Annotated in this window: 104 protein-coding genes (2 of these 104 cut by a window edge); 41 read left to right on the forward strand and 63 right to left on the reverse strand. The window is 64.3% G+C overall.

Features of this window, described 5'->3' with window-relative positions; translation table 11 throughout:
• Together trpA and accD are read left to right on the forward strand one after the other, a co-directional pair.
• Positions 1–664: the 3' portion of a tryptophan synthase subunit alpha gene (gene trpA, locus A1D30_RS13135; protein ID WP_063461171.1), read on the forward strand. Its footprint begins 146 nt before the window's first position; only the last 664 of its 810 coding nucleotides appear in the window; the start codon falls outside the window, past its left edge; it ends in the stop codon at positions 662–664.
• 173 nt (positions 665–837) lie between these two features.
• A complete protein-coding gene (gene accD / locus A1D30_RS13140) occupies positions 838–1,710 on the forward strand; it encodes an acetyl-CoA carboxylase, carboxyltransferase subunit beta (RefSeq protein WP_063461172.1) in 873 nt (290 codons plus the stop codon).
• 120 nt (positions 1,711–1,830) lie between these two features.
• On the opposite strand, the gene A1D30_RS13145 is transcribed toward accD, so the two are convergent.
• Positions 1,831–2,379 (reverse strand): YggT family protein, encoded by a 549-nt coding sequence (locus A1D30_RS13145; protein WP_063461173.1) that lies wholly within the window; start codon positions 2,377–2,379, stop codon positions 1,831–1,833.
• Positions 2,380–2,476: 97 nt separating this feature from the next.
• Here A1D30_RS13145 and A1D30_RS13150 point away from each other — a divergent pair, with 97 nt between their 5' ends.
• The gene (locus tag A1D30_RS13150) at positions 2,477–3,112 is read left to right on the forward strand and encodes an LON peptidase substrate-binding domain-containing protein (RefSeq protein WP_063461174.1); all 636 of its coding nucleotides are present in this window, start codon (positions 2,477–2,479) and stop codon (positions 3,110–3,112) included.
• Between the two features lie 21 nt (positions 3,113–3,133).
• Here A1D30_RS13150 and A1D30_RS13155 read toward each other — a convergent pair whose 3' ends face one another.
• Positions 3,134–4,903, reverse strand: a complete 1,770-nt coding sequence (locus A1D30_RS13155) for a nucleoside-diphosphate sugar epimerase/dehydratase (protein ID WP_242421880.1) — start codon at positions 4,901–4,903, stop codon at positions 3,134–3,136.
• Positions 4,904–5,052: 149 nt separating this feature from the next.
• Here A1D30_RS13155 and pseB point away from each other — a divergent pair, with 149 nt between their 5' ends.
• From pseB to A1D30_RS13220, 12 genes are all read left to right on the forward strand, one after another.
• The gene (gene pseB / locus A1D30_RS13160) at positions 5,053–6,063 is read left to right on the forward strand and encodes a UDP-N-acetylglucosamine 4,6-dehydratase (inverting) (RefSeq protein WP_063461175.1); all 1,011 of its coding nucleotides are present in this window, start codon (positions 5,053–5,055) and stop codon (positions 6,061–6,063) included.
• A 10-nt stretch (positions 6,064–6,073) separates the two neighbouring features.
• A complete protein-coding gene (pseC, locus tag A1D30_RS13165; RefSeq protein WP_063461176.1) occupies positions 6,074–7,240 on the forward strand; it encodes a UDP-4-amino-4,6-dideoxy-N-acetyl-beta-L-altrosamine transaminase in 1,167 nt (388 codons plus the stop codon).
• Positions 7,237–7,929: a pseudaminic acid cytidylyltransferase gene (pseF, locus tag A1D30_RS13170; protein ID WP_063461177.1), complete on the forward strand. Its 693-nt coding sequence runs from the start codon at positions 7,237–7,239 to the stop codon at positions 7,927–7,929. The genes pseC and pseF overlap by 4 nt, the downstream gene beginning before the upstream one ends.
• On the forward strand, positions 7,926–9,425 hold the full coding sequence (gene pseG / locus A1D30_RS13175; protein ID WP_063461178.1) for a UDP-2,4-diacetamido-2,4,6-trideoxy-beta-L-altropyranose hydrolase: 1,500 nt from the start codon (positions 7,926–7,928) through the stop codon (positions 9,423–9,425). The genes pseF and pseG overlap by 4 nt, the downstream gene beginning before the upstream one ends.
• The gene (pseI, locus tag A1D30_RS13180) at positions 9,422–10,483 is read left to right on the forward strand and encodes a pseudaminic acid synthase (RefSeq protein ID WP_063461179.1); all 1,062 of its coding nucleotides are present in this window, start codon (positions 9,422–9,424) and stop codon (positions 10,481–10,483) included. Before pseG ends, pseI begins: the two co-directional genes overlap by 4 nt.
• Before the next feature lie 5 nt (positions 10,484–10,488).
• On the forward strand, positions 10,489–11,484 hold the full coding sequence (locus A1D30_RS13185) for a Gfo/Idh/MocA family oxidoreductase (protein WP_199865984.1): 996 nt from the start codon (positions 10,489–10,491) through the stop codon (positions 11,482–11,484).
• Positions 11,481–12,776: a DegT/DnrJ/EryC1/StrS family aminotransferase gene (locus tag A1D30_RS13190; protein ID WP_063461181.1), complete on the forward strand. Its 1,296-nt coding sequence runs from the start codon at positions 11,481–11,483 to the stop codon at positions 12,774–12,776. Before A1D30_RS13185 ends, A1D30_RS13190 begins: the two co-directional genes overlap by 4 nt.
• Positions 12,777–12,782: 6 nt before the next feature.
• The gene (locus A1D30_RS13195) at positions 12,783–13,328 is read left to right on the forward strand and encodes a GNAT family protein (protein WP_063461182.1); all 546 of its coding nucleotides are present in this window, start codon (positions 12,783–12,785) and stop codon (positions 13,326–13,328) included.
• A gap of 801 nt (positions 13,329–14,129) precedes the next feature.
• On the forward strand, positions 14,130–15,335 hold the full coding sequence (locus A1D30_RS13205; protein WP_199865986.1) for an N-acetyl sugar amidotransferase: 1,206 nt from the start codon (positions 14,130–14,132) through the stop codon (positions 15,333–15,335).
• A gap of 20 nt (positions 15,336–15,355) precedes the next feature.
• Positions 15,356–15,943, forward strand: a complete 588-nt coding sequence (gene hisH, locus A1D30_RS13210; RefSeq protein ID WP_157891331.1) for an imidazole glycerol phosphate synthase subunit HisH — start codon at positions 15,356–15,358, stop codon at positions 15,941–15,943.
• On the forward strand, positions 15,915–16,706 hold the full coding sequence (locus A1D30_RS24795; protein WP_082836443.1) for a HisA/HisF-related TIM barrel protein: 792 nt from the start codon (positions 15,915–15,917) through the stop codon (positions 16,704–16,706). The genes hisH and A1D30_RS24795 overlap by 29 nt, the downstream gene beginning before the upstream one ends.
• Positions 16,703–17,950, forward strand: a complete 1,248-nt coding sequence (locus tag A1D30_RS13220) for an N-acetyl sugar amidotransferase (RefSeq protein WP_082836444.1) — start codon at positions 16,703–16,705, stop codon at positions 17,948–17,950. The genes A1D30_RS24795 and A1D30_RS13220 overlap by 4 nt, the downstream gene beginning before the upstream one ends.
• Here A1D30_RS13220 and A1D30_RS13225 read toward each other — a convergent pair.
• From A1D30_RS13225 to A1D30_RS13260, 8 genes are all read right to left on the reverse strand, one after another.
• On the reverse strand, positions 17,941–19,083 hold the full coding sequence (locus A1D30_RS13225) for a hypothetical protein (protein ID WP_131798459.1): 1,143 nt from the start codon (positions 19,081–19,083) through the stop codon (positions 17,941–17,943). The genes A1D30_RS13220 and A1D30_RS13225 overlap by 10 nt on opposite strands.
• 107 nt (positions 19,084–19,190) lie before the next feature.
• Positions 19,191–20,498 carry a type III glutamate--ammonia ligase gene (glnT, locus tag A1D30_RS13230; protein WP_063461188.1) on the reverse strand — a complete coding sequence of 436 codons (1,308 nt, stop codon included), beginning with the start codon at positions 20,496–20,498 and terminating at the stop codon, positions 19,191–19,193.
• Positions 20,499–20,522: 24 nt separating this feature from the next.
• A complete protein-coding gene (gene asnB, locus A1D30_RS13235) occupies positions 20,523–22,277 on the reverse strand; it encodes an asparagine synthase (glutamine-hydrolyzing) (RefSeq protein WP_063461189.1) in 1,755 nt (584 codons plus the stop codon).
• A gap of 9 nt (positions 22,278–22,286) precedes the next feature.
• Positions 22,287–23,708 (reverse strand): aminomethyl-transferring glycine dehydrogenase subunit GcvPB, encoded by a 1,422-nt coding sequence (gene gcvPB, locus A1D30_RS13240; RefSeq protein ID WP_063461190.1) that lies wholly within the window; start codon positions 23,706–23,708, stop codon positions 22,287–22,289.
• Position 23,709: 1 nt separating this feature from the next.
• A complete protein-coding gene (gene gcvPA, locus A1D30_RS13245) occupies positions 23,710–25,074 on the reverse strand; it encodes an aminomethyl-transferring glycine dehydrogenase subunit GcvPA (RefSeq protein ID WP_063461384.1) in 1,365 nt (454 codons plus the stop codon).
• A 198-nt stretch (positions 25,075–25,272) separates the two neighbouring features.
• Positions 25,273–25,830, reverse strand: a complete 558-nt coding sequence (locus A1D30_RS13250) for a sugar transferase (RefSeq protein ID WP_063461191.1) — start codon at positions 25,828–25,830, stop codon at positions 25,273–25,275.
• Entirely contained in the window at positions 25,827–26,633 is an 807-nt protein-coding gene (locus tag A1D30_RS13255; RefSeq protein WP_063461192.1) for an aldolase/citrate lyase family protein, read from the reverse strand. The genes A1D30_RS13250 and A1D30_RS13255 overlap by 4 nt, the downstream gene beginning before the upstream one ends.
• A gap of 13 nt (positions 26,634–26,646) precedes the next feature.
• Positions 26,647–28,179, reverse strand: a complete 1,533-nt coding sequence (locus tag A1D30_RS13260; RefSeq protein ID WP_063461193.1) for a lipid II flippase MurJ — start codon at positions 28,177–28,179, stop codon at positions 26,647–26,649.
• A 120-nt stretch (positions 28,180–28,299) separates the two neighbouring features.
• On the opposite strand from A1D30_RS13260, the gene lysS reads away from it, so the two are divergent.
• From lysS to A1D30_RS13275, 3 genes are all read left to right on the forward strand, one after another.
• A complete protein-coding gene (lysS, locus tag A1D30_RS13265; protein ID WP_063461194.1) occupies positions 28,300–29,844 on the forward strand; it encodes a lysine--tRNA ligase in 1,545 nt (514 codons plus the stop codon).
• 79 nt (positions 29,845–29,923) lie between these two features.
• Entirely contained in the window at positions 29,924–30,958 is a 1,035-nt protein-coding gene (locus A1D30_RS13270; protein WP_063461385.1) for a diguanylate cyclase, read from the forward strand.
• Positions 30,959–31,020: 62 nt separating this feature from the next.
• Positions 31,021–31,722, forward strand: a complete 702-nt coding sequence (locus A1D30_RS13275; protein WP_063461386.1) for a mechanosensitive ion channel family protein — start codon at positions 31,021–31,023, stop codon at positions 31,720–31,722.
• A 41-nt stretch (positions 31,723–31,763) separates the two neighbouring features.
• Here A1D30_RS13275 and nagZ read toward each other — a convergent pair whose 3' ends face one another.
• The 22 genes from nagZ to A1D30_RS13380 all read right to left on the reverse strand — a co-directional run bounded on the left by nagZ (position 31,764) and on the right by A1D30_RS13380 (position 51,494).
• Positions 31,764–32,855, reverse strand: coding sequence for a beta-N-acetylhexosaminidase (nagZ, locus tag A1D30_RS13280; protein ID WP_063461195.1), 1,092 nt, complete (start codon positions 32,853–32,855; stop codon positions 31,764–31,766).
• A 75-nt stretch (positions 32,856–32,930) separates the two neighbouring features.
• Positions 32,931–33,323 carry a holo-ACP synthase gene (gene acpS / locus A1D30_RS13285; protein WP_063461196.1) on the reverse strand — a complete coding sequence of 131 codons (393 nt, stop codon included), beginning with the start codon at positions 33,321–33,323 and terminating at the stop codon, positions 32,931–32,933.
• Between the two features lie 61 nt (positions 33,324–33,384).
• Positions 33,385–34,176, reverse strand: coding sequence for a pyridoxine 5'-phosphate synthase (locus tag A1D30_RS13290; protein WP_063461197.1), 792 nt, complete (start codon positions 34,174–34,176; stop codon positions 33,385–33,387).
• A complete protein-coding gene (gene recO, locus A1D30_RS13295) occupies positions 34,173–34,940 on the reverse strand; it encodes a DNA repair protein RecO (protein WP_063461198.1) in 768 nt (255 codons plus the stop codon). The genes A1D30_RS13290 and recO overlap by 4 nt, the downstream gene beginning before the upstream one ends.
• 83 nt (positions 34,941–35,023) lie before the next feature.
• Positions 35,024–36,028, reverse strand: coding sequence for a GTPase Era (era, locus tag A1D30_RS13300; RefSeq protein WP_063461199.1), 1,005 nt, complete (start codon positions 36,026–36,028; stop codon positions 35,024–35,026).
• Positions 36,025–36,708 carry a ribonuclease III gene (rnc, locus tag A1D30_RS13305; RefSeq protein ID WP_063461200.1) on the reverse strand — a complete coding sequence of 228 codons (684 nt, stop codon included), beginning with the start codon at positions 36,706–36,708 and terminating at the stop codon, positions 36,025–36,027. Before rnc ends, era begins: the two co-directional genes overlap by 4 nt.
• On the reverse strand, positions 36,709–37,071 hold the full coding sequence (locus A1D30_RS13310; protein ID WP_063461201.1) for a DUF4845 domain-containing protein: 363 nt from the start codon (positions 37,069–37,071) through the stop codon (positions 36,709–36,711).
• 41 nt (positions 37,072–37,112) lie between these two features.
• Complete coding sequence (gene lepB, locus A1D30_RS13315; RefSeq protein WP_063461202.1) at positions 37,113–38,087, reverse strand: signal peptidase I; 975 nt, start codon at positions 38,085–38,087, stop codon at positions 37,113–37,115.
• The gene (lepA, locus tag A1D30_RS13320; protein ID WP_063461203.1) at positions 38,087–39,895 is read right to left on the reverse strand and encodes a translation elongation factor 4; all 1,809 of its coding nucleotides are present in this window, start codon (positions 39,893–39,895) and stop codon (positions 38,087–38,089) included. Before lepA ends, lepB begins: the two co-directional genes overlap by 1 nt.
• A gap of 513 nt (positions 39,896–40,408) precedes the next feature.
• Entirely contained in the window at positions 40,409–41,878 is a 1,470-nt protein-coding gene (locus A1D30_RS13325) for a Do family serine endopeptidase (RefSeq protein ID WP_063461204.1), read from the reverse strand.
• 161 nt (positions 41,879–42,039) lie between these two features.
• On the reverse strand, positions 42,040–43,119 hold the full coding sequence (locus A1D30_RS13330; protein ID WP_063461205.1) for a MucB/RseB C-terminal domain-containing protein: 1,080 nt from the start codon (positions 43,117–43,119) through the stop codon (positions 42,040–42,042).
• Between the two features lie 42 nt (positions 43,120–43,161).
• The gene (locus tag A1D30_RS13335; protein ID WP_082836446.1) at positions 43,162–43,830 is read right to left on the reverse strand and encodes a sigma-E factor negative regulatory protein; all 669 of its coding nucleotides are present in this window, start codon (positions 43,828–43,830) and stop codon (positions 43,162–43,164) included.
• A gap of 9 nt (positions 43,831–43,839) precedes the next feature.
• Positions 43,840–44,466, reverse strand: coding sequence for an RNA polymerase sigma factor RpoE (gene rpoE / locus A1D30_RS13340; RefSeq protein ID WP_063461206.1), 627 nt, complete (start codon positions 44,464–44,466; stop codon positions 43,840–43,842).
• 6 nt (positions 44,467–44,472) lie between these two features.
• Entirely contained in the window at positions 44,473–44,979 is a 507-nt protein-coding gene (locus A1D30_RS24800; RefSeq protein ID WP_082836460.1) for a hypothetical protein, read from the reverse strand.
• Between the two features lie 138 nt (positions 44,980–45,117).
• Positions 45,118–46,362, reverse strand: a complete 1,245-nt coding sequence (gene fabF / locus A1D30_RS13345) for a beta-ketoacyl-ACP synthase II (protein ID WP_063461207.1) — start codon at positions 46,360–46,362, stop codon at positions 45,118–45,120.
• A gap of 47 nt (positions 46,363–46,409) precedes the next feature.
• Positions 46,410–46,649 carry an acyl carrier protein gene (gene acpP, locus A1D30_RS13350; RefSeq protein ID WP_003058049.1) on the reverse strand — a complete coding sequence of 80 codons (240 nt, stop codon included), beginning with the start codon at positions 46,647–46,649 and terminating at the stop codon, positions 46,410–46,412.
• Between the two features lie 103 nt (positions 46,650–46,752).
• On the reverse strand, positions 46,753–47,511 hold the full coding sequence (gene fabG, locus A1D30_RS13355) for a 3-oxoacyl-ACP reductase FabG (RefSeq protein WP_063461208.1): 759 nt from the start codon (positions 47,509–47,511) through the stop codon (positions 46,753–46,755).
• Positions 47,508–48,458 (reverse strand): ACP S-malonyltransferase, encoded by a 951-nt coding sequence (gene fabD, locus A1D30_RS13360; RefSeq protein WP_063461209.1) that lies wholly within the window; start codon positions 48,456–48,458, stop codon positions 47,508–47,510. Before fabD ends, fabG begins: the two co-directional genes overlap by 4 nt.
• 61 nt (positions 48,459–48,519) lie before the next feature.
• Complete coding sequence (locus A1D30_RS13365) at positions 48,520–49,497, reverse strand: beta-ketoacyl-ACP synthase III (protein WP_063461210.1); 978 nt, start codon at positions 49,495–49,497, stop codon at positions 48,520–48,522.
• A complete protein-coding gene (gene plsX, locus A1D30_RS13370; RefSeq protein ID WP_063461211.1) occupies positions 49,497–50,549 on the reverse strand; it encodes a phosphate acyltransferase PlsX in 1,053 nt (350 codons plus the stop codon). The genes A1D30_RS13365 and plsX overlap by 1 nt, the downstream gene beginning before the upstream one ends.
• Before the next feature lie 103 nt (positions 50,550–50,652).
• Entirely contained in the window at positions 50,653–50,835 is a 183-nt protein-coding gene (gene rpmF / locus A1D30_RS13375; RefSeq protein WP_005794249.1) for a 50S ribosomal protein L32, read from the reverse strand.
• Between the two features lie 110 nt (positions 50,836–50,945).
• The gene (locus A1D30_RS13380) at positions 50,946–51,494 is read right to left on the reverse strand and encodes a YceD family protein (RefSeq protein WP_063461212.1); all 549 of its coding nucleotides are present in this window, start codon (positions 51,492–51,494) and stop codon (positions 50,946–50,948) included.
• A 25-nt stretch (positions 51,495–51,519) separates the two neighbouring features.
• Between A1D30_RS13380 and A1D30_RS13385 the strand changes: the two genes are divergently transcribed.
• The 3 genes from A1D30_RS13385 (at position 51,520) to A1D30_RS13395 (ending at position 54,239) form a co-directional block, all read left to right on the forward strand.
• Positions 51,520–52,119 carry a Maf family nucleotide pyrophosphatase gene (locus A1D30_RS13385; RefSeq protein ID WP_063461213.1) on the forward strand — a complete coding sequence of 200 codons (600 nt, stop codon included), beginning with the start codon at positions 51,520–51,522 and terminating at the stop codon, positions 52,117–52,119.
• Positions 52,120–52,273: 154 nt separating this feature from the next.
• Complete coding sequence (locus A1D30_RS13390) at positions 52,274–53,050, forward strand: SAM-dependent methyltransferase (protein WP_063461214.1); 777 nt, start codon at positions 52,274–52,276, stop codon at positions 53,048–53,050.
• 1 nt (position 53,051) lies between these two features.
• The gene (locus A1D30_RS13395; protein ID WP_242421881.1) at positions 53,052–54,239 is read left to right on the forward strand and encodes a hypothetical protein; all 1,188 of its coding nucleotides are present in this window, start codon (positions 53,052–53,054) and stop codon (positions 54,237–54,239) included.
• Between the two features lie 111 nt (positions 54,240–54,350).
• Here the strand turns inward: A1D30_RS13395 and A1D30_RS13400 are convergent, their stop codons facing one another.
• The 4 genes from A1D30_RS13400 to A1D30_RS13415 form a co-directional block, all read right to left on the reverse strand.
• Positions 54,351–55,397, reverse strand: a complete 1,047-nt coding sequence (locus tag A1D30_RS13400; protein WP_063461216.1) for a S49 family peptidase — start codon at positions 55,395–55,397, stop codon at positions 54,351–54,353.
• An 88-nt stretch (positions 55,398–55,485) separates the two neighbouring features.
• Positions 55,486–55,863, reverse strand: coding sequence for a Rieske 2Fe-2S domain-containing protein (locus A1D30_RS13405; protein ID WP_063461388.1), 378 nt, complete (start codon positions 55,861–55,863; stop codon positions 55,486–55,488).
• Between the two features lie 21 nt (positions 55,864–55,884).
• Positions 55,885–56,559, reverse strand: a complete 675-nt coding sequence (locus tag A1D30_RS13410; RefSeq protein WP_063461217.1) for an HAD-IA family hydrolase — start codon at positions 56,557–56,559, stop codon at positions 55,885–55,887.
• Positions 56,560–56,586: 27 nt separating this feature from the next.
• Complete coding sequence (locus A1D30_RS13415; RefSeq protein WP_063461218.1) at positions 56,587–57,588, reverse strand: RluA family pseudouridine synthase; 1,002 nt, start codon at positions 57,586–57,588, stop codon at positions 56,587–56,589.
• A gap of 599 nt (positions 57,589–58,187) precedes the next feature.
• Between A1D30_RS13415 and A1D30_RS13425 the strand changes: the two genes are divergently transcribed.
• The 4 genes from A1D30_RS13425 (at position 58,188) to queF (ending at position 64,246) form a co-directional block, all read left to right on the forward strand.
• On the forward strand, positions 58,188–61,349 hold the full coding sequence (locus A1D30_RS13425; protein WP_063461220.1) for an Rne/Rng family ribonuclease: 3,162 nt from the start codon (positions 58,188–58,190) through the stop codon (positions 61,347–61,349).
• A gap of 237 nt (positions 61,350–61,586) precedes the next feature.
• On the forward strand, positions 61,587–62,372 hold the full coding sequence (gene yaaA, locus A1D30_RS13430; RefSeq protein ID WP_063461221.1) for a peroxide stress protein YaaA: 786 nt from the start codon (positions 61,587–61,589) through the stop codon (positions 62,370–62,372).
• Between the two features lie 42 nt (positions 62,373–62,414).
• Positions 62,415–63,323: a 2OG-Fe(II) oxygenase gene (locus A1D30_RS13435; protein WP_199865987.1), complete on the forward strand. Its 909-nt coding sequence runs from the start codon at positions 62,415–62,417 to the stop codon at positions 63,321–63,323.
• A gap of 77 nt (positions 63,324–63,400) precedes the next feature.
• Positions 63,401–64,246: an NADPH-dependent 7-cyano-7-deazaguanine reductase QueF gene (gene queF / locus A1D30_RS13440; RefSeq protein ID WP_063461222.1), complete on the forward strand. Its 846-nt coding sequence runs from the start codon at positions 63,401–63,403 to the stop codon at positions 64,244–64,246.
• Positions 64,247–64,254: 8 nt separating this feature from the next.
• Here the strand turns inward: queF and A1D30_RS13445 are convergent, their stop codons facing one another.
• From A1D30_RS13445 to A1D30_RS13490, 10 genes are all read right to left on the reverse strand, one after another.
• Positions 64,255–64,521: a hypothetical protein gene (locus A1D30_RS13445; protein ID WP_063461223.1), complete on the reverse strand. Its 267-nt coding sequence runs from the start codon at positions 64,519–64,521 to the stop codon at positions 64,255–64,257.
• Positions 64,522–64,690: 169 nt separating this feature from the next.
• Positions 64,691–65,179 (reverse strand): tetratricopeptide repeat protein, encoded by a 489-nt coding sequence (locus A1D30_RS13450; RefSeq protein ID WP_063461224.1) that lies wholly within the window; start codon positions 65,177–65,179, stop codon positions 64,691–64,693.
• 165 nt (positions 65,180–65,344) lie between these two features.
• A complete protein-coding gene (locus tag A1D30_RS13455; RefSeq protein WP_063461225.1) occupies positions 65,345–66,142 on the reverse strand; it encodes an anti-sigma factor in 798 nt (265 codons plus the stop codon).
• Entirely contained in the window at positions 66,139–66,774 is a 636-nt protein-coding gene (locus A1D30_RS13460; RefSeq protein ID WP_063461226.1) for a sigma-70 family RNA polymerase sigma factor, read from the reverse strand. Before A1D30_RS13460 ends, A1D30_RS13455 begins: the two co-directional genes overlap by 4 nt.
• A 117-nt stretch (positions 66,775–66,891) precedes the next feature.
• The gene (locus A1D30_RS13465; protein ID WP_063461390.1) at positions 66,892–68,121 is read right to left on the reverse strand and encodes a DNA polymerase IV; all 1,230 of its coding nucleotides are present in this window, start codon (positions 68,119–68,121) and stop codon (positions 66,892–66,894) included.
• A gap of 160 nt (positions 68,122–68,281) precedes the next feature.
• A complete protein-coding gene (locus A1D30_RS13470; RefSeq protein ID WP_063461227.1) occupies positions 68,282–69,967 on the reverse strand; it encodes a thiamine pyrophosphate-binding protein in 1,686 nt (561 codons plus the stop codon).
• A 23-nt stretch (positions 69,968–69,990) separates the two neighbouring features.
• Entirely contained in the window at positions 69,991–71,217 is a 1,227-nt protein-coding gene (locus A1D30_RS13475; RefSeq protein WP_063461228.1) for a pyridoxal phosphate-dependent aminotransferase, read from the reverse strand.
• Positions 71,214–72,131, reverse strand: a complete 918-nt coding sequence (locus A1D30_RS13480) for an amino acid ABC transporter substrate-binding protein (protein WP_063461229.1) — start codon at positions 72,129–72,131, stop codon at positions 71,214–71,216. Before A1D30_RS13480 ends, A1D30_RS13475 begins: the two co-directional genes overlap by 4 nt.
• 74 nt (positions 72,132–72,205) lie before the next feature.
• Positions 72,206–73,402 (reverse strand): FAD-binding oxidoreductase, encoded by a 1,197-nt coding sequence (locus A1D30_RS13485; RefSeq protein WP_063461230.1) that lies wholly within the window; start codon positions 73,400–73,402, stop codon positions 72,206–72,208.
• Between the two features lie 23 nt (positions 73,403–73,425).
• Entirely contained in the window at positions 73,426–74,961 is a 1,536-nt protein-coding gene (locus tag A1D30_RS13490; protein ID WP_063461231.1) for an aldehyde dehydrogenase family protein, read from the reverse strand.
• 243 nt (positions 74,962–75,204) lie between these two features.
• On the opposite strand from A1D30_RS13490, the gene A1D30_RS13495 reads away from it, so the two are divergent.
• Positions 75,205–76,116, forward strand: a complete 912-nt coding sequence (locus tag A1D30_RS13495) for a LysR family transcriptional regulator (protein ID WP_199865988.1) — start codon at positions 75,205–75,207, stop codon at positions 76,114–76,116.
• A gap of 203 nt (positions 76,117–76,319) precedes the next feature.
• Positions 76,320–77,402, forward strand: coding sequence for a PDDEXK nuclease domain-containing protein (locus tag A1D30_RS13500; RefSeq protein ID WP_082836447.1), 1,083 nt, complete (start codon positions 76,320–76,322; stop codon positions 77,400–77,402).
• Positions 77,403–77,477: 75 nt separating this feature from the next.
• Here A1D30_RS13500 and A1D30_RS24805 read toward each other — a convergent pair whose 3' ends face one another.
• The gene (locus tag A1D30_RS24805) at positions 77,478–78,551 is read right to left on the reverse strand and encodes a serine hydrolase (protein WP_157891332.1); all 1,074 of its coding nucleotides are present in this window, start codon (positions 78,549–78,551) and stop codon (positions 77,478–77,480) included.
• Positions 78,552–78,715: 164 nt separating this feature from the next.
• Between A1D30_RS24805 and A1D30_RS13510 the strand changes: the two genes are divergently transcribed.
• A complete protein-coding gene (locus A1D30_RS13510) occupies positions 78,716–79,402 on the forward strand; it encodes a DUF4336 domain-containing protein (RefSeq protein WP_063461233.1) in 687 nt (228 codons plus the stop codon).
• A gap of 48 nt (positions 79,403–79,450) precedes the next feature.
• Here the strand turns inward: A1D30_RS13510 and A1D30_RS13515 are convergent, their stop codons facing one another.
• On the reverse strand, positions 79,451–80,311 hold the full coding sequence (locus A1D30_RS13515) for an IclR family transcriptional regulator (protein ID WP_063461234.1): 861 nt from the start codon (positions 80,309–80,311) through the stop codon (positions 79,451–79,453).
• Positions 80,312–80,632: 321 nt separating this feature from the next.
• On the opposite strand from A1D30_RS13515, the gene A1D30_RS13520 reads away from it, so the two are divergent.
• From A1D30_RS13520 to A1D30_RS13555, 8 genes are all read left to right on the forward strand, one after another.
• Positions 80,633–81,721, forward strand: coding sequence for an ABC transporter ATP-binding protein (locus A1D30_RS13520; RefSeq protein WP_063461235.1), 1,089 nt, complete (start codon positions 80,633–80,635; stop codon positions 81,719–81,721).
• Positions 81,718–82,617, forward strand: a complete 900-nt coding sequence (locus tag A1D30_RS13525) for an ABC transporter permease (RefSeq protein ID WP_063461236.1) — start codon at positions 81,718–81,720, stop codon at positions 82,615–82,617. Before A1D30_RS13520 ends, A1D30_RS13525 begins: the two co-directional genes overlap by 4 nt.
• Positions 82,618–82,622: 5 nt before the next feature.
• Positions 82,623–83,417: an ABC transporter permease gene (locus A1D30_RS13530; protein ID WP_063461237.1), complete on the forward strand. Its 795-nt coding sequence runs from the start codon at positions 82,623–82,625 to the stop codon at positions 83,415–83,417.
• Between the two features lie 14 nt (positions 83,418–83,431).
• Positions 83,432–83,758 carry a (2Fe-2S)-binding protein gene (locus A1D30_RS13535; RefSeq protein ID WP_242421882.1) on the forward strand — a complete coding sequence of 109 codons (327 nt, stop codon included), beginning with the start codon at positions 83,432–83,434 and terminating at the stop codon, positions 83,756–83,758.
• Entirely contained in the window at positions 83,755–85,161 is a 1,407-nt protein-coding gene (locus tag A1D30_RS13540) for an NAD(P)/FAD-dependent oxidoreductase (RefSeq protein ID WP_063461239.1), read from the forward strand. Before A1D30_RS13535 ends, A1D30_RS13540 begins: the two co-directional genes overlap by 4 nt.
• Positions 85,158–86,330 carry an FAD-dependent oxidoreductase gene (locus A1D30_RS13545; protein ID WP_063461240.1) on the forward strand — a complete coding sequence of 391 codons (1,173 nt, stop codon included), beginning with the start codon at positions 85,158–85,160 and terminating at the stop codon, positions 86,328–86,330. Before A1D30_RS13540 ends, A1D30_RS13545 begins: the two co-directional genes overlap by 4 nt.
• A gap of 47 nt (positions 86,331–86,377) precedes the next feature.
• On the forward strand, positions 86,378–87,454 hold the full coding sequence (locus A1D30_RS13550) for an ABC transporter substrate-binding protein (RefSeq protein ID WP_063461241.1): 1,077 nt from the start codon (positions 86,378–86,380) through the stop codon (positions 87,452–87,454).
• Between the two features lie 172 nt (positions 87,455–87,626).
• Positions 87,627–88,625, forward strand: a complete 999-nt coding sequence (locus A1D30_RS13555) for a cytochrome c (RefSeq protein WP_063461242.1) — start codon at positions 87,627–87,629, stop codon at positions 88,623–88,625.
• A gap of 63 nt (positions 88,626–88,688) precedes the next feature.
• Here the strand turns inward: A1D30_RS13555 and A1D30_RS13560 are convergent, their stop codons facing one another.
• The 11 genes from A1D30_RS13560 to A1D30_RS13610 all read right to left on the reverse strand — a co-directional run bounded on the left by A1D30_RS13560 (position 88,689) and on the right by A1D30_RS13610 (position 105,418).
• Positions 88,689–89,447, reverse strand: a complete 759-nt coding sequence (locus A1D30_RS13560; RefSeq protein WP_242421883.1) for a plastocyanin — start codon at positions 89,445–89,447, stop codon at positions 88,689–88,691.
• Positions 89,448–89,453: 6 nt separating this feature from the next.
• Complete coding sequence (locus tag A1D30_RS13565) at positions 89,454–89,924, reverse strand: group 1 truncated hemoglobin (RefSeq protein WP_063461244.1); 471 nt, start codon at positions 89,922–89,924, stop codon at positions 89,454–89,456.
• A 14-nt stretch (positions 89,925–89,938) separates the two neighbouring features.
• Positions 89,939–90,877, reverse strand: a complete 939-nt coding sequence (locus A1D30_RS13570) for a DUF3034 family protein (RefSeq protein WP_063461393.1) — start codon at positions 90,875–90,877, stop codon at positions 89,939–89,941.
• Positions 90,878–91,006: 129 nt separating this feature from the next.
• The gene (locus tag A1D30_RS13575; RefSeq protein WP_063461245.1) at positions 91,007–91,810 is read right to left on the reverse strand and encodes an anti-sigma factor; all 804 of its coding nucleotides are present in this window, start codon (positions 91,808–91,810) and stop codon (positions 91,007–91,009) included.
• 10 nt (positions 91,811–91,820) lie between these two features.
• Complete coding sequence (locus tag A1D30_RS13580; protein WP_063461246.1) at positions 91,821–92,396, reverse strand: sigma-70 family RNA polymerase sigma factor; 576 nt, start codon at positions 92,394–92,396, stop codon at positions 91,821–91,823.
• 149 nt (positions 92,397–92,545) lie between these two features.
• Positions 92,546–93,718, reverse strand: a complete 1,173-nt coding sequence (locus A1D30_RS13585) for an alpha-hydroxy acid oxidase (RefSeq protein WP_063461247.1) — start codon at positions 93,716–93,718, stop codon at positions 92,546–92,548.
• A 219-nt stretch (positions 93,719–93,937) separates the two neighbouring features.
• Positions 93,938–96,220: a diguanylate cyclase gene (locus A1D30_RS13590; RefSeq protein ID WP_063461248.1), complete on the reverse strand. Its 2,283-nt coding sequence runs from the start codon at positions 96,218–96,220 to the stop codon at positions 93,938–93,940.
• An 84-nt stretch (positions 96,221–96,304) separates the two neighbouring features.
• On the reverse strand, positions 96,305–98,641 hold the full coding sequence (gene pbpC / locus A1D30_RS13595; protein WP_063461394.1) for a penicillin-binding protein 1C: 2,337 nt from the start codon (positions 98,639–98,641) through the stop codon (positions 96,305–96,307).
• Between the two features lie 22 nt (positions 98,642–98,663).
• Positions 98,664–99,020, reverse strand: coding sequence for a hypothetical protein (locus tag A1D30_RS13600; RefSeq protein WP_131798461.1), 357 nt, complete (start codon positions 99,018–99,020; stop codon positions 98,664–98,666).
• The gene (locus A1D30_RS13605) at positions 99,013–99,381 is read right to left on the reverse strand and encodes a hypothetical protein (protein ID WP_063461250.1); all 369 of its coding nucleotides are present in this window, start codon (positions 99,379–99,381) and stop codon (positions 99,013–99,015) included. The genes A1D30_RS13600 and A1D30_RS13605 overlap by 8 nt, the downstream gene beginning before the upstream one ends.
• Before the next feature lie 52 nt (positions 99,382–99,433).
• The gene (locus A1D30_RS13610; RefSeq protein ID WP_063461251.1) at positions 99,434–105,418 is read right to left on the reverse strand and encodes an MG2 domain-containing protein; all 5,985 of its coding nucleotides are present in this window, start codon (positions 105,416–105,418) and stop codon (positions 99,434–99,436) included.
• 262 nt (positions 105,419–105,680) lie between these two features.
• Here A1D30_RS13610 and A1D30_RS13615 point away from each other — a divergent pair, with 262 nt between their 5' ends.
• On the forward strand, positions 105,681–106,289 hold the full coding sequence (locus A1D30_RS13615; RefSeq protein WP_063461252.1) for a hypothetical protein: 609 nt from the start codon (positions 105,681–105,683) through the stop codon (positions 106,287–106,289).
• 67 nt (positions 106,290–106,356) lie between these two features.
• Here the strand turns inward: A1D30_RS13615 and A1D30_RS13620 are convergent, their stop codons facing one another.
• The 3 genes from A1D30_RS13620 to argH form a co-directional block, all read right to left on the reverse strand.
• Entirely contained in the window at positions 106,357–107,796 is a 1,440-nt protein-coding gene (locus A1D30_RS13620) for a diguanylate cyclase (protein WP_063461253.1), read from the reverse strand.
• Between the two features lie 129 nt (positions 107,797–107,925).
• Positions 107,926–108,915: a Bug family tripartite tricarboxylate transporter substrate binding protein gene (locus tag A1D30_RS13625; RefSeq protein WP_063461254.1), complete on the reverse strand. Its 990-nt coding sequence runs from the start codon at positions 108,913–108,915 to the stop codon at positions 107,926–107,928.
• 141 nt (positions 108,916–109,056) lie between these two features.
• Positions 109,057–110,526, reverse strand: a complete 1,470-nt coding sequence (gene argH, locus A1D30_RS13630; RefSeq protein ID WP_063461255.1) for an argininosuccinate lyase — start codon at positions 110,524–110,526, stop codon at positions 109,057–109,059.
• A 52-nt stretch (positions 110,527–110,578) separates the two neighbouring features.
• Here argH and A1D30_RS13635 point away from each other — a divergent pair, with 52 nt between their 5' ends.
• From A1D30_RS13635 to A1D30_RS13650, 4 genes are all read left to right on the forward strand, one after another.
• Complete coding sequence (locus A1D30_RS13635; protein ID WP_063461256.1) at positions 110,579–111,832, forward strand: histidine kinase; 1,254 nt, start codon at positions 110,579–110,581, stop codon at positions 111,830–111,832.
• Entirely contained in the window at positions 111,829–112,578 is a 750-nt protein-coding gene (locus tag A1D30_RS13640; protein ID WP_063461257.1) for a LytTR family DNA-binding domain-containing protein, read from the forward strand. Before A1D30_RS13635 ends, A1D30_RS13640 begins: the two co-directional genes overlap by 4 nt.
• Positions 112,579–112,838: 260 nt before the next feature.
• Positions 112,839–113,894 (forward strand): tripartite tricarboxylate transporter substrate-binding protein, encoded by a 1,056-nt coding sequence (locus A1D30_RS13645; protein WP_082836449.1) that lies wholly within the window; start codon positions 112,839–112,841, stop codon positions 113,892–113,894.
• Positions 113,895–113,956: 62 nt separating this feature from the next.
• The gene (locus A1D30_RS13650; RefSeq protein ID WP_063461258.1) at positions 113,957–114,475 is read left to right on the forward strand and encodes a hypothetical protein; all 519 of its coding nucleotides are present in this window, start codon (positions 113,957–113,959) and stop codon (positions 114,473–114,475) included.
• Positions 114,476–114,509: 34 nt separating this feature from the next.
• Here A1D30_RS13650 and A1D30_RS13655 read toward each other — a convergent pair whose 3' ends face one another.
• Positions 114,510–115,343, reverse strand: partial view of a ZIP family metal transporter gene (locus A1D30_RS13655; RefSeq protein ID WP_063461259.1) — the 3' portion only. It continues 15 nt past the right edge of the window; only the last 834 of its 849 coding nucleotides appear in the window; its start codon lies beyond the right edge, outside the window; it ends in the stop codon at positions 114,510–114,512.

Consider the following 115,343-nt stretch of genomic DNA (forward strand, 5'->3'; position numbering starts at 1 on the left):
GCTGGGTGTGCCGTTTTCCGACCCCATGGCCGACGGCCCCGTGATCCAAAAGGCGGGCGAAAAGGCCCTGGGCCTGGGCGTCGGCATGGTGCAGGTGCTGGACCACGTGCGTGAGTTCCGCAAGCGCAACACCACCACGCCCGTGGTGCTGATGGGCTACGCGAACCCGGTGGAGCGCTATGACCAAGTCCATGGTGAGGGCGCCTTTGTGCGCGACAGCGCCGAGGCCGGGGTCGATGGTGTGCTCATCGTGGACTACCCGCCCGAGGAATGCGAAGCCTTCGCCGCCAGCCTCCAGGCAAATGGCATGGACCTGATCTTCCTGCTGGCCCCCACCAGCACGGACGAGCGCATGGCCCAGGTGGCGCGCGTGGCCAGCGGCTATGTGTACTACGTGTCGCTCAAGGGCGTGACCGGCTCCGGCGCACTCGACACGGCGGCAGTCGAGCAGATGCTGCCCCGCATCCGCCAGCATGTGCACATCCCTGTCGGCGTGGGCTTCGGCATCCGCGATGCGGCCACGGCGCAGGCGATCGGCAAGGTGGCAGACGCCGTGGTCATCGGCAGCCGCATCATCCAGTTGATCGAAGACCAGGAGCATGCCAAGGTGGTGCCCCTGACCATCGACTTCCTGCGCGGCATCCGCAAGGCTTTGGACGCGTAAAATAAAGAGCATCCCCCTGAGCGGCTTTGCCGCTTCCCCCTTCTCTCGCGCTCCGCGCGGGAAGGGGGACGCTCCCAGCGCGGCGGGGCGGCCCTTGCGCGGGAGCCCTGGCCTTTAGGCCGCGCCAGTTTCAAGGCCGTGCCGCAAATGGCCCATTCATACAGAGGAAAACCATGTCCTGGCTCGAAAAACTTCTGCCCTCCAAGATCCAGCAAACCGACCCCACCGAGCGCCGCCAGGTGCCCGAAGGCCTCTGGATCAAGTGCCCAAGCTGTGAGACGGTGCTCTACAAGGCTGACCTGGAACACAACCAGAACGTCTGCCCCCACTGCAGCCACCACCACCGCATCGGTGCCCGTGCGCGCCTGGACTCCTTCCTCGACGCCGAAGGCCGCTATGAAATCGGCCAGGAAGTGCTGCCCGTGGACGCCTTGAAGTTCAAGGACAGCCGCAAGTACCCCGAGCGCTTGAAGGAAGCGCTGGAGAACACCGGCGAGACCGATGCGCTCATCGTCATGGGTGGCGCGGTCAAGAGCATCAACGTGGTGGCGGCCTGCTTCGAGTTCGATTTCATGGGCGGCTCCATGGGCTCCGTGGTCGGCGAACGCTTCGTGCGCGGCGTAGAAACCGCCATCGAGCAGAAGGTGCCCTTCATCTGTTTCACCGCCACCGGCGGCGCGCGCATGCAGGAAGGCCTGCTGTCGCTAATGCAGATGGCCAAGACCAACGCCGCCCTCACCCGTTTGGCCAAGAAGGGCCTGCCCTACATCAGCGTGCTGACCGACCCGACCATGGGCGGCGTCTCTGCTGGTTTTGCCTTCGTCGGCGACATCGTGATCGCCGAGCCCAAGGCCCTGATCGGCTTCGCCGGCCCGCGCGTGATCGAATCGACCGTGCGCGTGACGCTGCCCGAGGGCTTCCAGCGCGCCGAGTTCCTGCAGACCAAGGGCGCAGTGGACTTCATTTGCGACCGCCGCGAACTGCGCAACACCGTGGCCAGCAGCCTGGCCATGCTGCAGCGCCTGCCGGCGGATGCAGTGATGTAACCAAAGGCCCGCAGATGCAAAGTGAGCGGCCGCGCCTATCTGGCGCGGCCGCTCTTTTTTTGATAGCTACTCAGGCTTACCTATTGCGCGTAGGGGCCGTTTTTAAGTAGATTTTTCGGCTCAACGCATGACGCTGGCCTGCAAATGGCCCAGCACAATCATGACCACCTGCAGCAGCACCAGCGCGGCCAGGGGTGACAGGTCGATGCCCCCCACCAGCGGGATGATCCGGCGAAACGGCCGCAGGACCGGTTCGCACAGCCGCGCAATCACATCGGACAGCGGTGAACGCGCCTGCACCCAGGACATCACGGCGTAGACGATCAAAAGGCCGATCAGCCCCGACACCGCCACCCGCGCCAGGCCAAACAGGGCCAGCCATGGTAGCCAGGCCCACGCAGAAGCGGCCCCGAGCAACAAAGTCAGCAGGGAGTACTGCACCAGCTGTAGCAATGCAGCAGCCACCAGGCTCGACACATCCCAGCGCCCCACCGGAGGAATCACCCGGCGCAGCGGCATGATCAGCCAGTCTGTCAGGGCAAACACCAGCCCCCCCACCGGGTTGGCGAATGGAACACGTTGCCACTGCATGTACAGCCGCAGCAGACAGGCCCCCGTGAGCAAGCCACCAACAACGTCGAGCAGGAAAGAAGTGATCTGAAAGAGCATGGGTGGAAAAAGGGGCGGAGGGAACAAAAAACAAGGGCGGGACCGAAAGCGGGTTGCGCCGTGGGATGATAGCGGGCCAAGGCGCCTCACCCCGCTCATGTCCCAAGCCCTCACACTGTCATCCCTGCCCCTTTTCCCGCTGAACTCCGTGCTGTTCCCGGGCGGCGTGCTGGCTCTGCGCGTGTTCGAGGTGCGCTACCTGGACATGGTGCGCAAGTGCCACCAGGCAGGTGCGCCGTTTGGCGTGGTGTCGCTCACCCATGGCCACGAAGTGCGCCAGGCGGGCGCCCCCGAAGAGCGCTTCAACGACGTCGGCACCCTGGCGATCATCGAACAGCTGGATCATCCCCAGCCAGGCCTGATCACGTTGCTGTGCCGCGCCAGCCAACGTTTTCGCATCACCCAGCGCCATCACCTGCCCCACGGCCTGTGGACCGCCGATGTGGATCACGTAGACCCCGACCTCCCGGTCCCCGTCCCAGGCGACCTCAAGAAGGCAGCAACCGCATTGGCACAGGTGCTGCACACACTCCGGGAACGCGACCCCGAAACCCCCAACGCCATCATGCCCACCGAAGCGCAACTGGACGATTGCGGCTGGGTATCCAACCGCTGGTGCGAGCTGTTGCCCGTACCGCTGGAACTCAAGCAGCGCTTGATGGAGCTCGAGAATCCGCTAGTACGGCTGGAGTTGGTGGGGGATGTGCTGGAGAGGACGGGGATTGCGCAGTAGACGCGAAAGCCTGCGCTTGCACTATCGAGCGGTGTACTCCGGCACTTGCGTCTGCAACCATGAACGGAGCGCAGACGCAGATGGCTCAACCCCCAGGTCCGCGATACTCTGACTCACCGCCTCAGGGTTCACGCCGCCAGAAGCATCGGTCTTGGCGACATGCAGCTTGGGGTGAGGCGTAGGCTCGGTTGTCTCTCCATTGGCCAGCAGTTCCTCATAGAGCTTCTCACCAGGCCTCAGGCCCGTGAAAACGATAGGAATTTCCTGCTCGGTCTTTCCTGACAAACGAACAAGAATTCTGGCCAACTCCACGATCTTGACCGGCTCACCCATATCCAGCACAAAGATTTGCCCCGATTGCCCCATTAGGCCAGCCTGCAAGACCAACTGGGCAGCCTCGGGAATGGTCATGAAGTACCGGACGATATCGGGATGGGTCACGGTCACCGGCCCCCCGCGCGCAATCTGCTCCGCGAACAAGGGGACGACCGACCCACTCGAACCCAACACGTTTCCAAATCGCACTGCAACAAAACGTGTCCCCGGGTGCTCAGACGCCACCGCTTGCATTACCCGCTCCGCAAGCCTCTTGCTGGCCCCCATGACGTTGGTCGGGTTCACGGCCTTGTCCGTAGAGATCAGTACAAAACGCGCCGCTCCTATCGCAGCCGCCACACGAGCGACATTCATGGTGCCCAAGACATTGGTGCGCAACGCCTCGATTTCGTTGAGCGACTCCATCAGCGGGACGTGTTTGTAGGCTGCCGCATGAAACACCACTGTCGGCTGATGAAGACGCGCGATGGCGTGCAGGCGCTCGACCTCGCGCACGTTGGCGGTGTAGTACATGCCCTGCATCTGCGGGTGTGCTTCACGCAGTTCTTGCTCCAACTGGTAGATAGCGAACTCAGACACATCTACACAAACCAGACGCGCCACACCAAAACGTGCAATCTGGCGGCACAACTCGGAGCCGATGGAGCCGCCGGCACCGGTGACAAGTACACATGTACCCGCAAACAGATCTGACAAGCCCTTGGCGTCCAATTGCACCTGAACGCGACCCAACAGGTCTTCCAACTCGATGCGACGCGGCCCGACACTCTCGGTTCGAAGCCATTCATCGGGCCGAGGCATGGCCAGCAGTGCGAGACCCGCATCGCTGGAATACTTCAGGACTTCACTACGCCCTTCAGATCCGGCGGGACTGGCAAGCAAGGCTGTGCGCACATCAACGGAGCGTGCAATAGAGTCGATATTGGTCGTGGTGCCAAGTACCGGCACCCCCTGCAACGAGCGCCCTTGCTCAGACTCTAAGTGCGACACAATACCCACCGGGTGCCAATGGCCCGAGCCTTTGAGCGCTCGCAGGGCATCGGCGGCATCCTGAAGCGCCCCCACGATCAATATGGGCCGAGTTCCCGTCGGCAAAACGGCCCGCTCGAAGAGCGTGCGCCAAGCAGCGCGTGCAGCCACCAAAAGCATCAAAACTATCAGGGGATGGAGCAGCAAGACTGAACGAGGAAAGCTCGGCACGCGCAGCATCAGCACCGCAGCTGCGGTCAAAAGAGACGCGAGAAATACAGCGATCGCCAACTGACGCAACTCAGACAACCCGATGTAGCGCCAGACTTGTCGATGTACTCCCATACCAACGAAGGCGACCCAGTATGACCCCACAGCCAGCAAAGCCGACTCAACAGCCATAGAGCTGAACTCATCAGGCACATCCAGATTGAAACGTAGCCAGAACGACAACACCCAAGCTAGAAGAATGAGTGCGGTGTCCAAGGCAAGCAGGACTAGCGAAGACAAGCGGACAGCGGTACGGTTTGGCAGCACAGTGAGGGAGGGGGGCGCGCTGGAAGTTTGGCGGCACGCCCGAGAGTCACGCGTGCCAACGTCGTTGATAATAACAAGAGAGCATTCGTGGGACCTTCATGCTGACCGACAAATCTATTCTCGTTACCGGCGGAACCGGGTCCTTTGGCAAAGCATTCGTGCGTACCGTACTAGAACGCTATCCCGAGGTGCGAAGACTCGTTATCTTCTCTCGTGACGAGCTCAAGCAGTATGAAATGCAGCAGGTATTCCCGGCCAGCCAGTTCCCTTGTCTGCGTTACTTCATTGGCGATGTGCGCGACGAAGCTCGCTTGCGGCGTGCACTGGAAGGAATCGACATCGTTGTGCATGCTGCAGCCCTCAAGCAGGTGCCTGCAGCAGAGTACAACCCGTTCGAATGCATCAAGACCAATGTGCTCGGCGCCCAGAACCTCATCGAGGCCTGTCTATCCAACGGCGTACAGCGCGTGGTTGCGCTCTCAACAGACAAGGCCGCTGCGCCAGTAAACCTCTACGGCGCCACAAAACTCTGCTCCGACAAACTCTTCATTGCGGCCAACAACATCAAAGGCAATCGGGACATCCGTTTCAGCGTTGTACGCTACGGAAACGTGATGGGAAGCCGTGGCTCCGTCATCCCATTCTTTCTGGAGAAGCGCAAGAGCGGTGCGCTACCGATCACTGATCCTCGCATGACTCGATTTAACATCTCACTGCAAGAAGGCGTGGACATGGTCCTCTGGTCTATCGAGCACGCTTGGGGTGGAGAAGTGCTGGTTCCCAAAATTCCGTCGTACCGCATCACCGATGTGGCGACAGCCGTGGCACCAAATTGCCGGCAGGAAATCATCGGCATCCGCCCAGGCGAGAAAATCCACGAGGAAATGATCACATCAAGTGATGCAGCAAGCACTGTGGACCTCGGCAGTTACTACGCAATCCTACCGCTGGCAGGTCAATTCACGCTAAAAGAGTACTGCGCCAAAACCGGCGCTAAACCAGTGGAGCCGGGCTTCGCCTACGACAGTGGCAAAAACCCAGATTTTTTGTCAGTAGACCAACTCTGCGCACTCATTGAAAAGTACGTTGCCAGCCCCACGACAATGTGAGCGTGCCTATATGTACATCCCCTATAGCTGCCAGCAGATCACAGAAGAGGACATCGCGGCCGTCGTCGCAATTTTGAAGTCAGAGTATCTCACCCAAGGCCCATCGGTCACAGCCTTTGAGACTGCGTTCGCGGTGCGCCATGAGGTGGCGCACGCGGTCGCCGTGTCCAACGCCACGGCAGCGTTGCACATCGGCTGCCTCGCACTCGGCGTCGGACCAGGATCTTTGGTATGGACAACACCGAACACTTTCCTGGCCTCTGCGAACTGCGCGCTCTACTGCGGTGCTGATATCGACTTCGTCGACATGGACGGCGCCACGCGCAACATCAGCGTGGCGGCGCTCACTGCCAAGCTGAAGAAGGCTGAGGCGAACGGCCGCCTCCCGTCCTTACTGATCCCCGTCGACTTCTCTGGCTTGCCCTGCGACATGCGCGAGATCCGGGCCCTCGCAGACTGCTACGGCTTTCGTATTCTAGAGGACGCGTCCCACGCTGCCGGTGCCTCGTATCTGGGGCGCCCAGTGGGCAGCGCCTGGGCCGACCTCACCGTATTCAGTTTTCATGCCGTCAAGATCGTTACCACCGCCGAAGGCGGCATAGTCACAACTCAGGACGATGCCATCGCCGCCAAGCTGCGCTTGCTACGCTCACATGGCATGACACGCGACCCTGCGCAGATGGACCATGCGCCTGAAGGCGCCTGGTACTATGAACAACAACAACTTGGCTTCAACTATCGCCTTACCGATCTGCAGGCAGCGCTGGGAGCGTCTCAACTGAAACGCATTGACACGCTGCAGGTAGAACGCGTGAAACTCGCAAGTCGCTACGACAAACTTCTCGCGGAGTTGCCTCTGCACCTCCCCCCTCGACTGGTAGATCGTGAGTCCGCTTGGCACCTTTACACGGTGGAAATCGACCCACTGCGCACACGCGCACACCGCGCAACTGTGTTCGCTCGCCTGCGCGAGGATGGAGTCGGCGTCAACGTGCACTACATCCCCGTGCACCTGCAACCCTACTACGCGCGGCTCGGCTTTCGTCTCGGAGAGTTCCCCGCCGCAGAGAAATACTACGCCAACACACTCTCGTTACCACTCTTTCCCGCCATGACGCAAGCACAGCAGGACCATGTGGTGGGCAGTCTCACCATGGCCCTCCGGGAGGCGGAATGAAGCTCGCTATCATTCCCGCGCGCGGAGGCAGCAAGCGGATCCCACGTAAGAACATCAAAACCTTCGGTGGAAAACCAATGATCGGCCATGCTATCCATACGGCCGAAGCCAGTGGCCTATTCGACGCGGTGATCGTTTCCACCGACGACACAGAGATCGCTCAAACCGCACGAGACCTGGGTGCCGTCACCCCTTTCATGCGCCCAGCCAATCTGGCGGACGACTACACACCCACGGTACCGGTTATCGCGCACGCCATCCGTGCCTGCGAAGAACTCGGGTGGCATGTAGAGCAAGTGTGTTGCATCTACCCGGGCGTCCCCTTCATGCGTACAGACGACCTTCGCACTGCGCTGGCAGTGCTGGAGGATGGCGCCACCTACGCCTTCCCCGTCACCCCATTCCCATCCCCCATCCAGCGCGCACTGAGATGCGATGCAGGCGGCGCGACAACACCGTTCTTCCCGGAGTACGCGGCCACCCGCACACAAGACCTTCTACCGGCCTACCACGATGCCGGACAGTTCTATTGGGGGCGTGCCAACGCCTGGCTTAGCGGTTTGAATATCCATATCCATGGTCGCACGATCGTCTTGCCACACTGGCGCGTAATAGATATAGACACATCCGAGGACTGGGAACGCGCGGAGCTGATTTATCGCGCACTGGAGCAGAGAGCACCCCAATGAAAGTGGCCATCAGGGCTGACGCGTGGCCCACCATGGGTAGCGGGCACATCATGCGCTGCCTCTGCTTGGCAGACGCTTTGAGGGTACGCGGCGCTCGGGTCACCTTCCTCTGCCGCTCGCTTCCACCCCATCTGGCAAATGCCATCACCGCTGGCGGGCACTCCCTGCGCACTCTGCCATTGCTTACCACCGACGACGCGCCGCAAAACAACTGGCCCGAGGACAGGCAAACCAAGGATGCCCATGCCACGTGCGAGGCCCTGGAGGGGTTTGTGCCCGACTGGCTTGTTGTTGACCACTACGGACTTGGCAGAGAATGGGAAAACGTACTGCGACCTGTTGTCCGGCGTCTCATGGTCATCGACGACTTGGCACGGCCCCACAATTGCGACCTCCTACTCGACATCAACCTCCAGGCTCAACCGCAGACGCGGTACGAAGGTCGCGTCCCAACTACAACGCAACTCCTTCTGGGACCCCATTTCGCCCTCCTGCGCCCCGAGTTTCGTGCCGCGCGCAAGAAAATGCACCCGCGCACAGGCGCAGTGCAGCGTCTACTCGTCTTCATGGGCGGCATGGACGCGGGCAATGCGACCGGCACGGTACTTCAGGCCATCGCTCTGACTGCTCAGCGTGGACTCGCACTGGACATCGTGATCGGCACCTCACATCCCGCGCGCGAGGCCGTCACAGCCTTTTGCGCCGCATGGCCCCTCGCCAAATGCCATGTTCAAACGGATCAAATGGCGGCCCTCCTCGCGAGGTGCGATCTCGCGATCGGTGCTGGCGGTGGCGCAACATGGGAGCGTTGTTGCTTGGGGGTGCCCACCTTAGCTCTGGCGCTGGCGGACAACCAGCGCACGCAATTGGGTGCGCTTGCAGCTGCAGGCTTGGCCTACGTACCTAACGACCCACTGCCCGAAGCAGCACGACTATCCTCACACCTACTAGCGCTCCTGGACAACAACTCGTTGCGTGAAGCGATGTCCAAAGCGGGCATGGCACTGGTCGATGGACAGGGCGCACAACGAGTCTCGAGCGCGATGCTCGCCGGATTAGTGCGACTGAGACCCGCCGCACCAAGCGATAGTGCTCGCGTCTTCGAATGGCGCAATGCGCCACGCGTACGCGAAATGTCTCTGGACAACACTGAGATTGCGAAGCCCCTGCACAAGCGCTGGTTTGAGCAAGTGCTGGCGGCATCCGATCAAGTGCTGCTCATCGGCGAAGATGACGAAGGCCCCGCCGGGGTCGTGCGGTTTGACCTGAGTGAGGACAGCGCCACCATTTCCATTTACCTCGCTCAGGAACGCTTCGGTCAAGGACTTGGCTCCAGTCTACTGCGTGCAGCGGAGCACTGGCTCGCAACGAGCCACCCAGAAATCCTCTGGGTCCATGCACAGGTGCGAGCAGTCAACACAGCCTCACTGCGCCTGTTCGAACAAGGCGGCTACCGCCTGGATTTTTATCACTTCTCCAGGAAAATTCAAGCATGAATGCTCAGGACGACGTAGTCATTGCAGGAAAGCACATAGGGCCCGGCCATCCCCCCTTCATCATCGCGGAGATGTCGGGCAACCACAACCAGTCATTGGACCGAGCAATGGCATTGGTAGAGGCTGCGGCGCGCGCCGGTGCACACGCATTGAAGCTACAGACATACACGGCAGATACCATGACGCTGGATGTCCAGAACGAGGGGTTTCAAATTCGTGACCCTGACAGCCTCTGGAAGGAGTCCTCGCTCTATAAACTTTACCAGCAGGCCTACACCCCCTGGGAATGGCATACGCCAATCTTCGCCCGTGCAAAGCAGCTTGGGATGATCGCGTTCAGCACCCCATTCGACGAGACAGCTGTCGATTTTCTAGAAAGCATTGAAGCCCCCTGCTACAAAATCGCGTCATTCGAGAACACTGACCTTCCACTGATCCGCCGAGTCGCGCGCACAGGAAAGCCCGTCATCATCTCGACTGGCATGGCCTCTGTGGCCGAGTTGGACGAGAGCGTGCGTGCAGCGAGAAAAGCCGGCTGCCATAGCCTAGTTCTCCTCAAGTGCACCAGCACCTATCCAGCCACGCCGGAGAACACAAACGTATCCACCATTCCTCACATGCGTGCGCTCTTCGGCTGCCAAGTCGGGCTTTCGGATCACACCATGGGCGTAGGCGCCTCCGTGGCGGGTGTGGCACTAGGTGCCACTGTGATCGAAAAACACTTCACACTCCGTCGCGCGGACGGTGGAGTCGACAGCGCCTTCTCTCTCGAACCTGAAGAACTCGCTCAACTCGTCGTTGAAACAGGCCGAGCCTGGCAGAGCTTGGGCACCGTGCATTACGGCCCCACAGAGGCTGAGCGCAACTCCTTGCAGTTCCGTCGCTCCCTCTATGTCGTAGAAGACCTCGCACCCGGCGATGAACTCACGACCACAAACGTCCGCGCAATTCGCCCAGGTTTTGGCCTTCCACCCCGGCACCTCGAAGAGGTGCTCGGCTCCCGCGTCACCCATGCAGTAAAGCGGGGCACACCGCTTTCCTGGTCGCTGCTAAGGTAAGTGACTTGAAACTCCTAGACGTCCTCATCGTCGGCTGCGGGAATATCGCTGGAGGTTTCGACGCAAACCGCCCCTTAAGCGATTTACCGCTGACCCACGCGGGCGCATTTAGCAGGAATCCCGGCTTTGCTCTAGCGGCTTGCGTGGAGCCCAATGACGCAAAACGCGAAGCCTTCATGGCACGCTGGAACATCCCCACAGGGTTCGCCAACCTCACCCAGGCGATTGCAGCGAACCTGCGCCCCAAAGTCGTCAGCATTTGCAGTCCGACAGCGGCGCACGCGAATGACATCCAGACAGCGCTCGCCCTGAAGCCTCGTATCATCTTTTGCGAAAAGCCCATCACGATGTCAGCGGCCGAAACGGAGCATTGGGTGAACACTTGTCAGCAGAGCGGTGTACTGCTCGCAGTGAACCACACGCGGCGCTGGGCACCGGACGTAGTCCGGCTGAAGACCATGCTGGACTCCGGCGAATGGGGTCGTTTGCGCTCTCTGAATGCTGTCTACAACAAAGGTATTCTGAACAACGGTGGGCACATGATTGACCTAGTGCAGTACCTTGCAGGCCCGCTGACCGTCCTCTGCGCAGGAATGCCTGTCCATGACCATTGGTCAGACGACCCCACAGTCCCCGCCTTGATGAGCACAGCCGAGGGCGTGCCATTTAGTCTGAACATAGCCCATGCTAGCGACTACGCGATGTTTGAGCTAGAGTTGGTTATGGCAAATGGCGTGCTGACAATGGAGAATGGTGGAATGAACTGGCGCATCCGCCGGACGATACAAAGCCCATACTTTCAAGGTTATCACTCTCTCGGCCCAGCCGCAGAGACCGCCGGCGAGTACCCCCTGGCGATGAGCGCGGCAGTTGCAAACCTGTATGGAGCCGCGACGTGTGGTGAACCGCTCGCTAGCAATGGGGTCAGTGCGCTCTCGGCTCAGCGCATATGCCAAAAAATACGCGAAGCAGCCGTCGCCCCCCAAGAAAAGCCGATATGACAATACCCCTTTTAGAATCCCGGCTTGCCATCAACGGCGGCCCTCCTACCATTGCCCAGCCGCTGGAACTGTTTCGCAGCGTTGGAGAAGAAGAAGCGCAAGCTGCTGTCGAAGTGATACGCAGCGGTGTTCTATCCGCCTATGTCGGCGCACCTGGTGATTTTTTTATGGGCGGTCCACGCGTCCGTCGACTTGAAGCGCAAGCTGCCGAATACTTCGGCGTGAAGCATGCCGTAGCTGTGAACTCATGGACCTCAGGCCTCATTGCTAGCATCGGCGCTATCGGAGTAGAGCCGGGAGATGAAATCATCACCACGCCTTGGACAATGGCTGCGACTGCGACCGCCATCCTTCACTGGAATGCAATCCCCGTCTTCGCAGACATAGATCCGGTGAGCTACAACATCGACCCCGCAAGCGTCGAACGTCTCATCTCACCGCGTACACGCGGCATCATGGCCGTGGACATCTTCGGTCAATCATGCAACATTGATGCACTGCGCGCCATCGCGACCAAACATCAAATCAAGTTGCTGGTCGACACGGCTCAATCTCCAGGCGCTCTGTACAAGGGACGCCATGCGGGCACTCAAGCAGATATCGGTGGCTACAGTCTCAACTACCATAAGCACATCCACAGCGGCGAGGGCGGCATCATTGTCACCAACGACGACCACTTAGCCGAACGCACACGCCTCATCCGTAACCACGCTGAGTGCGTGGTGCAGGCCGCATCACCAGCGGATCTATCCAACATGCTGGGGTACAACTTCCGTATGGGCGAAATCGAGGCAGCTATCGCCTTGGTGCAATTGGGCAAGCTCAAAGAACGTGTGGCTAGCCGCCAACGCGCTGCGGCCGAGCTAAACGCAGCGCTCGCGGGCCTTGAAGGGTTGCGCACACCTGTCGTTTCCAAAAACTGCACTCACGTTTACTACGTGTATGGCCTGCACATCGACATCGACACACTCGGCGTAAGCCGCCAGCGTATCGCAGAGGCGCTGCGTGCAGAAGGCGTGCCGGGTGTTATGACGGGTTACCAAAATGTGCATATGTATCCGCTGTTCCAGCAGAAGATCGCATACGGCACTAGCGGCTTCCCCTGGAATTCACCCTACTGCGCACGCGAAGTTAACTATGATTTTGGCATTTGCCCTGTTGCAGAGGATCTCCACACGCGCACGTTCATTGGCCTAAATCTATGCATGTGCGAGTTCCAAAGCTCTGATATCCAGCGAGTCGCCATGGCTATCCGCAAAATCTGGGGCCAGTTGAACGCGCTCAAGGACTAACTACCGATGCCAACATCGGACGCATTCATCGAACTGGCAGGCCAGCGAGTAGTACTGCGCACGTTCGTCCCTGCCGATCTGACTGATCAGTACATTAGTTGGCTTAACGATCCACAAACTATGCGCTGGAGCAACCAACGCTTCCTACACCACGACCGCGCCTCATGCGAGCTCTTCCTCGCCCATTTCGCGCAGGGGCCCAATCATTTCCTCAGTATCCGGGAGTCGATGACAGGCTTTGCAGTTGGCACTGCAACGGCGTACGTCTCGCTACCCCACGGTACGGCCGACGTAGGCATTTTGCTAGGGGAGCGCAGTTTCTGGGGCCTAGGCTATGGTCAGGATGCCTGGAACACGCTGTTGGACTGGCTGTCGGCGCAACCGAAGATACGCAAAATCACCGCAGGTACGTTAGCCTGCAACAAGCCTATGGTGCGACTGATAGAGAAATCGGGCATGCAACTTGAGGGCACACGGCGGAGCCAGGAAATCGTTGAAGGCAACGAGGAAGACATCCTGCTGTATGCAAGGTTCCGGCGTGATACAGCTTGAGGGGCCGCTTGTACTGGTCTGCCACGATGCGGGAGCTGCGAATCTAGCGCTTTCGTGGATTGAAGCCCTGCAATTGGCGCACCCGCTTGAATGTCGAGCTGTGCTCCAGGGTCCTGCTGCCGCGCTTGCTGCAAATTTTCAGCTGGACATACAGACTTTCGCCGAAACTGCGAGCGCGCTCAGGGGTGCAAGCTTGTTGATTAGCGGCACGGGCTGGGCCAGCGTTCTGGAGCACCAAGCCCGCGCCCTAGCTTACGCTGGTGGTGTACATAGCATTGCGGTGCTGGACCACTGGGTAAACTACCGGGACCGCTTTGCGCGCAATGGGCAAGTGGTTCTTCCTGACGAAATCTGGGTTGCAGATCACGATGCCCACACATTGGCCACACGTCAGTTCCCAGATGTGAAGATCGTCCTGCAGTCCAATCTGTACCTGCAAAGACAATTGCGTGAGATCGGTCCACCGCCAACCATCGGCGAAGTGCTGTATTTGCTGGAACCTGCACGCAGCGACTGGGGCCGGCAGATTCCTGGCGAATTTCAGGCACTTGACTATTTCATGCAGCACAGCAGCCGCGCAGGCATTCCAGTCGGCACGCCAGTGCGGCTACGCCCTCATCCTTCAGATGCTCCAGGCAAGTATGATCGCTGGCTTCGCAAACACACCGGCGCAGCGACCCTGGCCCCCCCAACTCCACTTGCAGCAGATCTAAACCGAGCCACATGGGTCGCTGGCTGCGAAACGGCCGCTCTAGCTATCGCGATTGCGGCTGGGCGCCGCACAGTTTGTACACTCCCCCCATGGGCACCGCCGTGCCGCCTGCCACAGCAGGAGCTCGTTCACCTCCAGAAGTTGGTGCCCGCGACACGATGAAATACTGCACGCAGTGCCTCCAGCCCGACACCCGTCCCAACACCGCTTTCACGGATGCGGGACTGTGCCCAGCCTGCGACTACTTTGCCCACCTGCATCATGTAGATTGGCAGGAACGCTATGAAATCCTGGAAGATCTACTCGCACAATACCCTCGCAAGCGGGGCCAGTTCGACTGCATCATCGGCGTCAGCGGCGGAAAGGACAGCACGCGCCAAGCCCTGTGGGTACGTGACAAGCTGGGCCTCAAACCGCTTCTAGCCTGCCTGAGCTATCCACCACAGCAGGTAACCCAGCGCGGTGTAGACAACATATCCAACCTCATCGAACAAGGCTTCGACGTGGTGATAGCAGCTCCTGCACCCGAGACCTGGCGTTTACTGATGAGGGAGTCGTTCGCACGCTTTACCAACTGGGCGCGCTCGACTGAACTCGCGCTTTTCAGTTCCGTTCCCCAGCTGGCCATCCGTTACAACGTGCCACTGATTCTGTGGGGGGAAAACCCCGGACTGCAGTTAGGTGACCTCAAGACGCTTGGCCGTACAGGCTACGACGGCAACAATCTGCGCAATATGAATACCCTGTCTGGCGGCGCAATGGCATGGATGGCAGAAACACCTGGCGTGGATCTGCGCAATTTGCAGGCCTACCGCTATCCTGCACCACAGGAATTCGACCAACACCGCTTACAGATCATCTACTTAGGTTGGTTTCTTGGCGACTGGTCGCTGGTAAACAACGGCATGTACTCGTGCACCAACGGGTTGGACATTCGCACCGATACCGTGGAAAACACGGGTGACCTACTCGGCATTACCTCCCTAGACGAAGATTGGGTGACGCTCAACCAGATGATCAAATACTATAAATTTGGATTTGGACGCGTCACCGACTACGTAAACGAGGAAATCCGGCTAGGCAGACTCACACGCGAACAGGGTATCGGGCTGGTCGAACAATACGATGACGCCTGCGCGCCCTCGTACATAAAGAGCTTCTGCGACTACATTGGTATCCACGTAGACGCCTTCTGGACCCAGGTTCATAGCAGCGTCAACCGTACACTTTTCGATGTCGACGCAGTCACAGGTCGCATCAACCGGCGCTATAAGGTGGGAGCAGGACTACCGTGAGGCAACCTACGATCGGCATCGTGGACTACGGCGTGGGCAATCTTGCTTCAGTGTGGCATGCCCTGCATGCTCTGCAGTTTCGCTGCCGCATTAGCAGCGAGCCAGCCACACTCAGCGCCTCTGACCTACTGTTGTTGCCTGGCGTGGGCGCGTTCCCAGCCGCCATGGCGGCTCTGCATCGGACAGGGCTGGTCGACTACCTTCGGAGTGAGGCCCATAAGGGCCGACCTATGATCGGAATCTGCCTAGGCATGCAACTTTTGGCGGAATCGTCCACAGAACAGCGTACAACACCCGGGCTGGGCCTGCTACCAGCGACCGTGCGCGCCCTGCAAGCTGGCGCGTGGCACATCGGTTGGAATGAGATTGAACTTGAGCGCGAAGATCCTTTGTTTGGCAACGAGTGGGCTCATTCCGTCTATTTCAATCATTCATACGTAATGGACGCGCAGCCTCAGCACCGCGTCTTCATTGCGCGGGCGGGCGAGCAGATCACTGCAGTCGTCCGAAATGACAACGTAGTAGGCATTCAGTTCCACCCCGAAAAGAGCCAGTCAACCGGACGCAAGTTGCTGCACCATGTCGTTGGGGGACTTCTGCGTGATTAAAAAACGACTCATCGGCGTGGTGACCGTCAAGAATGGCTGGGCAGTGCAGTCCTTCGGCTACGGTCGCTATCTACCGCTTGGGCGCCCCGAAGTACTGATCGCCAATCTGGATCGATGGGGTGCCGACGAAATACTGCTGCAATGTATTGATCGCAGCTGCACAACCCAAGGCCCCGATCTGCGTCTTCTTGACCGGGTAAGTCGCCGGGGACTGGCCACGCCCCTCATCTACTCCGGTGGCCTACGCCATGCAGCCGACGGAGTCGCAGCCATCAAGGCAGGTGCTGACCGTGTGTGTGTGGATGCACTGTTACACGACGATCTGGACGCCGTACTGTCAATATGCGAACCCCTAGGCGCCCAAGCTGTCGTTGCCAGCCTACCGTTAAGTCAGACAGCCGATGGCATCCGTTGGCTTGACTACCGGAGTCACCAGTCATTCCCGCTGGCACCCGAGCTTGTACGTCTATTGCGCGAAGGCGCTATTTCAGAGGCGATGATCGTCGACTGGCGCAATGAAGGCAGCCCCGGCGCATTCGATATCCGTCTACTGACCCTACCAGCTTTGCGCGGGATTCCCCTCATCGCTTTTGGCGGCCTCAGCGGCGAATCTCTGCTGCGAGAGGCACTCCAGATGCCAGAAGTAGTGGGCGTCGCACAAGGCAACTTCCTCAGTTACCGCGAGCATGCGGTGCAAGCCGTCAAGCAGTTGCTTCACGGCTTGCCCATGCGAGCCCCCCATTTTGAATCCTCCCCACCGTGACTCTAGGCCATTCCCTAAGTTGCCGCCGCTGCCTGTATACCACTAGCCACCCGCTGGGGCTGATACTCGACGAAGAAGGCATTTGCTCGGGTTGTCGCATTCATGAAGAAAAAGACCAACTAGACTGGCCCGCGCGCTGGGAAAGCTTGACCCGACTGGTCCAGCCGTACCGCATCACGTCGGGCGACACTTACGACTGCATAGTTCCAGTCACAGGAGCGAATGACTCGTACTTCATAGTGCACTTGATCAAGGAACGCCTGGGCCTCAACCCACTGCTCGTAACCTACAACAAATATTTCAACAGTGCGCTTGGCATCCGAAACTTGGCAAACCTGAGAATCCGATTCGACTGCGACATATTGGTACAAAACGTCAACCCTGTGTCGGTGCGCAAAATTACGCGCGCTACGCTGCGCCAGTTTGGCAGCATCTATTGGCACTGCCTGGCAGGCCAAACAGTGTTTCCTGTGCAAACAGCAGTGCGCTACGGCGTGCCACTGATTATCTGGGGCGCACACCAGGGACTCGAGCAGGTAGGCATGTTCTCCCACGAGCACGAAGTCGAGATGACACGCCGCTACCGCACCGACCACGACCTCATGGGTCAAGATCCCGATATGCTGCTGTCAATCTTCGACACCCTAACTGAAGACGACATCTGGCAATACCGCTATCCAGCCGACACTGACCTGCATACAGTCGGTGTGCGCGGTATTTACCTGGGTAACTACGTACGCTGGGACCCAAAGGCGCAGCACGAACAGATGGCAGCCAAGCATGATTATCGCGGTGCCGCATTCGCTCGCACCTTCGACACCTATGACCATGTCGACTGCTACAACTACATGGATGTGCACGATCAGATCAAGCTGTACAAGCAAGGCTACTCCAAGGTCACTGACCACGCTTGCCGGGAGATCCGCCACGGACGCCTCACGCGCTCACAGGGATTGGCTCTGGTTCAGCAGCACGAACTCGCGCCGCTCAAGCATCTGGACAAGTTCTGCGAGTGGCTCGGCGTAACCGAGCGCTCCCTGCAGTTCATCCTCGACCAGCACCGTGACCCGAGATACTGGACGCAGACACAGCCCGGACGCTGGGATTTCCATGGCGAAAGCACGCGTCTTGATGCGGCGTCCGGATACAACAACGCTCCTATAGATATTGGGTTCAGAGGCACCGACAGACTCGCTTTCGACGGCGACGGCAGCTACATCACGGTGGGCAAGGGCTACCCCTGAATGCTGCGATGCACAAGGCCCAGGATCGCGTCGGCAACACGTGGTGCGGCCAGCCCCGGCGGCGGCATCACGCGCAGAGAGCGTTGGATCGGGTGCGGGTTGTCAATGGCAAGCGTTAGATCGTCCATTGACTCCACCGGCTCAGCCAACCCCATGCGGCTATAGTCGAACTCCAGATTGGTCACGGAAGGTGCGAAACGCAGGCAAAGCACACGCTTGCCCGACAGCGCAGCCTCCAACCCAACGGTCGTCGTCTGCACAACGACGATATCGCTCGCATGTAATAGAAAAGCTACCGGTTCACGTGTAGGGATACTTACATATACCCCATCCTGCTCACCCAAGTCAGGAAATTCGTGGTACTGGCTCGGGTGGTAGCGCACAACCAACGCACGGGCCGGAGCCTCCGCCACCCATGCACGCAAACGCTGCTCTACGGCCAAGCCAAATCGATTGCCGAGGTATTCCAGCGGCGTACAGGGGCTCGGATCCTCCAGGTAGCCAGGATACATGACCACAGTCCGACCCTCCCAGCCCATCCGGCGCCGAAACTCGGCCCCTTGGCGAATATTGTCCGGATCCTGCAACGGATCGTAGGCGGGGCAACCCGTCACTAAAATGCGAGCCGGATCGATACCCGCTGTCGTCAGGTTGTCCCTCACAAATTCCGACAACACAGTAATCCGATCAGAATGCACAGGCTGTCGCGGGTAGATGTCGTAAGGCAAACCGAACAGGTCCATGATGTTCAAGCTCGGGACACCCCGTATCACAGCCGCTTCGGTAGCCGCGCGCTCCGAACGCGGTGAACTCGTGGTAACGACGACAGCCGGTCGTATCTCTTCAAGCACCCTGCCCATGAAGCGCAACGGAAAGAATATCCGCCTCCCCCCCTCCAGATACAACCGCTGGGCTCCTACCTCGCCATAGGTATCAACCCATTCGCTGTAGTTAATACCAAGGTAAGCGAGGCTTTCAACCTCATCAATGTCGGGATGGGCGTTGCCCTCCAAGAGCGCTCGGCCACACGCAAGTGCCCGTTTCGGGTCATCCACCAGGTGCAGGAAATTCTTGTACCCCACGGGCGAAAGCCCTGAGCGCTCGGCAATGCGAAAACCTGTGGTGAGGGCCATGACATGTACGTCCATGCCTCGCGCGATGAGTTCCTGTGCAACGGGTACGACCTTGCCGATGTGCCCTCCTCCATAACAAACGAAGAGAATCGGACCACCATCCAACATCAGAAAAAGTCCACGTAACGAGTGAATTCGGCCTTGGATATTTCCAGCACTAGCTCATCGCATTCAGCGCGTTTGACCGCTAGGTACTCAGCAATAAATGCCTCACCCAAGCCGCGGCGCATGACTTCGCTAGCATCCAGTTCGTCCAATGCATCTGGTAACGAGGTGGGAAGACACTTGATACCAAGAGCGGCGAGATCAGCTACAGACAGGACATAGAGGTTATCGTTCACTGGCTGGCCAGGTTCTAGCTCGCGTTCAATCCCGTCGAGTCCTGCATAGATAACTGCTGCTGTCAGTAGATAGGGGTTAGCCGCTGCGTCGGGTAGGCGCAGCTCCAGTCGGCCTCCAGGAACACGCACAAGTGCAGTGCGATTATTATTGCCATACGCAATGTTGATAGGCGCCCATGTTGCGCCTGAGCGAGAGCCGCTCTTGACTAGACGCTTGTAGCTATTGACACACGGCGCAGCAATGGCAGTGAGGGCGGCCGCATTCGCCATTAGTCCACCCAGGAATTGGTAGGCCATGGGCGATAGATCCATTTCCCGAGGATCAGTCTTGTCCTCGAAGGCGTTATCACAAAACTCGCCACCTGCGGACATATGCATATGCAACCCACTGCCCGACCGCTCTGCAAAGGGCTTCGGCATGAAGGAACACAGCATGCCATGTTTCTTCGCAATGGCCTGGGCTGCCATTTTGAAATAGGTTAGGTTGTCTGCAGTCTTGAGGGCATCGGCGTAAGTGAAGTTCATCTCAAACTGACCATTGGCATCTTCATGGTCAATCTGGTAAACGTCGATACCAGCCTCTTCCAGCGCCGCACGCAGTTCCATAAGGAAATCAGACACCGAGGACAGATGACGAAAGTCATAGCAAGGTTTATCCAAAGACTCAGACTCCGTAGCAACGACCCAACTCCCTGCAGCAGCACCCGCCTTAAGAAGGAAAAACTCTGGCTCCAAGCCCGTGAAAAACTCCAATCCGGTGGTCTCACGAAATTTGGCCAAGGCCTTCTTAAGTATCACCCTAGGGTCCAACGCATGCGGCTTGCCATCAACATAGCCCTCACAGGTAACACTTGCCGTCGACCCCATCCAGGGCACCGGACGAATCGAGTCGCGATCGCCAACGGCCATAAACTCGCGTCCATTGGGGCCCATGCCCATACCGGCGATGGCGAACCCGGCAAAACCTGCGCCGGCACCAAAAATCATGTCCTTGTGCTTGGCAGGCACCAGCTTCGCTTTGGGCCTACCGTGGATATCCACAAACTGCGCCAGATAGTAGTCAAATTCGGCCATAGTCCTGAAATCTCCGCTCGATGCTTACACAGTTTCTGGGAAAAACTCTTGCAGCCAAAGCTTGGTCATAAGCACCGTGCGTAACTGTTTGGTGTGGTTGTGCAGGCCGCTGCGATGCTCCTCCAGCATGACCAGCAATTCGTTGCGATCAAAGCGTCCGCCGTCGGACAAGGCCAATGTATCCCGCGCCCACTGATACAACGGCCCCTTGATCCATTCGCCGATCGGCAGCGTAGGCATGGTCTTGGGGCGAAACACGAAGTCACGGTCGTAGTAGTTCTCTGCAGCCTTTTTGAGGAAGTGCTTTCCAACGCCCTGATGAAACTTGGAGGTGATGGGCAAACGAGCAAGCAGCTCGCTGACACGGTGATCCAGGAAAGGCGCCCGCGCCTCAATAGACCAGCAAGCTCCCATGCGGTCACCCTTGACCGAATTATTGCCGGGCATGAGAGCCGTCAGCTCGTAGGCAGCCACTTGCTCCATGGGCTCCAGGTCACGGAACGGCTCGATGATGCTCATGAACTTGTCAAGTGCACCCTCGGTATGCGGCAAAAACGACACACTCATCATGCGCTTGCGATCCTTTTCCGAGCTGTAGCTAATGAGGTCGAAATAGCTACGCATAGAGAAATTGGCGCGCGTCATCTCGGAAAAAAACTGCTCGTTGTGCCGGAAGCCCAACATGACCTCATCGGGGCCGTCCCCCGTAAACATGACGATTTTCCCCATCTCATGCGCCTTGCGAGACAGCAGGTAAAAAAGGAAAAAAGAGAAATCACCGTGCGGCTGCTCCGCATGCCTGACAACGGAGCGTGCGATTTCCGGAATATCCGAAGGCTGGATATCCAGCGCGCTCAAGTTAATATTCAGGTCCGTAGCCACCCGCTCTGCATAAGCGTATTCAGAAAAACCCTCATGCTCGATCCGCAGACCAATAGCATCCAAGCGGGGGCGGTTCCACTGGGGCACCAGTCGATTAGCAATGACCGAGGAGTCCACGCCACCCGAGAGGAACAGGCCACCATCCACATCAAACCGCATCTGCAGTTTGACTGCTTCGTCCAGAGCACGCTCCAAATCAGCCTGCTCCGCATCAAGGCGCTCGCCATCCAGTGGCCACTCCCAATAGCGCACAGGCTCAGAGAAACTGCCTCCACCATAGCGGATGAAAGTGCCAGGCATCAGGTGTCGGATTCCCTCAAAGCAGGTCTCCGGCGGCGGGCAATAGTTGAAAGTGAACACGTTGCCCAATGCTGATTCGTTCACCTTGCGCTCAAATTTTGGCAACGCGAGGATGGCTTTCATCTCGCTGGCAAATGCCACCCCTCCTTGATAGGGGGCGTAAAAGCAGGGTTTGATACCCTGGCGATCACGGGCTAGCATGCCCGTCTGTGTCCGCTGGTCCCATATAAAAAAAGCAAACATGCCGACCAGATCGTCGAGCATCTTCTCGCCTTTTTCGCACCAAAGGTGAACCAGCACTTCCGTGTCACAACGCGACTTGAATTTGTAGCCCTTGGCCTTGAGCTGTTCGCGCAACTCTATGAAGTTGAAGATCTCCCCGTTGAAAACCACCCAGACCTTGCCATCGGTGCTGGACATCGGTTGCATGCCGTTTTCGGGGTCAACCACGGCCAGTCGGGCGTGCCCCAGAACAGCACCACCCAAATCCTCAACACCCTGCTCATCCACACCACGGTATTTGATGCAGTCGATCATCTTCCAGACGTCGTCTTTCGTCACGCCCGCAGCGTTGACCACACCTGCTATTCCACACATGGAAATTCCTTAATTCTTTAAATCGATTCGTGCAATCTTGCGGCTCAAGGGAGCTCGGCCCACCAGGGCTTCATCCGTGGCATCTTCGTTGAAAACCCGTTCGAAGATTTCCACCTGATAGTCCAGGCTGGCTTTCGTTTCAGTCTCGGTGGGTTCGATCAGCATCGCGGACTTCAGGTCGCCCGGGAAGTACACGCATCCAGCCCCCACCAAAGTGGGAGGATGAATGCCGTAGTCAATCAATCGTTTGGCGAACTGCCTAGCAGAGGTATTGAGCTTCTCGCCGGAGAGCAGCGTCTCATGCTTGCAGAACTGGCGATACACCGGGGGCAGCATAGGCGCTAATCGGTGCTGAAGATAGTTGGCATTCAGTACAGCGTTCTCCGACGCCTCACGGAGCCCGCGCGCGCCCATCGTGCGCAGATATCCGTAGGCCCGAAGCAAAACCCCCACATGGCCGTGGAAGCTTTTCATCCGACCAATGGACAGAGGCAGGTCCCCATCGGGCTGAGCAACGCCGTCTTTGCGGACCACCACAGGGCTGGGCAAATACGCGGCCAGCCCTGCCTTCACGGCTACAGGCCCTGCCCCTGGACCGCCTCCGCCATGAGGCGTCGAAAATGTCTTGTGGACATTGACGTGCACCACGTCAAAACCCATGTCACCAGGACGCACAATGCCCATCAAAGCGTTGAGATTGGCACCGTCGTAGTACAGCAATGATCCGTTGGCGTGCACTGCATCGGCAATTTCTACGATCTGATCTTCAAACAAACCCAGTGTCGATGGATTCGTCAGCATGAATGCGGCTACATCAGGCGTCAGCATCTCGCGCAGGGAAACCATGTCCACGCGGCCCTTCAGGTCCGAGGGCACAATTCGGCAATCAAACCCTGCCATGGCAGCGGACGCCGGGTTGGTGCCATGGGCTGAATCAGGCACTAGCACCACCGGACGAATCACGCCGAGTTGGGCAAAGTACTTGCGGATGACTAGCAACCCAGCCAGTTCACCGTGCGCGCCAGCGGCTGGCGCCAGGCAACAGGCATCCATTCCGGTGACCTCATTCACCATCGACTGGAGTCGCTCGTACAGCTCCCAAACACCCCGCAGGGTGTCAACGTCCTGCATCGGGTGGGCGCTCACAAAACCCGGCAATCGGGCCAGCTCGTCGTTGCGTTTGGGGTTGTACTTCATCGTGCACGACCCAAGTGGGTAGGGCCCGTTGTCCACGCCATGGGACTCCTGGCTCAACCGGGTGAAATGGCGCACGACGTCTACCTCGCTCACTTCCGGCAGACCAATCACAGTGCGCTGGCGGGCAAAAGAAGGCAGAGGAGGCGACACCAGCACCCTGCCCGCGAAAACGTCGCTGGCGGCACCGGGCCGATGAAGGTCGATGATGGATTGAGAAGGTGAAGTAGCGGACATTTCAGGACTCCCGCAAACACGCGCGAGCATGCGCCACATAGGCCTCTAGGTCAGCCAGACTCTTGGTCTCTGTCACGGCAACCAACAAACCTCGTCCATGGCCCACCAGCCCCTCCTCGAGAGGAACACCTGCAAAGATGCCGAGGTTGCGCATGCGAGTGCAGAAGGTCGCCACATCCACGGGCAGCGCAACCGCAAACTCGTTGAAATGCACCCCGCTACGCAACGCGCTGACACCGTCGATCGAGGTCAAAAGCTCGCGCAGCCTTGCCGCATTGGCGGCATTCATCTGGGCAATGCGCATGAAATTGCGCTCTCCCAAGCAGGCCAAATGGATGGCTACTCGAATGGCATTAAGGGCCTGGTTGGAGCAGATGTGGCTGGTCGCCTTGTCACGCGCCACATGTTGCTCACGGTCTTCCTTGACCAGCGCATACCCGAGCTGTCCATTCAGGTCGTGAACACGGCCTACAAGGCGGCCGGGCAAGTAACGCTCCAGTGGCTTGGCGCAGGCAATGATGCCAACATAAGGTCCCCCGGCGCTCAGCGGCAAACCCAGAGGCTGGCCTTCACATACAACGATATCGGCTCCCAACGCACCGGGTGCCTCCAGCCATCCGCACAGCAAAGGATTGACACACACTGTCAGCAGCGCACCGTGCTGCGAACACATCAGCGCAACCGCCTGCACATCCTCGACCAGCCCGAGGGCGTTGGGACTTTGCAGCGCCACGCCAGCCACATCCCCACTCGCGATCAGATTGGCCATGGCGGCGGCATCCACCATCCCAGTCACGGGATCTTGCGCCACGTAAACCACCTGTACGCCTCGGGGCAGGAGGTAGGTGTCAAGCACCTCGCGATACTGCGCCCAGACCGCTTGCGCCACAACCACACGGCGCTTGCCACTGGCAGAGCACATCATCCAGCAGGATTCAGCCAGTGCGGTAGCCCCATCATAGACAGAACAGTTGACGCACTCCCGCCCCAGAAGGCGCCCCAGCAACACCTGAAACTCAAACAGGGCTTGCAAAAGCCCTTGACTCATCTCCGGCTGATACGGTGTGTAGGCAGTCAGGAACTCACCGCGCGAAACAATGGCATCCACAACGGCGGGAATGTAGTGCTCGTAAGCTCCACACCCCAAAAAACTGGTGTGCGACAACACAGTGGAGTTCATGTCGGCCATGCTCCGCACATCACGCATCAGCTCCCATTCACTGAGTGCGGGGGGCAAATCCAGCTCACGACGCAAACGGACCTGTGCAGGCACATCGGCAAACAACTGCTCCACCGAATCCAGCCCCATAACTTCCAGCATCGACTGGACGTCTGAGCCAGTGTGCACGTTAAAACCGGTGGGCATTCGCTCCATCGCAGAGCTATTCTTACTTGGGTTCACAAGGATGAAGCGCCTGTTCGGGACGCCATGTTGGACTACAAATTGGAGCGAGGATCTTTAAGCAAGCCCCTCTTTGGAGGAGCACAGAGGGCCGCAGAGCCGACCATTCGATGCCAAGCGTAGCATGCTCCGTACACGCACTGCAGGATATCCAAAGCATCATCAGTTGGCGATCAATCGACCAAGCCGCTTGACGGTCCCCACCAGAATCTGGAGATCCAGCCAGACACTGACTTCACGGGCATAGCGCAGATCTGCGGTCAGCCTTTGTTCATGGGTCGCCTCAGAACGGAATAGCACCTGCGCCAGACCAGTGATGCCCGGTCGTACGCTGCAGCGCTCGGCCCATTGCGCTTCGGAATACAGGCTGCGTTGAACCGGCAGATCTGGGCGCGGACCGACCAGGCTCATATCACCCTTGATCACATTCAGGAGCTGAGGCAACTCATCAATGCTGGTACGGCGTAAGAAACGCCCTACCGGCGTGATGCGTGGATCCGCGCCACCTTCGGTGAAATGCGGCCCCAGAGTACCAGCATTGCGCACCATGCTGCGAAATTTGTACATGTGAAACTCACGCCCATTGAGCCCCACACGAACCTGCCGAAAAAACACCGGGAAACCATCACCCCAAACACAGGCCACGGCCGCCACCAACAGGACAGGACTCAACACCGCCAAGGCCAGCAGCGACAGAACCAGATCCATCAGGCGCTTCATGCGGCTTGTCCTAAATCTGCAGCGATGGCTTCGATCGCCTTGCGAACATGCAACTGGTCGGACTCCACCTGACCCGACGTACGCGCCGCGAGCGCACTTTCTGCCCCCCGGATTGAGCGCACCTGGTCTTCAAATGAGCCCACAGCCTCACTAGCATGAAAAGTGCGCGACAAAATCACCGCCTGCGAACCCAGGCGGAGGTGTTCTGCCAGCACATCTCGCCCTGGCAATAGCCCCTCATCCAGCCGAGCAATCCCCCCGAACCCAAAACGCAACCCCTGGGCATGCACCCTGGCAGCGATCCGGTCCAGCACCCCTTGCCCCAAAGGCTCAAACATGAACCTGCAGCCTAGCGAGAGATGCAAATCATTGAGCCCCACGAACACCTCGCACAACCCCGGGGTATCCACCCAATCGTCCAAGGACTGCAGCGCACCCGCGGTCTCCAGCAGCGCCACGATGGGCGCCCGCCCGGCCACGATGCGGCTGAAGGCCTGCAGTTCATCGGGGGTTTGAAACATGGGCAGCATGACCCAGTCGGCGCCCTGGGCCAGTACTGCGTCCAGCTCATCCGGGGTGCCTGCATGCAAGGGGTTCACGCGAACCATCAGCAATGACCGCTGCAGTTGGGACTTGATGCGGCCGACATCCTCCATCCGGTGGGTGCTGATAAAGGTGTTGCGTCCGGCCTGGCGCTCCGCCTTGCCGTTAACTTCCAGATCGACAAACAGGCGCATCCTCGGCAACGCGTCGCAGCGGCGTGCCAGCGCAGGGTCATTGGTGATCTGGATAAGGTCAATCATGGTGTGGCGCAGATTATGACCGCAGGGCTTGGCGCAGACCGGGGCCGGAGAACCAGCCAGCCGCTACTACAAAGATAGCAGAAAAGGCAATACCAACAAGCGAAAACACCTGTTTTAACCCTAAATCACGAACCAGGACAGCCGCAGCACTGGCGCCCCCCCACCAGTGCGCCAGCCAAGCAACGACTGCCAGCGCCAGCGATGGCGCCAGGAGCGCGCGCACCGGCAGCCAATGCCGCAGGGCGGGGGCACCCAGCGCCCCCCCTGCAACCAGGGCGGCGACCACAAACCCGGCATTCAAACCCCACATGAGTGACTCACCGGCCGTCCAGCCCGCTGCCCCCACTGCCAGCAGCAGGGCCAGTGCCAGCACATAGGCCAGGACGGCAAAACGCATGCGCCCCACCGAGGCCAGGACCGTCAAGGCCACCGCCAGCAGCGCCTGCGGCAGCAAACCCCACGCCCCCACACGGCCCCAGGCAGCGATCTGCTCCAGAGCGGACACCTCCATGCGCCCCCAGCCGAACAACAGAGACGCGATCACAGGAGCCCCCACCAGCAGTGCCGCAGCGGCTGCGCAGGCCAGCGTCCAGGCCAGTACCAGCGCATTGCGCACCGCCGTCGCCATGGCGTCAGCACGGGTGTGCCCAGTGCCAGACGCCGACGCCGCGTGCGCGCGCGCAATCGCGGGGAAGGCCAGCGAGGCCACGAGCTGGATGGCCAGGATCAGCGGCAGCTCCACCAGCTTCCAGGCGTAGTTGAAGGTGGCCAAAGCCCCCTCACCCGCCCCAGACGCAAAGGTGCGGGCCACAAACGGCAGCGTCAGGGGCAGTCCCGCCCCCAAGGCAGCCCACATCCAGATACGCCAACCGGGCAGCGGCGGCGGTGGCGCGACGCCCGGTGGTGCCACGGGCAACGCGTTCTGGCGCAAGTGCCGCATGCGCCACCCCTGCCAGAGCAAGCGCAAAACAACAGCCATCAACAAGAAAACGCCCAGCGTCTGCCCTGCACCCGGCTCAGCGCCACGAAAACCCAGAAGCAACAGAGCGGCGATCAGCACGCCATTCACCACCAGATTGGCGCTGTACAAGCCGACAAAATCACGCTCGTGCTGCAACCGCGTGGCCCACAGGCCGGCCAGCATGGCAGCGGGCAGGGCCAGGGCGCTCCAGACCACAGCGTGGCGGGCAGCACCTTGCAGCGCGGCGGAGGCTCCGGGCACCAGCAACGCCGCCACGGGGCCTTGGGCCACACACATCAGGCCCGCCAGCACAAGGCTCCCCCACAACAAACGCCGGGCGACGTGGTTCTGGGTGGCATTCTGCTGCGCGGCAGACTCCTTGGCCCACTGCGGCAACAGCACATAGGCCAGAGCCCCACTGACGAGCACGCCAGCGAGCCAGTCGGGCAGGGTCAGCATGACGATGGCCACGTCGGCCATGCCAGAGCTGCCAAATGCCGCAGCCAATGCCGTTTCGCGCAGTACCCCCAACACACGGCTGGCGAGCAGCAGCAACAGCGAAAGCAGGCCAGCTTTAAGAAACATGCGGCAAATTATCCGGGCTCAGACGGGCGCAAACCCCACACGGCACGGCCAAAAAACTAAAATCACGGGTTTTGGTCCGAAACAACGCCTCTGAACGCCTCCATCTGCGGGCGGCCCTCCATGTCTGACAACAACACAACCCTCCCTCCCCAGGACGACAACCAGCTCATCGCCGAGCGCCGCGAAAAGCTCCGCGCCTTGCGCGAAGTGCAAGCCAACGGCGGCGGCGTGGCCTTCCCCAACAACTTCAAGCCCGCCCACAAGGCAGCCCAGCTGCACCAGGACCACGGTGAGACGGCCAACGAGGCCCTGGAGGCCACACCCGTCACCGTCAGCGTGGCCGGCCGCATGATGCTCAAGCGCGTGATGGGCAAGGCCAGTTTTGCCACGGTGCAGGACGGCTCGCTGGGCGAGGTGGGTGGCCGCATCCAGCTCTACGTCACGCGCGATGCGGTGGGCGAAGAACTGTACGCCGCTTTCAAGCACTGGGACCTGGGCGACATCGTGGGTGCTGAGGGCACGCTGATGAAGACCAAGACGGGCGAGCTGTCGATCAAGGTGAGCAGCCTGCGCCTCTTGACCAAGAGCCTGCGCCCCCTGCCCGACAAGTTCCACGGCATGGCCGACCAGGAACAGAAATACCGCCAGCGTTATGTGGACCTGATCACCGACGAGCACGCCCGCAAGCGCTTCATGGCCCGCAGCAAGGCCGTGAGCGGCCTGCGCGAGTTCATGGTGAGCCACGGCTTCCTGGAGGTCGAGACGCCCATGCTGCACCCCATCCCGGGCGGTGCCAACGCCAAGCCGTTCGTGACGCACCACAACGCGCTGGAGCAGGAGATGTACCTGCGCATCGCGCCGGAGCTGTACCTGAAGCGCCTGATCGTGGGCGGCTTCGAGCGCGTGTTCGAAATCAACCGCAGCTACCGCAACGAAGGCATCTCGGTGCGCCACAACCCCGAGTTCACCATGATGGAGTTCTACGCGGCGTACTGGAACTACCTGGACCTGATGGACTTCACCGAGACGCTGATCCGCGAAGTGGCCCTGAAGGCCACGGGCTCGCTGCAGCTGAGCTACGGTGGGCGCGACGTGGACCTGAGCCAGCCGTTTGCGCGCCTGACCATCCGCGAAGCGATCTTCCAGTACACCGAAGCAGGCGCCCATGTGGACGATGCTGCCTGGCTGATCAGCGCCTTGAAGAAGCTGGGCCTGAACGAAGAGAAGAACAAGCTGTCCACCCGCACTCTGGCCAGCCTGCAGGTGCTGTACTTCGAGGAGACGGTGGAAGACAAGCTCTGGATGCCCACCTTCATCATGGAGCACCCCACCGAGATCTCGCCCCTGGCACGCGCCAACGACACCCGCCCCGAGGTGACCGAGCGCTTCGAGCTGTACATCACCGGCCGCGAGTTCGGCAACGGCTTCAGCGAATTGAACGATGCCGAAGACCAGGCCGCACGCTTCCACGCCCAGGTGGCCGCCAAGGACAGCGGCGACGACGAAGCCATGTTCTACGACCACGACTTTGTGCGTGCGCTCGAATACGGCATGCCCCCAACGGGGGGTTGCGGCATTGGCATTGACCGCCTCATGATGCTGCTGACCGACAGCCCCAGCATCCGCGACGTGATCCTGTTCCCGGCGCTGCGCCGCGAGTCCTGAGCCTGTGCGAGGCCCCGGGGCGATGCACCCCGGGAGCCCGAGACCGCGCCGTTTGACGACGGCGCCCAAGGAAACCCCTGTGCCTTTCAGCTCCAGCAATGCCCCCTACCCCGCCGCCGAGCCCTTGCCCTCCGGCAATGCGTTCTCGGTGCTGGTGGTCGAAGACCAGGGCTCCGTGCGCGCCGCGCTGGTGGCCGAACTGCGGCGCGCAGGCGTGTCCAACATTTTTGAGGCGCCCGAGGGCCAGGCGGCGCTGCACCTCTTCAAGACCCACCGCCCGGACCTGGTGCTGCTCGACATCAAGCTGCCCGGCCAGGACGGCTACTGGGTGGCCCAGCAGATGCGCGAAAGCGAGGCGGGCGACTGGACTCCCATCATCTTCCTGTCGGGCCTGGACAACGAGCTGGACGTGTGGCGCGGCATTGAGGTGGGCGGCGACGACTACCTCGTCAAGCCCGTCAAGCCCATCGTGCTCATGGCCAAGCTGCGTGCCATGCGGCGCCTGCTGGACATGCGCCGCCGTCTGGTGCTGATGTCGGCCGAGCTGCATGCCGCCAACCAGCGCCTCAACGAGATGGTGGAGATCGACGCGCTCACCGGCCTGGTCAACCGCCGGGGCTTTGACCGCATCCTGCACAACGAGATTCTGGCGGCGCGCCGGGATGGCACGCCGCTCACGCTGATGCTGTGCGACCTGGACCACTTCAAGCTCTTCAACGACGCCAGCGGCCATGTGCAGGGCGACTCCTGCCTGAAAGAGGTGGGCCGCCTGCTGCGCGAAGTGTGTGTGCGCCCCCGGGACGTGGCCTCGCGGTATGGCGGCGAAGAGTTCGCCCTCATCCTGCCCAACACACCCCGCTCGGGTGCGATGACCTTCGCACGCGCCCTGGGGCAGCTGCTCAAGGTGCGGGCCATCGCACATGCCAATTCGCCCCTGGGCGACATCCTTACTCTGTCCGGCGGCATCACCACCTGCGTGCCCGACGACAGCACCAATGCCGAAAGCATGATCATGCGCGCCGACCAGGCCCTGTACGCCTCCAAGGCCCAGGGCCGCAACCGTTTCTTCAGTTTTGAAATGCAGATGGATACCGTGGAGCAATTGCGCAATTGAGTTTCTTTTCCGCCTTCTCGTTTGACGCCACCGAGCGCAGTGCGCGCACCGTGGCCTCCCGCATGCAACTGCTGAAAACCCGTCTGCCCGACTGGGTGCAGGACTGGCTGGAGGTCATCATCCCCGGCACGCAGATCCTGCTCATCCTTTTTGTGGCCTGGCTGCTGCAGCGCGTGCTGCGCCGCATCGTGCGCCGCGCCAGCAGCCACTACCAGGTGCCCGACGAGCTGGTCGTGCCCCTGAACGGACTGATCCGCTGGATCATCGTGGCCAGCGCACTGCTGCTGGTGCTGGAGCGCATGGGCGTCTCTGCCACCGTGCTCTGGACAGCGTTCACCGGCTTTGCCACGGTGGGTGCGGTGGCGTTTTTTGCCGCCTGGAGCGTGTTGTCCAACCTGTTCTGCGCGCTGCTGATCTTCACCGTGCGGCCGTTCCGCATCGGCGACTACATCGAGGTGCTGGACACCGCCGAGAAACCCGGCGCCAAGGGCCGCGTGGTGGACATCAACCTGCTCTACACCACGCTGGAAGACCATGGCGCCACGGCCGAGCATGTGGCCTGGCTGCAGATCCCGAATTCGCTGGTGTTCCAGCGGGTGGTACGGCGCTTTCAGGGTGTGCCCGCACCAGCAACGCCACTGGCGCCTGCGCCGGCAGCGTCGCCAGAACCTGCTGCACACCCGACCGCAATGCCCGCTGCAGCACAATCAGCGCCGCCCCCAGCCCCCACGACAGCGCCGCAGGGCGGCTCAGGCCAACCCTGAGCGCCTGGCTTCGACCTCGCGGGGGGACTTGAAACTGCCCCTCAGGGCAGCAAATCCAGCGCCTGCAGGTACGCAGGCTGGTACATCAGCTCGTCCCACGGCTGGGGCAGGGTTTCGGGCAGCAGCGCCAGGCGGCGCGATTCGCTGTCCACGCTGGGCTGCCAGCGGCCTTGCTTGCGGGCTTTTTCCAGGCCGTCGATCAGCTCATCCACGGCCTGGCCGTCGCCCAGGCTCTGGTTGCACAGCAGCACCAGGTCGCAGCCCGCCTGCAGCGCCGCAATCCCGGCGTCGGTGTAGCTCACCACCTGGCCGTCCAGGCGGCGCGCGCCTTCCATGCTGAGGTCGTCGCTGAAGATGGCGCCGTCAAAACGCATCTGGCGGCGCAGGATGTCTTGCAGCCAGCGCGGCGAGAAGCCTGCGGGGCGGCTATCGACCTTGGGGTAGATCACGTGGGCGGGCATCACGCTGGTGAGCGTGCTGCTGAGCCAGGGGTATGGCGCGGCGTCGTCGGCCAGGATGGCCTTGAGGCTGCGCTTGTCCACGGGCACTTCGGTGTGCGAGTCGGCCTTCACGAAACCATGACCCGGGAAATGCTTGCCGCAGTTGGCCATGCCCGCCTGCAGCAGGCCGTGCATGAGGCTTTTGGCCAGCAGCGCCACCACACGCGGGTCGCGGTGAAAGGAACGGTCGCCGATCACGCCGCTTTCGCCCCAGTCCAGGTCGAGCACGGGCGTGAAGCTGAAATCAACCCCACAGGCGCGCAGCTCGGCCCCCAGCACGTAGCCCGCTGCCGTGGCGGCATTGGTGGCGCGCAGCGCGCCGCTGCCGGGCACCGCCTTGGCGCCCTTGCCATCGTCCATCCACATCTCGCCCAAAGCGCGCATAGGCGGCAGGTGGGTGAAACCATCGGTGCGAAAGCGCTGCACGCGGCCGCCTTCGTGGTCCACGCAGATGAGCAGGTCGTCGCGCACGGCCTTGATGCTGCTGGTGAGCTGCAGCAGCTGCGCGCGGTTGTCCCAGTTGCGGGCAAACAGGATCACGCCGCCGGTCAGCGGGTGGGCCAGGCGGCGGCGGTCCACGTCGGTGAGTGTGGTGCCCGCCACGTCGAGGATCAGGGGTGCGTGTTCAGTCATCAGGGTCCGTCAGAATTTACTATCAAAACAATAGCTACAAAGGCATACCAGTCGCGCGGTAAAGGCTTATTTTCTTCAAATTTTCTCGACCACACAGAAGCTGGCGGCGTAGTCGGTCTCGTCGGTCACGCTCAGGTGCGCCTTCAGCCCCCGGGCCTCGAACCATTCCTTGAGCGCGCCGTGCAGCACGATCACCGGCTGGCCCGTGGGGAGCTTGGCCACCTCGCAGTGGCGCCAGGTCATGGGCATGCGCATGCCCAGGCCAATGGCTTTGCTGAACGCTTCCTTCGCCGAAAAGCGCGTGGCCAGGTAGCGCAGGCCCCGGTCGGGCCAGCGGCTGCTGCGCTCGCGCCAGGTGGCCAGCTCGCCGTCGGCCAGCACCTTCTGGGCAAAACGTTCGCCGTGGCGCTCCAGGCTGGCGGCGATGCGGCGCACGTCGCAGATGTCGGTGCCAATGCCGTAGATCATGAGAATTTTTGAATAAAAATGGCTGCTACCGCGCGTCCATCATGCCTTAGCAGCTATCAAATCAGGAGTTATTGATCGTACCTGTAAACCCCGCCTGGATACACGCCAGATAGGCCTGGACCGTGGCGGTGTAGCCCAGCTCCAGCGCATCGGCAATAAGGGCGTGGCCAATCGAGACTTCGAGCACGCCGGGCACCTCGCGCACAAAGGCGGCCAGGTTGTCGCGGTTGAGGTCGTGGCCTGCGTTCACGCCCAGGCCCGCGTCCAGCGCGGCCTGGGCAGCGGCGGCGTAGCGCTTGAGTTCCACAGCGTGCTGCGGCGTGCCCCAGGCGGCGGCGTAGGGTTCGGTGTACAGCTCCACCCGGTCAGCGCCCATGGCCCGGGCGGCGGCCATCTGCCCGGGCACCGGGTCCATGAACAGGCTCACGCGCACGCCCAAGGCCTTGCATTCTGCGATCAGGGGCGCCAGGCGCTCGGCGTCTTGCGGAAAGCTCCAGCCGTGGTCGCTGGTGAACTGGTCTTCGCTGTCGGGCACAAAGGTCGCCTGGTGGGGCCGCACCTGGCGAATGAAGTCCATCAGGTTCTGCGACGGGTTGCCTTCGATGTTGTATTCGCGGTCCGGCCAGGCCTTCATCAGCGCGGCCAGCTCGAACACGTCGTGGCTGCGGATGTGGCGCGCGTCGGGTCGGGGGTGCACGGTGATGCCCTGGGCACCCGCCTGCAGGCACAGCTCGGCCGCGCGCGTGACGCTGGGGATGCCCAGGTGGCGCGTGTTGCGCAGCAGCGCGACTTTGTTGACGTTGACCGAGAGGGCGGTGGTCGGGTGCGAAGCGGGGAGGGAGGGCTGGTTCATAGGGCCTGCAGGTCAATCATGAGCTGGCGGGTGCGCAGCATCGGGCTGCCGCAATGGTATTGCAGCACGGTGCGCAGCTGGGGCTTGAGTTCCGCAGCGACGGGGGCACAGACGCGCAGCGTGGCGGTGTAGCTGGCGGAGTCATCGTCCAGCGCGCGCTGCAGGGCGATCCACTGGCGGCCCGCCAGCGCCGCGCGGTCGGTGCTGGAGGCCATCCGCAAACCGCCTTCGGCCACCAGCGTGTAGCGGGCGTCGGCCTTCAGCGGCTCCAGCGTCATGGTCTGCACATCCAGGCTGGGCAGAAGGCCAATCTCGCGCAGCAGCAGCAATTCAAAGCTGCGCAGCACGGGCTCCAGCGCGTCGCCATGTTCGCTGGCCAGCACGCGTACCACACCCGCGTAGGCGTCGAACAGCGCGGCGTGCGCATCGGCCCGCGCCAGCAGGCGCAGCAGCAGTTCGTTGAGGTACAGGCCCGAGAGCAGCGCATCGCCCGTGGGCATCACATGGCCGCCCACCCACTCGGCGCCCTTGAGGGTGTGGATGTCGGCCGTGCCGTCGCCCGCCAGGGTGTAGGTGAGCAGCAGCGGCTGCAGCGGCAGCAGCACGGGGCGGAAGTTGGAAGTGGGCTTCTTCGCGCCCTTGGCCACCAGGGCCACGCGCCCCTGGCGGCGGCAGAAGACTTCCAGGATCAGGCTGGACTCGCTCCAGTCGTAGCTGTGCAGCACGAAGGCGGGCTCATCGGCGATGCGCTTGGCGGCAGCCACGGTGCTGGTTGGAAAGTGGTGCGAAAGGGGTCAGGAAAAGCCCGCCACCGCGTCGGGTGGTCGGCAGATCATTCGGGCAGCGCTCATTCGTAGCCGAAGGAGCGCACACGCGCTTCGTCGTCGGCCCAGCCAGAGCGCACCTTGACCCAGAGTTCGAGGAACACCTTGGCGTCCATGAGCTTTTCCAGCTCCTGGCGGGCCTCGGTGCCGATGCGCTTGAGGCGCTCGCCCTTGTCGCCAATGACCATCATCTTGTGGTTGTCGCGCTCGACCACGATGGTGGCGGCGATCTTCACGAGGCGCTTGTGCTGCTTGCTCTTTTCCTCGTCGAACTTGTCGATGACCACGGTCGAGGTGTAGGGCAGTTCATCGCCGGTGAAGCGGAAGAGCTTTTCGCGCACAGTCTCGGAGGCCAGGAACTTCTCGCTGCGGTCGGTCAGCTCGTCCTCGGCGTACCACCAGGCTTGCTCAGGCAGGTACTTGGCGCAGATGCCAAACATGCGCTCGATATCGCCCTTGTTCTTGGCCGACATGGGCACGAACTCGGCGAACGGGTGGCGCTCCTGCATGCTCTTGAGCCAGGGTGCCAGCTCGGCACGGCGGTGCACCATGTCAAGCTTGTTGGCCACCAGCAGCGTGGGGATGCCGGGCTTGAAGAGCGAGAGCACCTTGGCATCGGCCAGCGTGAAGTTGCCCGCCTCGACCACAAAGAGGATCAGGTCCACATCGCCGATCGCGCCCATCACGGTTTTGTTGAGCGACTTGTTGAGCGCCGTGGCGTGGCGCGTCTGGAAACCCGGCGTGTCCACAAAGATGAACTGCGTCTGCTCCCGCGTACGGATGCCCGTGATGCGGTGGCGCGTGGTCTGCGCCTTGCGCGAGGTGATGCTGATCTTCTGCCCCACCAGGGCATTGAGCAGCGTGGACTTGCCCACGTTGGGCTTGCCCACAATGGCAATCACGCCGCAGCGCTGGCCCGGCACAGCCGCAGGCACTGCAGCGGCGGCCAGCATGGCCTCCAGATCGTTTTGCACGGGGGCGCTTTCTGCACCCTCGTCACCAGCTACATTTTTAGTAGCGTCATTCATAAATTCTTTGCTTTCAATGTGGCCAGCATGGCGGCAGCTGCCGCCTGCTCGCCGGCCCGGCGCGAGCCACCGATGCCGCGTTCGGTCAGGCCCAGTTCGGGAATATCGCACTCGACGTCAAAGGTTTGGCGGTGGGCCGCGCCCACGGTTGCCACCACCTGGTACTGCGGCAGCTTCATTTTGCGGCCCTGGAGCCACTCCTGCAACGCGGTTTTGGCGTCCTTGGACGCCGCCTGCATCTGGGGGTTGATCTCCACCTCTTCAAACAGGCGGTGCACCAGCGCCTCGGCATGGACGTACCCCGCATCAAGGTATACCGCACCAATCAGGGCTTCGAGGGCATCGGCCAGGATGGAGGGGCGTTGCTGCCCGCCCGACTTGGCCTCCCCCTCGCCCAGGCGCAGCACCTCGGAGACCTTCAGCCGCAGGGCCAGCTGGTACAAGGTGTCCTGTTTGACGAGGTTGGCGCGCACCCGGGATAGATCGCCCTCGGGCAGCGCAGACAGCCGCTGGTACAACAGGCTGGCAACCGCCAGGTTCAGGACGGAGTCACCCAGAAATTCGAGCCGCTCGTTGTGGTCCGCAGAAAAGCTGCGGTGCGTGGTGGCACGCTGGAGCAGCGAAGGATCAGAAAAAACATGCTGCAGGCGAGCCTGCAGCGCGACGAGACCGGGCTGCACCTAGTTGGTCTGCGCTTGAAAGCGGTAGACCAGATAGGCCGGCCCCGCCAGAGGGATCTCGCGGGAGTATTTGAACGACACCACGACCTTGTCGCCGCGTTTGGTGACTTCCAGGTCCTTGCCCTGGATTGACTTGATGTCGTCGATCGCCGCAGCTCGATCAAAAGCAGCGCGCACACCGGGAACTGTTCCCTCCACCTTGGCTTTTTCAATCGCCTTCTTCGCCGTAACGTACTCTAGATAAATCGGAACGGACTGACCACCGATGGCAAACACAGCCACAGCGATCACGCCAACAAAAACCAATCCAAAAAAAGACAACCCGCGCTGGCGGGAGCGGCTTGTGGTGCGATTCATTGTCATAAATTACCCCCTCACTATGTGGTGTGCATCGGCTGCGCGTATCAGTGGAACGCACCGATGCGCTTGAGATTACCGAAATTCATCCAGACAAAAAAGGCCTTGCCCACGATATTGCCCTCTGGAACAAACCCCCAGTAGCGAGAGTCCAGCGAGTTGTCGCGGTTGTCGCCCATCATGAAATAGTGGCCTTCGGGGACCTTGCAAGCGACGCCTTCCACACTGTAGCGGCAGTTTTCGCGATAGGCAAAATTGCTGGCGCCTTGCACAAAAGCGGGCACGTCGGGGTTGTTCAGCAAGCGGTGGGGCTTGTCACCCAGCGTTTCCTCGAACTGTTTGAAGTAGCGCATCGCGTCTTCTTCAAAAAAGTCGGGAATCGCTTTTGTATCAATGGCCTTGCCATTGATCGTGAGGCGCTTGTTGATGTAGGCGACCTCGTCACCAGGCACCCCGACCACACGCTTGATGTAGTCCATGCTGGGCTGCGGCGGATACCGAAATACCAGCACGTCGCCACGCACGGGCTTGTTGCCCTCGGTGATCTTCGTGTTGATGACCGGAAGGCGCAGGCCGTAGGTGAATTTGTTCACCAGGATCAGGTCGCCCACCAGCAGGGTCGGGATCATGGATCCGGACGGAATCTTGAACGGCTCAAACAGAAAGGAGCGCAGGAAAAACACCGCAACAATCACCGGAAAAAGCCCTGCGGTCCAGTCCAGCCACCAGGGCTGCATGAGGATCTGACCTTTGGCCTCCTGCACATCCACGTCGATCTTCTGGATGCCCATGCGGTCCAGCTCGGCGCGGCGCGCCACGGCAGCATCCTCGATCGCTTGCGCCGCGCGGCGCCGTGCCGGCAAGAAGTAGAACCGCTCCGCCAGCCAGTACGCACCGGTGATCACCGTGGCCAGAAACAACAGCAGCGCAAAGTTGCCCTCGATAGCGCCAAAGTACCAGGCGCCGACATAACCGGCAAAACCGGCCAGCACCAAAGACGTGAGAATTTGCATGAACTGCATCAATCTTCCACCTGCAAAATAGCCAGAAACGCCTCTTGGGGCACCTCGACCGAACCGATCTGCTTCATCCGCTTCTTGCCCGCCTTCTGCTTTTCGAGCAGCTTGCGCTTGCGGRAAATATCCCCGCCGTAGCACTTGGCCAGCACGTTCTTGCGCAAGGCCTTGATGGTCTCGCGCGCAATGATGTTGGCGCCAATCGCTGCCTGGATGGCCACGTCATACATCTGGCGGCTGATGATCTCGCGCATCTTGGCAACTACGGCGCGACCCCGGTACTGGGATTGCGAGCGGTGCACGATGATGGACAGTGCATCGACCTTTTCGCCATTCAGAAGGATGTCCACCTTCACCACGTCGGACGCACGGTATTCCTTGAACTCGTAGTCCATGGAGGCATAGCCGCGCGACACCGACTTGAGCTTGTCGAAGAAATCAAGCACGATTTCGCCGAGTGGCATTTCGTAGGTGAGCATCACTTGGCGACCGTGGTACGCCATGTTCATCTGCACACCACGCTTCTGGTTGGCCAGTGTCATCACCGGGCCCACGTAGTCCTGGGGCATGTACAGGTGCACCGTGACGATGGGCTCGCGGATCTCCTCCAGCCGCCCCTGGTCGGGCATCTTGGAAGGGTTCTCGACCATGATCACTTCGCCATCGGCCTTGACCACCTGGTAGACCACGCTGGGCGCCGTCGTGATGAGGTCCTGGTCAAACTCGCGCTCCAGACGCTCCTGCACGATTTCCATGTGCAACAAACCCAGGAAGCCGCAGCGGAAACCGAAACCCAGCGCCTGGCTGACTTCCGGTTCGTAATGCAAAGAGGCGTCATTGAGCTTGAGCTTTTCAAGCGCATCGCGCAGCGAGTCGTATTCGCTCGCCTCGGTCGGGTACAGACCGGCAAACACCTGGGGCTGGATTTCCTTGAAGCCGGGAAGCGCCTCGGTGGCAGGGCCTGCGTTGTTGGGCAACTTCTTTTCGAGCGTGATCGTGTCGCCCACCTTGGCGGCCTGCAGCTCCTTGATGCCAGCGATGATGTAGCCCACCTGCCCTGCGTCGAGCGAATTGCGCGGCTCGTTGGCAGGCGTGAACACACCAAGGTTGTCCGCGTTGTACACCGCACCACTGGCCATCATCTTGATGCGTTCGCCTTTCAGCAAACGGCCATCGACCACGCGCACCAGCATCACCACGCCCACGTAGCTGTCGAACCAGCTGTCGATGATCATCGCGCGCAGCGGGCCGTCGGCATTGCCACGCGGCGCAGGCACCTTGGCCACGATGGCTTCGAGGATCTCGTCGATGCCCATGCCGGTCTTCGCTGAGCAAGGGATGGCGTCGGTCGCATCGATGCCGATGACATCCTCGACCTCGGCCTTCGCGTTGTCGGGATCGGCGTTGGGCAAATCCATCTTGTTGAGCACAGGCACCACTTCCACACCCAGGTCCAGCGCGGTGTAGCAGTTGGCCACGGTCTGTGCTTCTACGCCCTGCGATGCATCGACGACGAGCAGTGCGCCTTCACATGCAGACAGTGAACGAGAGACCTCGTAGGAGAAGTCCACATGGCCCGGTGTATCGATCAGATTGAGGTTGTAGATCTGACCATCGCGCGCCTTGTACTGCAGCGCAGCGGTCTGCGCCTTGATGGTTATCCCACGCTCTTTTTCGATGTCCATCGAGTCCAGGACCTGGGCCTCCATCTCACGCTCCGCCAGCCCGCCACACCGCTGGATCAAGCGGTCGGCCAGCGTCGACTTGCCATGGTCGATGTGCGCAATGATGGAAAAATTTCTGATGTGATTCATCAACGGAAAGCGTCAAGTGATTGAATTAAAACGGCGCCCACAAGAAAAAAGGGCGCGTCGAGTGGCGACGCGCCCTGAACCAACAATCATTGGCAACTGCGATAGTTGGAGCTTCATTGTAGGCAAAAAGGCCGCTTGGAAAAGCCCGCCCGACTGCACTGAGGGGGAGTTGCCGGTCTGCAACAGGGATTTTATACACAGTTTATTCACAGTTGGCACAACAACAACGCTGGACAACTTGTGGGTGAGCTGTGGATCAGCTGTGCATTGCACCAAACCATCCCGCATCGTGAACCCGACGCCAGTCAATATGCAGATAAGCGTTTAACGGAAGCCTCTATTCTATCGAATCTGGTTGATAGGCTCCCCAAAAGTTAGCAAAAGCTAACATCTAGTCATCTTCCGATGGCGACGCAAAAAAGCCAAAAAAGAAATCGATCACCCAAAGGCCCGCTCAAAGAAGAGGGGAATCAGCCCTGTGTGGGGCCGCCCCTCCCCTCCAACAGCGCCGCGTCAGCGCCCAGACCGGATCAGGGCGTACTGGGCCCATTCACCGCGCCGGTACAGCACGTTGATGGACTTGCTCTTGTCGGCCTTGGCGAGTACCGACTCAAACTCCTTGACGCCCGAAATTTCGGTATTGGCCACCGACAAGATGATGTCCCCTTCGCGCAGTCCCGCACGGGCTGCAGCGTCAGTGGCAGCGGCCACCACCACGCCGCCCTTGAGCTTGAACTCCTTCTTCTGCGCGTCCGTCAGTTCCGTCACCGACAGCCCCAACTGCTGCGCAGCTGCGGAGGCCTTGGGTTTTTCCTCACGCTCGGCCACCTTGGTAGCAGGCTTGTCTGGTTCGATTTCTGCGATGGTGATGCCGAGATCACGCGACGCCCCCCGGCGGAACACCGTCACCGTGCTTTTGCTTCCGGGCTTGGTATTGCCCACCAGGCGCGGCAGGTCTGCCACCTTCTCGATGGGTTTGCCGTCAAAACGCGTGATGATGTCCCCGGCTTCCACGCCGGCCTTGTCGGCGGGCGACCCGCCCTCGACACCCGTGACCAGCGCACCTTGCGCCTTGCCCAGCCCAATGGACTCGGCCACATCTTTGGTGACCGCGCCAATCTGCACGCCAATGCGTCCGCGCGTCACGCGCCCCGATGCACGCAATTGTTCGCTCACCCGGATGGCTTCATCCATGGGGATAGCAAACGAGATGCCCATGAAGCCACCTGAGCGTGAATAGATCTGGCTGTTGATGCCCACCACCTCGCCGCGCATGTTGATAAGCGGGCCGCCCGAATTGCCGGGGTTGATCGCCACATCGGTCTGGATGAAGGGCAGGTAGTCCCCCGTGTCGCGCTGCTTGGCACTCACGATGCCCGCCGTGACGGTGTTCTCCAGCCCAAAGGGGGAGCCAATTGCCATCACCCATTCACCCACCCGCAGGCGGCTCACATCCCCCACCTTCACCGCCGGCAGGCCCGTGGCTTCGATCTTGACCACCGCCACGTCCGTGCGCTTGTCTGCACCCACAATCTTGGCCTTGAACTCGCGCTTGTCCGGGAGCGTCACGATGACTTCATCGGCACCGTCCACCACATGGGCGTTGGTCATGACAAAACCGTCTGCCGTCAGGATGAACCCGGAACCCACACCCCGTGGCTGCTGCTCCTCTTCCTGCTGCGGCCTCTGGGGGCGCTGCTGGCGGGGCTGGTTAGGAATGGGCACACCAAAACGCCGGAAGAACTCCAGCATCTCCTCGTCCATGCCATTGGCACCGGCACGGGAGGACGCTTTTTCGACCGTGCGGATATTGACCACCGAGGGCCCCACCTGGTCCACCAGATCCGTGAAGTCCGGCAACCCCCGGACCACGGCCGCTGGCTGGGCCCACGCCACCTGGGGCAGCGCCACGGCGCCGGCCACCCCGGCAAACATGCACGCGAGCGCCACAGAGCGCAGCTTATTTCCATCGAACTTCGGCATCTTCGACCTTTCGTGAATTGTGCAAATGCTGGCTATCAACTTGGTGTGACTGTGAAGAGTGTGCCGCGAAATGGTTCCCGGCAAAGACCCAGGTTCTTCGCCACACTATCAGTCAACCAGGCCAGGAAGGGGCGTTTGCCACCCCGCGAGGATGGACGCGCTCAGCGGACGCGTTCCAGTTGTCCGGCAAAAAGGCGCAGCGTCTGCAAGGGGACCTCGCCGACAGCCGTCAACCAGGTGTCCGGCGACACCCGCTGCGCCAAGAGCTGCGTTGCACCCATGCCCGACACCTGGGATTGCGCCGGGTGACGCTGGGGGTCAAAAGACTCCAGGAACAAGGACACGGAAGCCAGTCCATCGGAGTACAAGCATTGCAGCACGCTTTGCGCATCGTCTGCACCAGAAACTGCCCGGCGATGGCAACTGACAGGCACGAACCCCGCCACCGGCTGCCGCAGCGCCCAGCCCTCGGCCTGGGCCGTCGTCTTCACGACGGCTGGGGCGACCACCTTGTAGCCCATGGTTGAATCCATCAAGCGGGAGAGCTGCTCCACCCGCACCGATGCATTCAAATCAAGCTCCGAAAAAGCGGCCTGCTCCAGCACCCGCCCGTCCAAGGCCAGGGTTTGCAGCTTCACCACCAGCCCGGAGTCCCGCTCCACCCACAGGCGATAGCCAAAGCGCAGGGCATCCAGGGGTTTGAACCACACCACATCGGACACCAAGCCCGCCACCCGCTCCTGGCCTATCAGCTGCGAGGTATAAAACTGGGCCGTGGATGTGCCGCTGACCACCGGCACGCGCGGGAAAAGCCCGGCCGCATCGCGCCGATCCGTGCGCACCACACGCGCCTGCGGCAAAAAGGTACGCACCTCATCGTTGCGCCGAAAAACAGTGCGCGGCGTGCCGCTCAGCGACTCCACCCGCTCCATCTGCTGAAGCCCATCGCAGGCATGCCAGATGCGGGAACTGGACATGGCTCCGTTGGCAGACATCACCACAAACACCCCGGCGTAGGATTTGCGGCAGGGCGCACTGTGCATGCGCTCAATCCACTGCGCCACATCGCGCTCGGCAGGGACCGATATCGCCTCCGAGGAAGCAGCAGCAGGATTGCCCCCGCCAGGGCCTGCGGCCAGGGCTGCTGATGCCACCAGGCCCGACGCAACCACCGCCCCACACCACATCAGCCACCGATTGCGAAAGATTCCAGCAGCGCCCAGCACTCCCAATGTGTTCATCACGCGATCTCACCGCCTGGAGCAGGCATCCTTATTCCCAAATCAACGGCCAGGGGTTTCAAAGGTGGCATTGCGCAGAAAACCCGCTGGCATCTGCAGTGCCGATGTGCTGCCAAACTGCTTGTGGGCGGCCAGCAATTCATCCAGGCGGGGATCCCGCAGCATCACCTGCTGCCCGTCAGCGTCGGCCACAGCCACCACGGGAGCCCCTGGGGCCGGGCTGCTGCGCTCGGGCACGGCCGCCATCTGTGCCCCTGCCCCTGCTGCAGGGCCCGCACCTTGCAAACTGGCCAGGGATGTCCAACCGATCGCCGCCACCGCAGCCAGGGAAGCAAAGCCCGCCACCATCTTCCAGCGGAACACGGACGCATTGGCAGCCTCGGGCAGTCCGGCAGCAACCACGGCCACGGGGACCGGAACTTGGGGGCGCTCAGGCAGCGCCTCCTGGGCCAGTTGTTCACGCAAACGGGCCATGAATGCCGGGTTGGCAGGCTGCGCAAGGTCTGCCGAGCGCAGCACATCGCCCACCAGGTGGTACAGCTGCCAGGTCTTGGCCCCGTCCTCGTCCTCCGCCGCATAGGCGAATGCGGCACTCAGTTCGTCGCCCTGAAGCTGGCCATCAGCCAGCGCAGACAGCCGCTCCCGACGGTCCGCCCCTTGGTCCACGGGGCCACCCGCCAGTCCATTGATACCTGTTTCAGCCTTGTTCATTCCATCACCTCACCACCGTTTGCCCGACTGGTTCTCAAGCAGAGGGCGCACTTTGGCCGAGATGGCCTCACGCGCCCGAAAAATCCGGGACCGCACCGTGCCGATGGGGCATCCCATGGCCGCCGCGATCTCTTCGTAACTCAAACCCTCAATCTCGCGCAGCGTCACCGCCTGGCGCAAGTCATCGGGCAACGCCTCCATGGCCGCATTCACCACCTGCGCAATCTCTTGGGCAGCCAGTACGGTCTCGGGGGTTTCGTCGCTGGTTAGTTCATGTCCGAGGCGGGAAGTTTCATCCTCGTCCTCACCGCCCCGGAATGCGTTTTCTGAGATGACCGGGTTGCGCTTCATGTCCATCAGCGCCTTCTTGGCAGTATTGACGGCAATGCGGTACAGCCAGGTGTAGAACTGCGCATCCCCACGGAACTGGTGCAGCGCCCGGTAGGCTCGGATAAAGGTCTCCTGGGCAATGTCCTGGACAAGGTCGGTGTCGCGCACCATGCGCCCTATCAGGCGCTCAATGCGGCGCTGGTACTTGATGACCAGTAACTCATAAGCGCGCTGATCGCCCGCTACCGTGCGCTCCACCAGGTGGAGATCGCTGTCTTCGGGGGGAGAAGGCGAAATTACAGTCATGGATACTCAGGATTCACGCCCCACGGCCGTGGCCGGGGCGGTTGCGTCAGGGTTGTCAGCGCCCGGTACGGCGCGCGAATATACCGCACGGCGCATGTCCAGCCAGCGCTCGGGCTGGCTCGCACGCTCCAGCCAAAGCCAGGTGCGGTGATGCCCCCACGGAGAGACACACACCCAAAGATGGGCCTGCAGGTCAAGAAGGACTTCAGGCGGCGCAGAAAGTGCCCGGAATATTTTTTCAGGCCCATCGCCTTCCAGGACCCATCCCTGCCCGTCCCAGCGCAGGGTACCCACAAATTGCTGGCGCCAGAAATGCACCGCGCCCGCTGCAGCCACCAGCCAAACGCCAGCAGCAGTGCTTGCAGACACCCAGGACAGCATCGCACCTTCCGCAAGCCAGGCCCACAGCACCGCAGCCCCTGCCAACAACAACACGACCAATGCAGCGCCCAAGGCCATGCTGCGCCGCACGGGGTAGAGCACAGCAGGCGCACGCCGTGTGGGTCGGTTCATGGCATCGGGGTCAAACTGAAACCGCGCCACAGCGCACGAAAACCCCCTGCCCTGCTGGACAGGGGGAGGGCATTCGGTGCGCTGGGCCGAGGGCGTCCACGGGCATCGATGCCACGAAGAAAAAAGCTGTCCGCTGGATCAGATGCGCTTGAAAACCAGCGTGCCGTTGGTGCCGCCAAAACCGAAGTTATTCTTTACGGCCACGTCAATCTTCATATCCCGCGCCGTGTTGGCGCAGTAGTCCAGATCGCACTCGGGGTCCTGATTGAACAGGTTGATGGTGGGAGGCACCTTTTGCTCGTGCAGGGCCAGCACGGTGAAAACACTTTCAATCCCCCCCGCACCACCGAGCAGGTGGCCCGTCATGGATTTGGTGGAGCTGACAACGGTCTTGTAGGCATGTGCACCCAAGGCCGCCTTGATCGCGTTGGTTTCGTTGATGTCGCCCAGTGGAGTGGACGTGCCGTGCGCATTCAGGTAATCCACCTGGTCGGCATTGATGCCTGCATTGCGCAAGGCGCTGAGCATGGCACGGCGGGGGCCATCCATGTTGGGGGCCGTCATGTGGCCCGCATCCGCACTCATGCCAAAGCCACTGAGTTCGGCGTAAATCTTGGCGCCACGGGCCTTGGCGTGTTCGTACTCTTCCAGCACCATCACGCCAGCACCTTCGCCCAGCACAAAACCATCGCGGTCCTTGTCCCAGGGGCGGGAGGCTGTCTGGGGGTCATCGTTGCGGGTGGACAGGGCACGCATGGCAGCAAAGCCACCAATGCCCAGTGGCGACACCGTGGACTCTGTGCCACCAGCCACCACCACATCCGCATCCCCGTATTCGATCATGCGACCCGCTTCTCCGATGCAGTGCAAGCCCGTTGTACAGGCAGTCACCACAGCCAGATTCGGCCCTTTGAAGCCGAAGCGCATGGACACATGGCCGGCCACCATATTGATGATGGACGCGGGCACAAAAAACGGCGTGATACGCCGAGGCCCACGGCTGGCCAGTTCCGCATGGGTATTTTCGATCAGCGGAAGGCCGCCAATGCCAGAGCCGATCACACACGCAATGCGTGTGGCGAACTCGTCACTGAGCGCCTCGCCCGTAGGCAAACCGGCGTCTTGCACGGCCTGCGCAGCTGCGGCAATGCCGAAATGGATGAAAGCGTCCATCGCGCGCGCATCCTTGGCGCTGATGTACGACTCCAGGTCAAGACCTTTGACCTCCCCCGCGATCTTGCAGGCGAAGTTCGACGCATCGAACTTGGTGATGAGATCAATGCCGGACTTTCCGGCAAGGAGGTTGGCCCAGGAATCGGCCACCGTGTTACCCACGGGGCTGACGCAACCTAGGCCGGTCACGACAACGCGACGACGGCTCATGCGTAAAAACCTTCTGCTGATCGCTTGAGTCAGGCGCAGGGCGCCGCTCAGGCCTTCTGGTGGGTATTGGCGTAGTCGATGGCGTTTTGCACCGTGGTGATCTTCTCGGCGTCTTCGTCCGGGATCTCGATGCCGAATTCGTCTTCCAGAGCCATCACCAGTTCCACCGTGTCGAGCGAGTCGGCACCGAGGTCTGCCACGAAGGCCTTTTCATTGGTGACTTGGGACTCTTCCACACCGAGTTGTTCGGCAATGATTTTTTTGACGCGTGCTTCGATATCGCTCATGGTTTCCCTCTGGGGGTTGTGAATGAATCCGCGATTCTAGCCGCTTAAGGAGAAGCCCCTAAACGACCCGCCGTCCGGATGAACCGGCGTTAACTTATCTTAATTACATGTACATGCCGCCATTGACATGCAACTCCTGCCCCGTCACATAGCCCGCCTCGCGCGAAGCCAGGTAAGCGACCGCATGCGCGACGTCCGCTGGCTTGCCCATGTGGCCCAGCGGGATCTGCGCATTGAGCGCTTTTTGCTGATCTTCAGGCAACACCGAGGTCATGTCCGTCTCGATAAAACCAGGCGCCACGCAGTTCACGGTGATGCTGCGGCTGCCCAGCTCTCGGGCCAGTGCGCGCGTCATGCCCGCCACACCCGCCTTGGCGGCGGCGTAGTTGGCCTGGCCCGGATTGCCCGATGCACCCACCACGCTGGTGATGCTGATGATGCGCCCAAAACGCTGCTTCATCATCGGGCGGATCGCGGCGCGGCTCACACGGAACACGGCCTTGAGATTGGTGTCCATCACCGCATCCCAGTCGTCGTCCTTCATGCGCATGGCCAGGGTGTCGCGCGTGATGCCGGCGTTGTTCACCAGCACATGCAGGCCGCCTTGTTGTTTGACGATGGAGTCCATCAGGGCCTCAACCGCCGCCACATCGTTCACATTCAGATTGGCACCCCGGCAGCCCGGATAGGCCGCCAGCGCCTGGCTGATGCGCGCAGCACCTTCATCCGTAGTGGCCGTACCCACCACCTGGTAGCCGCGCACCGCCAGCTCTAGAGCAATCGCTGCGCCAATGCCGCGCGATGCGCCGGTCACCAGCGCTACTTGCGCCGCCTGAGCTACCGTCTGGGTCGATTCCGTCATGCCAACAACTCCCGGGTTTCGGCCAACGTGGCCGAGTCAAACAATGCTGCGCCGACCAGTTCGGGGTCGATGCGCTTGGTCAGGCCCGCCAGCACCTTGCCGGGGCCACATTCAACAATGTGCGTCACGCCACGGCCCTTCAGCGCCTGCACGCATTCAACCCAGCGCACCGGGCCAAAGGCCTGGCGGTAGAGTGCGTCGCGAATGGCGTCCGCGTCCTGCTGCACTGCCACGTCCACGTTGTTGAGCACTGGAATCTGGGGCGCGGCCAGCGCCACACCGGCCAACGCCACGCGCAGCTTTTCAGCGGCGGGCTTCATCAGGCTGGAGTGGAAAGGCGCAGACACCGGCAGCAGCAGCGCGCGCTTGGCACCGGCCGACTTGAGCACTTCACAGGCCTTGTCCACACCTGCCTTGGTTCCGGCAATCACGGTCTGGATAGGGTCGTTGAAATTGACGGCCTCGACCACCTCGGTGGTGCCGGACCCGAACGATGCCAGCGCCTCGGCACACCCGGCGATGACCTTGGAGGCTTCCATGCCCAAAATGGCGGCCATGGCGCCGGTGCCCACCGGCACAGCCTCTTGCATGGCCGCAGCGCGCAGTCGCACCAGCGGAGCCGCCTGTGCCAGCGTCAGCACGTCGGCCGCCACCAGGGCCGAATATTCGCCCAGCGAATGCCCGGCCACTGCCACCGGGGCAGCCCCGCCCTCAGCACGCCAAACACGCCAGGCCGCCACACCCACCACCAGCATCACCGGCTGGGTGTTGGTGGTCAGCGCCAGCGCCTCCTTGGGGCCCTCTTTGATCAGGGCGCCCACATCTTCACGCAGGGCATCCGATGCTTCTTGCAGGGTCTGCGCCACCACAGGGTGATCACCCCACCCATCGAGCATGCCCACGGACTGGGAGCCTTGTCCGGGAAAGACAAATGCAAAAGACGTCATGACAAAATCCAGAAATTTGAGAGAAATTGGGCGCTACCGCCTGTCCACATTGGCTTGATAGCTACAACTTCAGGAGCACAGCGCCCCAGGCAAAGCCACCACCCACCCCCTCCAGCAACAGGGTCTGACCCTTGTGGACCTGGCCGGAGCGCACGGCGTGGTCGAGCGCCAGCGGAATGGAAGCCGCAGACGTGTTGCCATGCTGATCCACGGTGACCACCACTTTGTCCATGGACAGCTTCAGCTTGCGGGCCGTGCCCTGCATGATGCGGATGTTGGCCTGGTGCGGAATCAGCCAGTCGATGTCCGCTTCGGTCAAGCCGGCCTTGGCCAATGCGGCATGGGCGGCTTTTTCCAGCACCCCTACCGCCAGCTTGAAAACAGCCTGCCCATCCATCTTGAGGAGCGGATCCCCCAGCACCTGGCCACCCGACACATTGCCCGGCACACACAGAATGCCGACATGTTTGCCATCAGCGTGCAGGTCGCTCGACAGGATGCCGGGCGTCTCGGACGCCTCCAGCACCACTGCCCCGGCGCCATCACCAAACAACACGCAGGTGGTGCGGTCATTGAAGTCCAGGATGCGGCTGAAAACCTCGGCGCCGATCACCAGGGCGCGGTTGGCCGCCCCCGTCTGGATCATGGCATCTGCCACCGACAGCGCGTACACAAAACCGCTACAGACCGCCTGCACATCAAACGCCGGGCAACCATTGGCCCCCAGCTTGTTCTGCAAGATACAAGCGGTGGAGGGGAACACCATGTCAGGCGTGGACGTGGCCACGATGATCAGGTCGATGTCCGTCGGCTGCAGCCCGGCCGCCTGCAAGGCGTTGCGCGCGGCCTCCAGACCCAGATCGCTGCTGGCCACATCGGGGGCCGCAAAGTGGCGCGCCCGGATGCCGGTGCGCTCCACAATCCATTCGTCAGAGGTTTCGATGCCGCGCTGGCCCAGTTCGGCCACGAGATCGGCGTTGGTCAACCGGCGGGGCGGCAGGTAGCTGCCGGTGCCGGTAATGCGGGAGTAGCGTCTCATCAATGTGTCGTCGCCGCTGCGCCAGGCTGGGGCTGGGCGTCTGCAGGCACCAGAAGCGGTGCCGCATGCGCAATCCGGGTCCGGACACGGTCGAGCAGGTTGTTGCGGGCTGCATCATACGCCCGGTTCAAAGCCTGCTCGAAGGCCATGGCGTCGGCCGATCCGTGACTCTTGAACACCAGTCCGCGCAGGCCGAGCAGCGCCGCGCCGTTGTACCGGCGGTAGTCCATACGCTTCATGAGCGCTTTTAGGATCGGATAAGCGATGATCGCCGCCATTTTCGTGAAGATATGACGGGAGAACTCGGTCTTAAGCGCCCCAATGACCATCGAGGCAACACCCTCGCTGGCCTTGAGCGCCACATTGCCCACAAAACCGTCACACACCACGATGTCCACGGTGCCTTTGAAAATGTCATTGCCTTCAACATTACCAAAGAAGTTCAAATCACCGGAACTGGCAGCAGATCGCAGCAGTTCACCCGCTTTTTTGATGACTTCGCTGCCTTTAATGACCTCTTCGCCAATATTCAGCAAACCCACGGTGGGCTCACCGCCCTCCTGAAGGGCCGACACCAGGGCGGACCCCATCACGGCAAACTGCAGCAGATGCTCAGCCGAGCAATCCACATTGGCCCCCAGGTCCAGCACCGTGGTGGCGCCGCCCGTGGCATTGGGCAGCTGGGTGGCAATCGCTGGGCGGTCAATCCCATCCAGCGTCTTGAGGAGATAACGGGCGATGGCCATCAGCGCGCCGGTGTTGCCCGCCGAGACGGCCGCCGATGCCGCGCCGTCCTTGACCTGCTGGATGGCCACGCGCATCGAAGAATCCTTCTTCTTGCGCAAGGCCACCTCCACCGGGTCGTCCATGGCCACCACTTCGGAGGCGGGAACAATGGCAGCACGGTCGTGCGCAAACGCCTGCAGGCTGCCTGGCAGGCCTACCAGCAGCAAACGAGCATCGGGATGGTGTTCGAGAAACTGGCGGCACGCCGCGAGCGTGACGCGGGGGCCATGGTCGCCCCCCATGCAGTCAACAGCCAGTGTGATCATGGGCGACTTGTCCGACCAACGGATGGGGCCGGAAGAAAAATACGACGGTCAAAACAAAGGCCCGCACTACAGAAGTAGTTGCGGGCCTTGATGGGTGCTGAAATCAGGCTTCAGACTTGTTCTTCAGCACCTGACGGCCACGGTAGAAACCGTTGGGGCTGATGTGGTGACGCAGGTGCGTTTCACCAGTGGTGGGTTCCACAGCAATGCCTGGCACGTTCAGGGCATTGTGCGAGCGGTGCATGCCGCGCTTGGAAGGGGACTTTTTGTTTTGCTGAACGGCCATGATGGCTCCTGATCTTGAGTAGGTTGGTAAAAACGCGATCAGCCCAAAAGACACGATGGGATTCGCGTGAAGCCCACGATTATAACCCAAATGATTTTTGGGTCAGCCAATCACCCCTTGGGATCCTTGCGCAGCCCGGCGAGCGCAGCAAAAGGGTTGGGTTTTTCGTCGTTCGCTTCTTCGAAATCGTCGTCGGAAGAGGCCAGCGGCACGGCCGTGGGGCATTCGTCGTGTTTGGGCACCACGGGCAAGGCCATCAGCAGCTCGTCCTCGATGAGTTCGTGCAGGTCGAACTCACGGCTCAGGGCGAGCAGGTCTTCCTCGCTCTCGTCGTCCAGCGCCTCGGCCGTGGCCTCGTCCGCCACAAAACGGAACTCGCGGTCCACCTCCAGCGGCACGTCTACGGGGGTCATGCAGCGCTGGCATTCCATGGGGAAACTTGCGCGCACCTTGATGTGCAGCCACACCTGGCCCATGCCACCCAGCGCGGTACGCACTTCGCCCACCGCCTCCCAGTCCACCAGCAGGTCGGGGTGCAGGCCCTTGGCCTCTTGCGCCAGGCGTTCGTACTTCAGCAGCGAGTCGTGGCCCGCCAGCCGTCCGCCCGCCTGTGCAAAGGCTTTCACGTCCAGGCGCTGCAGGGAGAATTCCTTGGTCATGGCGGCAGTGTAAGAGAATCGGCGCATGCATCAATCCCCCCCCCTGCAACGCCCTCTGGTATTGGGCTCCACCTCGCGCTACCGGCGTGAATTGCTCGAGCGGCTGAACCTGCCTTTTGAGGTCGCAGCCCCGGATGTGGACGAAACCCCCCTGCCCGGCGAAGCCCCGCGCGATCTGGCCCTGCGCCTGGCGCTGGCCAAGGCGCGCGCCGTGGCGCAGCAGCATCCCGGCGCCGTGGTAATTGGCTCCGACCAGGTGGCCGACCTCGCGGGTAAGCCCCTGGGCAAGCCGGGCCAGCACGAACGCGCCGTGCAGCAACTGCGCCAGATGCGCGGCCAGACCGTGGTGTTCCAGACCGCGCTGGCCGTGGTGTGCGCCGCCACCGGCTTTGAGCAAGCAGACCTCGCCCCGGTGGAGGTGAAGTTCCGCGACCTGTCCGACGAAGAAATCGAGCGCTACCTGCGCGCCGAACAACCCTACGACTGTGCGGGAAGTGCCAAGAGCGAAGGCTTGGGCATTGCGCTGCTGGACGCCATCCACAGCGACGACCCCACGGCCCTCATCGGCCTGCCGCTGATCCGCACCTGCCGCATGCTGCGCGCTGCAGGGCTGGTGCTGCCATGATGAAGCACCCCCTGAGTCGCTTCGCGCCCTCCCCCTCTCCTTCGGGAGGGAGACACACCCAGTGGCCTGGCCAAGCCAGCTCCACGGGTGCGCTGGCCTGCACCGCGTCAGTATCCCCAGCACCGGACACTGCGCAGCGCAATGGAGGCCAACGATGAATGCGAAAACCGGCACGCTGTACCTGGTGCCTGCCCCCCTCGACTTTGGCTGCGACACCCAGGCCCCGCTGCAGGACGCTCTGCCCGCAGCCACGCTGCAGACAGCCGCGCGCCTGACCCATTGGGTGTGTGAAAACGCCAAGAGCACACGCGCCTACCTCAAGCGCATCGACGCCCTGCACCCCCTGGCAGCGTCCCTGCAGCAACAGCAGATCACCGAGCTGCCGCGCGAAGTCCACAAAAAGGGCGACCACGGCGACAAGGGCTCGGCCCCGTTCGACGCCCGCCCGTTGCTGACGGCGGCGCTGAACGGGCACGACATCGGCCTGGTCAGCGAAGCGGGCATGCCTGCTGTGGCCGACCCGGGTTCGTCGGTGGTCCGCGCCGCGCACGACCTGGGCCTGCGCGTAGTGCCGCTGGTGGGGCCGGTATCGCTGCTGCTGGCCCTGGCGGCCAGTGGCCTCAATGGGCAGAACTTCGCCTTCGTCGGCTATCTGCCACAAGACGGGCAAGAGCGCGCACAGCGCATCAAGGAGCTGGAGGGCATTGCACTGCGCACGGGCCAGACCCAGCTGTTCATTGAAACCCCCTACCGCAACCCCGCCCTGTGGCAAGCCCTGGTGCAGACGCTGCAGCCCCACACGCGCCTGGCGCTGGCCAGCGGGCTGACACTGCCCGAGGCACGCATCCACAGCCAGCTGGTTCGGCAATGGCGCCAGCAACCCGCACCGCCCGACAACCGCACCCCGGTCGTGTTTGCACTGGGCCGCTAGCATGGTGAAGCACCCCTACCCTATTGCTATATTTTTGATAGCTATCAGCGCTTATGGAACGCGCGCAGAAGCCATTATTCGTTGTGAATTGAATGGCAAGGCGATCAATATTTCCAACGGTGGCGAGACCGCAGGCCAGTCCGGCCTGGTGCGCTGCCGCGACGAGAACACCGGCCATGTGCAGCGCGAGCAGCAATTGCAGAACGGCAAGTTCATGGGCCTGGAACGCATGTTCGACCGCGAAGGCCGCCTGCAGCGCGAGCGCAGCGTGAACGAACGCGGCAACAGCCATGGCCGGGTGGCGGAGTTCTGGCCCAACGGCCAGCTGCGCCGCGAGGAAACCGCCGACAACGGCCGCACCCTGGGTGCGGTGCGGCGCTTCGATGCCAGCGGCCGGGTGGAACGCGTGTCCTTCCACGGCGAGGGGCAGGAGCTTTTTTATGTGGAGTACACCAGCAAGGGCCAGCCAGCGCGCCTGCTGTGCCCGCGCACCAGCGTGTTGCCCGAAGACCGCAAGCTCTGCGGTTTTGACGGCGCCGCCGACACCCCACTTTTTGCTGAAAGCGGTGCGCGCTCGGCCCAGCTGCGCTACGACCAGGGCCGGCTGCTGAGCGCCACCGAATGGACCGCCGACGGCATCGTCTCTGCCCAGCAACTGGTGGTGGACGGCCGGCGGGTGCACAAAAGCTTCACCACCGAAGGCGGCAAGAGCGTGCTGCGCGAGGAGCGTGTCTTCGCGCCGGACGACTGCACGCTGTGGGACACGCGGGGCCCCTTGCTGAGCGCCAAACGCTATGGCGCGTCGGGCCAGCTCATCGAGCAGCGCAGCTTTGCCGAGGGCCGCGAGGTGCAGGTGGAGCGCTGGTACCTGAACGGCGCCGTGCGCGAGCGCAGCGCCTGGAGCGGCACCGGCAAGGACGCCCGCCTGCTGCGCGAGATGTACCGCGACGACGGCAAGCTGGCGCGGCGCGACCAGCTCAATGCCGACCAGTGGCCCGTGGGCACCCAGCAGGCCTTCCACGACAACGGCCGCCTGGCGCTGGAAGAGCAGTATTCGGCCCCCGACGGCCGAGGGCGCACCCGGCTCACGGCGCGCAAGCAGTGGGATGACACCGGCAAGCTGACTGCAGACGACACCATCCTGGAAGACGGATCACGCCAGCGCAAGGCGGGTGGGGTGGACAGCTGAAGACGCCGTCCATACCACCCACACCGGCCCCCATACGCAAAATGCCCTGAATGGAAACTCCATCCGGGGCATTTTTTTCTGCCATCGGCCAGCTGGCCGGGTGGGCTGCGGTCAGCGCAGCTGAGGGCCCGCCAGCGACAGCGACCTTACCGCGCCCACACCAATCGCAGCGCCAAATCGCTTGACCAGGCGTTCCGCCACGTTGTCGCGGCGGGTGTAGTCGATGATGTCTTCGGCTTTGACCACTTCGCGGGCCACATAGTCCAGGTTGCCCAGCTTGTCGGCCAGGCCCATTTCCACAGCCTGCTGGCCGGTCCAGAACAGGCCGCTGAAGGTGTCGGGCGTGGTCTTGAGGCGGTCACCCCGGCCTGCCTTCACCACGGCGATGAACTGCTGGTGGATCTGGTCGAGCATGGTCTGCGCGTAGGCACGCTGCTTTTCAGTCTGTGGGCTGAACGGGTCGAGGAAACCCTTGTTCTCGCCCGCCGTGAGCAGGCGGCGCTCCACACCCAGCTTTTCCATGGTGCCGGTGAAGCCAAAACCGTCCATCAGCACGCCGATACTGCCCACGATGCTGGCCTTGTCCACATAGATGTCGTCGGCGGCTGCGGCGATGTAGTAGGCGGCCGAGGCACAGGTTTCTTCCACCACCGCATAGATGGGTTTCTTGTGCTTGGCCTTGAGGCGAATGATCTCGTCGTTGATGATGCCCGCCTGCACCGGGCTGCCGCCGGGCGAGTTGATGAGCAGCACCAGCGCCTGCGAGCCTTCGTCTTCCAGCGCACTGCGCATGGCGGCGACGACAAATTCGGCACTGGCCTCGGCCCCGCTGGCGATCTCGCCCTTGATGTCCACCACGGCCGTGTGGGGGGTGCTTTTGCTGGCGCTGGGCGAGGCCTGGCGCAGGGCGGTGAAGGCCACGGCGGCAATCAACACCAGCCAGGCCAGGCGGAAGAAGATCTTCCAGCGGCGGGCGCTGCGTTGTTCTTGGAGGGCGGAGAAGGCCAGCTTTTCCAGCGTGGCGCGTTCCCAGCCAGGTTCACGCGATGGGTCGCTCACAGATGCTCCTGAATTTGTAGCTGCTTGCGCCCACAGGTCGGGCGCGGGGTTGCTTTTGGGGTCAAAACCCGAGGGTCCGGGCGATTGGGGGTCGGTCATGTCTTGTGTCCTGGGCACTGCACCACTGCGGCCGGCGCCCCCACACAGGCGGCGGGTGGCGTGGGTCCAGGCTTTCCATCTGGGTTGTCTAGAACTCCACGGGCTGCAGGTGGTGGGCAGTATGCCAGTGCACCACACCATCGCTTTCTGACAAAGCAATTTTCACCAGCCCGCCCCGGCAGGGTCCTCCGGCACACTGGCCCGTGTGGGGCAGGTAGGCCGCCCCATGGGTGGAGCACAGCAGCCATTGGCCGGTGTCATCAAAAAAATGGCCTTCCTGGTAGTCCATCTCCATCGCCACATGGGTGCAGCGGTTGAGGTAGGCATGGGGCACGCCCCGGTAGCGGATGGCAAAGGCGCGGCAGGTCTGCCCCGCGTAACGCACATCAAACGCCACCGCCAGGCCGCCATCGACCAGGTCGGCGCTGTTGCACAGGGCAAGGGACTGTTCGGGGGGCGTGGTCATGGCGGGTTCGTTCACACCGTCTCAGCCATGCTGCAGCAGCCAGTCGTGCAGCTCACGCACCGAATGCGCCACCGCCAGCGGATTCAGCGCGTGGAAGACATCGGGCTCGTGGGCGCCGTAGCTCACGCCCACGCTCGCGCAGCCTGCATTGACTGCCATCTGCAGGTCGTGGGTGGTGTCGCCAATCATCAAGAGGCGTTCGGGCGCCACGTCAAATTCGACCATCAGCTCCTGCAGCATCAGCGGGTGGGGCTTGCCAGCAGTCTGGTCGGCCGTGCGCGAGCCGTCGAACACGCCACGCAGGTCTACCGAATGCAGCGCCTCGTCCAGCCCCCGGCGGCTTTTGCCCGTGGCCACGGCCAGCAGGTGACCGCGCTCGCGCAGATCGTTCAGCAGGGGCAACACGCCGTCGAACAGGCTCAGGTCGTCCTGGTGCTGGATGTAGTGAAAGCGGTAGCGGTTGCCCAGCTCGGTGTACTTCTCGGGGGGTACATCCGGCGCCGCATGGGCCAGCGCCTGCATGAGCCCCATGCCGATCACGTAGGCCGCCTCCTTGTCGGTGGGCACGGTGCCACCCACGTCGCGCACCGCCGCCTGGATGCAGCGCACGATGATGGCGGTGGAGTCGAACAGGGTGCCATCCCAGTCAAAGGCGATGAGGTCGAAGCGGCGCGGGCGGAAGTTTTTGGCGGACATGGAAGCAAAGTTTTTCGCGCAGGATCGTCAGGCGGTAGGCACAAAATCGGCCAGCTCGGGAGGCAGCTCGGCAATCAACTGCACACGCTCCCCCGAGGCGGGGTGGTTGAACTGTAACCGCCATGCATGCAGGAACATGCGCTTCATCCCCTGCTTCTGCAGGCGTTTGTTGAGGTCGAAGTCGCCGTATTTGTCGTCGCCCACGATGGCGTGCCCCTGGCTGGCCAGATGCACCCGGATCTGGTGGGTACGGCCGGTCTTGATGGTCACCTCCAGCAGCGACGTCGCGGGCAGGCCCTGGGCCGTGCGCGCAGGCACGGTGCTGCGCACCTTGACCAGGGTGATGGAGCGCATGCCGTCCGGGTCGTCGGCCGTGGTTACGCGCACGCGGCGTTCTCCATCCGCCTGCAAATATTTGTGCAGCGGCAGGTCGATGACCTTCTTGTTGGCGGGCCAAGTGCCGGTGACCAGCGCCAAGTAGGTCTTGCCCGTCTCGCGCTCGCGGAACTGGTCCTGCAGGTGAGTGAGCGCTGACCGCTTCTTGGCCACCAGCAGGATGCCGGAGGTTTCGCGGTCCAGCCGGTGCACCAGCTCCAGGAACTTCGCCTGCGGCCGCGCCTGGCGCAATTGCTCGATCACCCCAAAACTCACGCCGCTGCCGCCGTGCACCGCCACACCGGCGGGTTTGTCGAGGGCGATCAGGTGCTCGTCTTCGAGCAGGATGGGAAATTCGCGCGCGGGCGCCGGGCGCTCGGCCTTTTCGGCCACCTTGTCGGAGATGCGCACGGGCGGCAGGCGCACCTGGTCGCCCGCTTCCACCCGGGTGTCGGCGCTCGCGCGGCCTTTGTTGATGCGCACCTCACCGCTGCGGATGATGCGGTAGACATGCGTTTTGGGTACGCCCTTCAGGTGGCGTATCAAAAAGTTATCGAGCCGCTGGCCGGCGGAGTCTTCATCGACCTCCACCATGCGGGCTGCGGGAAGGCCCGCAGGAGCGGCGGGCGGTTTGGCCCCTATAATGTGTTTCACCTGCGCGTTGTCATGTAAGTGGTTGATTTGTCTGGAGTTTAGTCCACACAGCCCATTGCCCCGTGCAGGCAGGTCGATGCCAGCGGGTGTCGTGCGCGCAGATTGCAGGCCAGATGCCTGTGGTGGCCCGCATGCCACGCGGCGGGCTGACAGATTGAAACACTGATACGGAATCCCCCAAGCTGGCAGATGTTCCCTACCCGGGCGCAGCCTGCCAGCGGATCAAAGCGAGCATGTGGTTGTTGATGGCATGGATGATGACCCTGTGGCGGAGGCTGCGGCCTTTGGCTGCATGCTCAAAATCGCCTTCAGCGCCCAGCCAGCAAGCGCATTCAGCTACTTTTTTGCTAGCAAAACTGCGCTCCTACCACTCGCCCCCATCCACGCGCCCCTGCCTCACGATGCTGCGCTAGAGCGCGGCAGATCATTGGCATTCCCGGCAATTCCCTTCGTTTCGATGCGTCAGTCCAGGCATTCACAGCTCCTGTAGAGCTTGTTGTATTGGTTTGGAAACTGTGGGCGGCAGCCCGCGCAGCCCGTCCCTGTGGATCAGGTCGGCTGCACCGCTGCTGTCCGCGAAACACTGAAGGAATCGCATCATGAAGCGGATGCTCATCAACGCCACGCAAGCCGAAGAACGGCGCCTGGCCATCGTCGATGGACAAAAACTCCTCGACTACGAAATCGAAATCGAAGGGCGCGAACAGCGCAAGGGCAACATCTACAAGGCCGTCGTCACGCGCGTCGAGCCTTCGCTGGAAGCCTGTTTTGTGGACTACGGCGAAGACCGCCACGGCTTCCTGCCGTTCAAGGAAATCTCGCGCCAGTACTTCGCCCCCGGCGTCTCGCCCAGCCAGGCGCGCATCAATGAAGTGATCAAGGAAGGCCAGGAGCTGCTGGTCCAGGTCGAAAAGGAAGAGCGCGGCAACAAGGGCGCGGCCCTGACCACCTTCGTCTCGCTGGCCGGCCGCTACGTGGTGCTGATGCCCAACAACCCCCGGGGTGGTGGCGTTTCGCGCCGCATCGAGGGCGAGGACCGCGCCGAGCTCAAGGAGGCGATGGACCAGCTGGAATACCCCAACGGCATGTCCATCATCGCGCGCACGGCCGGCATCGGCCGCACCGCGCCCGAGCTGCAGTGGGACCTGAACTACCTGCTCAAGCTGTGGACCGCGATTGACGGCGCTGGCAAGGGCGGCAAGGGCGCCTTCCTCATCTACCAGGAATCGAGCCTGGTGATCCGCGCGATCCGTGACTACTTCAACAACGATATCGGTGACATCCTCATCGATACCGACGACATCTACGAACAGGCGCAGCAGTTCATGGCGCACGTCATGCCCGAGCATGCCGCCCGCGTGAAGCGCTACCGCGACGACGCCGCCCTGTTCAGCCGCTTCCAGATCGAGCACCAGATCGAATCGGCCTACGCCCGCACCGTGCAACTGCCCTCGGGCGGCGCCATCGTGATCGACCACACCGAAGCGCTGGTGTCCGTGGACGTGAACTCGGCCCGCGCCATCAAGGGCGGCGACATCGAGGAAACCGCCACCCGCACCAACCTGGAAGCCGCTGACGAAGTGGCCCGCCAGATGCGCCTGCGCGACCTGGGTGGCCTGATCGTGATCGACTTCATCGACATGGAAGAGTCGAAGAACCGCCGCGAAGTGGAAAACCGCCTGCGCGACGCGCTGCGCCAGGACCGCGCCCGCGTGCAGTTCGGCACCATCAGCAAGTTCGGCCTCATGGAAATGAGCCGCCAGCGCCTGAAGCCCGCATTGAGCGAAGGCTCGTCCATCCCCTGCCCCCGATGCGGCGGCTCGGGCCACATCCGCGACACGGAATCGTCGGCCCTGCAGATCCTGCGGATCATTCAAGAAGAATCGATGAAGGACAACACGGCTGCCGTGCACTGCCAGGTGCCGGTGGAAGTGGCATCGTTCCTGCTGAACGAAAAGCGCACCGAGATCGCCAAGATCGAACTCAAGCAGCGCGTGGCCGTGTTGATGGTGCCCAACAAGACGCTGGAAACCCCCAACTACCGACTGGAACGCCTCAAGCACGACGACCCGCGCCTGGACCACATCGAAGCCAGCTACAAGCTTGCCGAAGAAGTGGAAGACCCCACGGCCGTGACGCGCCGCTCGCAAGAGCCCACCAACAAGCAGACGCCGGTGATCAAGGGCGTGCTGCCTGACGCACCCGCTCCACAGGTCGAGCCCCGCCCCGAAGTCGCGGCCCGCCCAGCGCGCAGCGGCCAGGCCCCACGCGGTGCGGCCACGCCAGCGCCCGCACCGGCTCCGGTGGCAGCGCCTGCCCCGGCCGCCCCGCAAGAGCAAGGCTTCTTTGCCTGGCTCAAGAGCCTGTTCGGTTTTGGCGGCACGCCCGCAGCGACCCCTGCCCCGGTGGCAGCCCCTGCCGCCGCACCGACCGGCGAGCCCGCAGGCCGTGGCGAACCCCGCCGCGACGGCCGCAACGGTGAAGGCCGTGGCCGCCGCAGCGGTGGCCGCGATGGCAACCGTGAAGGCCAGCGCGAAGGAGGCCGTGACGGCAACCGCGAAGCAGGCAGCGGCGAAGGCCGTGGCCGCCGTGGCGAGCGTTCGGCCGAAGGCCGCGCCCCCCGCGACGCCGAGAGCCGCCCACCCCGCGACACCGACCGCCGCCCCGAAGGCGAAGGCCGTGAAGGTGGTGGCCGCAACGGACGCGACGGGCGTGACGGTGGCCGTGGCCGCCGCGATGCCGAACCGCGCCAAAACAATGCTGGCCTGAACGCCGACAACACCGCCGCCAGCGCACAGGTGGAAGGCCCGGGCAACCAGGGCGCAGAGGGCGCAGCGGCCCAGCAGCCACGCGGTGAACGCGGCCCCCGCCGCGAACGGGGTGATCGCGGTGACCGCGCCCCCCGTGGCGAACGCGCACCCCGCGCCGTGGAAGCCCAGGAAGCCGCAGCAGCCCAGGCCCCCGCCGTGCCCGGCGACTTCGCCGACACAGCGCCCATGGCCTCGCTGCCCGACCTGGACCTGAGTGGCAATGACGCCCCCGGCAACGGCCAGGGCGCAGCCAGCGAAGAACAGCGCCGCGAGCGCCGTTCGCGCGACCGCTATGGCCGTGACCGCCGCGAACGCGGTGAACGTGGCCCCCGCGACGGCAATGGCACCGAAGCAGCCGCCGCACCGGCCATGCTGGACTTCGACCCCACCCAGGCCGAGCCCGCAGCAGCCCCAGCGGCTGCCGCACCCCAGGACGAGCCACCACGCCGCAGCTACTTCAGCGCCCCGGCCACTGCGGCCGCCGCTCCTGAGGTTGCAGCCACTGCGGCTGCACCGGCACCCGCCCAGGCCGTCGCACCGGCCATGGCCCCTGTCGCAGCACCCGTGGCAGCACCGGCAGCACCAGCGGCTGCGCCCGTGGTCGCCGCTGCCCCTGTGGCAGCCGCCCCGGCCACGCCCGCAGCTGTGGCACCTGCAGCCGCCCCAGCTGCTGCTGCAGCCCAGGGCGGCCTGCCCCGCGTGCAGACGTTCACGCTGCCGGTCGATGCGCTGCAGCAAGTGGCTGCTTCGTCGGGCCTGCAATGGGTGAACTCCGATGCGGACAAGATCGCAGCCGTGCAGGCCGCGATTGCCGCCGAACCCAAGCCCATCCACGTGCCGCGCGAACGCCCCCCCGTGGTGGTGCTGGACGAAGGCCCGCTGGTGCTGGTGGAAACCCGCCGCGACCTGTCGGCCATGCCGCTGCCTTTTGAGCAGCCACCAGCGGCTTGAAGCCCACACATGGCCGCCGCCCCCGGGCAGTGGCCGTGAACCCAGAAGGCGGCTCCGGCCGCCTTCTTTTTTTGGGGCCCCGCGAGCAAGGCCCGGCGCCTTGTTCAGCGTTGTCAGCCAGCGCCCGCCAATACCCATGGGCGACCGGCGCCCGGGATGGAGCAGGTACCATTTCCTGCACAGCCCGCGCCGCCGCTGGCAAACCGCCCCTTACAGATCCGAGAGCTTTCCGCCCCCATGCTGTTCCTGCTGTCCCCCGCCAAATCGCTCGACTACGACACGCCCCTGCCCGAGGGCCTGCCACACACCACGCCGCAATTTGTGCCGCAGTCCACGGCCCTCATCGAGGTGCTGCGCACGCAGTCTCCGCAGCAGATCGCCTCGCTGATGGAGCTGAGCGACGCGCTCGCTGCCCTCAACGTGGCGCGCTACCAGGCCTGGCGGCCCCGCTTCACGGCCAGCAACTCGCGCCAGGCGGTGCTGGCTTTCAATGGCGATGTCTACGACGGGCTGCAAGCCCGCAGCCTGGGCCCTGACGACCTGGGGTGGGCACAGAGCCATGTGGCCATCCTGAGCGGCCTGTACGGCGTGCTGCGGCCGCTGGACCGCATGCAGCCCTACCGCCTGGAGATGGGCACGCGCCTGGCCACCAGCGCGGGCAGCAACCTCTACCAGTTCTGGGGCAGCCAGATCGCCGAGCACCTCAACACCCGGCTGCGGGCCGACACCACGCCCGTGGTGGTCAACCTGGCCTCGCAGGAATACTTCAAGGCCGTGGACCGCAAGGCGCTCAAGGCCCGCGTCATCGAATGTGTGTTTGAGGACTGGAAGGGCGGCAACTACAAGATCATCAGCTTCTTTGCCAAGCGCGCGCGCGGCCTCATGGCACGCTATGCCATCACCCACCGCATTGCCACGCCGCACAAGCTCGAAGGTTTTGATCTGGACGGCTATGCCTTTGCCCCGGCATCATCTGAGCCGGAGCGCCTGGTGTTCCGGCGCAAGGCGGCACCTGCCGCATGAATTGAACTGTTCTGCCCCACCGCACCCCGTTGAAGGACCGCCATGGCATCACGCTCTGACACGCATTCCGACAGCACCACCACGGCCCAGCGCAGCCACACGGCGCGCCAGGCCATCACGCCCGAGCTGCGCCGCTGGATCATCGAGCAGGCCCAGGCCGGCCACGCCGCGCCCGTGGTGCTGCAGTCCATGCGCGATGCGGGCTGGGATGAAGACGTGGCCGCCGACGCGCTGGAGATCACGCTGCAGGACCACCTGAACGAGCTGGCCGTGCAGCAGGGCCTGCCCTCGGCCGTACCCGTGCCCGAGCCGCAGCTCGGTGCGTCGCCCGCGCAGGTGGACTGCGGCGACCGCATGGTCAACGTGCTGCTGGCCATGGCCCAGCCGCGCATCGTGGTGTTTGGCAACCTGCTGTCGCCCGAGGAATGCGATGCCCTGATTGCCGACGCCGAGCCCCGCCTGGCGCGCTCGCTCACCGTGGCCACCAAGACGGGCGGCGAAGAGATCAACGCCGACCGCACCAGCGACGGCATGTTCTTCCAGCGCGGAGAAACCCCGCTGATCCAGCGCATCGAGGCGCGCATTGCACGCCTCTTGCACTGGCCCATCGAGAACGGCGAAGGCCTGCAGGTGCTGCACTACCGCCCCGGCGCCGAGTACAAGCCGCACTACGACTACTTCGACCCGGCCGAGCCCGGCACGGCCACCATCGTCAAGCGCGGCGGGCAGCGCGTGGGCACGCTGGTGATGTACCTCAACACCCCCGAAAAAGGCGGCGGCACCACCTTCCCCGACGTGCACCTTGAGGTGGGCCCACAGCGCGGCAATGCGGTGTTCTTCAGCTACGAACGCCCCCACACCTCCACGCGCACCCTGCACGGCGGCGCCCCCGTGATCGCAGGCGAGAAGTGGATCGCCACCAAGTGGCTGCGCGAGCGGGAATTCAAATAAAAACAGGCCTTACCGCCCGTCCATATTGCCTCAATAGCTATCAAATAGATAGCAAACATCCTTATCAACACACCAGCATGAACACGCCAGAACAATCCCAGCTTGGCAAGGCCTCGGCCTATGTGGACCAGTACGACGCCGCGCTGCTGTTCCCCATCCCCCGCGCAGGCAAGCGGGCCGAGATCGGCATCACCGGCGCTGCGCCCTTCTTTGGCGCCGACCTGTGGACAGCGTTCGAGCTGTCGTGGCTGAATACGCGCGGCAAGCCGCAGGTGGCGCTGGCGCACATCACCGTGCCCTGCGAGACGCCCAACATCGTCGAGAGCAAGTCGTTCAAGCTCTACCTCAACAGCTTCAACAACACACGGTTTGCCGACATGGCCGAGGTGCAGGCCCGCATCCGCACCGACATCAGCGAAGCCGTGTGGCGCGGCGCCGAGCACCCGGCCACGGTGGGCGTGAAACTCATCGCGCCCGAGCTGTTTGACCAGGAGCCCGTGCACGAACTGGACGGCCTGAGCCTGGACCGGCTGGATGTGGAATGCACGCGCTACCAGCCCGCCCCCGAGCTGCTGACAGCCGAATTCAACGCGGGCCCGGTGACCGAGACCCTGACCAGCAACCTGCTGAAAAGCAACTGCCTGGTGACCGGCCAGCCCGACTGGGGCAGCGTGCAGATCAGCTACAGCGGCCCGCAGATCAACCAGGAAGGCCTGCTGCAGTACCTGGTGAGCTTTCGCAACCACAACGAATTCCACGAGCAGTGCGTGGAGCGCATCTTCATGGACCTGTGGGCGCGCTGCAAACCCATCAAGCTCACGGTGTATGCGCGCTACACGCGCCGGGGCGGCCTGGACATCAACCCCCTGCGCACCAGCCACCCGCAGGGCCTGCCGCGCAACGTGCGCACGGCCCGGCAGTAAGCCCGCCATCAGCCCCGCACATCAAGCCAGTCACACCGTAGGGTATGGCGCAAATGTGCGCGGGTGCGCCAGGTCACGTACAGACTGGGCACAAAGATACCGATCAGGCTCACCGGGGCGGTGAGCGGCTCGCCAAAAGCGCAGAGGGGGAACCAGCCCACCCAGCCCAGTACCCACAGCGTCAGCACCAGGTCCCACAGGTGGTACTCCAGCGGGTGGTCCGCCTTGTGCGCAACATGCCATTGCTTGATGCGTTGCAGCTCGCTCAACGTCATGGGAATCTCCCGGAAAACGGGTGATTCAATGTAAGTTGCGAGTAAGAATTCGTCAAGAAATACCGGGATGGGGACGGTCCCCCTGAGGGTGACAAGGCCCACCGACTTGCCCGGCCCCTCCAGCAGCCCGCCAGTGCCCCCTGCCCCCCGGGGCACCAGCGCCCCCGGTTTACTGCGCGGGCTTGTAAGCCGCGATGGCCTTGGCCAGATCGGTGGTTTCCTCGCACTGCGCACAAATGGCCTGCAGTTTGGCAAGCTGGGCTTCGGCCTGCGCCTTCTGGCCCACCTTGAGGTAGCCCATGCCCGAGTATTCGAGGGCTCCTTTGTGGCGGGGGTCCAGCGCCAGGGCCTTGTTGTAGGCGGCAAACGCCTCGTCGTACTTGCCCAGCCAGCGGTTGGAGTAGCCCAGCAGGTTGTAGGCATCGGCATTCTGCGGGTTCTGGGCCACCACCTTGCTAAAGCTGCTGGCCGCCAGCGCCCAGTTCTTGGCTTCGATGGCTTTCTTTCCCACGGCAAAGTCGTCAATGCGGGTGTTTTCGACCGGCGTGGTGGGTGTATCGGCAGCATGGGCCGTGTGCAGCGCCCACAGGGGCGCCGCCGCCAATGCCAGGCTCAGCAGGGGCGTGGACATCCAACGGCGAATAGAAAAGGAAGGCATGGGAAGACTCCTGAAAACGCAGACCAGAAAAAAGGGGGTGAGAGGCCGCGATGGCCCCATGCCGCGCAACGGCACCTTGGACAAACGCCACGGAGCGCCAAACGGATGCAGTACGCGGAAAATTTTTTCTTGGCGACGCCGGGGGCTGCCTCGCCCGGCCCCCACTCACCACAGCTTGGCGCAGTTGCCGGTGAACAGCACGGTGCCACTGGGCACCTGGGGCGTTGCCGAGGTCTCCAGCGTCACCATGAGCTTGCTGACCTTGAGCAGCAGCTTCTCCGACGTATCGGGCAATGCCGACACCGCCGAGCCCGTCACCGGCACCATGCCCAGCGCAAACGGGGCACCGTCGGCGGGCACCGCCCACAGCACCAGCTGGGGGGCGGCGCCCGCCGACGTCGCTGGAGCCGCTGGCATCGCTAGCGTCGGAGGAAGGGTGATAGGCCCGATGGCCTTCACCGTCAGCGTGCGCCCATGGCGCAGCGAACTCACCAGCACCTTGCCATTGCCGGCCGCGTCCGTCAGCAAGCCCACATAGGCCTGCGGCAGCTTGTCCCCGGCGCGCAAGGCCACCTGGTCGCTCGACACAAACCAGGTGGGCACCGCAGCCACCAGCGCCACAGTGGCCACCGCACCCAGCACCACACCCGCCAAGCCCTGCAGCACCCCATGGCGCCGCCACAGCGCGCCCATCCAACCACCTTGTGGGGCGGCCTCTTTCACATTCAAATCGTGCTGCCGGGTGCGCGCCTCAATGGCGGTCCACACGCTTTGCGGTGGCTTCTGCACCGGCACCGAACTGGCCAGCAGGCCCAGCCGCCCTTCCCATTGCGCCACCAGCAACTGCAGGTCGCTGCGGTCTCTCAGCAGCCGCACAAACCGGCGGCGCGCACCACCACCCAGCGTGCCCAGCACATAGGCAGACGCCAGGTGGTCCAGCAGCGCAGGATGGGTGTATCTCATGTGCCCGCCCCTTGCGCGGCCAGGCAGTTTTTCAGGCGTTCCAGGCCCCGCCGGATCCACGCCTTGACCGACCCCAGTGGCGCGCCCATCTGCGCCGCCACCTCGGAATGCGACAGGCCCTGGTAGTAGGCCAGCGCCAGGCTTTGCCGGTGGCTCCCGTCCAACGCGTTCATGCAACCTTCGACGCGCAGCGCCTCGGCGGCCTGCTCCAGCAGATGCAGCGCGCTGGGTGCGGCGGCCCATGCAGATGCAGCACCCGGCGCGTCGCTGCCGTCCGTCTCACTGCCTGCAGGCTCGGTGGTGTCATTCCAGGCGCTTTCGGGCCGCCGCGCACGGGCGCGCAAAGCGTCCAGCGCCTTGTTGCGCACGATGGCAATCAGCCATGTCATGGGCTGGATGGGCTGCCCGCCCACTTCGCTGCGGTAGCTTCCAGCGTTTTTCCAAATGCTCACATACGCCTCTTGCAGCACATCCTCGGCCGCTTGCCCTTGCCCCAACATACGCACGGCAACGCCGAACAGATGCACATGGGTGCGCTGGTAGACCTGCGCGAAGGCCGCGTGATCGCCCCCGGCGGCGGCGCGGATCAATGCCTGCAGGTTGGCAGAAGAAACATCGGGGGCGGAGGCCATATGCGGGCGAGTATAGAAACGCGCCGGGTTTTGCAGCCCGCCTGCGCCCTGGGTGTTTACGCCGATTGCCACGGCCGCGCCGGGCCGTGACGTGGCAGGTCGGGGCGTCAAAGCGCGCTAAAAGAGCTGCGCCGTGCCACCCACACCGCCCGTGCCATCGGTGGTGCCTGGCTTGTGTTGGCGTGTTTCTGCCGCTGCCCCAGCCCGTGGCTCCAGCACGGGTTCTTCGCCCCGTCGCGCCAGGGTGCTGGCCCGCACGCCCAGCAGCCGCAAGCGCTTGTCCAAAGGCACGCGTTTGAGGCACTGCCCCGCCAACTGGCGGATGGTGGCACCGTCGGCCGTGTAGATACCTGCCGTGTGGTCCCGCGTGGCAATCTTGAAGTCGTCATAGCGCAGCTTGATGCCGATGGTGCGCGCCACATAGCCCTTGCGCTGCAGGTCCTCGGCCAGGCGCAGACACAGGTCGGTAAAGATCGCGCCCAGTTCCGCCTTGTCGCGCACGGCATGCAGGTCGCGGTCGAAAGTCGTCTCGCGGCTCATGCTCACGGGCTCGCTCTCGGTCACCACGGGGCTGTCGTCGCGGCCCCAGGCCACGCGGTGCATCCAGGCGCCGGTGGATTTGCCAAAGTGGCCGATGAGCCACTGCGGGTCTTGCGCCGCCAATTGGCCGATGGTCTCCACACCCAGCCGCGCGAGCTTCTCGCCCGCCTTGGGGCCGATGCCATTGACCTTGCGCACGTTCAGCGGCCAGATCTTTTCCTGCAGGTCGTCCTCGTAAACGATGGAGATGCCATTGGGTTTGTTGAACTCGCTCGCCATCTTGGCCAGCAGGCGGTTGGGCGCCACGCCGATGGAGCAGGTCAGCCCCGTCTTGTCGAAGATGCTTTTCTGGATGAGCCGCGCCAGCACCCGCCCGCCCTCGCGCTGGCCGCCGGGCACATCGGTGAAGTCGATGTAGACCTCGTCCACGCCCCGGTCCTGCATCACCGGCGCGATCTCGGTAATGGCGGCCTTGAAGGTGCGCGAAAAGCTCCGCACTTCGTCAAAATCCACCGGCAGCACGATGGCCTGCGGGCACAGCCTGGCCGCCTTCATCATGCCCATGGCCGAGCCCACGCCAAACTGGCGCGCGGCGTAGGTCGCCGTGGTGATCACGCCCCGGCCCACATAGTCCTTGAGCAGCGGGAAGTCTTCCACCGGGATGAAGCGACGCTCGCGTTCGGCCGTGCCGTCCGGCCCGCGCAGCAGCAGCTCGTCCACCTTGCGCCGCCCGCCACCAATGACCACGGGCAGGCCCTTGAGCTGCGGGTAGCGCAGCAACTCGACGGACGCGAAAAAGGCGTCCATGTCGAGGTGGGCGATGCGGCGCAGCTTGCCTCCGGTCTGGGCCGGGGTTGCGGGGTCGCTTTCAGCGAAATCAGATGCGGGAACGGTCACGCCCGCTATTGTGCGCGGCGGGGTGACAGCCTGCTGCCATCCCGCTCCCCGCGCTATCGCCGGGTCACCATCACTGTTTTGCCAGGGCCGCTTTGCGAATCCCCTGCAGCGTGCCGGTGGGCGTGATCGCCTCGGGGTCGATCAGGCAGTGCAACACGCTGGGCAGGCCGCTGGCGCGGGCGCGGGCCAATGCAGGTGCGAAATCTTCGGTGCGCTCCACACGCTCGCCGTGGCCGCCAAAGGCCTGCGCATAGGCCTTGAAGTCGGGGTTCTTGAGCTGCGTGGCGCTGATGCGGCCGGGGTACTCACGCTCCTGGTGCATGCGGATGGTGCCGTACATGGCGTTGTCCAGCAGCACCACGAGGATGGGCAGGCCGTACTGCACAGCGGTCGCAAACTCCTGTCCGTGCATCAAGAAGTCGCCGTCGCCCGCAAACACCACCACCTCGCGCTGCGGCCACAGGCGCTTGCCGCCCACGCCTGCGGGCAGGCCGTAGCCCATCGACCCGCTGGTGGGTGCCAACTGGCTTGCGTACGTGGTGAAGGGCCAGAAGCGGTGGACCCAGGTGGCGAAGTTGCCCGCGCCGTTGCAGAAGATGGTGTCGGCGGGCAGCACGCTCTTGAGGTGCTGCATCACCTCGCCCATCTGCAGATTGCCGGGGATGCGGATGGGCGCCGGGTCGCTCCAGGCCAGGTATTCGGCATGGGCTGCTTCGGTGTGTGCCTTCCACGCGACCGAGGCCGTGGGGCGCACTGCGTTGAGCGCGGCGGTGAATGCCTGTGGCGTGGCGTGGATGGCCTGCGTGGGGCGGTAGAGCTTGCCCAGTTCATCCGCATCGGCATGCACATGCACGAAGGACTGCGCGGGCGTGGGAATGTCGAACAGCTCATAACCTTGCGACGGCACTTCGGACAAGCGGCCACCCACCACCAGCACCAGGTCGGACGCCTTGATGCGTGCCAGCAGCTTGGGATTGACACCCAGGCCCAGGTCACCGCCATAGCAGGCATGCGTGGCCGGGAACAGCATCTGGCGGCGGAACGAGCAGTACACAGGAATCGACCACGCCTCGGCAAAGGCTGTGAACTCGCGCACCGCCTCCTCAGACCAGCGGCTACCGCCCAGAATCGCTACGGGATTCTTGGCGGCTTGCAGGCGCTGGGCTAACTCGGCCAACTGCGCAGCGCCAGGGTGGGTTTCCGTCACTTGGTAGGGCAGCGCATCGGCCACCGTGGCGGCTTCGGTCAGCATGTCTTCAGGCAGCGCCACCACCACCGGGCCGGGGCGGCCTGAAGTGGCGACGTGAAAGGCGCGCGAGATCAGCTCGGGCACGCGCGCCGGGTCGTCGATCTGCACCACCCACTTGGCCATGGTGCCAAACACGGCGCTGTAGTCCAGCTCTTGAAAGGCCTCGCGCCCCATGGCGCCGCGCGCCACCTGGCCCACAAACAGAATCATGGGCGTCGAGTCCTGGTGCGCAATGTGCACACCGGCCGATGCATTGGTGGCGCCGGGGCCGCGCGTCACAAAGCAGATGCCGGGCTGGCCGGTGAGCTTGCCCTGCGCCTCGGCCATCATGGCCGCGCCGCCTTCCTGGCGGCACACGGTCACGCCGATGTCGGCATCGTGCAGGGCATCAAGCACCGCCAGGTAGCTTTCGCCGGGCACACAAAAGAGCTGCTTCACGCCATGGGTGATGAGCTGCTGCACCAGGATCTGGCCGCCGGTGCGGGGGGTGAGGGAGGTCGTGTTCATGTCAACGGTATCGGATCAAAAATTCAGAACAGGGCCTGGCAGGCGCGCTGGATGCGTGCGCAAGCCTCTTGCAAATCGGCCGTGGACGCAGCGTACGAGATGCGGAAGTAAGGCGCCAGCCCCAGTACCCCGCCGGGCACCACGGCCACGTGGTGTTCGCGCAGCAGGTAGGCGCAAAAGTCGGCATCGGTGCGCAGCAGCAAACCACCCGGCGTGGTGCGGCCCAGCGCACCTTCGCAACTGGCAAAGGTGTAGAACGCGCCCTCGGGCACACGGCAGCGCAAGCCGGGTGAGACGTTGAGTGCGGCCACCACCAGGTCACGCCGGTCCTGGAAAGCTTGGCAGCGCTCGCGCACCACGTCTTGCGGCCCCGTGAGCGCTGCCACGGCTGCCGCCTGGCTGATGGACGAGGGGCAGGAGGTGGCCTGGCTCTGCACCACGGCCATGGCCGCAATCAGCGCCTTGGGGCCCGCGCCGTAGCCCAGGCGCCAGCCGGTCATGGCATAGGCCTTGGAGACACCGTTCACCGTCAGCGTGCGATCGCGCAGCGATGGCAGCACGGCGGCGGGCGTGGCAAACGCACGGCCGTCGTACAGGATGTGTTCGTAGATGTCGTCTGCCAGCAGCCACACCTGCGGGTGGCGCTCCACCACCTCCAGCACCGGGCGAAGCTGTTCTGCGCTGTAAGCCGCGCCGCTGGGGTTGGAGGGCGAATTGATGAAAACCCAGCGCGTGCGCGGCGTGATGGCCGCCTCCAGCTGCTCGGGCGTGATGCGAAAGCCGTTGGCCTCGGTGCAGGGTACGACCACCGGCACGCCGCCCGCAATCAACACCATGTCGGCGTATGACGTCCAGTACGGCGCGGGCAGGATCACCTCGTCGCCAGGGTTCACCGAGGCCATCAGCGCGTTGTAGAGGATCTGCTTGGCACCCGCGCCTGCGGTGATCTCGTTGAGCTGAAAGTCCAGCCCGTTGTAGTGCTTGAACTTGTGCTGGATGGCGGCCTTGAGTTCGGCCGTGCCGTCCAGCACCGTGTAGTGCGTCTCCCCCCGTGCCATGGCCTGCTGCGCGGCCTCCAGGATGTGGGCAGGCGTGTCGAAGTCCGGCTCGCCCAGGCCCAGAACGATCACGGGCTGACCCTGGCGCTTGAGCTGGTTGGCCTCTTGCGTCAGGCGCACGATTTCCGAGACACCGATGGCGCCCAGGCGGTCGGCCGCGCGGAAGGCGGTGGCGGGGATGGGAGCGTTCATTGCTGGTAGGTCTCCAGGGGCTTGTCGTTGGGGGTGGCAAACAGCTGGCGCAGCGTGGTGCCCAGTGGCAGGTTCAGGCTCATGTTCTTGGGTGGGATGGGGTTCACAAACCACTTGGTGTAGATCTTTTCCATCTCGCCGGACTGCATCAGCTTGGTCAGCACGCCGTCCACCGCCGCCTTGAAGGTGGGGTCGTCCTTGCGGAACAGCAGTGCGATGGGCTCAGCACCCAGCGGCTCGCCCACGATGCGGTAGGCCGAGGGGTCTTTGGAGTTGGCAATCATCCCGGCCAGCAGGTTGTCGTCGAGCACAAAGGCATCCGCACGGCCTGATTCGAGCAGCAGGAAACTCTCGTGGTGGTCCTTGCCCAGCACGGTCTTGATGGGCGCGCCGCCCAGCACGCGCTCTTGCTTGCGCAGCAGCTGCACGGCGGTGGTGCCGGTGGAGGCAGCGATGGTGCGGCCCGCCAGCTGGTTGATGGACTTGAGGTCCGAATCCTTGCGCACGGCCATGCGCACTTCGCTCACATAGGTGGTCACGGCAAAGGCCACCTGCTGCTGGCGCGCCGTGTTGTTGGTGGTGGGGCCGCAGCCAATGTCGAGCGTGCCGTTCTGTACCAGCGGCAAGGTGTTCTGCGCCGTCACAGCCATGTATTCGAGCTTGGCGTCGGGCGCGATCTCTTTGAGCACACGCTCGCACAGCTCGACGTGGTAGCCCACGTACTTTTCATTGGCGCCCAGTGCATAGGCCATGGGCGGCGAGGTCTCGCGCACGCCCAGCACGGCCTTGCCGGATGCCTTGATCTTCTCCAGCGTCGGTTGAGTGACAGTCTGCGCCAGCGCAGGTGCCGTGGTCAGGCAGGCCAGGGTCAGGCCTGCAGCGAGCGCTGTGAAGGTCTTGCGGGAAATTGCCATGTCGTTGTCTCCGTATGTTTTGTGGTTGGCAGGTTGAGAAAGGGGTGAGGGAAAACTGGCGGTACCGATGGCGCTCAGATCACGTTCTTTTCAAGCAGCGGCGCGTTGCGCGCAATGCGCTCGATGGACAGCGGCGACAGGTCCAGGCTCTGGTAGCTGCCCGTGAGCAACAGCTCGGCCACACCCCGGCCCACGGCAGGGCACTGCTGCAGGCCGTGACCCGAAAAGCCGTTGGCGAACACTAGGTTGTCGCACGCCGGGTGCAGGCCCACGATGGCGTTGTGGTCGAACGTGTTCATCTCGTAGTAACCCGCCCAGGCGCCCTGCATGCGCAGTGCCTCAAAGCCCGGAATGCGCTCGGCCAGCGTGGGCCAGATACGGTCTTCAAACGCGGCGTACTCGGGCTCCAGCGGGGCAAAGTCGGCGTCGTTGTCCGCATCGGGCGCAAAGCCGCAGATAAAACCCTTGCCCTCGGGCCGCAGCCAGATACCGCTGGTGTCGATGAGCAGCGGGCAACCCGGCAACGCTGCGGGGCTGGCCAGGTTGAACACCGTGCGACGCTTGCCCACCACGGGCAGGCCGATGCCCGCCCAGCCTGCAATTGCTGCAGCCCAGGGGCCACCGGCATTCACGGCGTAGCGACAGGGCAGCACGGAGCCGCTATTCAGTTGCACCGCGTTCACATGCAACAAGCCATCGCTGCTCGCCGTATCCAGCCCCACGGCTTCATCGGCAACGTAGCGCACGCCCTGGCTTTGCGCCTTCTTGCGCAGCGCCGTCAGCAGCAGGTAGCCATCAAACCAGCCCTCGCCCGACAGGCCCAGCGAGCCCAGCACCACGTCCTGCAGCGCCAGCCACGGAAAACGCTCGGCCAGTTGCTGCGGGCTGAGCAGCGCCACATCGGCGCCATGCTGCTTTTGCAGCGCGTGGTTCTCGCGCAGCGTGGCCTCACCGGCCTGGGTGGCCAGGTACAGGTAGCCACCTTCGTGCAGACCAATGTCGGGCACATCGCCATGGCACGCCAGCAGAGAACCCACGTTGCGCAGAAAGTCGATACCAAATGCCGAGATCTGGATGTTGATGTCAGTGGAGAACTGCTGGCGAATGGAGCTGGCAGACAGCGCCGACGAGGCGCGTGCGTAGGTCGGGTCGCGCTCGACCACCACCACCTCGCAGCTCGGTTGCTGCAGGGTGAGGAAGTAGGCAATCGCGCTGCCGATGACACCGCCGCCGATGATGACGATGGGGTGTTGGTCCTTAGCGTTAGGCATAGACGGTGCGGCCAGCGCGTGGGTCACACGTCAAACGTCACGCCCTGCGCCAGCGGCAGTGCGGTCGAATAGTTGATGGTGTTCGTCGCCCGGCGCATGTAGGCCTTCCAGCTGTCCGAGCCCGCCTCACGCCCACCGCCCGTTTCCTTCTCACCGCCAAACGCACCGCCAATCTCGGCGCCACTGGGGCCAATGTTCACGTTGGCTATGCCGCAGTCCGAACCCGCTGCGGACATGAACTGTTCGGCCTCGCGCACGTTGAGTGTGAAAATCGACGACGACAGGCCCGCGCCCACGGCGTTGTTCATGGCGATGGCTTCGTCGATGGCGCTGTAGCGCACCACGTACAGGATGGGCGCAAAGGTTTCGTGCAACGCGGGGCCTTCGTGTTTTTGCAGCTCCACCAGCGCGGGGCGCACGTAATACGCATCGGCACCGCCCACGCCCTCCACACGGCCACCACCATGCACCGTGGCGCCCAGCGCGCGGCTCTGCTCCAGGGCTTTTTGCATGCCATCAAAGGCCATGCGGTCGATCAGCGGGCCCACCAGCGTGCCAGGCGTGCGCGGGTCGCCCACCTGCACGTTGGCGTACACCTTGGCCAGCTGGGGCACCAGTTGGTCGTAAATGCTTGCGTGCACGAACAGGCGGCGCAGCGTGGTGCAGCGCTGGCCTGCAGTGCCCATGGCGGCAAACGCAATGCCGCGCAGGGCCAAGTTCAGGTCGGCCGTGGGCGCCACGATGGCGGCGTTGTTGCCACCCAGCTCCAGAATGCCACGCGCAAAGCGCGCTGCCAGGCGCGGGCCCACAGCGCGGCCCATGGCGGTGGAGCCGGTGGCAGACAGCACGGGCACACGGGCGTCGTCCACCAGCACCTCGCCGATGTCGCGCTGGCCCACGATCAGCTCCAGCAGGCCTTCGGGCGCATCGGTGCCAAACCGCGCAATGGCGCGCTGGGCAATCGCGTGCGTGGCCAGTGCGGTGAGCGGCGTCTTTTCCGAAGGCTTCCACACCACCGAGTCACCGCACACCAGCGCCAGCGCTGCGTTCCACGACCACACGGCCACGGGGAAGTTGAAGGCCGAGATCACGCCGCACACGCCCAGCGGGTGCCAGGTTTCCATCATGCGGTGGCCGGGGCGCTCGGTGGCAATCGTCAGGCCGTACAGCTGGCGCGACAGGCCCACGGCAAAGTCGCAGATGTCGATCATTTCCTGCACCTCGCCCAGGCCTTCGGACGGGATCTTGCCCGCCTCGATGGTCACCAGCAGGCCCAGGTCGCCCTTGGCGGCGCGCAGTTCTTCGCCCAGCAGGCGCACCAGCTCGCCCCGGCGCGGTGCGGGCACATTGCGCCAGGCCAGGAAGGCCGCATGTGCCCGGCCAATGGCGGCGGTGGCATCGGCCGCACTTTGCTGTGGCACCTGGGCCAGCACCTCGCCCGTGATGGGCGAACGCGCCGCCAGCGTACCGCCGGTGTACGCAGCGCGGGGCACGCCCAGGCGTTGCAACAGTTGATCGACTTCGGACACAAGGGGGGTGGCGGCAGGGGTGGCAGACATGGCGGCTCGCAAGGGTGGATGGGGCAGAGAGAGGGAAACAGTGTGGAAGAACACACGCAATGAATGCGCCAATATCCGCCAATCGCGCCACGCTGGATAGCGAAAAAATGGAACTACTTGATCACAAATCAGAATGAAGTGCCTGAAAATATCAGGACTACCACCCCATACCCAATGCGCGGCAGGGGCTCAAAAGGTTCAAATTTTGGCACCCATCATCATTCCCCCAATGCATAACCCGGTATGACCTTGCTGCGCCGCGCCTTCCTGCCCTCCACCGCCGACCTGTTGGCCTTTGAGGCCGCCGCCCGCCACCAGAGCGTGTCGCGCGCGGCCGAGGAGCTGCACCTCACGCAAAGCGCGGTGTCGCGCCAGATCCGCCAGCTGGAGGAGCAGATCGGCACCGCCCTCTTCCACCGCGTGCGCCAGCGCGTGGTGCTGACCGACGCGGGCCGCGTCTACGCCGCCGACGTGCAAAACCTGCTGCAACAGCTGTCGGCCAGCACACAAAAAGCCATGGCGTTCTCCAGCACCGACGGCCTGCTCAACCTGGCCGTGCTGCCCACGCTGGGCACGCGCTGGCTCATCCCGCGCCTGGGCGGTTTCATGGCGCTGCACCCCGAGGCCATGGTCAACTTCTCGGCCCGCACCGAGCCGTTTGACTTTGCGGGCACACCGTTTGACGCCGCCATCCACTTCGGCACGCCGCACTGGGCGGGCGCCGTGTGCGAATACCTGATGCACGAAGAAACCGTGCCCGTGTGCAGCCCCACCTACCGCGACCGCCACAACATCCGCACCCCACAAGACCTGACGCGCGTGGTGCTGCTGCAGCAAAGCACCCGCCCCACGCAGTGGGCCGAGTGGTTCGAGCTGGTGGGCGCCCCCACAGCCCTGGCCCTGCGCGGCCCGCAGTCGGAACACTTCGCCATGATTGCGCAGGCTGCGGTCTCGCACCTGGGGGCGGCCCTGCTGCCGCGCTTTTTGATTGAGCAGGAGCTGGCAGCAGGGAGTTTGGTGGAGCTGTCGGACCAGGTGCTGACAAGCACCGATGCGTATTACCTCGTGTACCCCGAGGCACGGGCGCAGACGCCGCTGGTGAAGGCGTTCAGGGATTGGGTAGTGGGGGAATGTGCGGGGCGGGGCCAGGGATGAAGGAGCGGAGAAACCCGCAAGGCACTGCGCTACGCACTGCCACCTGAAATGTGGTCAAAAAATGACTCCAACGCTTTTTGGTAAAGCGCAAGCAGCTATGAAAACAGAAGCACGTTGCCGCAAAGCACCACACCCCATGCGAGGATGTGCCCACCGAAGCTGTCGGGAACAAGAACGGCATAGTTCGTAGCCAAGGAGTTCGTATGAGTCAAATCAAACCACAGAAGAAAACCGCGCCAGCATCCGTGGCCGCAACGGATGCGCCCCAGTTGTTGATGGACCTACGGCAGCTCATCGAACAATCGCGCCAAGCAGCTGCGGCAGCTGTGAATGCAGGGTTGACTTTGATGTACTGGCACATCGGACAGCGCATTCGAACTGAAGTGCTTTCCGGGGAGCGCGCCAGCTACGGCGAGGAAATTGTCTCGACGGTGTCGAGACAATTGACGGCAGATTACGGCCGCAGCTTCAGCGCCAAGAGCCTTCGGCACATGATCCGGTTTGCTGAGGTTTTCCCAAATCTTGAAATTGTCTCGACACTGTCGAGACAATTAGCCTGGAGCCATTTTCTAGAGCTGATCTACCTGAAAGACCCGCTCGCTCGCGACTTCTACGCTGAGATGTGCAGCATCGAACGCTGGAGCGTACGCACACTGCGCGAGCGGGTGGATTCGATGCTGTTTGAGCGCACAGCCCTGTCCAAGAAGCCCGGCGAAACGATCCGCTCAGAACTGGACACCCTGCGCGCAGAGGGCGAAGTCAGCCCGCCCCTGCTGCTCAAAGACCCCTACGTTCTGGACTTCCTCGCACTGGAAGACCGCTATCTGGAAAAAGGCCTCGAAGACGCCATCCTGCGCGAGCTGGAGCACTTCCTGCTGGAGCTGGGCGCGGGCTTCAGCTTTGTAGCGCGGCAGCGCCGCATCCAGCTCGACAACGACGACTTCTATATCGACCTGCTGTTCTACAACCGCAAGCTGCGCCGCCTAGTGGCCATTGAACTGAAGCTGGGCGAGTTCCGCGCCGAATACAAAGGCCAGATGGAGTTGTACCTGCGCTGGCTGGCCAAACACGACCAGGAGCCGGGGGATCTGCCCCCGCTGGGCATCATCCTGTGCACCGGCAAAAAACAGGAGCAGATTGAGTTGCTGGAGCTGGACAAGTCCGGCATCCACGTGGCCGAGTACCTGACGGTGCTACCGCCGCGTGAAGTATTCCAACAGAAGATCCATGAGGCAATGGTGCAGGCGCGATTACGGGTGGAGCGGAGGGAGTCAACCGGAGCATGACCAAGGCTTCGACCAGCATGGGTCTACACGAATCGAAGCCCCATCACTCATTTCGGAAAGTTACTTCTGGTCCAATCAGTGATGAAACAAGTCCTCCATAGGCTGGTAGGAGGTGTTGTGCCCAAACACAACCAATATTCGTTGCGACTTTGGATCAAACACCAACATCTGGCCGCCAGCCCCGACAAACTGAGGGAGACCCCGCTTGTCTATCCACATCTGATAGCCATATTTTTTTGAAGCCCATGACGAGTCAAGGTGCGGAGCGATCGACTCAGCCATGAACTGTTTCATACAGGCATTGCCATCATGAAGAACGTCAAGCGCCATCATGCCAACTCGTGCCAAGTCTCGGGGAGTCACCCAAAGACCGCCATCCGCAATGGCCCGGCCATCCTTGCTGGCGACGCGAAGGAACGCATCGCTCGCCGCACCTACCTTGCGCCAAACAGCGATATCAAACCACTCCTGAAACTTCATCCCAACGGCACCTTCGATCACCAACGAGATGGCTGCAGTGTCTCGACCACTGTACTGAAATACCGAACCCGGCACGCGGGTTAGGCCATTTCGCACGAACGGTCTACTGTCTTTGCGAACGTACTCGCTGACACCAAGACGCCCTTCGAACTGGGCCATAAAGTCCTTAAAGTTGACGCCAGCAGGGACATCATCCATATAAGCCGGATCGGCGCCACTCGACATCGTGAGAAGCTGTTTAACACTAGCCTGACCTTGAACTGCTCCACTGAGTTCATTTGAGTAAGAAACGGCTGGGTCATCCAGGCTCTTAATTTTTCCTGCACAAAGAGCTTCGCCTGTTGCTATCGCTACAAGGCTCTTGGTTATCGACAAAGAAAAGAGTTGAGTCTTTTCATTCAAATCAGTGGCGTATTGCTCAAAAGCAATCCCCCCCTTGTCAATAAGGAGCAAAGCGAGGCTGTCTTTTGTAAATGCACGCTTCGCGGCTGCTTCAATTTTTGAATCTGTCGCAATGGATAACTCACGGGGTAAAGAGCTTCTACCAAGCACATAAGTCCGCTCAGCAGGTGGGTGCACTATGTGCGTGCGTCTAGGCAAATCAACCGCACCGATAGTCTGACTCAGACAGAGTACAAATGCGCAAGCAAAACCCTTGGATCTTTTCATTGCTCCTCCCATAGCGGTATCGAAGTTGACCAAGCAATCCTAACGCCCGATTGCCAAGCCGGACGGTCCTCAATGAGCAATTGAAGCACTACCGCACTAAAAATGACCACTCATGTCGAATTCGTTCAAGACCCCACCAATGCGCCCGGGCACCATCCCGCGCCATGCAACTTGAACCCCTCGACTCCCACCTCTGGCACGCCACCCACGCCTTCAAGGCCAACGGCCTTCCCATCACCACGCGCATGACGGTGGTGCGCCTGCCAGGGCGCAAGCTTTTGATTCACTCGCCCATTCCGATGCCGCCCGGCAGCGCGTTGCTGCGCCAGGTGCAAGACCTCGGCAGCGTGGCCTATATCGTGGCGCCGAACAAGATGCACCACCTGTTTCTGGCGCCCTGCGCGGCAGCCTTTCCGGGCGCAGTGGTTTACGGCCCGCGAGGGCTGGCGCAAAAGCGGCCGGACCTGGCCGCCACCTTGCGTGTGCTGCCTGCAGGCGACCTGCCCGAGTGGCTGCCGGAGCTGGAGCACTTTGCCTTCGAGGGCATTCCGGCGGGCAACGAGTCGGTGTGGTTTCACCGGCCGTCGGCCACGCTCGTCGTGACGGACCTGCTGCAGTGGATGGCGGGTGATCTGCCCTGGCCCACGCGGGCCTATGCCACGCTGACGGGGGTGCGAAGCAAGCTAGCTGTACCGCTCACGGTGCGTGCGCTGGTGCGCGACCGGGCTGCAGCGGCCCGCAGTGCGGAGCGTTTGTTGCGCTGGCCCTTCACGCGGGTGGTGGTGGCGCACAACTGCGTCATTGATACCGATGCGCATGCCCAGGTGGCGCGGGCGCTGGCCGTGATCTGACTGACAGGCAGCGGGATGGTGGCCGGGCTTGTGCCCCGGGCCTCCCCATCAAGCCGCTGGGTTGGCGCCACCGGAAGGCACCAGCAGTTGTTCAGACGGCTGCCCCGCCAGGCTTTGCGCGGGGCGGCGCAGCGTGGCATCGAAGGGGTGAATGCGCGGGCCAATGGCGGCGGCCTCGCGCTTGAGCAGCTCCACCACCGTGGGCAGGCGGTCTTCGTTGAGGCGGGCGGAGATGGTGCCCACGCTCAGCGCGGCCACGGCGCGGCCTTCGCGGTCGAGCACGGGCACGCCCACGCCGGCCATGCCTTCGAGCAGGCCGGTGTTGCGCGCGGCGTAGCCGGTCTGGCGCACGCGCTCGATCTCGGTGCGCAGGTAGACCTCGTCGTACACGCCGTACTCGCGCACGCGCGAGAGGTTGAAGCGGATCACTTCTTCGCGCTCGGCCTCGGGCAAAAAGGCCAGGATGGACAAGGCCCCCTGCCCCACCCCCAGCGCCACGCGGCCGCCGATGTCGCCGGTAAACGAGCGGATGGGAAACGGCCCTTCGCTGCGGTCCAGGCAGATCGCGTCGAACCCGCTGCGCACCAAAAGGAAGATGCTGTCGCCCAGGCTGGCGCTCAGGCGCAGCAGCGCGGGCCGGCAGATGCTGCGCAGGTCACCGGGGTTGCCCGCCTTGGCCGCGAGAGCAAAGAACTCGGTGGACAGGCGGTAGAGCTTGCTGCGTTCGTCCTGCTCGACCATGCCCTCGGCGACCAGCGATTGCAGCAAACGGTGCGTGGTGCCCTGCGTCAGCCCAATGGCACGCGCCAATTGGGTGACTCGGCCGCCCTCGGCCTGCACAGCCACCAGGGCGCGGATGAGGGCAAAGACCCGGGGTACGCCGCCCGTGCCTGCGGATGCTGCTTCCATGCGTCACTCCTGCGGAATAGATGGCTTGTATTCTAATCTTAATATTCCATTAAACGGAATAAATTGAAGAAAAATTCTGATTAATGGAATACCCGATTCAACCTGGTTCGCATATTGCAATAGAGTGAATCAACAAAGCCGGTCATGTTCTATTTCAGGCAAGCAGGCGCACCACAGCGGTGCACCCGGCGCCACGCACTGGAACACAAGGCGCCCGGCGTTCCGATAGCCCGCAGTGGCCCGCGCTTCTTTGCAGAAAACGGGCGGCTGGCCCCGCAAGAACAGATCGATAGACAAACAGGCAGAAAGAAAGGCCCACGCATGTCCTTCCTCCAGCTCACGGATGTGACCAAGTTCTATGGCAGCACCTGCGCGGTGCAGTCCATGAACCTTTCGGTGGAAAAAGGCGAGTTCGTCTCGCTGCTCGGCCCCTCGGGCTGCGGCAAGACCACCACCTTGCAGATGGTGGCGGGCTTCGAGGCGGTGACCAGCGGCCGCATCGAGCTGGCCGGGCGCGACATCACACACGCCAAGGCCAACACACGCGGGCTGGGCATCGTGTTCCAGAGCTACGCGCTCTTCCCGCACATGACGGTGGCCGACAACGTGAGCTTTGGCCTGGAGATGCGCAAGGTGCCCAAGGCCGAGCGCAAAGACCGCGTCGCCCAGGCCCTGGGCCTGGTGCACCTGGAGAAACATGCAGGCCGCTACCCGCGCGAGCTGTCGGGCGGGCAGCGCCAGCGCGTGGCCCTGGCGCGTGCGCTAGTCATCGAGCCGCCCGTGCTGCTGCTGGACGAACCCCTCTCCAACCTCGATGCCAAGCTGCGCGAAGAGATGCAATTCGAGCTGCGCCAGATCCAGCGCAAGGTGGGCACCACCACGGTGATGGTGACCCACGACCAGAGCGAAGCCATGTCCATCAGCGACCGCGTGGTGGTGATGGAGGCAGGCCGCGCCACGCAGATCGACCACCCGCATCGCGTGTACGAACACCCGCGCACGCGCTTCATCTCCACCTTTGTGGGCAAGGCCAACCTGGTGCCGGGCCAGGTGACCACGGCCAGCGCCACCCACACGCATGTGGGCGCGGGGCCCATTGAAGTGCGCGTGGAAGGTGCGCAGTTCCGCCCCGGTGCGGCCGTGCTGCTGAGCGTGCGCCCCGAGAAGCTGCAACTGGTGCCCACAGTGCAAGGCCGCATCGACGGTGAGGTGTGCGAGCGCTTCTTCCTGGGCAGCCAGTGGCTGTACCGCGTGGGCACGGGCATGGGCGACCTGATGGTGCTGGCCCCCAACGATGGCCGCGGCGCACTCGAAGAAGGCGAGCGCACGGGCCTGGACTGGCCCGACCACTGCATGCGCCTGCTACCCGCCGATGAAGCCGCCCTGGCCGACACCGAGGCCACGCCATGACAAGCGCCACGACAACAACGACGGCAGCAACGCCCCACCCGCTGCTGGGCAAAAAGGCCTTGCCCTGGTGGCTGTCCGGCCCGGCGCTGCTGCTGTTCACGGTACTGCTGCTGGTGCCGCTGGGCCTCACGGCCGTGCTCTCGTTCAACGCCTTCGACCCGGCCACGGGCGTGAAAGCGGGCGAGTTCACGCTGGAGCACTACGGCCATGTGTTTGCCGATGCGTACTACCACGCGATCTTCTGGCGCACGTTCTGGATTGCGGGCCTGGTCACGCTGATCTGCGTGCTGATTGGCGCACCCGAGGCCTATGTGCTCAGCCGCATGCGCAACCCGTGGCGCTCCATCTTGCTGCTGGTGGTGCTGGCCCCGCTGCTGGTGTCGGTGGTGGTGCGCGCCTTTGGCTGGAGCATGTTGCTGGGCCCCGAGGGACTGGTGAACGCGGCCTTCGGCCTGGTGGGCATCGGCCCCGTGAAGATGCTCTACACCGAGATTGCGGTGGTGATTGCACTGGTGCATGTGATGCTGCCCTTCATGGTGATCCCCGTGTGGACCTCGCTGCAGAAGCTGGACCCGGGCGTGGAGAACGCAGCCCTGTCGCTGCAGGCCACGCCCTTCACCACGCTGCGGCGCATCGTGCTGCCGCAGGTGCTGCCCGGCATTCTGTCGGGCAGCCTCATCGTGTTCGGCCTGGCAGCCAGCTCATTCGCCATCCCCGGCTTGCTGGGCGGGCGGCGCCTGAAGATGGTGGCCACGGTGGTGTACGACGAATACCTGCACGAGCTGAACTGGCCACTGGGCGCTGCGATTGCGCTGACCCTGTTGGTGGCCAACCTCGTGGTCATGCTGAGCTACAACCGCCTGGTTGAAGGCCGGTACAAAAAGTCTTTGGGATAACCAAGATGCAAAAGAACGGCCCCATCGCCCTCGCGTTCAACGCGCTGGTCATCACCTTCATGCTCGCCCCCTTGCTGGTGGTGTGCATCGTGGCCTTCACGCCGCACAACACGCTGACGCTGCCCACCACCGAGTTCTCGCTGCGCTGGTTCAAGGCAGTGTTCGAGCATTCAGACTTTGTGCAGTCGTTCTGGAACAGCCTGTGGCTCGCGCTGGCATCGGCCACGCTGGCCACGGCGCTGGCCGTGCCTGCAGGCATCGCCATCACACGCTACGACTTTCCGGGGCGCGGCTTCCTGAACGGCTTGTTTTTATCGCCACTCATCATTCCGCATCTGGTGCTGGGTGTGGCCCTGCTGCGGCTGTTCGCGCTGATTGGGGGCACGGGCAGCTTTGGCTGGCTGGTGGTGGCGCATGCACTCATCGTCACGCCCTACACGCTGCGCCTGGTGGTGGCGGCGCTGGTGGGGTTTGACCGCAGTGCCGAGCATGCCGCCCTGTCGCTGGGTGCCAGCCAGGCCACGGTGTTCACACGCATCACGCTGCCGATGATCCTGCCGGGCGTCACAGGCGGGTGGATGCTGGCCTTCATCAACAGCTTTGACGAAGTGACCATGTCGATCTTTGTCACCTCGCCCAGCACGGTGACGCTGCCGGTGCGCATGTACATGTACGCCACCGAGTCCATCGACCCGCTGATGGCAGCCGTGTCGGCGCTGATGGTGGCGGTCACGGCCTTTGCCATGGTGCTGCTGGACCGCGTGTACGGGCTCGACCGTGTGCTGGTGGGACGGAAATGATGCCGCTTGAAACCATGAGTTCCAGCCAACCCTTGCTGCGCCGCGTGGCCGAAAAAGGCCGTGCGCCCGTGCACTTCACCATCGACGGCCAACCTGCCACCGCCCTGCAGGGCGACACGGTGCTGACCGCCATCCTCACCCAGCGCGCGCAACTGCGCCGCAATGAATTCAGCCACGAGCCCCGCGCAGGCTTCTGTTTGATGGGGGCCTGCCAAGACTGCTGGGTGCTGACCGACAGCGGCGAACGCCTGCGTGCCTGCAGCACCTTCATCACACCGGGTGTGGCGCTGCGCACCGAGCCTGTGGATGCGGCGGCTTTTGCCAGCGGGGGCCCGGCATGACAGCAGCCCCCGCCTTGCAACCCGTGATCGTGGGCGCGGGCCCCGCTGGCATTCGCGCCGCGCAAACGCTGGCCGCCCACGGGGTGCGCCCTGTGCTGATCGACGAAGCCGCGCGTGGTGGTGGGCAGATCTACCGCCGCCCGCCCGCACATTTCACACGCGCCGCAGCCACGCTGTATGGCACCGAGGCCACACGCGCCACGGCGTTGCACGCGGCGCTCGAAACGCTGCACGACCAGATCGACTACCAACCCGACAGCCTGGTGTGGAACGCTCAAGGCAGCCTGCTGGACGTTCTGCACGGCCCCACGCAGACAACCCGCTCAGTGCCCTACAGCCAGCTCATCGTGGCCAGCGGCGCCACCGACCGGGTGCTGCCCATCACGGGCTGGACGCTGCCGGGCGTGTACACACTGGGCGGCGCGCAGGTGGCACTCAAGTTCCAGGGCTGCGCCATTGGCAGCCGTGTGGTGCTGATGGGCACGGGCCCGCTGCTGTATCTGGTGGCCTACCAATATGCGAAGGCCGGTGCCACTGTGGCCGCCGTGCTGGACACCGCGCGGCTTTCCGACCAGCTGGCTGCCGTGCCCGCCATGCTCACGCAGCCTGCGGTGTTTGCCAAGGGCATCTACTACGTGGCCTGGCTGCGCGCGCGCGGCATCCCCATCCACAGCGGCATCCGCCCCGTGCGCGTATTGGGCGACCAGCGCGTGGCAGGCGTGGTGTGGGCCGATGGCGCCGGGCGCGAGCACACGCTGGCCTGCGACGCCGTGGGCTTGGGCTACGCACTGCGCTCCGAGACCCAGCTGGCCGACCTGCTGGGCTGCCGCTTTGCCTGGGCCCCCCTGCACCGTGCCCACCTGCCCGAGCGGGATGCCCAAGGCCGCAGCAGCGTGCCGGGCGTGTACCTGGCGGGCGACGGCGCGGGCATCATGGGTGCCGACGCGGCGGAGTGGGCGGGCGAGCTGGCGGCGCTGGCGCTGCTGCAGGACCACGGTGTGGCCGTAGACACCGCGCGCATGCAAACGCTGCAAGGCCAGCTCGGCCATCTGATGAAGTTTCGCCAAGGGCTGGAACGCGCATTCCCCTTCCCCACCGACTGGGCAGCACACGCACCCGATGCACTGGTGGTGTGCCGCTGCGAGAACATCACGGCGGGCGATTTGCGCGCCTGCGTGCGCGACACCGGCGCCGACGAGATGAACCGGCTCAAAGCCCTCACCCGCGTGGGCATGGGCCGCTGCCAGGGCCGCAGCTGCGGCGTGGCCGCCGCCGAGATCCTGGCCCAGGCCACCGGCAAGCCTGTGGAGCTGGTAGGCCGCCTGCGCGGGCAGGCGCCCATCAAGCCGATACCGATCCACCTGCAGACGCGGCCCTCAGCCGATGCGGGAGCCGCCGCATGAGCAGCACCACACGCATTGTCAAAACCGACGTCGCCATCGTGGGCGGCGGTATCGTGGGCGCATCGGCCGCATTGGCCCTGCGCCGCAAGGGCGTGGACGTGGTGCTGCTGGAGCGCGACCTGTGTGGCTCACGCTCCAGCGGCGTCAACTACGGCGGTGTGCGGCGCCAGGGCCGCCCGTTGAGCCAGCTGCCGCTGGCGCAGCGCGCCCACCAGATCTGGGCGCGGCTGCCCGAGCTGATTGGCACCGATGGCGAATACCAGCGCACCGGGCACTTCAAGATCGCGCGCAGCGAGGCGGACTTGGCCTCGCTGGAGCACTACGCCGACCTGAGCCGCGACTTTGACCTGGGGATCGCGCTGATCTCCGGCGAGCGCCTGCGTACGCAGTGCCCGTGGCTGGGCGGCAAGGCCGTGGGCGGGTCGCTGTGCGCGGACGACGGACAAGCCAACCCGCGCCTGGTGTCGCCCGCCTTTGCGCTCGCCGCCCAACGCGCGGGCGCACAGATCTTTGAGCGCTCCCCCCTCACGCACATCGAACACAGTGGCCAGCAGTTCACGCTGCAATCGGGCGCCGCGCTGCAGGTGCAGGCGCCCGTGGTACTCAACTGCGCGGGCGCCTGGGCCGGTGCCCTGGCGGCGCAATTTAGCGAAGCCGTGCCGCTGCGCTCCGGCCACCCGGCCATGATGGTCACCGAGCCCCTGCCCTACTTCATGCAATGGAGCCTGGGCGTCGAAGGCGGTGGCATCTACTGCCGCCAGGTGGCGCGCGGCAACCTGGTGCTGGGCGGCGGCTCGGGCTTCTGGCTCGATGCCGACCGTGCGCGTTCGGAGCGCGGCGCGATTGCATCGCTCACGCAGCAGGCCATCGAACTGCTGCCCGCACTGAAGCACGCGCATTTCATCCGCACCTGGAGCGGCACCGAGGGCTACCTGCCCGACCGCCAGCCCGTGCTGTGCCAAAGCCGCACCACGCCGGGCCTGGTCCACGGCTTTGGTTTTGCGGGCGCGGGTTTCCAGATTGGCCCCGCCGTGGGCGAGGTGCTGGCCGAACTGGCGCGCGACGGGCAGACCAGCACGCCCATCGACGCGTTTTCTCTCGCACGTTTTGACGAACCGCCCGCGCCCATCGCTGGCGCCACCCCCACAACCCCAGTGCAGGCCCACTGAGCCCGCCGATCTTTCATCCCCCCTGACCCACCCGAAAGGCAATCACCATGAACTTCGCTTTCCGCTCGAACGTTGTTTCCCTGCGCCGTGGCCTGCTGGCCGCAGCGGCTGCTGCCACGGCCCTGGCCGCCAGCGGCGGCGCAGTGGCACAAACCAAGACGCTGTACATCGGCATGAACGGCGGCACCATGGAGAAGGCGTACACGCAGTACGTGTTCCCGGCGTTTGAAAAGCTGCACGGCGTGAAGGTAGTGGTGGTGCCCGGCACGTCTTCGGACATCCTGGCCAAGGCCCAGGCCAACAAGGACAAGCCGCAGATGCACGTGATGTTTCTGGACGACGGCATCATGGTGCGCGCCATGGGCATGGGCCTGTGCGAAAAGCAAAAGCCCAACCCGCACCTGGCCGACATTTACCCTGCAGCCCGCTTCAAGGACGACCTGGCCAGCGGCGTGAGCCTGGGCATGACGGGCATCGCCTACAACACCAAGATGTTTGCGGAAAAGGGCTGGGCTGCGCCCACCTCGTGGATGGACTTTGCCGACCCCAAGTACAAGGGCAAGGTGGTGTTCCAGTCCATGCCGTCGTCGTCGTTCGGGCTGCATGGCTTCTTGATGTTCAACCGCATCCAGGGCGGCAACGACAAGAACGTGGAGCCGGGCTTCAACAACTGGGCCAAGACGATTGGCCCCAATGTGCTGGAGTACATCCCCAGCTCGGCCAAGATTTCGGAGATGGTGCAGACGGGTGAAGCCGCGCTGTTCCCGCTCACGCCCACGGCCGTGGCTGCGCTCAAATCCAAGGGCATCCCGGTGGAATATGCACAGCCCAAGGAAGGCTCGGTGGTGCTGATGACCGGCCAGTGCGTGATTGCCAAGAACAGCGAACCCGAGCTGGCACAAAAGCTTGCCGAGTTTTTGCTGAGCCCGCTGGCCCAGGCCAACGTGCTGCAGTTTGGCGCGCAGATCCCCACCAACCCCAAGGCACCCGCCGTGGGCGAAGGTGCTGCCCAGGTCGCCCAGATCAGTCAGTGGATGAAAAATGCCGTGACGCTGGATTGGGACAGCGTGAACGCCAACCGCCCGGCCTGGAACACGCGCTGGAACAAGACCGTCGAGCGCTGAGATGGGTGTGAGCAGGCAACGCTTGCTCACACCAACGGGCCGTTTGTGACAAATGTCACCGGCCCCGCCCCGCCCTGCGGCCTGGGGGTGTGCCAAACCGCTTCTTCGAATTCAGAATCCGCCGCCTGAACACGGCAATTGGGTCGTTGGATCGAAGAAGAGGGATACCACCATGAAACGCTGGATCAAATGGACTGCAGGCGGCGCGATGCTGCTGGGCGTGATCGTGGCCGCCACCGCCGCCAGCGGCCTGTACCTGGCCGAGCAGCGGCGCAACCGCTACATCGACATCAAGCCCCGCCCCGTGGCCTACACCACCGATGCGCAGACCATTGAGCGTGGCCGCTACCTGTATGCGTCGCGCGGCTGCACCGACTGCCATGGCGCCCAGGGCACGGGTCGCGAGTTTGTGAACGATGGCAAGGGCACGCGCATCGCCGGGCCTAACATCACCTCGGCAGGTGTGGTGGGCCGCTACCAGCCCGAGGACTGGAACAGCGTGATCCGCCACGGCGTCAAGCCCAATGGCCGCCCCGTGATGGTGATGCCCAGCGAAGACTACAACCGCTTCACCAACGACGACCTCAACGCCCTCGTGTCGTACGTGCGCCAGCTGCCGCCCCAGGAGAGCACGCAGCAGGCGGTGCTCGATCTGCCCCGCCCTGCCTGGGTGCTGTATGGCCTGGGCGTGATTCCGGACGCTGCCGCGCGCATCGACCACCAGCTGGCGCCCTCGCGCCCCGTGCCTGCGGGCGTGACGCTGGCCAACGGCCAGTACGTGGCCAACATGTGCATCGGCTGCCACGGCGCAGACCTGTCGGGCGGCAAGATCCCGGGCGGCCCGCCCGACTGGCCTGCGGCCTCCGACATCCGCCCCGGCTCCCACAGCGCCGACAGCGCCCTGGCGCGCTACCCCAACGCCGCCAGCTTTGTGGCCATGCTGCGCACGGGCAAGCGGCCCGATGGCACGCCCATCCAGGTGATGCCTTTCGAGTCGCTGGGCCAGCTCAGCGATGTGGATGCACAGGCGCTGTACCTGTACCTGAATGCCCCGGTGGGCAGCGTGAAGCAGGAGGTGGGCAATGCCAACCCCCTGCCCCCGGCCCAGGGCACCAAGAGCAGCGCCAACACCGTGACCTCGGGCCCGGGCGGGCTCAAGCTGCCGGGCTGAACCACAAGCAAAACAGCTGCCCGCTGACCCGCCACCCGGTGGACCACCCGCCGTGGTGGTGGGTCAGCTCCCGCGGTAGTGGGCGTGGGTGCCCTGTGCAGGCGCCTGGCTGTAAGCGCCCATGGGCCCACCTGGGGTGTTGCTGGGTGTGGCCGGAGGGGCGCGGCGCACGCGGGGCACGACGCTGAGCTGCACGGTGTCGAGCACCGGGCCAGGCACCACGTTCAGGGCCTTGCGCGGCAAGTCCACGAGCTGTTCGGCATGCCACACGCGCACCTGGGCGGCGCCGTCGGGCACGGAGGGGAAGCGCGCAATCCCGTCGTTGTCGGTCTTGAGCGACCAGGCCGAGTCGGTCACAAACACATGGCCGCGCATGGAGCCGTGCAGGTGGCAGCCCAGCAGCACCACGCCGGGCGCGTCCAGCTTCACGTCGGCAAAGTTGGCGGGCTTGCCGTCGGTCTTGCCCGCCAGGCGCAATTCGAAATTGGTACTGGCCGCCGCCGCACCGGGCGCGGCGGCCGGTGCCACACCGGTGGGATTGCCGCGCACATGGTGGTCCCAGCGGTCCTGGTTGGTGAAGCGCACCGTGGTGCCTGCCGAGACCACTGTCACCGCAGGCACAAACCGCATTTTTTCCTGCTCGATGGTGGGGCTGGCCTGGAGCAGATTGGGCGGCGTACCCGCTGCGTTGCCGGGGTAGATCACCACCACGGCGTCGGGCACGGGCTTGCCTTCGCGGTCCAGCACCTGGATCTGGACATTTCCGGCGCTAGCGCCTGTCCACAAAGCGCTGATAGCTATCAAAACAAGAGTATTTCTCATGGTGGTTCAACGAATGGTGATCACGTCCCGGTGCATGGGCGCCAGCAGGGCCAGCAAGCGGTTTTGCTGGGCGAAGGGTATGCCCTGGGCATCCATGGCGCTTTGCAGCACCTCGACCAGGGCGTTGAAGTGGCCCTTGTTGATGTCCATGTCGGCATGGGCCGATTTCATGTCAGCGCCTTCATATTTGCAAGGGCCGCCGCTCAGCTGGCAGATCTGGTCGGTCAGGCTCTCCTTGAGGGCGGCGGGTTTGACGTCCTTGAAGTGGCCGCCAATGCGGGGATCTTTGACCACACGGTTCACAAAGTCGTCCATCAGGCGGGTGATGCCGGGTTTCTCGCCCAGCGCCTGGTACAGGCCCGCAGGGGCCGTGGCCATGGCGGCGGTGCCCTGGGCAAATGCTGGCGGGGCCAGCACCCCCCCCACAGCGATGGCGGTGGCGATGGCAAGGGCGATGAGGGTTTTGGGGTGCGTCATGACAATCTCCTCACTCAAAATGCGACTTGGGCCGACAGGTAGTACCCGGTCTGGCGGCGGTTGTTGGTGATGCCGGGCACGATGCGGCCCAGGTCCACATAAGCCAGCGTGAGCGACAGGTTCTTGCTGGGCGCCCAGGCCACAAAGATGTCCTTCCAGTCGTCCTCGCGCAGCGCAGCGCCCAGGCCTGCGGCGGCGCCCAACGCCTGCAGGTTGTTGGGCTTGAAGCGGTATTCGGCGCCCACGGCCAGGTGCTTGTTGATGAGGTAGGCCACCGAGAACTCGGGCTGCAGGCTGCGGCTGTTCTTGCCAGGGGCTGCCGAGCCAAAGCCCAGCAGGCCGTTCTGGTTGGCGTTGGTGTAGCGCAGCGTGCCGTTGACGAGCACGCTCTGCGCCAGCAGCAGCTTGGTCGCACTCACATACACATCGGTACCGCTGGTTTTGGTGCCCAGAAAATCCAGCACCGAGCCGATAGAACCCGGGTGCACCCGCTTGTGCTCCAGCCCCACCGCAATCTGCGGCATCCAGCTGTCGCTGTTGAGCACGGCGTCGCCCGCCACCCTGAGCTTGACACCCACCACATCCATCTTGATGTGCTGGCCCGGCGTCACGCCAAACGGTGCAATGCCGTTGAGCGCGATGGCGGGCGAGGCATCAAAGTCCTGCCGCGCCAGCGACAGCTCCAGGCGGTCGTACAGGCCCAGTGCCACGCCATAGCCGGTCAGGCCGTAGTCCTGCGTGGCGGCGCGGGTGGCATGGGCGCTGACGCCCACCTCGCCTTCGGTGGCGTTGCTGCCGATCACGGCCCAGGGGGTCAGCCCGCCTCCGGCCGATCCGGCGATGGTGCTGACGCCGCCGGTGAGCAGCAGCTTGCCGGTATCGGCCTGGGCCAGGCCACTGACCAGGGTCAGCGCGGCGGCAGCCAGGAGGGGAAATGGGGGCCTGTGGGTCATCATGGTCTCCGGTGAATAAATGGGGGGGTGTAAGAAGTTGTTGCAACCTACATACGACCACCGATGCCAACCGGATTCACGAATCCCGAAAATTTCTGGCGGGGTGGCGCTAACCCGCGAGCCCAGCGGTCACAACATCCGCTGAATCAGCTCGCCCTTGAACAGCACCGGCCCGGTGGGCCCCGTCTCGCTGGGCACGCCGCCCTTGGGCTCCAGGCTGATGGCCAGCGCAGGCACCTGGCGCACATCGGCCTCGCCCGCCACCAGCGTCAGCAGTTTGTCCTGCCCCAGCACACCCAGCGAACGCGGGCCCCCCGCAGGCGGCAGCGCCCACAGCTGCAGGGATTTGTCCGCCCCCTCCTGGAAACCGCCCACGCGCTGCAGCACCAGCTGGTTGTTTTTGGGGTCGAAGGTGACCAGCATCGATGCGGCCGCCTTGTCGTCGGCCAGCACGGCCACGTACTGGATCTGGGGCGTGGCCTGCAGTTGCTGCTGCAGGGCCGCAATCTGCGCGCCCGTGGTGGCGCGCAGGCCGCCGTTGACCTGCACCCCCACCACCACCGCCGCCAGGGTGGCGATGGCACCGGCAGCGGCGGCACCGCGCCACACCAGCAGGTTGCGCCACCAGCCGCCGGGGGCCGGGGCGGATGCGTGTGCGGGGGCGGCCTGCCGGGCGGCCAGCATGGCCTGCTCCAGCTGGCCTGCCCGCACCAGGTTGTCAATGCGCGTCCACACGGCGGGCGACGGCGCCACCTGCGGCTGCAGCTCGGTCAGGCCCGACCAGCGGGTCTGCCACACCAGGGCGGCGGCGCGCACGGTAGCGTGCTCACGGGCCAGGGTTTCAAAGCGGCGGCGGGCGCCACCGCGCAGCGTGCCCAGTGCGTAGCTGGCGGCCAGGCGGTCCAGCAGATCAGGGTGTTGGGTGATGTTCATGGCGACGACCTCAGGCATAGCGCGCCATGCAGGCACGCAGTTGCTCCAGCCCCCGGCGAATCCAGGTCTTGACGGTGCCCAGCGGCAGCTTGAGCTGCTCGGCCAGCTCGCCGTGGCTCTGGTCGCGCAGGTAGGCCAGGCTCACCACCTCGCGCTGTTTGCTCTCCAGCTTGCCCAGGCAGTGGTGCAAGGCAAAGGCCTGCTCGCTGGCGTCGGCGGCGTCCATGGGGTTGGGCGAGTCGCCTTCCAGCGTCTGCGCCATGTCATCGTCCAGCTCGTTCATGAGATCGGCCCGGTCGGAAGTGCGCTTGCGCAGGGCATCCAGCGCCCGGCTGCGCACGATGAGCCCCATCCAGGCCATGGGCGGGCTCAGCGACGCGCGGTAGCTGCCCGCGCTGCGCCAGATGGTCAAGAACGCCTCCTGCAGCACGTCCTCGGCCGCATCGCGGTTGCGCACGACGCGCAAGGCCAGGCCAAAAAGCTGCGACGCCGTGCGGTCGTACAGGCTTTTCAGCGCGGAATCGTCCTGCGCGGCAATGCGGTCAAGGAGGTCCATCAGTTCAGTGTCTGGGTGGCGGGTGCTCATGCGCCCATTGTGTGGGATCGGTCTGGATTCGCGGATTGGGGACATCGTCTGTGGGTGAATACGCCACAACCGGCCCACCGGATTCAGTGGCGGCCCCAGAAAAAGAAAAAGGCCGCAAAGCGGCCTTCGGGGAACAGGTTCTGCCTAACTTACACCGGGTAGGTACCCGGCAGCAGGATGGAGCGGTCCACCGTGTTGATGTTGGTGTGCCCACAAAACGCCATGGTGATGTCCAGCTCTTTCTGGATGATCTGCAGCGCGCGGGTCACGCCTGCCTCGCCATACGCCCCCAAGCCGTACAGGAAGCTGCGCCCGATCAGCGTGCCCTGCGCGCCCAGCGCACGGGCCTTGAGCACGTCCTGCCCGCTGCGAATGCCGCCGTCCATCCACACCTCGATGCCACCGCCCATCTGGGCCACCGCGTCGGCAATGCCGGGCAGCGCGGCGATGGAAGATGGCGCGCCATCCAGCTGGCGGCCGCCGTGGTTGCTGACGATGAGCGCATCGGCCCCGCTGTTGACGGCCAGGCGCGCGTCTTCGGCGTCCATGATGCCTTTGAGGATCAGCTTGCCGCCCCAGCGCTTCTTGATCCACTCCACATCGCCCCAGTTGAGCTGTGGGTCAAACTGCTCGGCCGTCCACGACGACAGCGACGACAAATCACCCACGCCCTTGGCATGGCCCACGATGTTGCCGAAGCTGCGGCGCTTCGTGCCCAGCATGCCCAGGCACCAGCGCGGCTTGGTGGCCAGGTTGATGAGGTTGGCGATGGTGGGCTTGGGCGGGGCCGAGAGGCCGTTCTTGATGTCCTTGTGGCGCTGGCCCAGGATCTGCAAATCCAGCGTGAGCTGCAGCGCCGAGCAGTTGGCGGCCTTGGCGCGGTCGATCAGGCGCTCGATGAAATCGCGGTCGCGCATCACATACACCTGGAACCAGAAGGGGTGGCGGCCCGTGTGCTCGGCAATGTCCTCGATGGAGCAGATGCTCATGGTCGAGAGCGTGAACGGGATGCCGAACGCCTTGGCCGCCTTGGCGCCCAGGATCTCGCCGTCGGCATGCTGCATGCCGGTGAGGCCGGTGGGCGCAATGGCCACGGGCATGGCCACGTCCTGGCCGACCATGGTGGTGCGGGTGCTGCGGCCTTCCATGTTCACCGCCACGCGCTGGCGCAGCTTGATGCGCTGGAAGTCGCTTTCGTTGGCGCGGTAGGTGCCCTCGGTGTACGAGCCTGAATCGGCGTAGTCATAGAACATGCGCGGCACGCGGCGCTGGGCGATGGCACGCAGGTCTTCGATGCAGGTGATTTTGGACAGGTCAGGCACGCAGGCTCTCCAGGATGGGGAATGCGCCAGATGGTAGGGGCAGGCGCCAGGGGCAGCCATCAAAATTATTTCGGGGGGCTGCAACAAATTTTCAGCGCAGCCTCTGTGCGCGGCGCGGGGGGCGCGGCTGCATTTGAAGCAAAAAGTGCCTTCCCCGCACGATGGTATTAGGCTGATAGCTACCAATTGAGTAGCAAATCACCCACGCTCAGCCGACACTCACCCTTCGATGCTCGCCACCGCATCGGGCAGCACCACCTCGGGCTCCGCATCCGGGCCCCGGTAGAGCATGAAGCGCATGCGGCCACCGCGCTTGGCGGCGTACATGGCGCTGTCGGCGTGGCGCGAGAGCGCGTCGAAGGTGTCGCCATGCTGCGGGAACAGCGCAATGCCGCCGCTGAGCCCCACGCGCATGGGCTCGCCCGCCAGCTCGAAGGGCGCGTCGCACGAGGCGAGGATCTTGCGCGCCACGGCCCGCGCAGGCTCGGCGCCCTCCAGGCCCGGCAACAGCACCACAAACTCGTCGCCGCCCTGGCGGCACACGGTGTCGGACGCACGCACGGCGGCCTTCAGGCGCTGGGCAAACTGCACCAGCAGCACATCGCCCACATCGTGGCCCAGGCGGTCGTTGACCTCCTTGAAGCCATCCAGGTCCAGGTACATGACGGCCAGCGACTTGCCGTCGCGCCGTGCCTGGGCAATGGCCAGCTGGGCGCGGTCGTGCAGCAGCACGCGGTTGGGCAGGTCGGTGAGTGCGTCGTACTGCGCCAGGTGCGCCATGCGCTCGGCCATGGCCACGGCTTCGGTCACATCGCGCAGCACGGCCACCGCGCCCTTCACGGCGCCATGGCGGTCGGTGATGGGGCTGGCGGTCTCCTCCACCTGAAAGCGCTGGCCGCTGCCCCGGTGCACCACCACGCCCCGCACGGCCTCCATCATGGCCGCTTGCTGGATGGCTGTGCGCAACGGGCTGGGCAGCAGGGCGTCGTTGTCGGGGCTGCGCAGGCACACGACCTCGTCCACGTTGTGGCCTGCGGCGTCAAAGGCCTGCCAGCCGGTCAGGCGCTCGGCTGCCGGGTTGAGGTAGGTCACCGAGCCCTTTGCGTCCGAGCAGACCACGGCATCGCCAATCGACTGCAGCGTGAGGCGCACGCGTTCTTTCTCGTCAAACAGCTCGTCCTCCATGCGCTTGCGCTCGGAGATGTCGGTGGCCTGCACAAAAATGCCGCGCACGGCGCCCGCTTCGGTGTCGGGCACGTACGAGACGATGATGTGGCGCGACACGCCATGCACGTCGAGCAGGGTGTTCTCGAACAGCTGTGGCTCGCCCTGCAGCGCGCGCTCCAGAAACGGTTTGTTCACCGCAAAACGCTCGGGGCCCACCAGCTCGCTGAAGTGCATGCCCCGCAGCCGCTCAGGCTGGATGCCGAACCACTCGAAATGCGCCTTGTTGGCAAAGCGGTTGAGCAGGTGCGCGTCCCAGTAGCCGATCATGGACGGCAAGTTGTTGAGGATGGTGCGCACATCGTGCTCGGCCTCGCTGAGCCGGGCGGCCACCTGCTGGCGCAGGGTCAGCTCGCGCACGAACAGCAGCGCCAGCCCCAGGCAGGCGGCCATCAGCAGCAACGCAAAACCGCCCAGCCACAAGGAGCTGCGGTACCACTTGCTCAGGATGGTGTCGGTGGCCTGGGCCACGTTGATGATCAGCGGGAACTCGCCCACCTGCCGGAAGGAATACAGGCGCTCGACACCATCGAGCGCCGCCGTGCCCACAAAGGAGCCGTTGCCCTCCTTCTGAAAGCGCAGCATGTTGGGCGACCCGGCAATCGTCTTGCCCACGTCCATGTCGCCATAAGGGAAGCGCGAGATCACCACTCCGTCACTGCGGAACAGGTTCACGCCGCTGCTGGGGCCCATGTCCAGCGCGCCGAAGAGTTCGTTGAAGTAGCTCAGGCGCACGGCCCCCACCACCACGCCCGCAAAGCTGCCGTCGGCATGGAAGTACGCGCGCGACAGGGGCAGGATGTTGAGCCCCGTGATGCGCGACGGCACGGGTTTGCCGATGTACAGGCCCTGGTGCCCGTCCTTCTGGAAGGCCAGGAAGTAGTCCCGGTCCGCAAAGTTGACTTTGCGCGGTGTGAGCGAGCCTGAATCCAGGATGACGTTGCCCTGGGCATCGAGCACCAGCACGTCCCCCGTGCCCCGGGCGCGCAGAGAGTTGTCGAACACCGCGCGCGCGCGCAGCTCGGGGGCCAGGTCCCACACCTCGGGGCGGCTTACCTCGCGGGCCACGCCCTCCAGGGATTTGTCAAACGACTCCAGCACCCAGCCCAGGCCCTGCTCCAGGGTCTGCACCAGGTTGGCATTGGTCTGCGCGGCGTAGTTCCACTCGTCCTGGCGAATGGTCCAGATCGAGCGTGCGAACAGCACACCGATCCCCAGGGAGACCAACACAGCAAGCCAGATCAGGCGATGCGAAAAGAACTGGCGCAAAAGGGGCATAGAAATAATTTGTAACCATTTTAGGCGACCCGTGGAGGGACGCTGAATGGGGAATTCACACCGTATTCCTCGGATTAGAGCGCGTCAATGCGCGGCAGCCCTGATCGGGGGCGCCACCGAACCCGCCGCCACGCCCCCCCCGCGCACCTCGATGCGGATCTCGTCCAGCACCTGCCCCTGGGCGTTGGTGATCTGCACCACATGCCGCCCCGGCCAGGGCAGCCAGGCCACACGCGGGCCCCGGCCCAGCGGCTTGCCGTCCATGCGCCAGAGCAGCCCGTCGCCCGTGGCCGTGAACTGCAGGCGCTGGCGCGCGGGCGGGATGTCCGGGTCCAGCGCAATGATGGTGCCGGGTGCGGGCGCGGTGATGCGGGCGGGGCCGGAAGGCGCGTCTACCACCTGAGTAGGCGATTTTTTGAAGCTTTTTTGGCCTTCTGCGCGCAATGGATATGCCTTTTCAGCTATTGAATCAATAGCAAACAAGGCCTGCTGCGTGCCTTGCAGAAACCATTCGCTGCGCGCGGCCTCCAGCGGGGGGCGGGGGTCGGGCGCCGCACCCGGCTGGCCACCGGCCACGGGCCCGGGGCCAAACCGCACCCCGGCCTGCAGCAGGCCCGCCGGGGCCTTGGGCGCGCGGCTGGGCTCGCGGGCGTGCAAAAAGCCCATCACTGCCGCCCAGATGGGCGCCGCGCCGCTGGTGCCGCTCACGTCGTGCATGGCCGCGCCGCTGGCGTTGCCCACCCACACGCCCACGGTGTAGCGCTCCGACCAGCCCACGGCCCAGTTGTCGCGCATGTCCTTGCTGGTGCCGGTTTTCACGGCCGTCCAAAAGCGGGTGGCCAGCACGCTGTCGGTGCCGAAGGTGCGCGCGCGTGCATTGCCGTCCGAGAGGATGTCGCCCACGATGAAGGCCGCGCGCGGGTCCAGGGCCGCCGTGAAAGCGGGCGCCCGGCCCTGGACCGGCGCTGCCAGCGCCACCGGGCTGAGCCGCCCGCCGTTGGCCAGCGTGCGGAACGCGTTGGTCAGGTGCAGCAGCGGCACCTCGGGGCTGCCCAGCGCGAGGCTGTAGCCAAAGTAGTCGCCGCTTTCGCGCAGCGGCAGGCCCACGGCGCCCAGCTGGCGGTGGAACGCATCGGGTGTGACCATGACCAGTGTGCGCACCGCTGGCACGTTGAGCGACGCGGCCAGCGCGGTGCGCACCGACACCCAGCCCTTGAACTGCCGGTCGTAGTTCTGCGGGATGTAGAGCCCGCCCGCCGTGGCGATGTGCGCGGGCGAGTCATCCACCAGCGACGCGGCCGTGAGGCGCCGCTGTTCAATAGCCTGCCCATACAGAAAAGGCTTGAGCGTGGAGCCCGGCTGGCGCAGCGCCAGCACGCCGTCCACCTCGCTCGCCTGGCTGAGCTGGCCCGACGAGCCCACCCAGGCCAGCACCGCACCCGTGGCGTTGTCGAGCACCAGCACCGCGCCGTCTTCCACATTGCGGCCGCGCAGCTCGCGCAGGTGCTGCTGCAGGGTCTGCACGGCAAACCGCTGCAGGGGTGCGCGCAGCGTGCTCTGCACACGCTCGGGCACCGCAGCGTCCTTGCCAAAACGCTGGCGCAGCAGGTGGCGCGCAAAGTGCGGGGCCACGCCCTCGCTCGCGTCAAACGCGCGGCGCTGCAGCGCGGCGGTGGTGAACAGGTCGAGCGCGTCGCAGTCGATGCGGGCACCACCATCACCACCACCTCGCTGCATGTCGCGCAGCACCCCGCAGGCGCGCTGCGCCACCAGCGCGGGCCGCGCATTGGGCGCGCGCACCAGGGCGGCGGCCACGGCGGCCTCGCGGTCGTCCAGCCCATGCGCGGCCTTGCCAAACAGCGTGCGGCTCAGCGCATCAATGCCCACCAGTTCGCTGCGAAACGGCACGAGGTTGAGGTAGGCCTCCAGGATCTGGTCCTTGCGCCAGCGCCGGTCCAGCACCTGGGCGGCCACCGTCTGCCCCAGCTTTTGCACCACGGTGCGCCCGCCGGGGCCCTGGCGCCAATCGCCATCGAGCAAACCCGCCAGCTGCATGGTGATGGTGCTGGCGCCGCGTGTGCGCTGGTTCCACAGGTTGCCCCAGGCGGCGGCCGATGCGGCGCGCCAGTCCACACCGCTGTGTTCAAAAAAGCGCTTGTCCTCGCTCAGCACCAGCGCCTGGCGCAGCGCGGGCGAGATGTCGGCCAGCGGCACCCACTGGCCGCGCCGCACCGTGGGGTCGGTGCGCAGGCGCTGCAGCACCTCGCCTTCGCGCGAGAGCAGCACGGTGTCGGAAGGCTTGAAATCAGCACGCACCTCATCAAAAGTGGGGATTGCGCGCGCTGGACTTGCCGTGATAGCTACAAAAAATATAGCAACCAACAGTTGCACACCCAGGGCATGCCGCAGCCGCGAGCACATGCAGCGCACAGCACGCACCGACTCAGCGGCCATCGCGGCCTCTGCGAATTCGCGCCCAGGCCACCGCCCCAGCGGCGCCCAGCAGCGGCGCGAGCACCAGCCAGGCCATGATCTCGGCCGCGTGGGACTGGCGGGGCAGATCCAGCACCCGCCCCCAGGCCACCATCACCCCGGCTGCACAGCCCAGCACTGCCCACCAGCGGGCCCCGCGCAGCGGGGGCACCCACCACGCCAGCAGCAAGCACACCGCCACTACAGCAACCTGGGCGTAGGCCATGGCCAGCACCTCCTGCCCGTGGGCGTGCGCGGCCAGCGGGGCACCCGCCAGCACCGCGCACCACGCGGGGCGCAAGAAGAGGGATGGCCGCCGTTCAATCATCGGGATGCTCCCGGTCAAACCGGGTTTCGGCCTCGCTCAGGTGGCGCAGCAGCACATGCGACATCAGGTTGACGCCGATGCCGCCAAACACCACGGGCAGCACGTACAGTGCAATGGACAGCTCGGAGATGAACACCGCGTCGTCCGCCAGCGACGGCGTGGTCTTGGCCAGGGACGCGAGCGACTGCAGCAGGTACACATCCACCCCCGCAATCAGCACCAACGCCACGCCAAAACCCAGCACCGCCATGCGCGAGATGGAGCGAGTGGCCAGCAGCAGCGCGTAGATGCCCGCTGGCAGCACCAGCGAAAACACCACCAGCAGCCAGAACCGCAGCTCGACAAAAACACTGAGGCTCATGGCGGGCTGCAAGCAGACGGGCTCATCACGGAAGAAGGCATGGCGCTGCGGCCTACCGGGCCGCCTCCACCTTCACCCGCGCGTTGGGGAACTCGCCAAACATCTCGGGCGCGTACATCGCTTCCACCCGGCTCGGGGGCAGCGCGAAGTCACCCACGTTGTTCAGGCGCACGGTGTATTCCATCTTGACCGTGCCCTTGGGCAGGTACTCGTAGTAGCTGCGGAAGGACTCGAAGCTGCGCTCCTCGAACGCGGGCCAGCCGGGGCCGGTGCGCGCTTTTTCGCCCTGCGTGGCGATGGCCGAGTCACGGCCCAGGCCGCTGCCCAGGATGGTGGCGCCGCCCGGGATGGGGTCGGTGATGGCCACCCAGGTCATGTCGGCGCTGGCGTTCACCTCCAGCGTCACACGCAGCACGTCGCCGCGTGTGTACTGGCCTGCGGGCAGCGACTTGTTGGCCTGCTCTACCGGCGTGATGGTCTTGGTGATGGCATAGCCTGCTGCAAACGGCGCCTTGAGCTGCACGGCCGCCACCGACTGCAGCGTGAGCCACGGCTTGCCGGGGCCCTGGTGCGTGACGGCGAGCTGCTCCTTGCCACCTGTTTTGCTCCAGGGCAGGAACATGCCGTTGTTCTTCAGGTTGCCCGGCGATGCGGGCGCACCAAACCAGGTGCCCTGGTGAGGCGCACCGGTCAGGTCGCTGGTCTTCACTCGCTCGACCTTGCTCCAGTCCACGCTGGCAGCATTGCCACCCATGCTGGCCTTGGTGGTGCCGGACACCGGCACGGCCTCGAACTTGGCGCTGAATTTTTCCAGCGCCAGCCCGCCCCACAGGTTGGCCGTGGTGGTGTGCCAGGCACCCGCCTGCTGGCGGCTGATGAAGCCGTTGGCCAGGCGGCCCATGTCGTCCTTCCAGGCCGGGTCGTCCATCACCGCCAGCATCAGGCGCGCGGTGTTCACGTCGCCGTTTTGCATCAGCCACCACCAGTAGTCGTCCTGCTCGGTGCTGAAGATGAGCTTGGTGCCCTGGAACGACAGGCGCGCGCGCAGGATCTGCTGGGCCTCGGCCAGGCGCTGGTCGCGCTGGGGCACATCGGCCACGCGCTTCAAGACATTCACCCAGTCGATCACCGCATGCGTGGGCCACTGGTTGGGCGCGATGGTGATGCTGCTCACCATGCGGCCCTGGGCCTTGCCGTAGCGCGACAGCGCCTCGATGGCAGCGAGCTTGCGCATGTCCAGGTCCTTGCGCGGGCTCCAGAAGCTGCGCTCGATGCGGCCTTCAATGAAGGCGATCAGGCCGCGCTCCATGGGGGCGCGCACGTCGTCCGGCAGTGCAAACGCGGGGTTGATGGAGGCGGCCTCGTGCGTGGCGGCCAGCACGTAGGCAGTGAGCGTGTCGCTGCCCCGGTTGCTGTCGCCGTCGCGCGGCGGGAAATAGTTGGCCAGGCCGTCGCTGTCGAGGTAGGTGGGCAGCTGCGCCACCACGGTCTGCCACAGCGCGCCGTCGCGCAGGCCCACGGCCTTGCTGGTCTTTTGCTCCAGGCAGGCAAACGGGTAGCGGGCCCACCAGTCGCGCACGCCGGGCAGGCCCTCGGCCAGCTTGGGCTGCAGCGCCAGCTTGAGGCCGCCGCGCCCGGGCAACGCATCGGCGGGCGGGTTCACGTCCAGGTTGAAGCTGCCGTCCACCTGCACCAGCGTGGCCTGCTGCACGGTGAGCGGCACGGCGGGGATCAGCTTCTGGCTGGCCTTGAGCGCGTCGCGCGCGCCGCTGACGGTGTCCTTGGCCTCGATCTCCCACAGGATGGCCTGGGTGCGGGTCTGCGCGAGCTGCGCGGGCGCGGTGACGTTCCAGGCCACCTCGCGCGATTCGCCAGCGGGGATGTCCACGGTTTGCGGTTTCAGGTCGAGCAGCGTGGCACGCGGCGCCACCTCGACCTTCATCGCGGCCTTGGTGGTGTTGCGCAGCGTGAGCTGGGCGCGGAACTGGTCGTCCTCGCGCACCAGGGGCGGCAGGCCGCTGATGATCTGCAGATCCTGCGTGGCGCGAATGCTGGTGCTGCCGGTGCCAAACAGGCCGGTGGACGCATCGGCCACGGCCACGATCTTGAAGGTGGTCAGGGCATCGTTGAGCGGCACCGTCACCTTGGCCTGGCCGTTGGCATCGAGCTGGATGGCGGGCTGCCACAGCAGCAGCGTGTCGAGCAGCTCACGCGTTTGCGCCTTGCCGCCGCCACCGCCTGCGGGCACGGCCTTCTTGCCATAGTGGCGGCGGCCGATGATTTCCATCTGCGCGGTCGATGTCTCCACGCCCCAGCTGCGGCGCTGCAGCATGGCTTCGAGCAGGTTCCAGCTGTTGTTGGGCATCAGCTCCAGCAGCGCCTGGTCCACGGCGGCCACGGCCACCTCGGCATTCGCGGCGGGCTTGCCACCCGGCAGCGTGGCGGTGATGGTGACCTGCGCCTTGCCGCGCACGGCATAGCTTTCCTTGTCGGCCTGCACCTTCACATCGATCTGGTGGGCCTGCGTGCCCACGCGGATTTCGGCCAGACCCAGGCGGTAGGCGGGCTTGGAGAGGTCCACCAGCGCGGTGGGCGCCTGGTACTCACGGCCTTCGTACCAGAAGGACGTCCACCACTCGCTTGGCGACTTGAAGCCCCAGGTGAAGAAGCTGTACCACGGCACCTCGCGCAGGCGGCCGCGCAGGGCCAGCACGCTCACGTAGACGTTGGGGCCCCACTCGGGCTGGATCTTGAGGCTCACCGTGGGGTCCTGCCCGTTGAGCTGCACCACCTGCGTGTCGATGATGCCTTCGCGCTCCACCGCCACCAGCGCCGTGGCGTAGCGGAACGGCATGCGCACCTGGAACTTGGCGGTCTCGCCGGGCTGGTAGCTCTTCTTCTCGGGCAACATGTCGATGCGGTCGTGGTCTTCGCCGCCAAACCACAGCTCGCCCTGGCGGGTGACCCACACCGACGACGCGGCCACGCTGGTGTTGCCGTCCTTGTCGGTGGCCGTCACCACCAGTTCCACCTCGCCGGGTTCGTCAAGCTTGGATTCGCACAGCAGCAGGCCACGCGCGTCGGCCTTGCCACTGCACAGCGTGCCCAGGTCCTTGGTTTCGGTCTGGTTGTCGTAGCTGTAGAAGCCGCCCACCATGCGCTTGCGCGTGGTGGTGGTGATACGCGCCACGGCCTGCACCTGCAGCGCAGTGTCGGGCGCGGGTTTGCCCGCGTGCTGCAGCGCCAGCGCCTGGAAGCGGATCTTCTGGCGGGCCGACACCCAGCCCTCGGTCTTGATGCCGGCCACCACGCCCGCAGGCCACAGGGCCTGCACGCTGCGGAGGGTCTGCACCTCGCCGTTGGGGTCGGCGTAGGTGGCTTCCATCACCAGCTCCTGCGGCTGGCGCGCCTGGGGCACGTTGTCGATGGTGACCTTGCCCGCGCCGTCCTTGTTGAGGGTGAGGGGCAGCTTGTCGGCAATCACACGCGCATCCTGGCTGGCGGTGGCCTCTTCGTCGTCGCTGCTGGCATTGGACGCATCGCGCTTGCGGGGCGGGGTGAAGCTGAACGCCTCGTAGTCGCTGTACTGCAGGGTCTTGCCGCGCACCATGGCCGAGACACGCACCGGCAGGTGGGCCGCGCCGCCACCGGCCACATAGTTGATCTGCACATCGGTGGGCACCGAGCGCACACGCACCAGTGCCTTCTTGTCGGCGGGCGCGATGCGGCCCTCCAGCACCGGCAGGCGGAACTCCTCGACCCGGAACTCGCCCGAGCCGAAGCTGCGTTCGTTGTCCACATCGTTGCGCAACTCCACCTGGTACACACCCAGCTTGGCGGCGGGCGGAATGGCAAAACTGCTCTGGGCGCTGAGGCCACCGGTGGCGGTGCCGCGCCAGGCCAGCGGCTGGGTGAACTGCTGGCCGCTGCCCAGGTGGGTGATGACCAGGGTTTCAGGCCGCGCGTCGGGCAGGCCAAAGCCCTTGCGGGTTTCGGTGCGCAGCAGGTGCTTCATCGACACGGTTTCGCCTGCGCGGAACAGCGTGCGGTCGAAGATGGTGTGGGCCCGCTCGGTGGGGCGCGGGCCGGTGTGCGTGGGCACGTTGAAGCGCCAGGGCTCAATGCCACGCTGCCAGTCGCTCCAGGTGAAGGCCATGTCTTCCACGCCGTCGGCACCCTTGGAGCGTGCACTCACGAAATAGGCCTGGGTCCAGTCATCGCCGCTGCAGGTGGGCGCCTCGGGCGACAGCCCCTCTATCCGGGCCACGCCCTGGGCGTCGGTGGTGGCGCTGCCCACCTCGTTGCCCCGGCAGTCAGACACACGCACCTTGGCGCCCGCCACGGGCTGACCCTTGTCCAGCGTGGTCACCCAGGCCATGGCGTTCTCGCGGCCCAGCTTGAAGTGCACGCCCAGGTTGGTCACCAGCGCCGAGGTGCGCACATACATCGTGCGGCCCTCGCCGTGGCGGTCGTCCAGCAGCGAGGCGCCGAGCTTTTGCGATGCGATCTCCACCACATGGAAGCCCGGCGGCAGCGGAATGCCCACCACCTCGAACGGGCGCGGGTCGTTGCTCGCGGGTTTGGGCAGGTCCAGCGTCTTCACGCCGCCCTTGCCGGCCAGCAGCGACACCATGCGGCTTTGCACATGGCTGCGCTCATCGTCCAGCACCTTGGGCAGCGGGCCGGTCACGTCCTGGCGCGCCTGCTTACGGTCCACCAGGTAGTTGTCATAGCGCTTGACCTTGCGGAACCACGCAATGATCTCGGCGTCGGTGCCGGGCTGGAGCGTGCTCACCTTGCCCGCCGGGGCGGCCGCACCGGGGGTGCCTGGCTGCAGGCCCTGCACGCGCAGGGCGGCTTCCACATTGCGCAAGGTCACCGGCAGCAACGCGGGTGGTTTGTCCGACGCAGGGCCTTCGGCAAAACGCTCGACGATGCCAAACGGCGCCGCCGCAAACTTGGCCAGGGGCGGCATGCCGCCCGTGGACACCTTGAGCGGGAAACTCTCGGCATTGCGCAGTGGGCGGCCCGAGGCGTCCTTGAAGTCCTTGGGCAGCTCCAGCGTGAAGGCCGTGTTTTCGGCCAGCGGCGCGGCAAACTGCACGCTGTTGACCAGCGCATCGCCCTTCTGGCTTTCGATGCCGCCATCGGTCTGGGGCTTGAGGGTTTCCTTGGCCGACTTGAGGCGGATGGCCGTGGCCAGGCTGCGCGGCACCGGCGTGTTGAAGGACAGTTGCAGCGGGCGGATGGGCAGGCAGGCGGCCTGGGCGTTCTCGCGTTCGCAGCTGAACTCGGCCGAAAACGGCTCGCGCACCTTGAAGTCGAAGCGCTTTTCCACCGTGTTGGGCACACCGCTGGGCGTGGCCACGCCCTTGCCAAACACGATCTGCATGCGCGAGCCCGAGGTGAAGCGCCGGTTGCAGGCCAGCGTGGCGTACTGCAGTGGCTCCTTGGCAGCACTCTTGTCCAGGCCCAGCGTTTTCAGGATTTCGGCACGCTGCGCGCCCTCGATCAAACGCACCGGCACACGCTCGCCCACGCCTTCCATCGTGCACCAGACATTGGACTGGACGCTGGCCGTGGTGGCCGGGCCATTGAGCTGCAGCACAAAGAACTGCTCTTCGTCGATCTGTTCGTAGGTGTTCGGGCGAATAACCTGCACAAATGGGCCGCCGCTATTGAATTGATAGCTTTTAACGCCCACCAGATCCGCCCCAAGGGCCGATTTGAACCCTGGTTTGACGGTGGCGGTGCAGCGCACGCCGGGCGGCAGGTCGCGCTCGAAGTCGAACACCCATTCACGCTCGCCCGTCCAGCGGCCCGTGCCTTTGGCCGCGCTGGCGTCGCTGCAGCTCAGGGTCAGCGGCGCCGGAGCCTTGGGATCGCCAAAGTTGACGGCAGCGGCATCAAACTTGGCCACCACCTGGCGCACCTGCGCCACTTCGCCCTGCGGCGAAAAGCTGCTGATCTGCAGGGCCTGCGCCCCCCAGGCCACCAGCGACAGGCTGGCCGCCAGCATCCATTGTTTTTTGTTCATTTTTCCCCTCCGAAGGAACCAGGGCGGACGTCCCCAGTGGCCCCGCGGGGGGAAGGGGAATTGCACGACCTGCGAGCGTAACAAAACGGCACCACCGCCAGCGCAGCGTTGCAAGCGCTTACGTATGCCGAAAACAAGGCGGCCATCGGGCTTTTTCCCCCATGGACAGGCCCGGCCAAAGTGCGCACACTGGCTCCAAGCTGCTGCGCTGCGCGGCCCCTTCGGCGCACGGCCCATGCCAACCACACTGCAAGGAGATGCCATGAACCGCGTGCATTACGACAGCCACCAGCTGGACGAGCTGGTGCTGCAGATGATGGAGACCGAACAGGTGGGCGAGCGGGTGTACCGCGCCGCCCTCGCCTGCGCCCACCACCCGGCCCTGAAGAAGGAATGGCAGGGCTACCTGCGGGACAGCCAGGCGCACCAGGGCGTGGTGCGCCGCATGTGCGATGCGCTCGGCCTGGACCCGGACGCCCCCACCGCCGCGCGGGCCGTGACACGGCAGCTGGGTGACACATGGGTGCAGGCCATCGAGACGGCCCAGCGCACTTGCGACCCGGACACCGCCCAACGTGTGGCCTGCGAATGTGTGCTGCACACAGAAACCAGCAACCATGCCCAGTGGGAGCTGCTGGGCCGGGTGGCCCGGGTGGCGGTGGGCGACGTGGGCCAGACGCTCAAGGCGGCCTTCAAGGCCGTGGAGAAAAACGAAGAACACCACCTGCACCACATCCAGGGCTGGCACCGCGAGCTGGCCATCCAGGCGCTGGGCCTGCCCGCCGTGCTGCCACCGCCCGAGGCGGGCAAAAAAATGGGCCAGGGCCTGGGCGGCACGCCCCGGGCAGAGCCGCAGGTGGCCCTGCACTAAAAACAAACCGAGGGGAAAAGACCTACCTACAGGCTTGTGCGCCCGCAGGCGCCCTGCCCCGCGTGGGTCAGCCCGGCTGCGCTGCGGCGCCCCCCGGGGCATCGGCCAGCGTGGCCATCCCCTTGCCACCGTGTTTGCTGGCGTAGAGCGCGCGATCGGCACGGTCCATCAACGCAGACAGCGCCTCCACCGTAGGGCCCTGGAACAGAGCCACCCCGATGCTGGCGCCAATCAGCACATGCTGGCCGTTGTCGAGCCCGATGGGCGCCACCAGTGCTGCCAGCACCTTGTGGGCCATTTCCATGGCCGCATCGGGCGAATCCACCGCATTGAGCACCAGGGCAAACTCATCCCCACCCAACCGGGCCGCCGTGTCGTTGGCACGCGCCAGGCCCGACAGGCGCTGCGCCACGCGCACCAGCACCTGGTCGCCGCTGCCATGGCCCTGGCTGTCGTTCACGGCCTTGAAGCCGTCCAGATCCACCAGCAGCAACGCACCCGCACGGTGGTCGCGGTAGGCCGCCAAGGCCGCCTGCGAAAGGCGGTCTTCAAACAAACGCCGGTTGGGCAGCCCCGTGAGGCGGTCGTGGCTGGCCAGGGCCAGCACCTGCTGGTGGGCCCTCACCAGCCGCGCACTGAGCAGGCCCAGCACCAGCGCAAACGCATAGGCCAACATCACCACCAGGGTGGGTGCACGGCCTGCCGCCACCCAGCCGCCACTGGGCACGGCCCCCAGGATCCAGCTGCCGCCACCGGGCAGGGGCACATCTAGCGTGGCGGGCGCCTCGTCAAACAATTGGGGGCGGCCAATGAACACTGCCCCCTGCGCCCCCATGGCGTCCAGGCCCCGTGCCGCCACCTGGAACCCCATCTGCTCCGTGCTGAGCCCCACATCGGCAAACAAGGTGTCGGCATTGACCGTGAGCGACACAATGCCCCAGTACTGCGGCCCGCCCACGGGCGGCCTCTCGGGCGGGTGGGCCAGAAACACCGGCGTGCGGCTGATGATGCCCAGCCCGCCCTGCACCAGGGTGATGGGGCCCGCCACCACCGTGCGGCGGGACTGGATGGCCCGCTCCACCGCGCCGCGCTGCTGGGGGTTGTCGAGGTAACGCAGGCCGATGGCGCGCTCGTTGCCCACACGCGGATACACATCAGCGATCACGTTGTCGGGCGCCAGCGCCAGGTTGCGGATGTTGCGCTGGTGCTCCAGCAGGCGGCCGACCACGGTGGCAAAAATGTCGGGCGCCATGCTGCCCTGCGCGGCGATGAAGGCGGCCACCGTTTCGGGCACCGACAAGGTGCTTTGCAGTTGCCTGTCCAGCCGGTCACGGATCTGCAGCAGATGGCTTTGCGCCTGGGCCGCGATCTCGGCCCGGGCCTTGGTGTGCGAGATGTCAATGACCACCCAGGCCAGCAGCGCCGCGAGCGCGCCGCTGCATGCCCCCACCACCAGGGGCAGGTACCGATGCTGGATCCAGTTGGAAGGGAGGCGGCTGGTGGGCATGGGGGAAAGAAGGAGTGCAAAAAAGCGGCCCCTTGCATACCGAGACTGCGCCCGGAGCGCGGAGGCCGGGCACAGCATAAGCGAACACAGCGTGCGCTAGGCTTGCCGCCCCGCCCAGGGCCCGCCTGCTTACTGCGCCACGAAGCCGCTGGTCTTGATGATGCGCGCCCAGGCCTCGGTGTATGCCTTTTCGCGCGCAGCCAGTTGCTGGGGCGACATGTGGCCCACCGTGAGGCCCATGGCCGTGAGGTGATCGCGCACATCGGGCTGGGCCACCACCTTGGCCAACGCATTCGAGAAGTCGGTGATGAACTTCTGCGGCGTGCCGGTGGGTGCATAGATGCCGTAGTACGGCAGGTCTTCAAAGCCCTTGAGACCCATCTCGTCGAACGTGGGCACGTCGGGCATGGCAGCCTGGCGCTTGGTGCCCAGCACGCCCACCACACGCACCTTGCCAGCCTTGTGGTTCTCCATGAAGTCCTGCACCGAGGCCACGCCCGCGCCAATCTGGTTGCCGAGCATGTCGGCCATCATGGGTGCACTGCCCCGGTAAGGCGCCGAGACCAGGTCCAGCTGGTACTTCTGCCCGATCAGCTTGACCAGGAACTCCGGCGTGGACGCCGGGGCAGGAATGCCCACCGCGCCCTTGCCACCGCCGGACGCCTTGATCCAGCCCACGTACTCGGTGAACGACTTCGCAGGCGTGCCGCCCGACACAGCGAACGCATTCACAAAGGTGGCAAAACCGCCCACCGCCACAAAGTCGCGCGCGGGGTCAAAGCCGGGGTTCTTCACCACCTGGGGCAGGATGGAGATGGTGTGGTCGTGGGTGAGGAACAGCGTGGTTCCATCGGGCGCCGAGGCCTTGAGCGCCTGCGCGGCGATCTGGCCACCCGCGCCGGGTCGGTTCTCCACCACCACGGGTTGGCCCAGCTCGTCCTTGAGTTTTTCGGCCAGCGTGCGCGCAATGGCGTCGGTGCCGCCGCCGGGTGGAAAACCCACCAGCAGGCGGATGGGCTTGGGCGTCTGGGCCGATGCCAGGCCCACGGCCAGCGCAGCGCCCACAAAAGCACCGGTGCGCACTAAGCGGGACAGCAGATTGCGGCGGGTCGTTGTCATGGAAAAACTCCGGAAAGGGGTGGTGGTCCGTCAAGACCCGGTGCAAGATTCAGGCCCGCCGAACGCGGGCATCCGGGCATCCATACGGCGGCACCGACTGCGGCCACAAAAAAAGCCACAGCGGTGCAGCAGCGCAGGCGTTCAGCCCAGGCGTGCGCGGTGGCGCGCCAGCTGGGTGCGCACCTGCGCAGGCGCGGTGCCGCCGAGCGTGTTGCGGGCGTTGAGCGAGCCGCGCAGGCTCAGGCACTCATACACATCCTTCTCGATGGCCGGGTGAAAGCCCTGCAGCACGGCCAGCGGCAGCTCCGACAGGTCGCATGCATGAGTAGTGGCAGCCTTCACCGCGTGGGCTACCGTCTCGTGCGCGTCGCGGAAGGGCAGGCCCTTCTTCACCAGGTAGTCGGCCAGGTCGGTGGCCGTGGCGTAGCCCTTGAGCGCGGCCTGCTCCATGGCGGGTGCGTTGACGGTGATGCCGCCTTCCTTCTTGCCCGTGGCGGGGTTCAACTGGCCGCCGACCATCTCGGCGAAGATGCGCAGCGTGTCTTTCAGCGTGTCCACGGTGTCGAACAACGGCTCCTTGTCTTCCTGGTTGTCCTTGTTGTAGGCCAGGGGCTGGCCCTTCATCAAGGTGATCAGGCCCATCAGGTGGCCCACCACACGGCCGGTCTTGCCACGTGCCAGTTCGGGCACGTCGGGGTTCTTCTTCTGCGGCATGATCGACGAGCCGGTGGTGAAGCGGTCGGCGATTTTGATGAAGCCGAAGTTTTGGCTCATCCAGATGATGAGCTCTTCGGACAGGCGGCTCACGTGCACCATGCACAGGCTGGCAGCGGCGGTGAATTCGATGGCGAAGTCGCGGTCGCTCACGGCGTCCAGGCTGTTCTGGCACACGCCCTCCATGCCCAGGGTTTTGGCGACGCGCTCGCGGTCCAGCGGGTAGGTGGTACCGGCCAGGGCCGCCGAGCCCAGGGGCAGCACGTTGGTGCGGCGGCGCACATCGGCCATGCGCTCGGCATCGCGCTTGAACATCTCCACATAGGCGAGCATGTGGTGGCCAAAACTCACGGGCTGGGCCACCTGCAGGTGGGTGAAGCCGGGCAGGATCACCTCGACGTTCTGCTCGGCCACATCGACCAGCGACACCTGCAGCTCTTTCAGCAGGTCGCCAATCAAATCAATCTCGCCGCGCAGCCACAGGCGCACGTCGGTGGCCACCTGGTCGTTGCGGCTGCGGCCGGTGTGCAGGCGCTTGCCCGCGTCGCCCACCAGCTGAGTCAGGCGCGCTTCGATGTTCAGGTGCACGTCTTCCAGGTCCAGCTTCCATTCAAAGGCGCCGGATTCGATCTCCGACGTGATCTGGGCCATGCCGCGCTGGATGGAGGCGTGGTCTTCTGCGCTGATCACGCCCTGGGCCGCCAGCATTTCGGCGTGCGCCAGGCTGCCCGCAATGTCGGCCTGCCACAGGCGCTTGTCGAAGAACACGCTGGAGGTGTAGCGCTTGACCAGGTCGCTCATGGGCTCGGAAAACAGCGCCGACCAGGCCTGGGCCTTGGTGTCGAGCTGGTTGTGGGACGGCGCAGAGTCAGCGCTGGTGGCTTGGGCTTTGGACATAAGGAGGGCAATAATCCGGAGGTTCAGACACCCGGACTACCCGGGCGCCGCAATGCAAAACACGCAAATTTTATCGACCCAGCCCCCGCTGCCGGATTCTGCCCCTCCAGAACGCTCCGCGCGCAGCGTGCGGGCCGCTGCGGGCGCCGGGCCGGGTGGGCGGGCGCTGGTGTTCGACGCCTGCCAGGTGGGCGTGGTGCTGCGGGCCGTGCTGTTTGTGGAGGTGGTGGTGGGCGTGGGGGCCATGTATGGCGCCAGCAGCCCGCTGCAATGGCTGGCCAGCCTGGCGCTGCTCACGGGCGGCGCCCTGCCCGCCACGCTGGTGTGGCTCATCACGGCCTGCAGCCTCAAGACGGTGCTGCAGCGCCTGTCCACCGCGCAACAATATGCGGCAGGTGTGCTGCTGGGAGCGCTGGCCGGGGCTTACGGGTGCGGCATGCTGGCGCTGGTGGGCATGGCTGCGTCGCCCCCCTGGCTGGCCAGTGCCGCCACGGGCGCTCTGCTGGCCGCCATGCTGGTGGCAGCCCTGGTGCTGCGCGCGCGGGGCCGCACCCCAGCCGCCACCACGGCGCGCCTGACCGAGCTGCAGTCGCGCATCCGCCCACACTTTCTGTTCAACACCCTCAACAGCGCCATCGCCCTGGTGCGCGAAGAACCGGCCAAGGCCGAGTCGCTGCTGGAAGACCTCTCCGACCTGTTCCGCGTGGCCCTGGTGGAGCAAGGCGAATCGGTCACACTGGCCGAAGAGATCACGCTCGCGCGCCGCTACCTGGCCATCGAGGAGGTGCGTTTTGGCAAACGCCTGCAGGTGCAGTGGAACCTGGACCCGCGCACCGACGCCGCCCGCCTGCCCCCGCTGCTGCTGCAGCCGCTGGTCGAAAACGCCGTCAAACACGGCGTGGAGCCCAGTGCGCGCGGCGGCAAGCTGCGGGTGCTGACCGAGCTGCGCGGCAGCCGCGTGGTGGTGCGCATCACCAACACCCTGCCCCCCAAGGATGGCCGCCATGGCACGCCGGACGACGGCGGTGCGGGCAGCAGCAAGGGGCATGGCATTGCGCTGGCCAATGTGCGCGCCCGGCTGGCACTGCTGCACGACGTGCAGGGCGAATTCACGGCGGGCGTGCAGGATGGCCTGTACCAGGTGCGCATTTCACTGCCCGTGCCCGAGCCCAAAAAGAACCCCGGCCCCCCCTCCCGCGCGCGGCACCCCGTGCGCCGGGGAGCGCCACCGCTGCGCCGGGGCGCGGTGCCCGCCCCTGACGAGCATGCGCCCCTGGATGACTACCCACCCTTTGACCGCCCATGAACATCCTCATCGTTGACGACGAAGCCCTGGCCCGCAGCCGCCTGCGCACCCTGCTGTCCGACTGCACGGACACCCAGCGCATCACCGTGGCCGAGGCCGCCAACGCGGGCGAGGCCCTGGCGCAGCTCGGCCCCACGGGCGGGCGGGCGTTCGACCTGGTGCTGCTGGACATCCACATGCCGGGGCAGGACGGCCTCTCGCTGGCGCATGCACTGCAAACCCTGCCCCAGCCCCCGGCGGTGGTGTTTGTCACGGCCCATGCCGACCATGCCGTGAGCGCGTTCGAACTGGACGCCGTGGACTACCTCACCAAACCCGTGCGCCGCGAGCGCCTGCAGCAGGCGCTGGCCAAGGTGCAGCGCAGCGCCCGCGCCCCGGCTCCGGCCGCAGCCCCCAGCGTGCCCGAGGGCGAAACCCTGCTGATCCAGGACCGGGGCCGCACCGAGCGCCTGCCCCTGGCCGAGGTGCTGTACTTCAAGGCCGAACAAAAGTACGTGACCGTGCGCACCCCCACCCGCAGCTACATCATGGACGGCTCGCTCAGCGAGATCGAAGCCAAGTTCGCCCCCCGGTTCATGCGCATCCACCGCAACGCCCTGGTGGCCCGCCGCGCCGTGCGCGCGCTCGAAAAACACTACGACCCCGAAGAAGGCGAAGGCTGGGCCGTGCGGCTGCAGGGATCGACTGAGCTGCTGGCGGTGTCGCGCAGGCAGGTGGCGGCGGTGCGGGAAGAGCTGGCGCGCTGAACCCGCGCTGCTGGGCCTTCACCGCACTTTTCTGCGCGGCATGGGCAGCGCTCACGGAGCGCGCCCTCGGTACCGCCCATGGCCTGAGCGCCTCGCCCAGAAGCCCCTGCGCAAATGGAGCACCACCGGCACGCTGCAGGCGCCGACTTGGGCACCCATTCAACACAAAGTGTGAATAACAGCTTCACAGTCAGCAGATTGTTTCCGCAATACCTGCGCCAGATACTCCGGCGAACCTCTTCACCGTTCCAAGGAGCACCATGCGCAACTCCCTCCCCTGGCCCATTGCCCGCGCCGCAGGCGCCACCACAACCGCCGCCGCACCGCAACGAGCGGCCTTCTTGCAGCGCTGCGTCTTGGCGCTGGTGGCGGCCGTCGCGGCCGTGGGTTCCTTCGGCGCACATGCACAAGCTTTTCCCACCAAGCCCGTCACCTTGGTGATTCCGTTTGCGGCCGGTGGCCCGACGGACCTGCTGGGGCGCGCATTGGCGCAGTCCATGGGCGCAAGCCTGGGCCAGACGGTGATCGTGGAAAACCGTGCGGGCGCAGGCGGAACGGTGGCCTCTGCCTCGGTGGCACGCGCTGCCAAGGACGGCTACACGCTGCTGCTGCACCACATCGGCATGTCCACCGCGCCCAGCCTCTACCGCAAGCTGTCTTTCGACCCGCTGAAGGATTTCGAATACCTTGGCCAGGTGGCCGATGTGCCCATGACGGTCATCGGGCGCCCCGACCTGCCCGCCAAAACCCCGCAGGAGTTGATCAGCTACCTCAAGCGGGAAGGAAAGGCCGTCAACCTCTCGCACGCAGGGCTGGGTGCGGCGTCGCAGTTGTGCGGCATGCTGTTGCAGCAGGCGGTGGGCGCCGAGAGCACGACCGTGCCCTTCCAGGGGACCGCGCCTGCGTTGACCGCCCTGATCGGCGGGCAGGTGGACCTGATGTGCGACCAGTCGATGCAGACGGTGCAACACATCAAGTCGGGCAAGGTCAAGCTCTACGGCGTCACCACCCGCGAACGGCTCAAGCCCCTGCCGGATGCGCCGACGCTGCGCGAGGCCGGACTGAAAGACTTCGAGGTGGTGGTCTGGCACGGCCTCTATGCCCCCAAGGCCACACCCGCCCCGGTGCTGGCAGCCCTCAACACGGCGCTGAAAGCGGCGTTGAAAGACCCTGCACTCATCAAGCGGCTGGATGACGTGGGGGTGGTGGTCGTCAAACCAGAACTGCAAACGCCAGAGGGCCTGCGCACTCAGCTGTCTTCCGAGGTGGACCGCTGGGGCGCATTGATCCGGCAGGCAGGGACTTACGCTGACTGATCTGCATCACTCCCCCTGGCCCCAAGCACAAGAGCGTGCCAGCCACTGCGAACCTATTTGAAATGCAGCATCTCCCATCCACCAACCCCGGGCAGGCCGCCGTGAACCGCCGGTCCGCAGCTCCGCTGCAGCGCCATAGCGCCTGGCCGTGGGCTTGTGTAGCCCTGCTGGGTCTGGCGGCCTGTGGCCAGCCCACCGTGTCTGACCGCATTGGCGAGCAGGCCCGCAACAGCGGCATGGTGGACATGGCCCGGGCGGCCGAATTTGCGTGGACGCAGGTGCGCATCTACACCCCCTACAGCACCCGGCAAGCTGTCTGCAAAGACCTGGGTGATCTGGCGCCTGACTGCCTGAAAGAATCCCCTGCCAGCGTGGCGGAAGGCGAGTTTCTCCTCGTGTTCATCAACGAAGGGAAAGGGGCGCGGTACGAACCACACCGCCGCAGCAATGGCAATTTTTTGAGCCACACCGGCGTGCTGGCCTTGCAGCGCCACGCGGCCGTGCTGGATGTGGTGCCCTCCAGATCGGCGCGCCAGGGCAACGCCTTCTACCTGAAACCCAGGCCCCCCGCCCCGCGCTGACGGGGGCTGCGCATTGCGCAGGGGCGATTCACCGTCAATGCGCGTGCGCCGCGCCGCTCACCAGCGTCACGATCACCATGCCTGCGATCAGCCAGGCGATTTGCGCAATGGTCTCGCGCGCCGTGAGGCGCTTTTGCAGCTGGGGGATCAGGTCGGCCAGCGCCACATACACAAAACTGCTCGACGCCACGGCCAGGAAGTACGGCAAAAAGTCCTGCAGCTGCCCCACCAGGAAGTAGCCCACCACCCCGCCCAGCGCCGTCACCGCGCCCGCCAGCGACACCTTGACCAGCGCCATGCGGCGGTTGGTGCTGGTCTGGCGCAGCACCACCAGATCGCCCATGTGGTGCGGCACCTCGTGCGCCAGCACCGACACGGCAGCAATCACCCCCAGGCGGATGTCGGCCAGGAAGGCCGAGGCGATCAGGATGCCGTCGCCAAAACAATGCACGCTGTCGCCGGTCAACACGGCCCAGCCGCCCGAGCGCGGGCCATGGTGGTGGTGCGCATGGCCATGGTCATGGCCGTGGTGGGCATCGTGGGTATGCCCCTGGCCGTGGGCGTGGTCCTGTGCGGCAGGCGCGGGGTGGCTGTGCTCATGCCCGTGGTGCCACAGCTCGGCCTTGTCGAGCAGGAAGAAGAACACCACGCCCACCAGCAGGGTGGCAAACAGGTCGTGCGCACCCGCCTGGCTCTCGAACGCCTCGGGCAGCAGGTGCATGAAAGCCGTGGCCAGCAGGGCCCCTGCCGCCAGGCTAAGGAGGTGCTGCGGGCCCACACTGTCGGCCCGCCCGCCCAGGCCCAGCCGCATGAGCAGTGCGGCCAGCCACACGCTGCCAATGCCTGCGGCCAGTGTGGCCAGAATGAT

Source organism: Acidovorax sp. GW101-3H11 (assembly GCF_001633105.1).
Lineage (GTDB): Bacteria > Pseudomonadota > Gammaproteobacteria > Burkholderiales > Burkholderiaceae_C > Acidovorax.

Bases quoted from the DNA above. Each gene is read 5' to 3' on its own strand.
- accD (WP_063461172.1), top strand. From the start codon at position 838: ATGTCCTGGCTCGAAAAACTTCTGCCCTCCAAGATCCAGCAAACCGAC.
- A1D30_RS13145 (WP_063461173.1), bottom strand. From the start codon at position 2,379: ATGCTCTTTCAGATCACTTCTTTCCTGCTCGACGTTGTTGGTGGCTTG.
- A1D30_RS13150 (WP_063461174.1), top strand. From the start codon at position 2,477: ATGTCCCAAGCCCTCACACTGTCATCCCTGCCCCTTTTCCCGCTGAAC.
- pseB (WP_063461175.1), top strand. From the start codon at position 5,053: ATGCTGACCGACAAATCTATTCTCGTTACCGGCGGAACCGGGTCCTTT.
- pseC (WP_063461176.1), top strand. From the start codon at position 6,074: ATGTACATCCCCTATAGCTGCCAGCAGATCACAGAAGAGGACATCGCG.
- pseF (WP_063461177.1), top strand. From the start codon at position 7,237: ATGAAGCTCGCTATCATTCCCGCGCGCGGAGGCAGCAAGCGGATCCCA.
- pseG (WP_063461178.1), top strand. From the start codon at position 7,926: ATGAAAGTGGCCATCAGGGCTGACGCGTGGCCCACCATGGGTAGCGGG.
- pseI (WP_063461179.1), top strand. From the start codon at position 9,422: ATGAATGCTCAGGACGACGTAGTCATTGCAGGAAAGCACATAGGGCCC.
- A1D30_RS13190 (WP_063461181.1), top strand. From the start codon at position 11,481: ATGACAATACCCCTTTTAGAATCCCGGCTTGCCATCAACGGCGGCCCT.
- A1D30_RS13195 (WP_063461182.1), top strand. From the start codon at position 12,783: ATGCCAACATCGGACGCATTCATCGAACTGGCAGGCCAGCGAGTAGTA.
- A1D30_RS13205 (WP_199865986.1), top strand. From the start codon at position 14,130: ATGGGCACCGCCGTGCCGCCTGCCACAGCAGGAGCTCGTTCACCTCCA.
- A1D30_RS24795 (WP_082836443.1), top strand. From the start codon at position 15,915: ATGTCGTTGGGGGACTTCTGCGTGATTAAAAAACGACTCATCGGCGTG.
- A1D30_RS13225 (WP_131798459.1), bottom strand. From the start codon at position 19,083: ATGGCCCTCACCACAGGTTTTCGCATTGCCGAGCGCTCAGGGCTTTCG.
- glnT (WP_063461188.1), bottom strand. From the start codon at position 20,498: ATGGCCGAATTTGACTACTATCTGGCGCAGTTTGTGGATATCCACGGT.
- asnB (WP_063461189.1), bottom strand. From the start codon at position 22,277: ATGTGTGGAATAGCAGGTGTGGTCAACGCTGCGGGCGTGACGAAAGAC.
- gcvPB (WP_063461190.1), bottom strand. From the start codon at position 23,708: ATGTCCGCTACTTCACCTTCTCAATCCATCATCGACCTTCATCGGCCC.
- gcvPA (WP_063461384.1), bottom strand. From the start codon at position 25,074: ATGCCCACCGGTTTTAACGTGCACACTGGCTCAGACGTCCAGTCGATG.
- A1D30_RS13250 (WP_063461191.1), bottom strand. From the start codon at position 25,830: ATGAAGCGCCTGATGGATCTGGTTCTGTCGCTGCTGGCCTTGGCGGTG.
- A1D30_RS13255 (WP_063461192.1), bottom strand. From the start codon at position 26,633: ATGATTGACCTTATCCAGATCACCAATGACCCTGCGCTGGCACGCCGC.
- A1D30_RS13260 (WP_063461193.1), bottom strand. From the start codon at position 28,179: ATGTTTCTTAAAGCTGGCCTGCTTTCGCTGTTGCTGCTGCTCGCCAGC.
- lysS (WP_063461194.1), top strand. From the start codon at position 28,300: ATGTCTGACAACAACACAACCCTCCCTCCCCAGGACGACAACCAGCTC.
- A1D30_RS13275 (WP_063461386.1), top strand. From the start codon at position 31,021: ATGCAACTGCTGAAAACCCGTCTGCCCGACTGGGTGCAGGACTGGCTG.
- nagZ (WP_063461195.1), bottom strand. From the start codon at position 32,855: ATGACTGAACACGCACCCCTGATCCTCGACGTGGCGGGCACCACACTC.
- acpS (WP_063461196.1), bottom strand. From the start codon at position 33,323: ATGATCTACGGCATTGGCACCGACATCTGCGACGTGCGCCGCATCGCC.
- A1D30_RS13290 (WP_063461197.1), bottom strand. From the start codon at position 34,176: ATGAACCAGCCCTCCCTCCCCGCTTCGCACCCGACCACCGCCCTCTCG.
- era (WP_063461199.1), bottom strand. From the start codon at position 36,028: ATGAATGACGCTACTAAAAATGTAGCTGGTGACGAGGGTGCAGAAAGC.
- A1D30_RS13310 (WP_063461201.1), bottom strand. From the start codon at position 37,071: ATGACAATGAATCGCACCACAAGCCGCTCCCGCCAGCGCGGGTTGTCT.
- lepB (WP_063461202.1), bottom strand. From the start codon at position 38,087: ATGCAGTTCATGCAAATTCTCACGTCTTTGGTGCTGGCCGGTTTTGCC.
- A1D30_RS13325 (WP_063461204.1), bottom strand. From the start codon at position 41,878: ATGCCGAAGTTCGATGGAAATAAGCTGCGCTCTGTGGCGCTCGCGTGC.
- A1D30_RS13330 (WP_063461205.1), bottom strand. From the start codon at position 43,119: ATGAACACATTGGGAGTGCTGGGCGCTGCTGGAATCTTTCGCAATCGG.
- A1D30_RS13335 (WP_082836446.1), bottom strand. From the start codon at position 43,830: ATGAACAAGGCTGAAACAGGTATCAATGGACTGGCGGGTGGCCCCGTG.
- rpoE (WP_063461206.1), bottom strand. From the start codon at position 44,466: ATGACTGTAATTTCGCCTTCTCCCCCCGAAGACAGCGATCTCCACCTG.
- A1D30_RS24800 (WP_082836460.1), bottom strand. From the start codon at position 44,979: ATGAACCGACCCACACGGCGTGCGCCTGCTGTGCTCTACCCCGTGCGG.
- fabF (WP_063461207.1), bottom strand. From the start codon at position 46,362: ATGAGCCGTCGTCGCGTTGTCGTGACCGGCCTAGGTTGCGTCAGCCCC.
- acpP (WP_003058049.1), bottom strand. From the start codon at position 46,649: ATGAGCGATATCGAAGCACGCGTCAAAAAAATCATTGCCGAACAACTC.
- fabG (WP_063461208.1), bottom strand. From the start codon at position 47,511: ATGACGGAATCGACCCAGACGGTAGCTCAGGCGGCGCAAGTAGCGCTG.
- fabD (WP_063461209.1), bottom strand. From the start codon at position 48,458: ATGACGTCTTTTGCATTTGTCTTTCCCGGACAAGGCTCCCAGTCCGTG.
- A1D30_RS13365 (WP_063461210.1), bottom strand. From the start codon at position 49,497: ATGAGACGCTACTCCCGCATTACCGGCACCGGCAGCTACCTGCCGCCC.
- plsX (WP_063461211.1), bottom strand. From the start codon at position 50,549: ATGATCACACTGGCTGTTGACTGCATGGGGGGCGACCATGGCCCCCGC.
- rpmF (WP_005794249.1), bottom strand. From the start codon at position 50,835: ATGGCCGTTCAGCAAAACAAAAAGTCCCCTTCCAAGCGCGGCATGCAC.
- A1D30_RS13380 (WP_063461212.1), bottom strand. From the start codon at position 51,494: ATGACCAAGGAATTCTCCCTGCAGCGCCTGGACGTGAAAGCCTTTGCA.
- A1D30_RS13385 (WP_063461213.1), top strand. From the start codon at position 51,520: ATGCATCAATCCCCCCCCCTGCAACGCCCTCTGGTATTGGGCTCCACC.
- A1D30_RS13390 (WP_063461214.1), top strand. From the start codon at position 52,274: ATGAATGCGAAAACCGGCACGCTGTACCTGGTGCCTGCCCCCCTCGAC.
- A1D30_RS13395 (WP_242421881.1), top strand. From the start codon at position 53,052: ATGGTGAAGCACCCCTACCCTATTGCTATATTTTTGATAGCTATCAGC.
- A1D30_RS13400 (WP_063461216.1), bottom strand. From the start codon at position 55,397: ATGACCGACCCCCAATCGCCCGGACCCTCGGGTTTTGACCCCAAAAGC.
- A1D30_RS13405 (WP_063461388.1), bottom strand. From the start codon at position 55,863: ATGACCACGCCCCCCGAACAGTCCCTTGCCCTGTGCAACAGCGCCGAC.
- A1D30_RS13410 (WP_063461217.1), bottom strand. From the start codon at position 56,559: ATGTCCGCCAAAAACTTCCGCCCGCGCCGCTTCGACCTCATCGCCTTT.
- A1D30_RS13425 (WP_063461220.1), top strand. From the start codon at position 58,188: ATGAAGCGGATGCTCATCAACGCCACGCAAGCCGAAGAACGGCGCCTG.
- yaaA (WP_063461221.1), top strand. From the start codon at position 61,587: ATGCTGTTCCTGCTGTCCCCCGCCAAATCGCTCGACTACGACACGCCC.
- A1D30_RS13435 (WP_199865987.1), top strand. From the start codon at position 62,415: ATGGCATCACGCTCTGACACGCATTCCGACAGCACCACCACGGCCCAG.
- queF (WP_063461222.1), top strand. From the start codon at position 63,401: ATGAACACGCCAGAACAATCCCAGCTTGGCAAGGCCTCGGCCTATGTG.
- A1D30_RS13445 (WP_063461223.1), bottom strand. From the start codon at position 64,521: ATGACGTTGAGCGAGCTGCAACGCATCAAGCAATGGCATGTTGCGCAC.
- A1D30_RS13450 (WP_063461224.1), bottom strand. From the start codon at position 65,179: ATGCCTTCCTTTTCTATTCGCCGTTGGATGTCCACGCCCCTGCTGAGC.
- A1D30_RS13455 (WP_063461225.1), bottom strand. From the start codon at position 66,142: ATGAGATACACCCATCCTGCGCTGCTGGACCACCTGGCGTCTGCCTAT.
- A1D30_RS13460 (WP_063461226.1), bottom strand. From the start codon at position 66,774: ATGGCCTCCGCCCCCGATGTTTCTTCTGCCAACCTGCAGGCATTGATC.
- A1D30_RS13465 (WP_063461390.1), bottom strand. From the start codon at position 68,121: ATGGACGCCTTTTTCGCGTCCGTCGAGTTGCTGCGCTACCCGCAGCTC.
- A1D30_RS13470 (WP_063461227.1), bottom strand. From the start codon at position 69,967: ATGAACACGACCTCCCTCACCCCCCGCACCGGCGGCCAGATCCTGGTG.
- A1D30_RS13475 (WP_063461228.1), bottom strand. From the start codon at position 71,217: ATGAACGCTCCCATCCCCGCCACCGCCTTCCGCGCGGCCGACCGCCTG.
- A1D30_RS13480 (WP_063461229.1), bottom strand. From the start codon at position 72,131: ATGGCAATTTCCCGCAAGACCTTCACAGCGCTCGCTGCAGGCCTGACC.
- A1D30_RS13485 (WP_063461230.1), bottom strand. From the start codon at position 73,402: ATGCCTAACGCTAAGGACCAACACCCCATCGTCATCATCGGCGGCGGT.
- A1D30_RS13490 (WP_063461231.1), bottom strand. From the start codon at position 74,961: ATGTCTGCCACCCCTGCCGCCACCCCCCTTGTGTCCGAAGTCGATCAA.
- A1D30_RS13495 (WP_199865988.1), top strand. From the start codon at position 75,205: ATGACCTTGCTGCGCCGCGCCTTCCTGCCCTCCACCGCCGACCTGTTG.
- A1D30_RS13500 (WP_082836447.1), top strand. From the start codon at position 76,320: ATGAGTCAAATCAAACCACAGAAGAAAACCGCGCCAGCATCCGTGGCC.
- A1D30_RS24805 (WP_157891332.1), bottom strand. From the start codon at position 78,551: ATGAAAAGATCCAAGGGTTTTGCTTGCGCATTTGTACTCTGTCTGAGT.
- A1D30_RS13510 (WP_063461233.1), top strand. From the start codon at position 78,716: ATGCAACTTGAACCCCTCGACTCCCACCTCTGGCACGCCACCCACGCC.
- A1D30_RS13515 (WP_063461234.1), bottom strand. From the start codon at position 80,311: ATGGAAGCAGCATCCGCAGGCACGGGCGGCGTACCCCGGGTCTTTGCC.
- A1D30_RS13520 (WP_063461235.1), top strand. From the start codon at position 80,633: ATGTCCTTCCTCCAGCTCACGGATGTGACCAAGTTCTATGGCAGCACC.
- A1D30_RS13525 (WP_063461236.1), top strand. From the start codon at position 81,718: ATGACAAGCGCCACGACAACAACGACGGCAGCAACGCCCCACCCGCTG.
- A1D30_RS13530 (WP_063461237.1), top strand. From the start codon at position 82,623: ATGCAAAAGAACGGCCCCATCGCCCTCGCGTTCAACGCGCTGGTCATC.
- A1D30_RS13535 (WP_242421882.1), top strand. From the start codon at position 83,432: ATGAGTTCCAGCCAACCCTTGCTGCGCCGCGTGGCCGAAAAAGGCCGT.
- A1D30_RS13540 (WP_063461239.1), top strand. From the start codon at position 83,755: ATGACAGCAGCCCCCGCCTTGCAACCCGTGATCGTGGGCGCGGGCCCC.
- A1D30_RS13545 (WP_063461240.1), top strand. From the start codon at position 85,158: ATGAGCAGCACCACACGCATTGTCAAAACCGACGTCGCCATCGTGGGC.
- A1D30_RS13550 (WP_063461241.1), top strand. From the start codon at position 86,378: ATGAACTTCGCTTTCCGCTCGAACGTTGTTTCCCTGCGCCGTGGCCTG.
- A1D30_RS13555 (WP_063461242.1), top strand. From the start codon at position 87,627: ATGAAACGCTGGATCAAATGGACTGCAGGCGGCGCGATGCTGCTGGGC.
- A1D30_RS13560 (WP_242421883.1), bottom strand. From the start codon at position 89,447: ATGAGAAATACTCTTGTTTTGATAGCTATCAGCGCTTTGTGGACAGGC.
- A1D30_RS13565 (WP_063461244.1), bottom strand. From the start codon at position 89,924: ATGACGCACCCCAAAACCCTCATCGCCCTTGCCATCGCCACCGCCATC.
- A1D30_RS13570 (WP_063461393.1), bottom strand. From the start codon at position 90,877: ATGACCCACAGGCCCCCATTTCCCCTCCTGGCTGCCGCCGCGCTGACC.
- A1D30_RS13575 (WP_063461245.1), bottom strand. From the start codon at position 91,810: ATGAACATCACCCAACACCCTGATCTGCTGGACCGCCTGGCCGCCAGC.
- A1D30_RS13580 (WP_063461246.1), bottom strand. From the start codon at position 92,396: ATGAGCACCCGCCACCCAGACACTGAACTGATGGACCTCCTTGACCGC.
- A1D30_RS13590 (WP_063461248.1), bottom strand. From the start codon at position 96,220: ATGCCCCTTTTGCGCCAGTTCTTTTCGCATCGCCTGATCTGGCTTGCT.
- pbpC (WP_063461394.1), bottom strand. From the start codon at position 98,641: ATGTGCTCGCGGCTGCGGCATGCCCTGGGTGTGCAACTGTTGGTTGCT.
- A1D30_RS13600 (WP_131798461.1), bottom strand. From the start codon at position 99,020: ATGATTGAACGGCGGCCATCCCTCTTCTTGCGCCCCGCGTGGTGCGCG.
- A1D30_RS13605 (WP_063461250.1), bottom strand. From the start codon at position 99,381: ATGAGCCTCAGTGTTTTTGTCGAGCTGCGGTTCTGGCTGCTGGTGGTG.
- A1D30_RS13610 (WP_063461251.1), bottom strand. From the start codon at position 105,418: ATGAACAAAAAACAATGGATGCTGGCGGCCAGCCTGTCGCTGGTGGCC.
- A1D30_RS13615 (WP_063461252.1), top strand. From the start codon at position 105,681: ATGAACCGCGTGCATTACGACAGCCACCAGCTGGACGAGCTGGTGCTG.
- A1D30_RS13620 (WP_063461253.1), bottom strand. From the start codon at position 107,796: ATGCCCACCAGCCGCCTCCCTTCCAACTGGATCCAGCATCGGTACCTG.
- A1D30_RS13625 (WP_063461254.1), bottom strand. From the start codon at position 108,915: ATGACAACGACCCGCCGCAATCTGCTGTCCCGCTTAGTGCGCACCGGT.
- argH (WP_063461255.1), bottom strand. From the start codon at position 110,526: ATGTCCAAAGCCCAAGCCACCAGCGCTGACTCTGCGCCGTCCCACAAC.
- A1D30_RS13635 (WP_063461256.1), top strand. From the start codon at position 110,579: ATGCAAAACACGCAAATTTTATCGACCCAGCCCCCGCTGCCGGATTCT.
- A1D30_RS13640 (WP_063461257.1), top strand. From the start codon at position 111,829: ATGAACATCCTCATCGTTGACGACGAAGCCCTGGCCCGCAGCCGCCTG.
- A1D30_RS13645 (WP_082836449.1), top strand. From the start codon at position 112,839: ATGCGCAACTCCCTCCCCTGGCCCATTGCCCGCGCCGCAGGCGCCACC.
- A1D30_RS13650 (WP_063461258.1), top strand. From the start codon at position 113,957: ATGCAGCATCTCCCATCCACCAACCCCGGGCAGGCCGCCGTGAACCGC.